Raw genomic sequence first — 115,343 nt, 5'->3', positions numbered from 1 at the left:
AGGTTTTACGATGGAAATTGGTAGTGTTGGTGTTGTAACTGCAGCAAGCGAAGTAACACCTGTTGATGCTTTAGCATTTTTGTTATTGCTCAGCCAATCAGAAGCACTAGAAGGTCGAATTCGCGATCAGTTTTCGGAAATTAAAGGCCGTAATGACGAAATGAAAGCGATCAATGACAAACTTGCTGAGGTCAGAAAAGTCCGTAGTGGGCTGGAGGAAAATGATGATACTACCACTCTAAGCAATGATTTAAGAGAGTTTTTTGAGAAGAGTGGGATTGTTATTCCTGGGAATGGTCAGGAGATAAGCAAAGAAGAGCTTTCTGCTTTAATTGAGAATGTTAAAGCAAGAAGTGATGAATTAAGCCAATCAAATCAGTTGCAGAACGTACGTTTTCAGGATTTGAAGAAGAAATATGACAGTACCTTCGACTTCTTATCGAATGTTCTTAAGTCAACAGCCAGCAGCAGAGATGGCATAATCAGGAACGTAACATAATCCAAAACGTAAGTAGCTAATAGGTAATAGCATGGCGGCAACTAGTAGTTCAACACCCAGCCAACAAAATGAGCCTAATTTCGAAGAGCTTCTGGATTTTTTTGGTGAAGGTGGAGCTATTCGGGATTTAACTTCATTCGATGAAGAAACAATTGAAACAGCATATGCTGTAGCATACCAATATTATGAAAGTGGTAAATACCAAGAAGCCAGTAAGATATTTCATTTGCTGTGTTATCTTGACCATTATCAAGCGAAGTTTTTTATTGGCTTAGGTGCTTGTCGCCAGATGTTAAAAGAATACCAATTGGCAATAGATGCTTTTAGCTATGTGACTGTAATTGATGTGACAGACCCTCGTGCTCCGTTTTATGCAGCTGAGTGTCATTTGGCATTAGGAAATATTAAAGAGGCTGAGAGTGGTTTCGAAGCAGCAGTCCAGTGGGCTTCAAATAAGGAGGAATATCAGCAATTAAAAACAGAAGCAACAAATAAATTGCAATTATTGATGAATGCAAAAAGTAGGAAAAATAATTTATGAATGAAACAGCTTCTATATCAAGCTCTATTCATCACCCTATTAAAGAAAGTGGTGATGTTCTAGAAGCCTTAAAAACTATATTGGAGAAAGCAACAAATAGCATCAATGGAATGAATTTCGAAGCAGCTATCAGTGGACAGTCGAGTGAGTGTGCATGTAAGCATTTGCTTGATAAACCACGAGGGTTACCCACTGATGTACAAATGGGTGTGCTTAGGGAAAAAACCAATGAAGAAAAAAAACGCACAACATTGGCTTCAATTGAGCAAGCTAAAACTGAAACCAAGGAAATGCATGAAAAAAGGCGAGAGGAACGTGCCGAAAACTTAGAGCGTCATAAGGAAATGGCTAAGGCTGGTGTATGGGGTAAAATCTTTGGCTGGATAGGTGCCATTGCCTCCGCTTTTATGGCCGTATGCTGTATGTTAACGCCAGGCTTGCAAGGCGTAGGTTGTGCGCTACTGGCTGTTGCAGCATTAACGGCTGCCTCATTAACAGATGAGGGAATGAAAGCAATAACCAGTGTTGTAGAGTCTATTGTTAAAGTTGTATTAGAAATACCTGCTGTAAAGGCGCTTTTGGAAAAATGTGGTGTTGAAGTAGATAAAGATTTTATTAAGCAAGTAGCTCAAATTGCCGCTATTGGGTTGTTGGCAGTGGCCAGCATAGCAGCTGCTTGTATGACTGGTGGTGCAAGTTTAGCAAGCACAGTCGCTCAATTTTCAAAAGTAGCTGTTACTATCGCACAAAAAGCCATTGCTTATGTTATGACTCACCTACCCCGTCTGGTCAAAATGGTTGAGTTTGGTGTTGGGCTAGGGCAAGCAGCAGCGGGTGCAGCTAAAGGTGTAATACAACATAATACCACTAATACAGAAGTGCTGATTAAAAAACTGGATGCCTTACTAAAAGATTTACAGCGAGTGATTGAGGACAATAAAGACTGTTTACAGGCATTAATCCAGGAAGCTGTTGATATTTGGAATGGCGCTTCAGACTCTATTCAAAGCACAAACAACTCTGCATCCAAAGCTATTAAGAACATGGTATAGTAGGAGTAATTTATGTTAGATACAAATACAATTAATATACCAACAACTGCAGTAAGTCATGCAGCAGTTGATTCAGTCAACTCTGAAGCCGCTAAAGTTGCTTCTGGTCAGGTTAAATTTGAAGCAAGCGAAAATTTACAGGCAGCCAAAAAAACGGCACATAACCTGGATAAGCCTGTGCGTCCAGCTGATCCTTCTGTAGCAAATAATATTAAAGAAGTAGTGGCAATAGACCGTATAGCTGCTGATATCCTCAAAACGCCTACGGATAAAGAGGTTGCAGGGGGAGCTTTAGATACTATCGCAAATGCTACTAATGAAATTAATAAAAAGTTTCCTGGCCTAACACCGGAAAACAGCTTATCGATTATTAGTAATGGTAGTGGTCAATTAAGCTTTACAGCTATTATGCTGCATGTATTTAAGGCATTTCAACAGCTGCAAAAATCCACTAGAGAAGACCGGTTGGACGAGTTTAACAATGCAATCCAATCACTGTTAACTCAAGCTAAAACCATGAAAGATGGTGCTTGGCTGCAATTAGGGTTGGCTTTAGGTGGGGCAGTGATTTCAGCGGCTGCCAATGGCTTTGGTATGAAAAAGCTAGGGCCAACATTGAAGTTTATGAAAGAGTCTCCATTTGGAAATTCTTCAAATGCTGGTCTCCAACAGTTCTTGCAAACGACTACTCAGCGAGTCAGCATGCAGCAGGGCTTTGGAGATGGTATTGGCAAGGCAGTTGGGACAAGCTCTCAATCAGTTCAAAATAATACTGATGCACAACGTACTGAAGAGCAAGCTGTGCAGCAAAGGGAGCAGGCTAATTCAGAGCATAGTAATGATATAAGGAAAAGCACGACACAGGCTATAATGGAGCTTATTCAACAAGTTAAGTCTGATAGTGAGCGTGAAGACCAAATGACCAGAGGTATTTTGGGTAAAATGGTTTAAGCCGATCTGCTTTTTAAAAGGAAGTAATCAGAGGGAGCGTTAGCTCCCTTTTTGTTTTATAGTACTGTTGAGCTAAAAATAAGTCTGCTTTCCCTAAAGTGACGGCTACTGCAAAGCATGAAGAGCCTGCTTGCTAGAGAAAATAACTGACAACAGTTAATTATACGAACTTTTCAATTTAGATGTGAGATTAAAATGCTGTATGCCAGATGTACATATTTTGCAGGTGGTAGCTGAGCTGCAGTCCAAGCTAAGAACTTCTTTCTCTATGCTCTTAAAGCAGTTGCTTGTTACTAGGTATGCAGTTAGTAACAGGTTGGGTATCTTAATAAAGTGAAGCAATAATAAAATTGTATGATTTAAAGGCAATCAATCGTTTGAATTAATTCTTCAGCCAATAATTTTTTAAGTATATTGCTGAAAATTTAAGTACTAATGCGGATTAAAAAAATAGTGTGGTTATTTAAAAATCATCATGCAGAGGTTGTAAGGTGAATCAACGATTAACTGTAAATAACCATTAATAAGTGTCAAAAAATAGACGTTAAGATTTCTCTTTCCACCACAACTAACGCGACTTTTGTTGTAGGTATCTATACACTACAGTAGATGTTGAGTCGCTTTTTAGTTTAAATATTGAACAGTTGTAGTAGAATAATAATTATAATTCTAACCTGCTTGCTTAATAAGCAAGCTTGATCTTTGTTGGATAACATTATAGTTTGACTGGGCGGGCATTTTATTAGAAGCCTCCTTTGGTTTGTTTTCTCATTTTTGAATGTAACCCAATCAGGTGAAATAATGACTGATTTATTCGGTTAGCGTGCGTACCTATTGGAATAATCACAACAACAATGACTTTACTTGATAACTCATTGTGGGAACTGCCTTTATGCAAGCGAGCTCTTCAGTATCTAGTGCATTATCTTGGGAACAAAGCCTATTAGTGAGTAACGTGGTAACCGATGAGCTTCGGTATCGTACTAAATTTTACGAAAAGGATGTGTTAATACTCGTAATTTCTGGCCAGTTTGAGTTAGAAATTGCTAATAAACAATATGTTGTAAATTCTGGTCAAGGAATTTATCTACGATCTGGTAGTTATTTGGTTTCTAACCACTTGGCTGAAGATAATGGTCGTTTTCAGAGTATTGAAATTTCCGTTTGCTCCTGGTCATTACAGCATTTTATTAGTAAGCATGGTAAAGCAGTTGCGGAGCAATATTCGGCTGCGGTGCCTGGTCATAGTTCGGTGATTATATTTGAGGCCGGCGGGTTGATTGAGCAAAGTGTTACATCAATTTGTAGCTTATTTAAATATGATCACCCGGAAAACTTACGGCTACTTAAAATTGAAGAACTACTGTTGCTTTTGTTATATAGCCCCCAAGGTGGCAAGTTTGCTGCCATTTTACGGCAGTCTACCAGCAAAAGTGCAATACGCTTACGTCAGTTTATGGAAACTCATTTTATGCAGCTCTGGTCGCTTGAACAGTATGCAAAAGAGTTTGGTGCAAGTTTAACCACTTTTAAAGAAATGTTTGACTCAGAGTTTGGTATGTCGCCACGAGCCTGGATCAATGAAAAGCGCTTGCAATATGCACATGAGTTGCTTTTAACCAGTAATGTTGGGATTGTTGATGTTGCCTTTGAAGCCGGCTTTTCCAGTCAATCCTACTTTACGCAAGCCTATCGGCGCCGCTTTGGAATAACCCCTAGTCAAGCAAGAAAAATGCAGTAATGGGCTTTTGGAGAGGTGGTTGTTTTTTGTTCGTAAATAAATAAAAGCAAAAGACTAAGTGAAAGTTAGTATTGTTAATGTGTCGGCTTAGATTAATAGTCGTTTGTATAAAAACATGCCTGCATGAAAATAAAAATCAAACAAAATAGTCATGCTAAAATATCCTGTGCATTTTTTTATATCAATTCAAGGATGTTGTCTTAGTGTATATATTAAAAAGTACACCTTGATATTGACTGTTGTCCAATAATACCAGTCATCCTTGTATAAGATGGATAAAGTTAAGGTAACGCGAAATAAATAATAAGTAGATCACACTTTCTAGATATTTAATAATCATGCAAATTTTTGATATAAAAAATAGCTCTTTTTAAGTGTGATCATTTAGGCTACTATCCTGTGAAGTAAATATTTATCAGGCAGAGGTTGATAGTTGATTACCCTGGCTACACTGGTTGACTCTTTAACTAAAAAATTACAGATAAGCCAATGGCAAATAAGTGATGATGGTGCTTATCAGCTTGAAATTGATGGCGTCATAGCATTGACGTTTTTTGCTGCAAAGCAGCGAGTTTTTATTATTTCAACGTTTGGCCAGTTAAGTGATAATTCTATAGAGCTTCCACATCAGTTGGTGCGTATATACCAATTAGCTTTGTTAAGGGCCCGTGATTATCAGGATGCCTTGGTAACGACTGATGACAAGCAAATGCAATTACAACGGCAATTGCCGTTAAATGGGTTAACAGCTGATCAGTTTGAAATGGCTATTTCTTCCCAGCTGAATTATGCAGATGAGTTGTTGGTGGTGATCCAGCAAACCCATCCACAAAAACTAATCAATAGCAATGTGTGGTTTCCGTAGTTGTGTTAATGCAGTTCAAACGTTTATACAGTAAATTACTCATTTTAACGTGGATAGTTTGGTGTCCTACTATCGCATTTGCTGCGCAGCCCAATTGGTCTGGCAAACCATTCAGTTATGTTGCACGAGGCCAGTCACTGGGTGAAATTCTGACCAGTTTTGCATCCAGTTATAGCATTCCAGTGGTTATTAGTGATGCGGTTAATGACACGGTAAATGGTGAGCTAAAACAGGAAACGCCGGTTGCCTTTTTGGACTATCTTGCAAAAGTCTATAATTTAACCTGGTATTTTGATGGGCATATTTTATACATTTATAAAACCAATGAAACCAAAAGTAAGCTGATAAAACTCACCAGCTTTTTAAACGCTAATCAATTAAAGCATTATTTGAATAAACTGGGGATTTGGGATAGGCGTTTTAACTGGCGGGTTATTCCAAGTAAAGATCTGGTTTATGTGGCAGGTCCGCCTCGTTATGTAGAGTTAGTGAGTGAAACCGTAGCAGCATTAGAGAAAAAAATAGTCACCCAGCAACAGGATCAAATGGTGGTTGAGGTATTCCCATTAAAATATGCTTGGGCTGTGGATCGGGAATATAGTTTTCGTGGCAAGGAGGTAGTGATGCCAGGTATTGCGACTATTTTAAATCAAATGATTAGTGGCAATCGATTACCTGAGCAAAACACAGCAGGTGAGTCCTATGGACTGCCTAAGTTAAAAGGACAAGGCTTGATTAAATCTCACCCAGGCCAGCCACAGCAGTCAGCATATACACCACAAGGCTCTATTGTTTCACCTAATCCCATTAAAGGTCTACCAACTACCATGCAAGGGCCAACCATTGAGGCTGACCCAAGGCAAAATGCAGTTTTAATCAGAGATGTTAGGGCGCAAATGCCTATTTATCGCGATTTAATCAGTAAGTTGGATCAGCCTCAAGGTCAGGTTGAAATTGGTTTGTCCATTATTGATATTAGCCGAAGTGATATTGATGAGCTAGGGATTAACTGGTATGCGCAAAAGCGCTCAGGTGATGGTATTTTTGAGGTGGTGACACAGCCAAGAACTAGTCAGCCGTTAACTACTTTACTTAATCAGGGTTCAGATTTCTTTCTTGCCAAAATTCGTTTGTTAGCCGAAGATGGCAAAGCGCAGGTATTATCTCAACCTACCGTTTTAACATTAAATAATGTTGAAGCCGTCTTTGATCAAAGCACCACCTTTTATGTCCGCTTGGCAGGGCAGGAAGAAGTTGATTTGGTGCCAGTAACAGTAGGAACAGTATTAAAAGTGACACCACGCATTGTTGCTGAGCGGGGAGCCAATAGGGTACATATGGATATCAATATTGAAGATGGTAATCAAACCAAAGATCAGGTAGACAATATTCCTACCACACAAAAAGCAACCATTAGTACCCAAGCCGTTGTAGGGGCAAAACAAAGTTTGCTCATTGGTGGTTTATATCGAGATAGTGAAGAGAAAACTGAAAATAAAGTACCCTTCTTGGGAGATATCCCTTTTTTAGGTAGTCTTTTTCGCTCTACAGAAACAACCAAGCGGAAAATCGTGCGGTTATTTTTAATCCAGCCGCGAATCGTTGCAGACCCGCTAAAAGTCGCTAGTGAGTTAACCCAACATGCAACGACTTTATCTCAGTCACCTGCAATTAATCAGCGTTTATCTGCTCATAAAGGGGTGTCTGATGCTGGATATTGTCATTCTCAGTCATCCGCACAGGCTATTTTGCAAGCACTTAACCGGCAGCAAATTAAAGTGAGCACAGAGACTTGCTATTTATCTAATGGGCAGTCTGGTTATTACATTAAACCTGTACAAACGGGTACCTTGTGATAAAAAAAAGACTACAGTTGATCCATTTGGCTGAAGGTGGTGGAACATGAAGCCACAGTGGAAGTTAAAAGTACTATCAGGCACCCATCAAGGTGCTGAGATTCAACTCATTGAAGGTGAGTTTCTGCTTGGTTCAGACATTAATACGGCAGATCTCGTCTTTCAAGACAGTGGTGTACCTACATTATTAGGGCGTTTTATTGTTACTGCTGAAGATTTATGCTTTCAGCTAATTGAAGAACATATTGAGCTGGTGCTTGATGGTCAGCCAAAAGCACATGGGCTAGTTAGTTTAGCTTCACAACAACAGCTGCAAGCGGGTGAGTTGTCTATTGCAGTTGCCAGAATGGATGAGCCCTGGGAATTGTCAGGAAAAGCGACAGTAACGGATGTGCCTATCACTGCTAGTGAACCTCTAGCAAGCTCGGCAGCTCGTACCCAAAAGAAACCTGCGAACAAAATAAATAAAATTGTAAAAAGGCAACGTAAAAGAAAAGTAGCTAAGAACAGTGTCTCCAACCCTCGTTGGCTGGCTTTATTGTCCAGTGTGGCTGGGACTATTTTGCTGGTGTGGTTTATTAGCTTTGCCTGGCCGCAAAAAGTCGACTCTGGGGTGCAACCTGAAAAACAATTGTCGCCATTAGAGAAAGCGCAACAGGTAGCTAAACAGTTAAAACTTAGTGATGTGGAAATGAACTGGCAGGCTTCTCGACAGCGGCTACTCGTTACTGGATATGTGCCTGATACGGAAAGTAAGTTACAGTTAAAAAATGAATTGGAAGTAGCTTCTTTAGCGAATAGGGTTCGGTTATATACAGAGTCGGATATTATTCGGTCAGTGCAGTTCATCCTTGATAACAATGGTTTGGGGCATATAAACGTCACTGCTGGTAAAACGGCAGGTGAAGTAAGGTTAATGGGACTATTAGATAATGGTAAGCGTTGGGCTAAAGTAGAAAAAATGCTTAAACATGATGTCCCTGGTCTGAAAGGCTATCAAGTGGACTTTGATTCCAGTCGCCAGCATATTTCAGCGTTAACTCAAGTATTAGAGGAAAATCACTTATTAGGCCAGTTGCAATTAGTCTCATTGGGAAGGCATATCGAAATTCGTGGACAAATTAACCTTGAGTTGGAAAAAAAACTAAACCGGTTGGTTGACCGTTTTGAAAAAAATATTGGCCAGCAAGGGTTAGTAAAAATTCGTAATATGCCGCTTTTTGCAGATAACCCGCTGCATTTGCCAGTAAAAAGTATTAGTATAGGCAGTGTGCCTTATATAGTGCTAAAAAATAACCAAAAGTATATGGTGGGTGCGCGATTGCCTAATGGTTATCGGCTTGCGAAAATTGATACTGATTTTATTAAGCTGCGTAATCAGGACCAAATTATCAAAATTGCAATAAAGCCTGAAGATTATGCAAACTGAATTTTCATTAACTGATTTAGACGATCTATTGCTCAGTGAGCAGAGTGAAGTAGTGGCAAGTCAGCTATTAGCCCTGCTAGCAGAGGAGCAATTGCATGTTAATGCCAGTATTGCGCAGGGGGTAGATCCTCAAACCTTTCAGTTGCAACAACAGTATCTACAGGCTTTGCAGGCAGCAGAGCAAGTCGTGAATAAACTTCGGACTAACAATCGGCCCGAGCTGAGCGAGGTATCAAATGGCTTACAATTTTGATGAAGTCAACAGTTTAATGGGCGCTAAGTCAACCAAGCTTGAAAGCGAGTTAAGAGCTTTTCAGCAAACCATGGACCCTAATAATCAAGCGGACTTAGTGAAATTTCAGTTTTTAATGAGTCGTTGGAATTTAATTACTAACTTACATAGCAACACGATTAAAAACATGAAAGAAACCTTGCAAGCCTGTATTCGCAACATGGTGTAACTGAGAAATAAATTATGGTAAATCATCATTTACCACAGCAACTGGTTGAGCTTGGATTTATTGCTATCAGGCAAGGCATGAATCAGCAAGCCCAGCAAATATTTAAGGCAATGCGACAACGCCATCCACAGCAGCTGGCGCCTGTATTGGGCTTGGCACTGCTTAAGCTTAATGAAAATCAACCTGCAACCGCTCTGGAAGTATTGCAAGGTTTTTCTACTACAACAGAGCATGATATGCTGCAAGCTTATCGAGCGCTTTGTTTAATTCAATTAGGTCATAACAACGAAGCAGAGCAACTATTAAATACCCTGGTTAATAGTGCTGAACCTACGGTCGCCCCCTTTGCACAATCATTGCTTAAGGAGATCACGCATGACTGAAGCCGTGTTTCATAGTGTGACAATTGCAATTGATAGCCCTTTAGCCGAAGGAGGTGTTGCCAATAGTGGGGATGTTCAGCAATTTGATGCGATGATGGCAGAAGGCGCGGAAGGAAATGGCATTACTGACCAAGCTGTTGAATTAATGGAAAATGTTAAAGCTTCAATTGAGCAGTCTGGTAAAAAAATAGACGAGCAAATGAAAGCAACTAAGGATGATCCATTGTCAATGACAGCAATAATGGAAATGCAAACCGCACTTGCTAAAAAGCACTTACAAGAAGAGCTGATTACCAAAATAGCCAGTAAATCAACGCAGCATGTGGATACCTTTTTGAAAGCGCAGTAGCTATCAGTTAACAACAGTAAGGTAGTAAACGGTAAGGTAATGAAGTCGTGCATAAAATGCTGAGAAAACTGAGCTTAGTTCTGTTTTTATCCCTTAGTTTAACGGCTTGTAAAGTTGAGCTTTATTCTGGATTAACAGAAGCAGAAGCAAACGACATGTTAAGTATTTTGCTAGCGGAAGGCATTGCGGCAGAAAAACAGCCAGGTAAAGAGCAAACAGCACTGATTACAGTACCAGAAAGCCAAGTGGCTGAATCAATCAGCCTGCTTAAGGCAAGAGGTTATCCCAAAGAAAAGTTTTCAACCATTAAAGATATTTTCCCTCAAGAAGGGCTTATTTCATCACCAACTGAAGAAAAAGCACGGCTTGTTTATGCTTTGTCGCAAGGCTTGGCAGAAACCCTTACCCAGATCGATGGGGTTATCACAGCAAGGGTGCATGTGGTATTACCTGAAACCAAGCAGCGTAAAAATGAAAAAGTGACTCCCTCATCTGTGGCGGTTTTTATCAAGCATCATGCAGAAGTTGATTTATCTGCTTATATTCCACAAATTAAGCTGTTAGTAAACAATAGTATTGAAGGACTTGATTACGATAAGATCAGTGTTGTTTTGTTTCCTAGCACTCAGCAAGATTTGTCAGCTATTAAGGCAAAAATGACATCTGTCTTGGGTGTCAGTCTAGCACAAAATTCCCAAGGTATTTTTTGGGGGTGGTTGATTGGCCTGTTGTTATTGATTTTAATGTGTAACGTAGGCTGGTGGTTAAAACTGAAGCAGAGTAATAGTGGTGGTAAACAAGTTAAAGCCAGTTAGTTTGTCATTAAGAGTGATATGAGGTAATCGTTGAGTACGACACTTGCTGTGGCCATTGCCCAATTTAACTGGTCACCACTTAGTATCATGCATCCAAGCCAGTTAGCTGCTTTTAAGGAGACAGTTTGGTGGCAGGTGGTAGCAGGTGAAAGTCAGCTAACAGCTATGTTGGATCACTATCTGCTCAACCATTTAAAACTATCACACTGTCCTGATTATAACTTTGATCAGCCACTAAAGCGCGTATCATTGCTGGAACAGGAAACAATTTACCAATGGTTGCTGGCTATCGGTGTTACCCTTCATTCTCATACCATTAAACAAACAATGTGGCGTCAGGAACAGTTGCTGATAAAAGAGCAAGTTGGTGAACAGTGGTATCATTTTGCTTTATCCAATGGGTTGTTTTTATATCACCAGCCTATTGAATCAATAGATCAGTGGCTTGCTCAATTAACTATCAATGAGCACTATTATGAACAATTACTGGTTGTGGGCTTAATGGTTTGGCGAGCTTGCCTGGAAAATCCTGCAGCGGGTTGGTGGCAGCGCTTACAGTTAAAGTTACCTGCTAATCTTGCTTTAGACATCATTTCGCCATTGCCTGAACAAGTCGAGGAGCTTGTGGCTTTAAATAAAATATTAGAAAAATTGCTTCATCAGGTGTGCCCGCATGTTTTCGATTATTAACTTGAATCAAGGTGATTTTCAAATAGCGCCAGGAACAAAGTTAATCAAGCAAGTAGAATACGCTAAGTTGTTATCTGCGGAGCAATTAATTGAACAAGCAAAGCAACAGGCTGGGAATATTGTAGCAGAAGCTGAAATATTACAGCAGCAGGAAATGACCAGAGGATATAACCAAGGTTTAGCAGAAGCCAAGCAACAACAGGCTGAGGTAATTAATCGAACCCTGCTGGAGTGCGCACAATTTAAAACCCAGCTCGCAACAGAGCTAGTGCAGGTCGTATTACAGTCAGTGAAAAAAGTTATTGCTGATTATGGTGATATTGATCTAATAAAGGCTTGTGTTACTCAGGCATTAGCGCAAACCTCCGATTGTCAGCAATTAAGTTTATTGGTTGCGCCTGCCATGTTGACGACAGTTAAAGACCATTTGGATGACATCAAAGTAATTGCCCCTGATATTCAGTGGGAAGTTTTACCTGATAGCAGTATTACAGGTTTTGGATGTAAAGTGGAAACTCCAATCAAAGTTATTGATACAACCATTGATAACCAGCTGGCGGCTTTGGAAAAAGCAGTTAATGAGTGGTTTACGAGTTCTGATAAATAACTTTTTGTAATGATTTTAACTGAAAATAAGGGTGGTAGTTTTTTAGTTCAAAAGTAAACCATTCTTGTCCATGTTCCCAATGGCTGGTTTTTCCGTTAAACCATTTTTTATATATCATTTTTAATTTTTCAGTAGAGAGTGGGCGTTTTAAATCTGTTTTTAAAGCATTTGCGGAACCTGTTACATGGTTTATTGATGGGACTAATGATAGCAAATAAATAAAGGCATCAAATACTAAAAAGGGATTTTTTAAACTGCCTGCGCTGGATAAGCGGCGATAAATAATAAAAACAATAGTATCAGTTTCTAAACGATACACGATTTGAAAACCATTAATGATGACTTGAAAGCCCAGCTGAAAAGAAGAGTCTTTTAAATAATAAGGTTCGGTAGAAAACCCTAGTTGCTGTAATTTTTCTGACAACGCATCTTGATAATCAAGCATAGTGAGTCATTTTCAAAGACGGTTTATTACATAGAGTGTTATAGTGACAGGTAAGTCAAAATAATTCAATGTTTGACAATGTTATGTCAATAGTGTATTGACAGGAATAGTATCTTAACGGAGTTTGAGAATAACATACTATTTTGGCAGGTTAACAGGGAATCAGGGATCTCAGGAAGAGCGTCATTATGACATATACGACAAATGATATTAGAAATATTGCCCTTATCGGTCACACTGGAGCAGGTAAAACAACACTGACCGAGCGACTGTTATATACCACGGGTACTATCACCAGCATAGGATCAGTTAGTCGTGGCACCACCCTCAGTGACTTTGATGAACAGGAAAAAGCGCAAGGTCATTCGCTTTATCCAGCAGTTTGTAGTTTTAATTATCAGAAAACGCATATTAATTTACTCGATACGCCAGGGTTTCCTGACTTCTCTGCGAGGGCAATGAGTGTGCTTGCTGCCGCTGATGCTGTTGCACTGGTGATTAATGCAGCGGAAGGAATCGAGATGATTGCTGAGCGGCTTATGGAGTGCGCTAAATACTTCAAGTTATGTAGGATGATAATTGTTAATCGCATCGATAGTCAGCAGGTTAATTATCAGGCACTTATAGAACAAATTCAGATGGCATTTGGCGAAGAATGTTTACCCTTAAACTTACCTGTTAACCACGGTGCAGCAGTAACAGACTGTTATTTTGCGCCTGATCAAAGCCAACAACCTGATTTTAGCTCAGTAGAGGAAGTACATAGCCAGTTAGTTGATCAGGTGGTGGAAGTGGATGATCAGTTAATGGAGCTTTATTTAGAACAAGGTCAGTCACTCAACCCTACCCAGTTACACGATCCTTTTGAAAAAGCCTTGCGAGAGAACCACCTTATTCCTATTTGCTTTACATCAGCTGAAACAGGTGCTGGTATTGAAGAGCTGTTACAGGTTTTTAAGCAGCTGATGCCAAGCCCATTAGAAAGCAATCTACCGCAGTTTGTAAAAGGTGAAGGAGAAAAAATTTCACCAGTGAAAGTTGTGGCGGACCCTGGCAAGCATGTGATAGCCCATGTGTTTAAGGTGGCTGTTGACCCTTATGTAGGGAAGCTCGCCATGTTTCGTATTCATCAAGGTACAGTGAAACCTGATACCCAGCTATTTATTGGTGATAATAGAAAATCCTTTAAAGTGTCTCACTTACTCAGTTTACAAGGTAAAAAGACACAAGAAATCAGTAAAGGGATTCCTGGTGATATATGCGCTGTGGCGAAAATCAACGAAATAGAATACGACAATGTATTACATGATTCTCATGATGAAGATCACTATCATTTAAAGCCAATTGAATTACCACCACCGATGCATGGTTTAGCAATAGAGCCTGTGCGGCGGGGTGATGAACAAAAGTTATCAGATGCATTGCATAAAATAGTGGCAGAAGATCCAACACTAGTGGTGGAGCAGCGGGTTACAATGAATGAAACAGTGCTTCGTGGTCAAGGTGAGCATCATCTAAAAATTATTTTGGAAAAAATGCACCAGCAAATGAATGTGGAGGTGTCTACTCACCCTCCTAGCATTGCCTACCGAGAAACTATCACCCAGCCTGCTGAGGGTCATAGTCGCCATAAAAAACAAACCGGTGGAGCAGGTCAGTTTGGCGAGGTTTTTCTTAAAGTTGAGCCATTAGCACGTGGTGCAGGTTTTGAGTTTGTGAACCAAATTACTGGCGGGGTTATTCCTTCACAATTTGTTCCTGCTGTAGAAAAAGGTGTAAAACAAGTATTGGAAGGCGGTGCTATTGCAGGTTACCCTTTACAGGATGTGAGAGTGATCGTTTATGATGGCAAGCATCATCCGGTTGACTCGAAAGAAATTGCTTTTGTTTCAGCAGGTAAAAAAGCCTTTTTGGATGCTATTGATAAAGCAAAGCCTGTCGTATTAGAGCCAACCGTCAACTTAACAATTACTGCTCCTGCACAATGTATGGGGGATATCTCGGGAGATATTGCCAGTTTTAGGGGAATTATCAGCGGTACGGAAGCATTGCCTGGTGGTAGAATTAAAATTAAAGCCCAAGTTACACTGCGAGAAATTAGTGACTATCAGTCCCGGTTAAAATCCATTACAGGAGGAGAGGGTTTTTATTCAATGTCATTTAGCCACTATGATGTGGTGCCGGGCGATTTGCAGCAAACGTTAGTTAAAGAGTATCAGCAACATAAAGAAGCATCATAAAAACCAGGGGACAGGTCTTGTATTACCATATCAAGGTGTTGACTGGTAAAGCAAGACCTAAACCAATGGGCTTTGAGTAAAGGTGTCCTTAACTGGTTTGCTCTTTGCGAGCTGTATTCCAGTATTCCATCAGTTGAGTTGAAAATAATTTGTTATCTTGATTGGTTTGGTCAATGTAGAAAACAAACTCAGAACCATCATGACGGGTGATAACAATCTCAGCGTAGTTGTCAGAAGTGTCTTCTATATCAATTGCTTTAATTTCATTAAATTTAGCTACTTCTACGAATAGTTGATTACTTAATTCATCACGCCAATAGCTGATAACTTTTTTACTAGTGATGCCTGAGCCTTGTTCCTGAATAGAAGCAAACCCATCAGAATAAAAGAATAGTAACTGCTCATTGCTGGCTAAGGCGCCAGCTCGCCTTAAAAATTGATAGTCGTCAGTCCATAATTCATTACCTTTAATGACTTGGTCATTAGGAAAGAAATAAGTAGTGGTACCAACATTAATGGTAAAAACAGCAATGAAAAACAATACTAATATGCCATGGCTATAACTCCACTGGGAGTTTGCTTGTAATGCATTGGAGTTAGTTGTCAATCTATTAATTTTTGATTGTAACCAAACTAAAGGTAAACAAGCCAGTAGGGCAAGCCAATAAGGACTGGTGGGGGACCACATAACCACTGCTAGTACCAAGAAAATGCTGCTGGCAATAGCAAGTGCCACAATAGACAATGGCTGTTTATTGGTTTTATGGACTTTACGAATAAGCCAGAAAAAGCTGATTGGATAGCATACACTTAACCAAAGTGCTTTTTTTGAAGAAATATTGTGTTGGCTATACCATTGTCGATAAAACCAATAAAAATGATATAAATTGAATGAAAAAGCACTGAGTAAGAAAAACTTAGTAATACTTAATGGATAGCCACTTTGCTTGTTTTCTTCTTGTCGGTTTAAGTAATCAAACTTAACAAATAAACTTAAAATTAATATAAAACCAGCAATGACTAATAGCAAAATACTACTGACCATAATAATAGTGCGAAAATTCCACTGATAAAAAAGCTGATTGTTATTATCACTTGTCTGAACGGCACTTGGTTTAGGCTCACCATATTGCTGCCATATTGAATAATCTAGATTGTCATCTACTTTTTTGATGTCTTTGACATAACGATTTATTTCATCAGCAGTGACGTTATCTTGTAAAAGTGAAAACTGATGATCCAGAGTTAATATATGATGTGTGTTATCAAAGTTGGTATTACCACTGTATTTGAAAAAAGGGTTAGTTATAGTTATCTGCTCGTTTTCTAAAGACCAGTCTTCATCAAGTTTTACCAGTGTTTGATGCTGTATTTCAGCAGGGTGCTCTAAGACAAATGGCATGGTCCGATTGGTTTGATCTGGCTGGTCAAGCAATTTGTATATACCCCAGTTGTTAATATCAAGAGTATATTTTTGTTTTTTCTCATTCTTTTTCCACATGCCAGGAATATGATAACTACCCTCTAGTATAAAGTGGTTGTTAATTTTGTCTTCCGATACGGTTAATGGTTCTAGTGTTTCAATATTAGGGTAGTAACGATTAAGGTAATTCAAAAAGCTTTTTCTGAAATACTTCAAGCCATTACGAGCCAAATAGCTTCTCATTCTGTCAGCCGCCTGGTATTGATAAGCCAGCTTTATGTTATAAATGGCTGGTTTATCTACTTCTCCAGTTAAATCGAGTTCATCAGATATTTGTCGTAAGTAACGATATGTTGGGTTTTTCATTGAGGTTAATCCCGATTCGGCGGGCTTTACCAATAAAGCAAATCCATAATTTGGCTGATAACGATGCTGTAGATCACCTGCTTGAAATGATAAGGTGGGATCAAGCCAGTAGTGTTGGTTATTTAATTCCACATAGGCAATCACATGGTTAAATGCAGTAGGGTATGCTGGTATTTTAGCTAATTGATGCTGATCATCTGTGCTTACCAATGCTGGATAACCGCTAATAGATAAAGCTTGCAAAATAGCCAATAACAGCATGGTTTTATCTTTGCAGTCTCCAAAGCGCCGGCTCAAGGTGGTAGTTGGTAAACTTGGTACATGGGAGCCTATACCTGCTTCAATACCTAAATAACGAATTTCATCTTGTACAAAAGCTAAAGCAGCTATTACTTGATCAGCTGGGTCGGTATGTTTTTGTTTGATCTTCTGGGCTATTGTTTGGATTTCCAGATGTTTGGCTTGTTTGATTGCATAATGGGGAATTGCCCAATTGACTACCTGCTGCCAATTTTTAAACTCGCTAAAGTATAGCTGGGGGTAGGGGGAAAACCATTTAGGCGTATCTTCATCTTGAAGTAACACAGGAATATTATGTTGTGTGATTTGGTATTCAGTTGTTTGGCCTTTTTGTATTAACTCTGGGGTGAGATCAGTTTTAAATTGATTAATAAAAAGTGGGCGTTGCTGGGGCCATAATAATCTAAAAAAGTGTGTGCCTACTGGTACAGACCATTTTAGCTTAGTGATGTAACTAAATTTCCCTTTAAATGCAGGGTTATCACCTATAATGGAGTAACTATAATCGATTTTATCCCCCACTCGAACATCACTAAGTACAATGGTGATAGTTTTAGAACCATCATAAATTAAGTGTTCGAGGTCTGTTTCTCGTTGGATGACTTTGATATCTGCTGTTTTAAGCTGATCAAGAATTTGGTTGTCGCGGATAACTTGTAGTTGGTGTAGCTGAACGGTTTCATAGCTAGGATCAAAGTTGATAGTGATTTGCGAGCTATTTTCAACCCCTTCCTGATTAGTCAACTCTATTTGAAAGTGAGAATAATAGTGGGCTTGATCCACTACCTTGACTTGTTTATCGACTAAGCGATAGTACTCGCCATTAGCCAGCTCATCTTTCGGTACTGTTTGATCCGTGGCTGTGGGTGCTGACTTTACCCAGTCAGGTAGAGGAGTCACATTCACTGCTTGAGCCTGAGCAACGGAAAAGCAGCTAAATATAATGAAAAGCGTTAACCAACTATGAATGCGTAAAACCATATAGCGCTATTAATACCAAAATCTAGTGATTAAATGGCGAGCAATTATAGCGAGTTAAGTGAATGGAATCACGAAAATTTTAAACCAGTTGCAAATAGGTAGTTAGGACGTTAAAAATCAATTACTTATCTTTGGTAGTAGCGATAGGTGTCGCAATAGTGCAGAAGCAATCTCAGGCTAATGTTTTTAAGGGAGTGATGACCTGTCAATCTAGGTATGCCTGAGTGGTTGTTGTTTACGCTGAGGTAGCGTCTTTTAGCGTTTTAATATGTTGTTACAATTGGCTTTCCTGGTTTTCTTTCACTTTCTGTTGTTGGGCGCGTGTCCATTTAAGCAATACATTAATGACTTCTTCAAGTTGAAAAGGCTTGCCAATATGGTCGTTCATGCTTGCTGCTAGTGCTGTTGCTTGATCTGACTCCATAGTGCTGGCGGTCATGGCAATAATAGGCAGTTTTTTTAAACCAAGCGTATTGCGGATTTCTTTTGTTGCACTATAGCCATCCATATTAGGCATTTGAATATCCATTAAAACAGCATCAAATGAATGATGATTGTTTTTTATAATATTGATTGCAGCGACACCGTCATTGGCTAATTCAACGGCTGCTCCCTCAATTTCTAATAGCTCTTTCGCTACTTGTTGGTTGGTGGGATTATCCTCAACCAATAATAAAGTTAAGCCTTCTAGGTGTTGCTTTTTAACCTGTGGAGCTACATGATAACAATGGTTTTTATCTTTAATTGCTTTTGCAACACTATCAAGGAACATTGCGGGAGTAACAGGTTTATACAATAAGCCATCTGTTGACACTTGCTTGACAGCTTTTTGAGCCTCACCTCGGTGGGCGTTAACAATAATAATCAACGGGCATGTAGCTGATTCATAGTGCGCTTTAATTTGTTCGCAGGCTTGACAGCCGTCCATACCCGGCATACACGAGTCTACTAGAATTAAATCATAAGTTGGAAAGTCTATACGTTGATTGCGTATTTTAAATATAGCCTCTTCTCCACTTTCAACCGTTTCAGCAGTCCAGCCAATTTCATTGACCATCATTGATAATGCTTGGCGTGCAAACACATTATCATCAACAATTAATACCTTTAAATTATCTGGTAATATATAAGTTTGTTGTTGGGAGAGGGGGAGGGAGGCAGCCACTTGGCAAGAAATGTTAAATCTAAAGATACTCCCTTTGCCTAATTCACTCTCAACGCAGATTGTTCCACCCATTAACTCCACTAAGTGTTTACTAATCGTCAGGCCAAGACCAGTACCACCAAATCGTCTAGTCGTAGAGGTTTCTGCCTGGCTAAAGCAATCAAATATTTTTTCTAATTGTTCAGGGGCAATTCCAATACCAGTGTCACGAACTTCAAAAAATAATATATGAGTTTCTTTTAATTCCGTTGACTTAACTGATAACACAATTTCACCAGTATTGGTAAACTTAATGGCATTGCTAGTCAGGTTGATTAAAACCTGCTGTAAACGCAGCTCATCTATCATAAAGTTCTTTTGTGATAAGTCAGGGGTGATATCAAAGATAATTTCTAGTTTTTTATTGCCAATATTATTCGCAGCAATGACACCTACGTTGTGCAAGAGTTGATCAATATTGTTGGGGCGTAAATCCAGGGTAAGTTTACCCGCTTCGATTTTGGAAAAATCGAGAATATCATTGATAATAGCCAATAATAAACGAGCAGCCGATTCCATCTTTTGTACATAGTCTGATTGCTTGGTATTAAGGAAAGTTTTTGTCAATAACTGAATCATCCCTAAGATAGCATTCATTGGAGTACGGATTTCATGGCTCATGTTGGATAAAAACTCACTTTTTGCTCGATCTGCTGCTTTAGCTGCTTTGAGTGCTTCATTTAGTTCATTTGTGCGCTCCTCTACTTTATGTTCAAGCTCAGATTGATGGCGTAGCTGCTGAGTTAACATGTTGTTATGGGCTGTCGCCAGTAAGCCAATTTCATTTTGTGATGTTAATTTAACAGGTTTGCTTAGTCGGGTGGCATGAGTTAGCTGTTCTATTGGGCCAGAAATACGTCGTGCCATAAATAACCCAAAGGTTGCGCCTAAAATGAGTATTACCAATATTGAAACAAAAAAATAGGCAAACGGTTTTTTTACTGGGCTAAATATTTCCTTGCGGTCCATTTTCACAATTAACACCCATGGTAGGTCGATTATTTGGCTAGCAACGGCGATTACTTCATGGCCACGATAATCTTTCACCTCGGGTATGACAGTTGTTGTATTGATGTCTTTTTGGATAAATGAATTATTGCTAGCTTTCTGTGAATTAAATGCTGTTACTGGCGTGTTAACAGTTGTTGATGTAAATCGTAAAGGATGAATGACTTGGAGGGGTTGACTATCCTCTTGTCGAGCAACGATTAATTCCCCGGTTGTTCCCATGCCAACATAATTGGTGAAAGTACTTAAAAAGCTATCTGCTTCAAATTGAACAAGCAAATACCCAATCGATTGGTTTTGTAAAAAGAGTGGCTCTACAATTTGTATATTGAAGTGGTTATTACCATTGCGCCATACTAATGGACGGTTTGGTTCATCCAGTTGTTGATGATTAATAGCTGTTGACTGTATTACTTCGTTATTAATGTAGGTGTCCAATACAAGCTCTTGTTGTCGACTATAAATAAAAGCAGCCTCAATACCTTCGACAGAATGAATCGCATCATCAAGAATACGTTGCATGTAGGTGACTAATTTGGCTTCAGATTTATTTTGATAATCTTGCAATAGAGTACGTAGTTTAGTTCTGCTTGCAATCAATTTGACCCGATCACGGTGGTGGCTAATTAAAGTATGTAAACGTGCTTGTTGTATTTCACTGATGGTGGCTAAATGTTCTATGGCATTTTTTTCAACAAAGCTTGTAGCATTAATATATAGTAGTAATGTAATAATAACAGTGGGTAACAGTGAAAATAGGCTCAGGTTTAAAGTCAGGTCGGTCCTTATCTTCATTAGTTGCTTATTCCATTGACTTAAGCTGATCTGTAAATAAGTATAGGAAAAATGTTGTCTTGAGAACTGGTAATTTACTTTATTAAATATTGATGTCTGTTAGGTTTGTAGTTTTGGCTTTACTCAACAGTTTTTTGGGTTATATGAATTGCTTTTTGATTAGTATAAATTATCAGGATGATTTTTTATGTGAAATTACCTTGTTAAATATAAATAACTAGGGCAGGTGAGTTAACTTAACGCTAAACTTCTATTTATATAAAAGTATAATAAGATGTATCGTAGGACTTAGCTTTTTGGTTGGTTATACATGGGTGGCTATAGTTAAGTCGTGTATGATTTTTAATTTGAGAAAAATATGTCATATTTATATAAAAAAAATATGTTTCGTTTAGTAATCTTGCTTTTAAGTATTATATTGTTGGTTATTGGTTTTGCTTATGTTAGTTATTTCAAGGAAAAGAAACAAGTATACTCAAAGTTTAATATATTACTTTTAAGTGAAGTTGAAGAAGAAGCTATTAAAATATCTGAAAAGTTAAACAGATTGAAGGAAGATGTCGCTTTTTTAGCTGATGTGCCACCAATCCAAGGTATAATCAGAGCAGTTGGCAATGATGGGTTTGATGTAAAAGAAAATAGCCATATTGCTTTATGGTTAAGTCGCCTTAATCAAATATTCAGTAGCTATTTAAAGTCTCATCCTGATGTCTATCAAGTGCGTTATATTGGGGTGGCCAATAATGGTCGAGAGCTAGTTAGAGTAGATAAGGAGAACAATAAAATTGTCATAGTTAGTGAAGAAAAATTACAATCTAAAAGCCACAGAGATTACTATCAGCAAACAGCTAGGCTAAAATCGGGCGACTTCTATATTTCTGACATTACTTTAAATCGTGAAAATAATACCATTGTAGTTCCTTATGTCCCCACTCTTAGAGTAACAACACCTATTTATCATGAGAGTACTGGCAAACTGTTTGGGATGATTGTTATCAACTATGATACAACCCAATTATTTTCTAGTTTAATTGCAGGTTTGCCTGAATTTTTTCAGTTATATTTAACTAATTCATCTGGAGACTTTTTAATTCATTCTAAGGCAGAGAAAACATTTGGCTTTGACTTGGTACAACGGTATCAATGGCAGGACGAGTTTAAACAGCATCCCAGTAATAGTGATATGCCTGATGGGTTGGTGTTTTATAACCATGTTCAAGGGATTCAACTGGCCAGAAGTCAACAGTTAGTATTAGCCCAACAGCCAAAACGTTTTTTAAATATTATTGTTACTTTGCCAGAGACAGTGGTTAATAACAGTTTTATTCAAAGCTTAATTACCAATGTACTAGCAATGATAGTAGTTATGTTGGTAGTTGGGGGAATGCTGTATTTATATTGGTTAAACATACAACAACGCCAGCGAGTCAATGAAGAGCAAGCCCGGTTAGCGGCTATTGTTACTAGCACTCAGGACGCAATGATTGGTAAAAATTTGCAAGGTGTTATTACTGACTGGAATCGGGCAGCTGAAAAAATGTTTGGTTACACCGCTGAAGAAGCCATTGGCAAACATTTGATTGATATCATTATTCCAGAAGAACGCAAGCATGAAGAAGATAATATTCTTAAAAATGTCTCATCAGGAAAAGTAATTCCTCATTTCAATACGCAAAGGCATGATAAAAATGGCAACATAATTGATGTTTCTATTTCTGTTTCACCTATTTTCAATAGCAAAGGTAAAATAGTGGGTGCAGCGAATACGGCGAGAGATATTACTCAGCAAATAATTATAGAGAATCAGATTCGGGAATTAAATACTTCTTTAGAACAACGAGTAGCTGACAGAACTGCAGAAATTCACCACTACGCTTCTTTGCAAGAAGCTATTTTAAATCAAGCCAGTACTGCGATTATTGCAACGGATATTGATGGTATCATTAATTTATTTAATCCTGCAGCAGAGCAGATGCTAGGCTATAGCGCTGTAGAAGTAATGAATGAGCTTAATATTAGTACCTTATTACTTCAACAGGAAGTGGTTGATCGAGCAAATGAATTTTCAGAACAACTGCAAGAGTCGGTTGAACCTGGGTTTGAAACGCTAGTTGTTAAATCTCAGAACAATCTAGCCAATGAACATGAGTGGACATTTGTTAGGAAAGACAGCTCTACTATTCCTGTTTTTTTGTTAGTGAATGCTTTACTTGATAAGCTTGGGGGTACTTATGGGTTTTTATTTATAGTAACCAATATAACCCAGTTAGTAGAGAATAAGCGTAAACTAGTGTTAATACGTGATCAATTAATCAAGGCATCAGAAGTGGCTCAGTTGGGTATTTGGAGTTGGGATTTAGAAAATAATAAACTGGACTGGAATAAACAGATGCTTGATATTTATCAAGTGCCTGAGCAATCACACAAGACAGATCTTTATTATGAATATTGGTATAACACAATACATCCAGAAGACAGAGAGGAAACAGTTGATAAGTTAAGTAAAGCTATAGCAGGGAAGGGGATATTTGATCCAATCTTTCGAATTATTCATCCCAATGGTGATATTCGTTATATTAAAGCAGGAGCTACGGTTGAGCGTAACAAAAAAGGAGAGCCAGTACTCCTGCTTGGTATTAATAGGGATATTACCGAGCAATTAATGCATGAAATGCAATTAGAAAAAGCCAAATCTAAAGCAGAAGTGGCCAATCAAGCAAAGTCAGATTTTGTTGCGAATATGAGCCATGAAATTCGTACACCCATGAATGCTATATTAGGAATGGTTCAGCTATTATTGAAAACCTCTCTTGATAAAAAACAATTTGATTATGTACAAAAAACCGAATCGGCTGCTCGGTTATTACTCGGTATTCTCAATGATATTCTTGATTTTTCCAAAATCGAAGCGGGTAAACTTACCCTAGATTTACAACCTTGTCATATTGATGAAATGTTGAAAAATGTGGGTATGGTTGCATCTAATAATGTAGGGAATAAAAGATTAGAAATTTTGTTTGATATTGATCCTGTGTTATCACAAAAAATGTTTATTGTTGATGAGTTACGTTTGCAACAAATTTTAATTAATTTAATCAGTAATGCTGTTAAATTTACTTCAAAGGGAGAAGTGATTCTTACAGTTAAGCTGATCTTGGTAAAAGAAGCTTATATTTTATTTTTTGAAGTCCGTGACACAGGTATTGGTATAGCTGCTGAAAAGCTAAAGAATATTTTTGAGGTATTTACTCAAGCAGAGACTTCAACGACCAGGCGATTTGGAGGAACAGGACTTGGTTTGGCTATTTGTGAGCGATTAGTAAAACTCATGGGGGGGGATATTAGTGTTGATAGTGAGCTAGGAAAAGGAAGTACTTTTAAATTTAAAATCCCTTGTAAGGCAGCTTCATCAACGCCTCAACTTAGATTTGAGAAGTTGCCAAAAAATATCAAAGTATTGATTGTTGATGATAATGAATTTTCACGCCATGTATTATCAGTGATGGTCAAGTCTTTCGGGTGGATATCTGATGAAGCCAAGGATGGTGAGGAAGCCATTTATAAAACGAAAACCAATACAGAGGGATTATCTCCTTATGATTTGGTTTTATTAGACAGGCGTATGCCTGGTATAGATGGTTTTAAAGTGTGTGATAAAATCAAATCACAATATACAATAGATAAAGCACCACTGGTTATTATGATTACTGCTGACCATAAAGAAGCAGAAGAATATTCCAAAAAAGCTGATGCTTTACTCTTTAAGCCTATAACCGCTTCAATGTTATTTGATACAGTAATGGACCTGATTAAGGATAGTGTGCAATATCAAACTCATGATATTAGTGAACGACGCTTAGATCAAATGTCATTACTTTTAGTTGAAGATAACCCTACTAACCAACAGGTAGCAAAGGAGTTATTAGAAATTGAGGGGGCAAAAATTACATTAGCCGATGATGGTCTTGAAGCCATTGGGTACCTTAAGCAATCCAGTGATTCATTTGACATTGTATTAATGGATATTCAAATGCCTAATATGGATGGCTATAGTGCAACAAAAGAAATCCGTAATACCCTTGGCCTAAAAGCACTGCCAATCATTGCCATGACGGCCAATGCGATGGAGTCTGACCAACAGGCTGCCTTGGCGGCAGGTATGAATGATCATGTTGGTAAGCCATTTGAACTTGATGAAGTGATTGATGTGCTACTTAAATGGGTACATCCTCAACAGCAGGCAACGAAAGAAACACAAGATAAGGGCGTTCTCACTGATAATTCTTTATTAGATATGGAAAGTGCTATTAAGCGGTTTGGTGGCCATAAGAAAGTTTACCAACGTGTATTAAGTAGCTTTTTAAAAGATATCCCTAAATTAATGGACGCAGTGCCTGCACGCAGACCTACAGAATCAATTGATAAAATTGCAAATACCTTGCATACCATTAAAGGAGTAACTGCCACTATGGGTTCAGAGGCTATTGCGCAAACGAGTGAACAACTGGAAACCTTATTACGTAATAATGACAGTGGTGATTATGAGAGTTTATTTATACAACTCACACAACAGGTGAAGAGCACCTGTCAGTATGTGGAAGCACTTGTGCTAGAGTTAGAAGAAAAACCTCAAGAACAAACAGAAAAATCACCAAGCTAGGGCAGAGCCTGATTGAATATTACAGTCATAACCCTTCGGTTCGTGGTTATATTTCCACTCAGTGGTATCACATATCATTTATGTAGAATGAATAAGAATACCCTAAACTAACTATATTTCTATTTTTTTATGTATAGTTACAGCCTAAAATAATTTTGATAAAAATTAATCAAGCTTATCAAGCTCATACATTAATTGGCAGTATAATAGTTCCCCATCTTTAATGAGATCTTCTGCATGGGTTGGATTTCTTTGTTCATAGGCCAACAGCAGGTTTTCAAAATCAGCCGCCGCAGAGGATAATGCTTGCATACCGTAGATACCTGCTGTCCCTACGATTTTATGTGTCTCTAGAATTAGTTCATGTAGATTACTGGTTAATGATTGCTGGTTAATAATTGCATTCCAATAGTGCTCAATAGTTGGTTTGACTTCATGTTTAAGATAGTGCTGGTATTTTTCGGTTAACGCAGTTAAACGATTACTGCTGGTTGAGCTTGATTGTATTGGTTGATTAGTTGATGTAAGCAACTCTTCAATTTGTGCAGGAATATTCTCTGGCACAAAGGGCTTGGTGATGACACCTGCAATATTAGGTAATTTTTTTTCTGAAAGAATAATGTTTTTATTTCGACCAGAAAGAAAAATAATTGGAATATTAGGGTTGTATTCATAAATTTTATCAGCAAGGTTTTCATCATCAGAGTCAGCCAGAAAAAAATCGAGTAATACTACATCTGGGCAGAAACTGTTGATTGCTTCCATACAAGCAGTCGCTGAGTCAACAGAATTGACATGAATGTCGGTATTTTCAAACCCTAAGATCACTAGTTCACGAATGACAGCCTGGTCATCAACATGAAGTACTTTGTTAAATGAGTATTGCATCAATTAACTCCTTTGTTTACTTGTCTTCAAAAACCCTGACAATGCTTGCCACTTCTTCCAAAGTGGTTTGTCCCATTAAGGCCTTTTTAAAACCATCCTTGGCTAGTGGTTGATAATGTTCACTTTGGATGGCTGCTTGATAAAAGTTTTGGTGGCTTTGTGACTGGATAATGTGATTGCGAAGCTCGTCAGTAATGCCAAGAAATTCGTGTATAGCAATACGCCCAGAAAAACCAGTATTATTGCAGGCATGACAGCCGCTACCACGATAAAGCTCAGGCATAGTCGACACATTATCCAGATCAAAAAAACGGCTCATATAAGTTTCATTAGGTGTATAAGCTTCCATACAGTTTGAGCAAATCTTGCGCACGAGTCGTTGGCCAAGCACACCAATAACCGATGGGGCAATCACAAAGTGTTCAACTCCCATTTCTACCATGCGGGTAACCGCTTGAATGGCATTATTCGTATGCAAACTGGTTAATACCATATGACCAGTGAGGGCTGCATTTGCAGCAATGCGTGCGGTTTCAAGATCACGAATTTCACCAATCATAATCACGTCAGGGTCTTGTCGTAAAACTGCACGTAATATTGAAGAAAAATTACGTCCTATTTTTTCTTCAACAGAGATTTGGGTAATGTTGGGGTGTTCGTATTCTATCGGGTTTTCAATGGTGACAATATTAATACCAGGATTACTCAAATAATTGAGTGCACAATGTAGGGTTGTGGTTTTGCCAGAACCTGTTGGCCCAGTAACAAAAATCATGCCGTTGGGTGCATTTAAAGCTTCTTGAACATGGCTGGTAATTGACTTGCTGAAACCAAGTTCGTCAAAATCAAGGTATTTATCTAGAAACTCAGTACCAAGTAACCGCATGACCAATTTTTCACCATGAAGCGTAGGCAAAACGGACAAACGAATATCAATGGTATGGTGTGATAATGCGAAGTCAAAACGGCCATCTTGGGGTCTGCGCTTTTCAGAAATATCTGCTTGAGCTAATGTTTTAAAGTAGTTTGTCAACGAAGCAGAAATTTGTAATGGTAATACTGCTTGATTAAATAGCACACCATCCTTACGAAATCGCAGTAACACATGATGTTTTTTCGACTCAATATGAATATCAGATACCTTATCTTTTAAGGCCATATAGATGATTGTATTAGCTAGGTCTTTGACTTCTTTATTACTAGCTAGCTTGACCAATTGCTCAGGAGAGTCCAAATTGGAGGTAGGTGTTAATTTTTCAGTTTTTTCTAATAACGTATCAAGACATACTGCAGCACCATAGTGCATAGCGATGGATTTTTTTATTTCATCTTCAAAACTAAAAAGAGCACTAATAGGGTGGCCAACAAATCGGCTTAAAATCACTTTAGTATTATGGTCAAGTGGGTTTTTTAAAGCAATACTGACGCGGCTGCCAAATTTGTACACTATCATTGCTGAATATTTTTCAGCAATTTCCTGGGGAATTAGCTCTAGTAAACTATCATCTATATAAGTTTCATTAAGTGGTAAATAAGCAAAATCAATGGCATCACCAATTTTTTTGCCCCATTTCTTGCGTGAAATATAACCTTCTTTAATTAGCATCAAAATAAACTGCTCGTAGTCATTATTATTGGCTTTGAGAAGTTTGCTAAAAAGCTTGTCATCGATATCCACTTCACGTCTAAGCTCTTCAATTAACTCGGGGCTAAATTGCATTGTTACTAATTGCCTCCTTGTAACAATTTTTCAATGTCTTCCTGTGACATGGTGATAGTTTCGCTTACCTCCTCTGCTTGAAGCTCTGCATCTAAGAGAAATTCTCGTAAGTGGTATTTATGAGAAAAGCTGCTATTGCTTTTTTTATTCTGTTTAAGCGACTGGCCACACATCCAGCAAAATTCACTGGTTAAGTTATTGGCAGTACCACAGCGACAGGTCAAGCGTTCTAAGGATTCACCACAGGTGGTACAGTAGCGGGCATAACTATCATTGGTATGGTTGCAACTCATTGCATGGCCGTCTTATGATTGAAGACTGGTTTCCCAAATATCCAGAAGTTTGTTACGAATATATTCTGGTCCCTGACTTTTAAGGATATAACCTCGTGCACCATTATTAATACAAGACTTAACAATATAGGCGGCATTACGAGAAGTGAGCATAATTATCTTAGCTAGTTCATCACGTTTTTTTATTTCTGCAACAAGTTCGTTACCTGGGATTCCTGGCATTGTTACATCAAGCAGGATAAGGTCAGGCTTTAATACGGGTAATTTTTCCAGAGCTTCTCTACCTCCATTAGCATATCCTGCCATGCTAAAACCAACAGATTCGACAAGCTCAGAAACATAGTCAATGACATGTTGTTCATCATCAACAAGCATTACTTTGATGTTTTTCTTTTCCGTATCCATAGCTGTTTTTGTTTCCATACGACAATATTGGTCTTTCTTATGATGTGTAGCCTAATTATAGCTTAATAACGTTTTGGTTAGTGGGTCATCGTTACTATGGCATCAGTCGCTATAAATTTGTTGCATTAGATACTAAGTTAAAATCAAATGATGAATTTATTACCAGTGTTTTAGCATCAATAGAGCTTAGTTATCAATTCATTCAGAATTTATCTAACAACTTTGTGAGATATTGGCCATAATCCAAGTAAGCGAATTAATAGCCGCTTAGGAAAGGATGCTATGTACGTTTACTTGACAAAAGAAGCCCCTAATCAAATACCTGCTCTTTTTGTTATTTTAAAACTGGAGCATGCCCCTACTGATCATTGGTTAATCAAACAAATATCAGGGTTGGCAAAGCATCAACGGCAGATCGCTTGTGATAAGTACGAAACATTCAATAGTTTTAATCAAGCATTTTATCGCTTTCAGCAATTAATTGAACTGAAGGCAGAGCAAGGCTATACCGTACAATAAATAAAGGTATTATACTCTTCGTTGTGAGTTATGCGCTTTAAAAAGAATAGTGAATGGCATACTTAATGCTCTGTGGTTTCACTAACCTGTTCAGCCCATTTAATGACTTCAGCCACGGCAGCCAGTAGCTCACTGGCAACAAATTCGTTTTCGCCAACTTTTGCTGATAACTGGCGGGCTAACCAGACATGCCTTAACACCGGAACATCGGCTTGCTCTGCCAGTTTTATCATATGTTGAGCCAGCCAGTCAGTACCTTTAGCCGTGACTTTGGGAAGTTCGGTTTCACCCCGCTTATAATAGAGTGCCACTGCATAATGGGTCGGGTTGGTCACCAGCAGATTCGCATTACTGACATTTTCGGCAATATTGGAAGCCAGTAAATCTTTGTGGATTTGTTTGCGTTGTTGTTTGATTTCTGGGTTACCTTCGGTTTCTTTATATTCCCGTTTAACTTCATCTTTGGACATTTTTAATTCTTTTTCATGGTGATGCTTTTCGTACACCATATCGAGTACAGCTAACATCACAAAAATAACTAAAACCACAATAAATAATTGTAATAGCAGGGCACCTAACAGTGGGATACTGCATTCAACTCCACAGTGTACTATTTTGACTAAATCTTGTAAGTTGGCGCGAATAACCCAGTAAATAGCGATGCTTAACGTGACAATTTTAATCACAGACTTTAAAAACTCTACTAGATTTTTTTTGGCAAAAATCTTTTTGGCGCCTTCTATCGGATTGATTTTTTTTAGTTCTGGTTTAACAGGAGTAAAAGATAATATAAAACCAAATTGCAGGTTGTTAGCCAAAATGCCAGTAATAAAAACCACGGAGAAAATGGGAGCAAGTAAGTAAAATGATTCGGTTAAAATACCTTTCCCTACTTCGCCCAGTGCTAATTGCCAGGGAGCATCAAGAAACTTGGCTGGAAGACTGATCAACGCTGTCAGGTGCGCTAAATAGTAATCACTCATTAACCAAAAAAGCATCACAATTACAACCAGTAATGCTAGGGAAACAATTTCTTTACTTTTGGCAACTTGGCCTTTTTTTCGGGCGTCGCGAATTTTCTTGGGAGTGGGCTTTTCTGTTTTTTCACTCATTGGCTAGGGCCTGATGGTATCTGTTCGAAGGCGGCTATTTATCGTATGACTGTATATAGTTTCTCGAAAACCAAATCGAGATTCAGTAGCTGGTCGCTGGCAATGGCTATTAGTATCGAAAGATAAACAACCAGAATAGCCTGTGATACCGCGCTTTTTACCGGCATGGCCAAAAAGAACACGTTGAGCTGAGGTGCAAAACGGCTAATTAACCCTAAGCCAAATTCACTGAGAAACATCCCGATAATAACTGGTGCTGCCAATAACACAGCGACATACCCGACAGTATCCAGTTGGTTTAGAAAAAAATAAACGCCATCTGAGGTAAATGCTGGTAATAAAGCTCCTACAGGCCAGAGTTGATAACTTAAAAATAACCCTTTTAAGCAAACAAGGGCTGCTCCACCAACAAAAAATAAGGTAATAATAGCCTGGCTGAGTAATAGCCCTAATGGGGAGGTTTGAGTACCTAAACTGGGGTTAATAACACTGGCTAGAGTCGCTCCTCTTTGGTTGTCAATAAAAAAACCAGCTGCTTCTATAGCCCAAAATGGAATAGCAGCGCAGTAGCCTAACATTAAACCCAGTGCAATTTCTTTAAAAAGTAATGAGAATAGCCAATAATCAGGTTTAGTGGCGAGTGCTTCTGGCGTAGGCATTAATGGAAAAACGAATAATGCAAAACTTAATGTGATACCATTACGAATTAAGGCGCCACCCAATGCTTTTTTACTAAAGACGGGTAATATAGTAAAAAAGGTAAGTAACCGGGGGAGGGCAAGTGCATAGCTTAATACGACTGCCTGAATATCAGTAAGCTGGGCCAGCGCATTCATTTAAATGTTTACCATTGCATCAAAAATATTCAACCCATAATTATAAAGTTCAATCCCTAGCCAGCGTGCAGTAAAAAATAATGTAACAATGACCGCAATCAGTTTAAGGGTAAATGACAAGGTTTGCTCTTGAATTTGTGTAAGTGCTTGCACCAGACTAACTAAAGTACCGACAAGTGACGCAGCAATAATAGGAGGTAAAGATAATATCAATACCAGTAATAGCGCCTGGGCTGAATATTGGACAATTTCTGCTTCGGTCATTGATTGAATCTTCTAATAGGATAATACCAAACCATGGGTTAGCCGTGTCCAGCCATCTAATAATACAAACAGTAATAATTTAAATGGCAAGGAAATTGTGACAGGAGAAACCATCATCATTCCCATGGCTAATAGAATATTCGAAATAATTAAATCAATAGCGATAAAGGGCAAATACAATAAAAAACCCATTTTAAAGGCATCAGTTAGTTCAGACAGAGTAAATGCAGGCATTAAAATTAATAGGCTATCTTCACTGATGCGATCGCTGTATTTTTCTGGCCATAAACTGGCTGCCGCATCTTTAAAAAAAGAACGCTCATCCTCATCACTATGTTCCAATAAAAAATCCCGATAAGGGTTTAAACCGCTATCAACAATTTTACTGATTGCTTGTTTATCCTCTAGATTAACTGGGTTTTCGATAAAATGATCATGAATAGCAAAACCAACGGGTGCCATAATATATAGGGTTAATATTAGCGCTAATCCATATAAAGCCATATTGGGGGGAATTTGTTGAATTCCCAGGGCGTTACGTAATAGAGAAAAAACCACCGCTAGCTTGACGAAAGAAGTGGCCATCACAGCAATAAAAGGAATAAGTGATACAAGCCCTAATACTACAACTAACGTAAAGGGTTCAGGTAAAGTCATTGGTTATATTATACTCCTTTGCTCGGGTGGTTTTTCCAGGTTAATGACTGGACCTGTAACCCTAATTGATCACAGATATTGACTAGGGTGCCTGTGCCGATGAGCTTGCCGTTGGCTTTAATATTCACTTGTTGGGTATTGAGTGAAGGCAATTCAAGCATTTGTCCTGGTTGCAATGATTGTAATTGCGCAAGGGTTAACTCTACTTCACCTACCTCAATTGAGACTGTAACAGGTAAGGAATCAAGGGAGTTGATAGCTGCGTTATCAGCGATCGGTTGTTCAGTAGGGTTTAGCAATTGCTCAATCATGATTTGTTGTCCTTCATAAGCCAGCCAAGCGATAGGTTGTTGGTTAGTTAATAGCTTTAGCCGTTGTTCAGCAAAGTAGCATTCATCAAACAATAAAATATCACCAGGTTCGATTGTTGATAGAAGCTGTTTAGTGACACTGGTTTTTCCCAGCTGAATTTGTAAAGGCTGGTAAATATGTTCTGGTGCTGCTGATGGCGGACTGCTATTGGGTAATTGCTGAATTAACAGTAAGAGTACTTGTGGCTCAGCGGTGATATATAAATTAACCGATGTAAGCTGGTTATCTGCCTGACAGTTTACTTTTAAATAAACGTTATCTGTTGTTAAAAAACTGTTGCTTGATGAAGAGTTACTAAATTGATGGGTACTGAAGTTGACAGCTGTTGGGTCTATGACCAAGTTGACTCCTGCCTGGTGCAGTTGGTTTAACCACTGCATTAAGCCACTTTGAATTAATCCCAACTGAATGGTTTCAGGCATGGTTAACCACTGCTCAATGGTCAACTTAACAGGTAACCAGTCAACGATTTGGCTGGCACATGCTGTTAATTGATAAGGCTGATCATTAATAGTCAGCTGTAGGGATATGGGGTGATGTACACCTACTACAGTAATGGTTAATGCCAGGTCGCAACACAGCTGCGTTATTTGCATCGTGTTGTCGTGATTGTCTAGAGTGTGGTACTGACAATAAAGCTGTTGTTGTTTGCTGGCAAATAACTGATAAAGCGTCGCGGTATGGCGATCGATACCAGGTAATTCGACGGTTGAAGTTGTCGTCACTCCTGGTTCTCCTGCTCAGCAATATAGTCAGGTTTGGTTGTTTGTTGCTGATAAGAGGGATCAATTGATAAGCCTAGTTCAACAGAGACTTGACCAAAGCGTTGAGCCAGTTGGTTTTTTAATTGGGCTGTTGCTTGGCTAAGTAGGTCGTATTGCTGTTTTTCTGATGCAGCAAAAGCTACTTGTAATTGATTGTTTGTTAAGCTCAGGGTTAATTGAGTGTTATTTAATAGCGGGTGTTTTAAGGTAATTTGCAGAGTGGTTTGATTCGACAGTTGTCGTCTATATTCAGTAACTAGTTCAGTGAGTTGCTTGCTAACTTCCTGCACAGCTTGGTTATTAATGGCCGACTCTGGCTGCTTAAGACTGGCTGCTAACATAAATGGATTAGGCAAACTGCTTAGCGTGTCGGGCTGTTTGGTTTTGTCATCTTTTTTCTGACTGGCTGACTTGGATTGCTTTTTTAACTGTTTTTCAAAGTGGTCTTGATCCACCTGACTCGATTGCTGTTGAGTATTGTCAGCCGCTGTTGTTGAGCGACTGAAATGATTGGGTTTACTGCTATCTATTTTCATAATTGGCTATATTATACTCTTCGCGAATGGTTTTTAGGGTTTGTTGTCGTCGCTCTTCACCCTAATCATTTATAAAAACATAAACTCATAGGGCTTCATCGCTCGACGGCCGCCCCTAAAAAATCATTCGCTTTGACTATAAATTAAAGGCTGTTGTCATAAAGGGCGACTTTCATGACTGAAAAGCCTGTTGTAATTCAGATACTTCTTCTTGTTCCTGCTCAGCTTTGTACTGCTCAACTTTATCATTAGTTTGTTGTAATTGCTCAACCAATTCTTCAAAGCGTTGTTCAGCCTGAGTAGCTTGCTGACGTTTTGTTGTTAGCTGGACTAAGGTTTGTTCTGCCTCAGCCAATACTTGCTGAGCTTCGGTGATTTTTTCCTGTAAATGATTTTCTTTGTCGCGTAGTAATGAAATTTGAATTTTTAACCGGTCTAATTCAAACCGTTTCATGACTTGTGTGCTTGCATCTTGCCAGATGCGTTGTTCCTCTTGTAAACGCCATTGGTGATATTGGTTGAGTTGTTGCTGGCAGTGATTAAGCCGTTGACTACAAATATCCACTTGTTGTTGTTGATTGACAACGGCCAGAGCCGCTTTATGCTGCCGTTGTTGTTTAATGGTGAGTAATTGAGATAAATCCATGACTTAAACAACTCCATCAATTAGCCAATTCAATGAGCTGACTATAGGTTGCTTCAACACTATTTTGTTGGTTTTGCGGTTGTTGTAAAAATGCCTGGATAGCAGGCCACTTAGCAATGGCTTGGTCCGTTTCCAGGTCAGAACCTTGTTGATACTCGCCCACTTTAAGTAATAATTCAGCGGCTTTATATTTAGCCATCCATTGTCGTACTTGACCGGCCGCCATTTGCTGATCTGGGCTGACAATATGATTCATTACCCGGCTGCTGCTTTGCAAAATATCGATGGCTGGGTAGTGATTAGCCGCGGCTAATTCCCGGGATAAAATAATATGGCCATCTAAAATCGAACGTGTTTCATCAGCAACCGGTTCGTTTAAATCATCTCCTTCCACAAGTACGGTATATAAACCGGTAATCGAACCTTTAGCGGCAGGCCCGGCACGCTCTAATAATTTAGGTAAAGTGGCAAATACGGAGGGGGGAAAGCCGCGCCGGGTAGGGGGCTCGCCAGCCGCGAGGCCAATTTCCCGCTGGGCTCTGGCAAATCGGGTAACCGAATCCATTAACAGTAGTACTTGTTTGCCTTGGTCGCGGAAAAATTCAGCAATGGTTGTTGCCACAAAGGCTGCTTTGGTTCTTTCCATGGCAGGGCGATCAGAAGTGGCTACCACTAATACCGCTCTTTGGCGGGTTTCTTCGGTTAAACTATGCTCAATAAATTCTCTGACTTCCCGGCCCCGTTCACCAATTAAGGCAATCACAATCACATCCACACAGGCCCCTTTGGCTAACATGGATAATAAGGTACTTTTACCTCCACCGGCTGCAGCAAAAATACCTAGACGCTGGCCAGCACCGCAGGTTAATAAACCATCAATTGCTTTAACCCCTAAACTTAAAGGGGAATTAATTAATTGGCGATCAAGTGGTGCTGGTGCATCTGCCAAGACTGGATAATAGGCAGCAGCTGAATTATCCGTGGTGGTAGGGGTCAGGGTAGTTGATTGAAGAGGCTGACCCAGACCATTGAGTACTTGGCCGAGCAAGTGATCGCCTACAGCGACTTCCAACATTTTGCCTGTAGCAATGACTTGGGTACTGGAGGAAATACCGGCCAGATCACCCAGTGGTGTTAGTAAAGCTTGCTGGTGCTCAAAGCCAACAACTTCAGCCAATTGACGTTGATTAGTTGAAGGGCAATATAAAGTACAAAGTTCACCCACTTTTACATTGGCTAAATGGGCTCGAATAATTGTCCCGGTAACATGGGTAACTTTTCCATGGGTTTTAATCAGGCTGGCTTCGGCAATGGTTTTCCTTAGTCCTTCGCTGAATTGCTCTGCAAACAGACGCTGACTGCTCAACGGGGACTCCTTAACACATAAACAAAAATGACCAGGGAATGATATCATTAACTGATTATATCTCGGCCAAAAAAACAGGATTTGTTCGGATTAGTTGTAATTTTTTAGATTGTTAATAGCTTTTGGTTAAATTGCTGTCGGTTTATTTTTTGAGCAACTTTCTCGGCTGACATAAAAATTCCCGGCTAGTCACTAAAGGCGGTAACAAAGCGGTTTCTTACAATCGGTGGAAATGCAGCCACTGTTAAAACCATTATTTAATTATATTTTTTAGACAAGTTTCTTTAAGTTGAAAGGTCAATAAATATCGATTAAAGGCGTCCTTAAGTACATTTTTGTTAGAAGTATCCATACAGTTGTAAATGGTTATGGGCGTAGTTATATTACCTTGCGCCATTTTTAATTCGAAGGCAATGAAAGCAGTCACCAGAGGTGTTTTGATAGTGAATAATATATCATCAGTGATTAATCAGCCTCTTGGTTCTCATGTTTCTTCCAGCCAGGCGCTGCCAGTTAATGCCCAGGGTAGTTACCAAGGGCAGCAAGTTAAGTTATTACAGCCCCAATCTCTAATGGCTTCAGTGGCTGAAGAAATGTCATTTGCTGCCAGTGAAAAACGGGAATCAGATAGTTTAAGGGGGCGTAAAATCTCTGATCGGCTAGGGGGAAAATCCGCTGCACAACAAGTGGCCGAGGACTATTTAAAACAGGTGGCAAAAACACCGCAAGTTGAAGCTATGAGACGGTTTGCGGATAGTTTATTAGATGGTTTTATTAAAAACTCGCAACATACCTTACAGTTGTTGAAAAATTTTAGCTCAGACATTAGTGATCAGTATTTGATCCTAAAATTAGCCGCTCAGTTAGCGGGTGAAAAGTTAGCAAGGGATAAACTCGATAGAGATAAACTACAAAGCAAAAAACAGTGGCAATCAGCAAAAGGACATTTTGAAGCGTTAGCTGAGCAACTGTTAAATAGCAGTGATAATGCGGAAGCAGACATTATTGCTGGAATCAATATCAATCAAGTGGTCTCCTCTCCTGCAGGGCAGGCATTGGGTAGTGCGCAAAACTTAAAAAACTTTTATCGGGAAACTATTTTTGATACTAATAATTTGCTTAGTGCTTATGAGCATATTCTTGAGCACTGTTCTGAAGGCCAGTTAGAACAAGGTATCGAGTTGTTACTTAGAGGCCTTGCCGCCGATTATAATGCACAGCACTCATCCATTGAAAAGCCTAAATTGCAGTTGATTATGTCGTCTATGCATAAGCTGAAAACCTTAACAACTATCCGGGAGTCGGCGATGGGCTTATTTAGTAAATTCTCAAGTAATTTTTCTTAATGATTACCAGGCTGTTGCATGTATAACAAAGAACAGTTTTTTAAAGACCTGTTGGTATTACAAGATAAATCTTGGGTCCGTGCGAGTGATATTGATAAATTTGTCAGTGCACTTAATTTACAAGACAGTGAAGCAATTATTGGTTTTTTACAGCAGTTTAAACAGCTGGTTAGAGAAATTCCCGTGGAAGCTTTCAATGACGTGGACCACCGTTTTAATTTATTGGAAGCGGTTCAGGAAGCGTTAGATATCGCCATTGAAAAAGAGGAAGATGAGCTGCAATGATTCAGCCATGGGTAGACCAGGCAGTGGTGGAGTTTGTTGGGCAGTTTGGTATTAATGCCCAAGGCTGGGTTGAGTCTGGCAGTTTAGGTCTTGGCTTTGAGCAAAATGGTCAGCTTTATATTGAGTCGCATCCAGCGGGTATTATGATGCTGTTAAGTCAGCATTATCCTTTAGACGATGATTGGCTATCAGTCGCCAGTCAGCTTTGTGATTATCAACAGGGGATACCTTTTCCTGTTCAGGTAGGCTTGAAAGGAAATTCTGAGTTGGTGTTCTTTTGCTTAATAGAAGAAGCTCAAGTAACGATGAACCAGTTAAGCCAGTTATTTTCTACACTTACTCAGTTGCACAGCAAGTGTCGAGCAAATTAATTAAAGGTATTGCAATGGCAGTGAGAGGTATCGTATTACATGGTTAAGCCAATATCTGATTTTACTGCTAGCCCAGCTGTTATCGCCAGTGAATCGATTAAACCTGCTGGCCAGTCGCTAAAAGATTCGCTATCATCAGATGTTGCTGCCCCACAGTTGCCGACTGAGCCAGCGACTAACCAGGCCAGTCTTTTTGCTGAAACATTTTTCGATGCCCCCTTAGCTGACTTTTCTGTTGAATCGCTGTTGGATGCTGGGTTATTTGAGCGACCCCAATGGCGAAAACTTTCTCAGCAGTTAGTTGAACAGTTGGCTAGTGCAAAAGAGCTTGATGCTAATAACGGTCACCCCTCCCAACGCATATTTAATGAAGCCCATCAAGTGCTGGTTGAGCTTAATAGTTTGAGGAAGGAATACGAAGTGCTTTCTCGACTATTGCAGAAGCCTTAATAAGGTATCCAGTGCCAATGAAGTTAACTGAACAACAACAGCAGTATTTAGTTGCTCAAGCGCAATTTTTAATCGAATTTCAACACCCAGGTAAAGCAATTCCACTGCTGCGACTGGCGTTATTGGCACAACCAGATTGGCCACTGGCAAATAAACTGTTATTACGAGCTTACTGGGCAGGTAAACGTTTTAAAAGCTGCTTCCACTTAGCCGAAAAGTTAATGCAGCAACCTGAGTTAACCCCACGGGAAAAATACCAAGTGGGGTTGATTCAGTGTCGGGCACTGGTGGCAACCAATCATATTGCCGCTGCAAAAAGCCGTCATCAAAAGCTTAAAAAAATTCTTGAGGATAGTCATGCAAGCTAGTTGGTTATCGATTCTAAACCGGCTCAGTCAGCGTAATGATATTTTGCTGGCGGTTATGCTGGTAGCAGTGGTCTTTATGATGATTTTGCCACTGCCGACTGGATTGGTTGATGTGCTTATTGCAACCAACATGGGTATATCTGTCGTCTTGTTAATGATTGCGGTTTATATTCACAGCCCGTTGGAGTTTTCAGCTTTTCCTTCTGTATTATTATTAACCACGTTGTTTCGTTTGGCGTTATCAATTACCACTACGCGGCTGATCTTATTGCAAGCTGATGCTGGGCAAATTGTTTACACCTTTGGAAATTTTGTGGTGGGCGGTAATTTAGTGGTAGGTGTTGTCGTCTTTTTAATTATTACTATTGTTCAGTTTTTAGTGATAACAAAAGGTTCAGAACGGGTGGCTGAAGTCAGCGCACGTTTTTCCTTAGATGCAATGCCTGGCAAGCAAATGAGTATTGATGGTGATATGCGGGCGGGGGTGATTGATGTAAATGAAGCCAAAGAACGTCGGGCGCTCATTGAAAAAGAAAGTCAGTTATACGGTGCCATGGATGGGGCAATGAAGTTCGTTAAAGGGGATGCAATAGCTGGGCTGGTTATTATTATTGTCAATATTTTAGGAGGCGTAACCATTGGTGTTATGCAGCGAGGACTCCCGGCGGGTGAAGCACTACAGGTGTATTCTATTTTAACTGTAGGAGATGGTTTAATCTCGCAAATACCCGCGCTGTTTATTTCGATTACTGCAGGGATGATCGTCACGCGTGTTACCACTGAAAAGGCATCAAACTTAGGGGCTGATATTGGCTCACAAGTGGGCAACCAACCAAAAGCATTATTAATTGGTGGTGGTTTGTTATTTGCTTTTGCATTAGTGCCAGGGTTTCCGACAATTACGTTTATTTGTTTAGCCATAGTCATTGGTGGTGGAGGTTGGTTGTTAAGTGGTTGGATGAGACCAGAACAAGCAACTGAGGTGATCGATAAAAATGCTGTGCCTGGCATGACCTCGAATAAAGCCAGTGAAAGTGCACCTGTTGCGGCGAAACAATTGGCTGAACAAGAAACTGTTGCTTTAACGGTTCCTGTGCTAATCGACTTAGCCAGTGACTTGCAGCAGATTAACCTGGATCAGGTTAAACAACAGCTGGCAACAGTGAGACGCAGCCTTTATTTAGACTTGGGCGTGCCTTTTCCTGCTGTGCAAGTACGGTTAGTGGATAATGTAGAGCCTGGTAATTACGTGATTTATTTGCAGGAAATTCCGGTCGCTAAAGGGAACTGGCAACAGGGGCAAATTTTATATACTGGGCCATTTGAGCAGTTAGTTTTATTTGGTTTAGCTGCCGATAATCCCATTAACTTTTTGCCGGGTGTTGCTGCATGTTGGGTTGCAGAAGAGTACGCCCCAGAATTTCAGCAGGCAGACCTAAGCTTTATGCAGCTTGATCAACTGGTGAGTTACCACTTGTCTTTAGTGTTAAAAAAACAAGCTGAAGAATTTATTGGTATTCAAGAAACCCGCTATTTACTGTCTGAAATGGAAAAAGGTTTTGCTGAGCTGGTAAAAGAAGTACAGCGTTTGTTACCTATTCAGAAAATTAGTGAGGTATTGCAGCGTTTGGTTTCTGAAGAAATTTCTATCCGAGATGTACGTAAAGTACTGGAAGCACTAGCTGAGTGGGGGCAAAAAGAGAAAGATGTTGTACAACTGACAGAGTATGTACGTAGTAGCTTGAAACGCTATATCAGCCATAAATTCAGTAATGGTCAACAGATTTTACCCTGCTATATGTTAGACCAGCATGTAGAAGATACGATCCGTGGTGGTATTCGGCAAACTTCAGCAGGTTGTTATTTAGCTTTAGATCCGGCAGTGACAGATAACCTATTAACCAGCATTAAGCGGCAAGTGGGTGACATCGAAACCGCAGCTAAAAAACCGGTGTTAATCGTTGCGATGGATATAAGACGTTATGTGCGAAAAATTATTGAAGCTGAACTTTATGCATTGCCGGTACTGTCGTTTCAGGAGTTAACAGAGGAAATAAATGTACAACCTTTAGGGAGAATTGTTTTATAATACTGATGTGCGGTAGTTCAATTATTAGAGGTGCCCTAAATTATGAGGGCCTGTTGATATTTGTTTGAAACAATGCTTTTTGAGCCAATATTAATAGGCCTTAACCGTTGAAAAAATGGTATATACCTGATCAGTGTATATACATCAGATTAAGAAAAATCGGGAACAGCTGGATGGATGTAGTAGAGACAGTCAATCAATGGTTGGCAAAAATCAGTACCGGGGAAGCTAAATTAAAGCTGGATGAGGAAGGGTGCTGCTGTCTTGAATGTGAAAATGGTGCTCAATGCATTATTGAAGTAATACCTGACTCGGATCGTGGTTATTTTTACTCCCCTTTAGTGCAGTTACCAGAAACAAATGAACAACAGGCGGAATTGCTGAAAGAAGTATTGCATTTAAATTTATTCCAGCTGGATAACACAGTTTCTAGTATGGTGCTTGATAAACGTACCAAGTTTATCATGTTGGCCCGTGCTATTTCTGTTGAAAAGATGGATTACGACTTGTTTCAACAAGACTTGGCTGCCTTTATTGAAGAAAGCATTGACTTACAAGCGGAGCTGACAGCTGTCGACTTTTCTTTTAGTTCATTTGAGCATACACACACTGATGAGCCTGCCGCCTTGCGGGTGTAGTTTGTTGATATACTTCTCTTAAATGCCCCTTTCCTTTTCTGTGTAAAATTATTAAACAGTCATTGCGATACTCTCTTACTGAAGAGGGTGTCGTGTGAAAATTCGGGTTAAGTGCATAATCTATCACAGGGGGTGCATGGTAAGCCCCACAGAATAATTAATTAATACACTGGTGATAGTGACCTAAATTCCTCTACTAGGTACCCTTTAACTCAAATAAATTTTAATTAACTGGGTTAGAGCACAATCGATGCATGCCTATAGAGAAATAGCGGCTTATTTTAAGCAAAGCTTTGTCCCTGATATTATCCGGCCTGAATCAAAAAGAATTAACGCCATACGTTCCGAAAGCAAGCTGTATCAACTATTAGGTTTGGGGTACGTCAATGTATTATTGGTAACGGGTTTTTTAGCCAATGATGTTGGGTCGGGGTTTATGTTGCTTACCCTAGCCTCGCTTGCTTACTTTATTTTAGTCTTATTATTATTATTGGTTTATACCGCCAGTGATCGGCGGATTCCAGAGAGTTTTGCAGAATATTATTTTAAATTATATAAACATGTTGCATTTATAAATGACTGCAAAGCAAGAAATTATATGCAACACGACGGCATTAATCAGAGTTTATTTCACTGTGGTCTACTTGCCCGTCAAAAAGCCCGGCCCAGTTGTCACTTAGGTTTTACTGGTGAGCTGGAAGGGGTCAACTATGATATTTGTGACCTTGAAATTGGGCTGGTTGATCCACAGCTTGCTATTGAAACAACTGAGTGGCTGCAACGGGGAGCTGTTTGGGGAACCTTAATTTCATTGAAAGTACCGCACCGCTTCAAAGGAATTTTGCTAGCTGTTTCACAACAAATTCCTGGTCTAGAGGCATTAAGAGACGAGCAATTATTACCCTATACTGTTGATCACGGTTTGGGAGTAGGTAAAGAAGTATCCCTTTATTATTCTTCCGAAGCAGCAGTCCAAGCGGTTAAAGCATCGCCTTACTATCCTGCTATAAAAAAATTATTGAAAGGCGATTTGCCGGTTGCAATTGGCTGTTATGCAAACCGAGTAGTAATTTTTATTGCTGATGAATTTTATCTCACTTTATTTGAGCAAGAAAAATCGTATAAAAATTATGATGTGTTTTGTAAAACTTATCGTCATTACGACAGAAATATAGACATTGCTCAGTTATTCTGCCAATAATTAAAAACTTGAGATATATAGTTTTCTATTTAACTCATTTATTACCCAGACAACTATATATCGCCTGTCAGTACACACGACTTTTTAGTAGTTTATTAAGCCGCCTTCTTGCATGTAGGCGGCTTTTTTCTTTGGATTATCTTATTAGAAAGCTGCGTTGCGGCGGGTTCTGGGAAATGGAATTACATCACGCACATTGGCAACACCGGTAATATACGAAATAAGCCGCTCAAGGCCTAAGCCAAAGCCTCCATGAGGTACAGTGCCATAACGACGTAAATCGCGGTACCAGCCCAGATCTTCTTTGGCAATGCCCATTTCATCTAAGCGTTGATCTAGCTTGTCTAAGCGCTCTTCCCGTTGTGAACCACCGATAATTTCACCAATGCCAGGGGCTAATACATCCATTGCAGCAACGGTCTTGCCATCATCGTTTTGTCGCATATAAAAAGCTTTAATGTCTTTCGGATAGTTGGAAACGACAACGGGCGCTTTTACATGCTCTTCACTGAGAAAACGCTCATGCTCCGTTTGTAAGTCAATACCCCAGCTCACTGGGTGTTCAAACTTTTTGCCTGAGTCTTGTAGGATTTTAATAGCATCAGTGTAATCAATCTCGACAAACTGGCTATCTAAAATATGTTGTAGTCGAGTAATAGCGGTTTTCTCGATGCGTCTAGCAAAGAAGTCCATATCATCTGCACGCTCATTAAGTACTTTGGTGAAAACATATTTGAGCATATTTTCAGCAAGCTTAATCACGTCTTTTAAGTCAGCAAAGGCAATTTCCGGCTCTATCATCCAGAACTCTGCCAGGTGCCGACTGGTGTTGGAGTTTTCAGCCCGGAAAGTGGGGCCAAAGGTATACACCTTGCTCATGGCTAAACAATAAGCTTCAACATTTAGTTGGCCTGAGACAGTTAAAAATGATTCGCAACCAAAAAAATCCTGGCTGTAATCAATGGTACCTTGCTCGGTTCTAGGTAAGTTTTGCTGGTCTAAGATACTAACCCGAAATAACTCCCCCGCACCTTCACAGTCACTGGCAGTAATAATGGGAGTGTGAATCCAGCAATAACCTTGTTCATTAAAGAACTGGTGAATTGCTTGCGATACTGTATGTCTTACCCGGGTCACAGCGCCAATTAAATTAGTACGGGGTCTTAAGTGAGCAACTTCACGGAGGAATTCAACAGTATGGGGTTTTGGTTGAATAGGATAGCTATCTGGGTTTTCAACCCAGCCAACAACAGTAACCTGGTTGGCCTGGATTTCAAAAGACTGCCCTTTGCCTTGTGATTGAACTAAAGTGCCAGTAATAGTGACAGCGCAACCACTGGTAATATGTAAAATGGTATCTTCGTAATTGTCTAATTCTTTAGGAACGACCACCTGAATTGGGTCAAAGCAAGAGCCATCGTGAATATTCAGAAATGAAATGCCTGCTTTTGAGTCACGACGAGTACGAATCCACCCTTGAATAGTAAGTTCATCCCCTGCTGAAACTACTCCAGCTAACGCCTCTTTAATGGAGGTAATGGCCATTAATGCATTGCTCCTGTTTTATTTGTTGGATAAGTGTGCGTTATACAGTGCTTAAGTTAACTGCCGATTATATCAGTGAACAGAAAGAATAGAAAAAGCCTTCTTGATAGTGCTTATTACTGGTCCTGCAGAGGGGGGCCTGCTGTTCATGACTTGCCACTACTTATTTATAGGATGTAGCACAGGTAATTGATCACTGTTAGAATAAACACCCAAGATTTAGTGTCGTCTTTGTTTATGCGGTTAACAGTTAGTGGCATCTTCAGTCTAATGTTAGGCAGTTTTTTTCTGCCTGGTTGTTGGGCATCTTTTCCCAGTAAAATACTGCTAGCGACGCATAATCAGGCTCCTTATGGTAGTTACCAACCCAGTGGAAGTTTCGATGGTCTCGCTTACCAAGTGGTTGAGTGCGCTTTAGCGCAACTTGGCGTTGCTTTCAACTTACATGTGGTGCCGTGGAAACGTGCCCAGCGAGAAGTGTATATTGGAGTGGCTGATGGTTTTTTTGCGGCCTCACAAAATTCGGAACGTGATAAATATGCAGTAAAGTCAAGGAGTATCCTTGAACAACAGTGGACCTGGTACTTTCTTAAAACAGCTAAAATGAAGCCTGATAACAAACAGTTTAAACATCAGGCCAGAGTCAGTAGTTTTTTAGGGGCCAATATGCATAGCTACTTAAAACAGCAAGGTTACCAAGTGCTATCTGTCCCTCCTGGCAGTACTAAGCAACTGGTGCAAATGCTAAAACTTAAACGTATTGATGCAGCGCTTGCCAGCAGTGATGTAATGGAGCATGTATTGAAAGATAACCGTTGGCATGGTCAACTGGTTGCACATCCTTTCAAATCCAAACCATTAGCGGTTTATTTTGGTATCCCCTTTATTAAACGTTACCCAGCATTTTTAGGCGCGTTTAATCAGCAAGTGGCTAACTGTCGTATGTAGCGTTATGATCAACCGTCTTTGCTGTTTAAGTACGGAGTATGGATACGATGCAAGCGTTACAATTAACAGATTACCTTATTGATTTAGAAAAGCAGCTGCATTCAACAGAATCAAGGCATTCGCTTGAAGAGTTAAATCGCCTCATTGCTGATGACTTCATAGAGTTTGGAGCATCAGGAAGCAGTTTTGGTAAACAGGAAGTCATGGAGTGGTTACCTCTTGAGCAAAATATTGAAATAACCGCCTCTCATTTTCAATGCCGATTAATAAGTGATGATGTTGCCCAAGTGACTTATCGGTCTGTCAGAAAAACAGCAGAAGCAAGCGATAGATACACCTTAAGAAGTTCGATTTGGAAAAAAACTGGTTCTTATTGGCAAATGATTTTTCATCAAGGAACCATTACCTGTAGTTTTTAATCATTATATGAAGTTAATCCTAGCAATCTTAGCTACTATGCCATTATACGTTGGCGCAGCTGATTCCAGTACCTGTTATGGAACTACCGCGAATGGCAGGCTGGAAAATGCTGTTCTGCTACCCAGTGAGGGTGAAAATTTTATAGGTTATAGTTCCATTGCCCGCTTAGCTGGACGGACCTATGTTCATTCAGCAGTAAAAGCGATTATTCTCAATGCTTATGCACAATTAAAACAGGAGCTGCCAGATAAAGTATTTAAGTATGCAGAAACAGGTTTTGCAAAAGGAGGCAAATTCACTCCACATAAAACCCACCAAAATGGCTTGTCTGTTGACTTTATGGTGCCTGTTGTAAACTCAAAAGGTGAGTCAGTCCACTTACCAACCACACCATTCAATAAGTTTGGTTATGATATTGAGTTCAATAAAAGTGGTGTGTTTGAAAAATATAAAATTGACTACGGAGCTTTAGCTGCCCATCTTGTGGCTTTACATAAAGCTGCAGGAAAACAAGGTCATGATATTTGGCGAGTGATATTTGATCCATCGTTACAGCCTCACCTATTCAAAACCAAATACGGTAGCTATTTACGAAATAATATTCAGTTTTCTAAAAAGCGCTCCTGGGTTAGGCATGATGAACATTATCATGTGGATTTTGCGGTGCCTTGTAAGTGAAAACGTCGATAACCTGTTATATGTGTTCTGGTAACAACCGATAATAGTAGTTATGTCCTTAGATTCCCGGGATTCAGATGCTTAAAAAGCTTACTTATTCATTAAGTATTGTTTATTTTATTGCCATGATTGGGTTATATGTTGACTCAACTGAAGTTGGTGAAGTGCAAGCTGACTACGGCATAGTATATGGAAACAAGGTAAACTTAGACGGTAGCCCCTCAAAAAGACTAAAAGCGAGACTAGATGTATCAATAGCATTATTTGAAAGTGGTCAGGTGAGTGCATTGGTGGTGAGTGGAGGAATTGGCAAAGAAGGTTTCAGTGAAGCTGAAGTCATGCAGCACTATCTATTGAAAGCAGGAGTTCCAAATAACTCCATCATCGTCGATGATGATGGTTATACGACAAGCAAAACCTCGAAGAATGCAATTGGCCTTGTTAAAGAGGGCAGTAGTGTAATAGCGATATCACAGTGTTATCACCTATCTCGTGCTAAGTTATCGCTCTATAATGCTGGATTTAATGAGGTTTATGGCTATTGTCCAGATTACTATGAGCTCAGGGATATCTATTCAACTGTGAGAGAGGTCCCCGCTTGGTTAAAATACTGGTTTAAAGGGCTGTAGGCAATACGACCTGTAATATGTTTATTAGTAACACTCAAAGCAACTATGAATAGAGAAGCTGCGAAATTAATCATTGAGGCTTTAGAAGAGAACAATAAACTGCTTCCAATACTTGAAGCTGATTGCCAGCACGATGAATATGAAAAGCTTAAGCGTGAGATAGCTCGCGTTGCTACAGATATAGACAAGAAACTATATCCCCTCGTTTTAGGGCAATATCCAGACTTAGACCCACTTAAGGATAAATAACGGAGTCATCAACTTATAACCAGGAAAATCTTGTAATTATCTAATATGCCCAAGGTTGATCGATTAATATACAAAAGATGGTCGGTTTTTATCTTACAAATTAGCTACTTAAGGTTTTGCTACACCTCAAGTGGTTTGTTTCTTTTTCTGTCACATCTTTGTTAACAAAGAGCTGCTAAACCCTGATACAATCAGGCTTTTGTTAAAGTGTGGGCAGAAAGATGAAGACACAAGACTTATTGAGGCTTTCGGATGATGAGTTCACCACAGCTGTTGAACTAATGAAAGCTGATGAATGTGAGCGCCATGCACAACATCTGTCTACACAACTTGGTGGGCCAAAATTTGAAGAACTGTTTATGGATGTCTTTGATTCTCTCTCAAAAGGCCCGCGCAGCCAAGAACAGTTAATGAATGTTCATGCTGTTGTGGCTGACCATTTCCCAAAAGTCGATTTTGAAGATGAAGCCTTGGGAAGGCTTTCTACATTAGTATTAATAGCAGTTTTTAAGCGAACCAATAAGTTTGACTTACTTGGTTGTATTTAGCGTATAGTAAACGTGACACAGTCGCGTTTACATATTTTCTAGTTCCTTTTGCCCTATAAGCATCAATGCATTCTGGCAATTTGATTATCCTCTTTTCGGCATGAGCCAAATAATCCTTTCAGTCCTTGCCTGTGAACGCTGATAATGGCCTATCGTAACTCTGCTTCGTGATTTTTAAACCAGTCGACAAGGCTTAGGTTAGCCTATTGGTAATCTGGTCGTAATATCCAGTTTTCTAAAAAACGTTCCTGAATTAGACATGAGAAACACCATCATATGGATTTTTTGGTGTATTGCGACAGATCCATAAATTTATGTTACGAATAATGAAATCTACAATATTTTGTAGGAAATACAGAGTGGTCCCGCAAAGGTAATGTTACATTAAGGTAACGTGTGTGTTATTGTGAAGTGACTCTTAATGTAAACGATTATCAATTTGTATTTCATTAATATCATTAAAAGGGTTTTGTAGTGAATTTTAGATCTATTGCAGTAACTTCATTAGCAGTTTTTATATGTGCTAACAGCTTTGCTTCAGATCATATAAGAAGCAAAAGGAGTATAAATGGTACAAACGCAACAGTTCAAGTTGACTGGGCTGTTGCTCTTTTAAAAGATTATGATCAATCAGAGTCTTTAAGACAAAATAAATCTGTATTAGATTATCAGTTCTGTGGAGGAGTACTAATCAATAAAAACTGGATCGTTACTGCTGCGCATTGTGTAGAAGATATAAACCATAAGAATATCTCTGCGGCCGTTGGAGCCCTAGATTTGGATCAAGAAGCCAAAACCAATAATCTAACTATTAAATTAATAAGTAAAATAGTGATTCACCCAAAATATTATTCAACATACTCACCTTTAAAAGATATGGCTTGGCTGGATAATGATATTGCTTTACTAAAACTAAAAACAGAAGCATCAACAAAAACACCTATTGACATTATTGATCAAAATCTGCCTGAAAACTCAATTACCAAAACCACTGGGTGGGGCTTAATTGAATATAGTAGCAATTACGAAAAAATAACATATGATGGAGTGGAAATATATTTAATTAACAAAACCAAAAGAAAGCCTTCCGTAAGACAAGATGTAACTTATGAAATTAAAGACACAGACCAGTGCGTAGACAATAAGTTTAGTGAGTCAAGGGTAACAACAAGCTTATGGAAAGTACCTAAGACTATTACATATTTTATAGATAACCTAAAAAAACTTGGGATTGCACAACTTAAAATCAATAAAAAAATAAACTCATCAAGCAACTCTAATACAGAAGAGCTAAAAGCATTAGAGAAGAAAATAGACTACAGCATTAAATACTTCTCAAGAGAAGTCAAATTATTACTAAGGCACAATATATTACTGGAAGCTACTTCGAAAAATACTACTACTAGTAAATTAATATCTTCATCCAATCAACTTTGTGTCGGCTCCGTATCTACTCCAGTAGCAGGCATTTGTTTTGGAGATAGTGGAAGCCCTTTAATATATCAGGATAATGGAGTAGATAAGCTATATGGATTGGCGAGCTTTTCTCATGGGTGTGCAGCACCAAATTCTTTAGATGTTTTCACAAATGTTTATACTTATAAAAACTGGATAAATAATACTATCAGTAATGACTAACTTTATAGGTAGATTATTACCAATATAGTTTATTTTGAGCGAATCTCAGCTAGTGCTCTGGCGTAAAGGATTTACTTCAGTGCACTGTTAGAGGCCATGAATTATTCATAACTAACAATACTTGTTGAATTGATGAAAACTAGTTTTGCAGAAAGTATTCAAATTCTATCATGTAATTTAAAACAATAATTTAGTCAGTCTAAATACCATGAAATTTTACAATATTACTTTACTTGTATTAGCTAGCGGTTTTTATTAAATGCAGAGCCTGAGTTCTTCTATATCATGGTAGATCAAGGCAAATCGAAGGTAATAGTAGACAACTTGTAGTACGACACATTTAGGGAAGTGACAGCCTTTGAAGTGTTCATCAGAACTCATATCTGCTACAAAATAAACAGAAATTAAAGGCTATCATGATCAGTAAAAGTTTGCGACAGAGCCAAAAAAAGTCATGTAGCTTAACCTAAATCCAGGTTAGTTTAAATGATTTAAAACAGAACGTACGCTAAAGTCATATTTATCTATTTTTTTATTATAAACTTTACTGAAATACTTGAAGTCAATTTTATTCCAGTTTTCATCCCCTAACTTTGACAAATATCTGTTTAAGTTGTTTTTATTGAGTTCGTCAAATATTTTCATTTTAAGTTTTACGCCTTCTGTATTGATAAAGTCCTTTCCAAAATGATAGTCATGTATCATTATTAGACTCCATCCTCCTATCATAAAGTGTCCTCCCATACTTACCACCATTGAGCCATCACTAATCTTTTGTAAAGCTTCTTTTTTCCAATTTATACCACCAAACATAATGTCCTTGCCGGGAGTTTTACCAGACCTAATGACACTTTCTATTGCACCTAAAGCCATTTCATCATTAGCAGCCCAAAAAATATTAATATCAGAATATCGCTTGAGAATAAGGTTTGTCCTTCTATAGGCTTCTTGCTTTTGCCAGTTACATGGAATGACCTGCTTGATATCAACATTGCTGTACTTTAATACAGCCCCCTTTAATCCGTTGACTCTCTCAATACTAGCAGGTGTAGCGGTATCACCTGACAAAGCAATTATATTGATCGTTTTTTCTACATTTTTAGGTTCTCTCCTCTGGTAATCTTCAATCATAGCTTTAGCTAGTTGATATCCAGCAAAGTAATTATCAGGCGTTAATTCACCTATCCAATTTGGATAATTCTCGCGAGGTTGACCAAGTATAAATGCTTGTTCTTCTGTCAGGCCATTAGCCATCAAAAAAATTTTTACTTGTGACTGGCTGGTGGATTTTATTATTTTTCCTCCCATACGCTTATAGTTGTCTATAATCATGTAATCAGGCTTAACGTCTCGGTTGGCGACACTTTCAGCCATACGCCTCATAGTCATATAATCCATTCCAGCGTATAGCACTTCAAGATTTATGTTTAAATCCTGAGCAGCTGCGTGCATAAATGACTCTACTTTTGGCCAAAAAAAACCTTTAGGTAGACAGCAACTGACAAATACAACATTTATCTTTTCACTGGTTCGAGCACAGCACCAGCAGGAAAGTAATATAGATAAAATGAGTACGCTAAATTTATACCAGAACATTTTTTTCTACTAAGTAAAACTCATAGTTACGTAGTTATTATAGTTGTAAATGAGTAGTACTGAGCAGAGTTGATGCGATAATGCCCCTCAAGCCACCCAGTAACCTTCTGGTCATCTATTGGTCTAATAACCGAAAAGTTTTTTAACTGTGGGATAAGAAGGGTTAGACCTATAAGGGAGATTCAGCCAAAATAAAACGCTAGCAGAACTACCAGTGTGATGTTCATTAATAGCTAATGCCAAAGAAAGAATGATACATGATACGCGAAATACTATTAGACAGTTTTGATAATTCTATAGCTTTGGATATGGGACTTAAGGTCATAAGCCAAGCGAGAGCTGAGCATAAATCTATCGCAGTTTCCATAGATCGCTTGAACCATAATGTGTTTAAGTTTGTGGCTGATGGTTTGCCTGAAGATAAGCATGATTGGTTGAGACGAAAAGCCAATGTTGCAATTAGATTTGAAGAAAGCTCTATAGGTGTAAAAGAAGACTTAATAAATGGGAATATGTCGCTCACTGGTACATTTGGTTTAGATGAGAAAGACTATGTTGCTAAAGGGGGCGCGATACCATTGAAAGTCAGAGGAGCTGGTTTGATTGGCGTCATAACCGTTTCAGGATTGTCTGACACTGAAGATCACGAGCTGATTGTAAGCGCTTTATCAGAGTATCTATGATAGTGGCATTACATTACCTTAACCATTTTGCTGTAATCGTATTATCTCATTAAAATATCCCATATCCATTTGGAAGTAATATGGTTGAAATAGTAACATTAAAAACAGAACGATTAATTCTTAGGCAATGGCAGCTTGCGGACTATAGGCCTTTTGCTGCTATCAATGCTGACCCTGTGGTGATGGAATACTATCCCAGTTGTTTACCAACAACGGAAAGTGATGCGCTAGCAGATAAGTTAATGTCACTTATCGCTAAACGAGGTTGGGGATTTTGGGCTGTCGAGTTAATAAGTACTAAGCAATTTATCGGTTTTGTGGGGCTTCATCAACCGGAAGCCGAGCTGCCTTTTACCCCTTGTGTGGAAATAGGTTGGCGTTTGGCAAAAGCACATTGGGGGTATGGCTATGCGACAGAAGCTGCACAAACTGCGTTGCAATTTGCATTTGATAAGCTGGGCTTAAATGAAGTGGTTTCTTTTACCTCGTGTCTTAATGAGCGATCACAAGCGGTGATGCAGCGATTAGGGATGGCCAACACTGAGCAAGACTTTGAACACCCTAGTGTGCCAATAGAAAGCCCACTGCGAGAGCATGTGCTATATAAAATCACGAAACTGCAATGGAGTACCCTTCACGACAGATGTAAACAATATTAGATTTAATAAAAAGAATAAGTCGAAGGTGTAGATAATAATGAAAGAAATAGACAAATTAGCGTGGATTTTTATCAAAGATAAAAAATTGCTAGGCGCTAGATCCAAGGGCAAAGACACTTACTATATTCCTGGTGGTAAGCGGGAAACGGGCGAAACTGACCAAGCAGTACTAATTAGAGAAATTAAAGAGGAGTTGTCAATAGACCTCAAACCAGAAACTATTGAATATGTAGAAACATTTCAAGCGCAAGCTCATGGTCGTTCAACAGGTGAGCAAGTGAAGATGACCTGTTATCTGGCTGAGTTTAGTGGTGAAATTCAAGCAAGCGCAGAAATAGATGAAGTGAAATGGTTGGGTTTCCAGGATAAGTTGAGTTGTTCACCTGTATCAAGCATGATCATGGAGTGGCTTTATAATAGGGGACAGTTAGTATGATATTGGAAGAAGAGCACTATACTTGTATTTATAATAATGAACTAAAAACATCACCATAAATGATCAAAACAAGGATCCTGTTATTTTGTTTATAATCTGAACTAGTGATAGTCCTAAGAAGAAAGTAATAAACCATCGTAGTTTTTGGTCACTTACTTGGTGGTGCAAGTGAGTGCCAATGTAACTACCTATTATGACGGTAGGGGTAATTATTATAACCCAAAGCCAAGGTATTAAGTCACAAAATAGCCGTGGCATCAAGCTACTACTTACTGAGAATGCCCCAATAATCCCTGCTGAGCTGACTACTTGGCGAATCGGTAAGCCTATAATATAAGCGAAAAAAGGGATAAAAAAGAAAGCACCACCTTGGCCAATAACACCATTTAACAAACCGATACTTAACGAGGATGTGAATAATAGTAAATTATTTGATTCATTATATTCAATAAATTTTGGGACTGTAATACTAATAAAGAGTGCAAAAGACAGCATTAATGCAAATGTTGCTAAAATCCACAACTCACCGAGTTGCAATATAAAACAACTGGAAGTCATGGCTCCCAGCCCCATCGGGATGCCAATTGTGCAGCCAAGCCTTAAGCTTTGAGTATGTTTACGATGAAAATACCAGCTACTAACTGAACCAACCAACCCTTGTGCTGCGGTAATACCTGTAATTTGCTCTAAACTCAAGATATTGCCAGTCATTATAGGTACTAATAGGATTAAGGCTGGACCAAGTAATACGCCCCCACCAAAGCCTAAAAAACCAGCAATAAAACCAGTGGTGAGGCCTAGCCCTAAAATAATGCAGGTAAAAATAATCACAGTAAAATCACTATTGATTTTTAAAGTTATTTTTTGTGAAAAAATAGTAAATAATATGATAATTACGTTTTGAGTTAATTATCATGAGCCGTTTTATAATCAGTACATAGCTTCATTTTGGCAATAATAGGCAGTTCCAATTAATGATATCGTGCTGACTTAGAGTAGCAGTTCGTATTTTCTCTTCAAATTAAAGTTCTTAGAGCTTGACTTGAAAGTCTATGTTGGACTTTATCTGATTCTCTTAGTACGAACTGATATGAAAATCTAATGGCAAAATTATTTTTTACGTAGCATGCCATATGATTACTTTGTGTTCATTGAATCGTTAGGGGGAGTTTAAAAACTATACTAAATAACTGTTGTAACAAAACAACCTATTTAGCCAGAATGTATATAATCTTTGACATCTGCTGAAACATGATAGCCAGAATAAGTGTAACTATGTGAGGTATTTCAAATAATAGTATTGTTTGTTTTTTAACAAAATAATTAAGACATTATCAATATACCAACTGATTCAACTAATTTTACATAACGAATGGGCTATCTACAGGTCTGAGTAATGCTAGGGCCTGTTAACCCTATTTGAATCACCACGGTCGTAGGCTATTTTTTTGCCCAGCCAGGTACAAGGAATGCTGTGTAGTCATTCTACATAAATGACTTGTAACACGGCTGGCTGGAAAAATAATTACGGCCCGAAGGCTTATGACTGTAAAAGCACGAATCGTTTTTGCTCATTGTTCATTTAGAACAACTAAATTTATCTCTTTGCGCCTTGATTTGTGCTTTTACAGTCATAACAGTGATATTCAATTAGGGTTAACAGGCCTTAGGAGAGACTGTTTTTCGTATAGATTAGAAACATGTTACAATTAATACTAAGCTTAATGAGGCTAGTATGAAAAGATTGTTTTTTGCACTATTCACTGTTGTTTACTGTGTACCACTGATTGCATATGCTAACTTAAAGATATTACGAAGTGATTTCAGAGATATACCCCCGTTAATGTATGAACATGATGGGGAGCCTACAGGTGCGTTAGTTGACATTTTAAATGTGGCAGCTGAACAGCTTGGTTATCAAGTGATCTGGCGTAAGTCGACTATGGACAGGACGTTACGCGATGTAAAAACAGGGCTGGTTGATATTATACTGAATGTACCTGATAAGCTCCAAACAGATGAAATAGTTGAGTTCGTTAAGCCTATTGGTACACAACAGCATAAAACCTATTTTTTAGTCAAAGAACCAAGCCGTATAGAAGTTGGGCGTTTTGTTACATTAGAGAAGTTTAAGTTCAAGTTAGGTTTGATTCAAGGTAACTCTTATTTTAAAGCGTTAGATCAGGCTAAATCGATTCGAAAACGTTATTACCGTTCTTTACCAGCCTTAGTTAAAGCATTTGATGAAAGAAAAATTCATATTTTAACAGCATCAGAATCTGAAATAGTGGAGGTAGAAAAGCTACTAAAATCAAAAAATATAGGTTTTAGATATTTAAACTATCGTCCAAAAGGTTTTATTTTGCATAACTACGCTGTGGCTAAGGGTTCTCCGCACGCGGTATTAAAAGAACAATTTGAGGAAGTAATAGAAAACTTAGTAGAATCAGGAAAAGTAAAAGATTATTTTTCTAAATATAAAGTTGAAATTAAATAATATACTATCCCTTAATACTCTCAATTAGAGGGTTTGTATAGATAACTTTGTTTCATGTCAAACAAAAGGGTTGGCTGCCTTCTCATCACCCACACAAAAAAAAATTTTGTATGACATTATGTGATGGGGCTTGAATTTCTTTCTTGTCGCCTACTATTGCATTATTGAATACTTGTCTGGAAATTAAACTTTCCTTTTTTATGATTCAATTGTCTTAGAGGCCAGGTAAATGGATATTCCATCAGTTAATCAGCCAAATTCAACTAATCCATCTGATCCAGCAGATGATATTCAACCAATTACTAATACTCGTCAATCTAAGAAAAAAGGAAAGGTACTTAAAAATAAGTCTCAAAATGGACTCTCTTCAGTATTAACACAAGTAGTTGTCCCAGGCGCAGTTCAATCATTAGCCGGTAAACAAGACGGGCAAGGGAATCAAGGTCAACAACAGGGTGGCAAACTCAACTTACCATCAGTAGATAATTTTCTTTATGGAGACGAAATTCAAACTGTAGCGAATCGACATAAAACGGTACTGGTTGTAAGAGCACCTAATCAACATTCTATAGGCTTGTTACAAGAAGGTTATGCCTCTAAAAATTTTCATATTAAAGCTAAATCCAGTACTGGCGGTCCTACAGCTGGTTTTGTTGTAACAGATCCACTGCTCAGTAAAGTGAGAGGGCAGGGTACAGCTGCAATAGCAAAGCAGCAAAAAACGATTAATGAAGCACTGAAAAAAGGGGCAAAAGCAATACAAATTGAGTTATCGGACCATCGAATCGAATACCTGATTTCTAACAAATTAATAGAAACGGTTTCATCTACAGCGACTAGCAAAATCATTAGAGGTCACTATAACGATAATAATCAAGAATATTTTAGGTTAACTAAAACAACGAGTGGTGCTTGGCAATTAGCGTATTTAAAAGGTTACCAGTCACTTGCTAATCTTGGCAAACCTATTCCTGTTATGGGGTTAACTAACCCACCTGTTCCAGGTGCAACGAATCCGGGTGGGGCAAAATCCGTAGTAACAGCCGATTATGACTTATTTGGTATTTGGCCAACAAAAAATAGAAATGCTAACCCTAGACCATTAAATCCGGCACCTAGAGCGATACGTGGTGAAGTAGCCAAACCATACATTAACCATGTAAGAAACCAGGGAGCGGGTGGCAGCGAAGATCCTAATATTGGTAATCTTCATCCCTATGGACAACAGTTAATGACTGAACTGAACAGCAGAATTAATGCTGCTGGATACCAAGGAGGACGTTTAATTCATCATAATGATGAATCAGGTAATCCGTTTAGTCCAGGTCAGGATTTTCCATTGATTTTATTTGTGCCAGGTGAAAAAAAACCGTTTGTCATTAATGATAATGCTCAACTTACTGAAACATATAATACCTTAGAAAGTATAAACTACTCTGTCGAAAGAAATGCGGCCTTCAGTCTGCCTAACTTTCAATTAACAAATTTGGATAAAACAGTTCAGGCGCCTGAACAACAAAAATATAACCATAATTTAATAATTGAAATAGGTAATGATCAGGCAGTATCTGCCAGTGCAAAACGTTTAGCAGAAAAGCATCAAGGAAAATATACTCGACTGAAATGGAATCCCTCAACTAAGACAATTTCAGTAGTTGAAGGCAAGCCAATTAACGAAATGCCTGTACTAGGAAAAAATAGCCGTATATTTTTGGTTGGTCATGGTCAAGTGAATGGGGTTGGGGATAGTATTCAAACTGCGGTGAATTCACAAGTATTATCGGAAGCTCTTGTTGGTGAAACAGGGATTATTCGTAGCAAATTGGGTAATCAGTATCAAGGTGGAGATATTGGTCGTATTAGCTTAGTGTCATGTCATTCTGCAGGTAAGCAGCCAATGGACATAAATAGTTATGGTGCCTCTTTGGTAAAAGCATTACATGACAAAGGGGTAAACACAACAGTTAGTGCTAGGCCTGGTTATACTTATGTAGATAAAGATGGTCGAAAATATATTCAGCCTCGGGATAACCCTTTAAACGCCAACAACCAGCCAATCAATGATCCCTCTATCCCAAGATACCGTACTAAAGTTGTGTATTCGATATATGGAGGTAAGGTGAATGCTCATGTAGTACGACTTAATGAGCCTTATAATGGGCATATAAGGCCAGTACAGCCGTTGCCTGGTAATACTGGACCAAATAAAGCAGTACTTGCTGAAGTTATGACAAAAGCTTTTCAGTCTCAACCTGTTGGTAATAATGGAATTGCAACTACTAATCCTATTGATATTACACAAATTATTCCTAAAGAAAGTCAATCTTTAGCTGAAGGCCAGCTATTTACTTTCGAAAGAGTTAATGATAAAGAAAAGCGGGTAGGTAAGCCTGGTTATTTTAAGTTTGATTTATCAACCCAAAATAGTGGACTACAGTTAAAATGGGTGCCACAGCCAAGCCAAGCTTCAGTTACAAATGGTCAAGTTTTCGGTGCTTATTATTTGCCATACACGGGAGCAGGTCCTCAAGGGCAACATGTACCTTATGTTGATATACCAAAACAAAATCCTGATCATAATTTTGTTTTTACTGGTGGGCTTAATGGTTGCTCTGTTATTGTGTGTAAACACCCAACAGATCCTACCAAGTTAAGGGTATATCATGACTCTGATCCAGAAGGTAAAAACCTTAAAAAAGGTGAAAAAAAACCTTATGCCAATGAGGATGTATTAGTTAGACTTGATGAATCGATTTATGATGCTGACTATGCTGTCATGCATGTTGGAGATGATTTGTCTGTAGGGCACCAACCAAGAACATATAATGGCGTGGCATTTTTGCACTATGATCAAGCTACTGGTGAGTGGGGGCTACATCATCGGTTAACACGCAATGTGGTACCTAGCAGTGCAGCCGATGCAATTGAATATACCTTGTCCTTTAATAATCATCCATTATTATCTCAGGCAATTCCTGAGGCCCCAGGAGAATTTAGGTCTTTTTCTAAAGATGAAAAAACATTTGATGGTTGGTTTAGTAAAGATGGCCGATTCTTTTATAAAGAAACAGGAACAACAAAGCCATGGAAATTAGGGACTGAGCAGGATCAACAGTTATTTCAACAAACTAATCCTGATGTTGAAGTACCACCGCTTACTTATAATACTACCAACCAATTAGCTAACCCTTCACTAGCGGGTTCTAGGCTACCACAATTTGATAAGCCATTTTCGTATCATAATGTTCCTTTATCTGATATCAGTTTATCTCAATTAGTCGCTGATCATCCTGTTCTTAGCAATTTTTTTGCTAAAGATCCGCTTGCTAAGCTACGTATAGAAAATGCTATTGGGCAACAAACCCACAAAGGTGAAAGCTATCTTTCTTTTCAAGTGAAACTCAAACAGGAAGCACAAAATCAGATAGCTAAAATTATAGGTAATAATAGTTTTTGGGATTTAACAGGAAATCAGTTAAATAAAGTTGAATCGATTTTAAATAATAAATTCAATTACGATTTGGTTGATATCAGTGTAGCAAAAGCAACTGTTGAAAATGGCATCTTAGGTAGTTGGGCTGTTTATCAAGATAAAGTGCTTGACTCTGGTGTTTCACAAACAACGACACAATACCAAGGGCAGGCCGACAATGTAGAAGGCTATGATCTGTCTGAACTGGTTAAACCCGCCCAAGAGTTACGTACAGCGCAACATCATGATAATCAATTAATTCGTGATGTTGCTTTGGCAAAAATAAACCAAGATGGTATAGATGGACAACTAACTTCATGGCAGGTGGATGATAATGGAAAAATTTCATTTGATGTTTTAGCTGAAGGGGATAAATTAACAACTTATCAGGCCCAAATTGACCCAAATCAGTTACAAGAAACCAAGGTATTAGCTGGATTTAAGCAAGAACTTCAAACAGGTAGTAGTAAACTCGCCAAAGGAGTAAGTCAGACTTCACGTGCCTTGGGTATTTATATGACATTGCAGGGGATGCAAGGCATTGCTCAGGCCGCTGAACGGGGAGATATTGGCGGTGTTGTTGGAAATACGGCTCTCACCGCTTATGGGTTTGCTGACTTAACCACTGACAGTGCTGGGCGTAATTTACCAAGAAAACTCGTGTCGGGTACGGGTAAATATCTATCTAAAGGGGCCACAAAACTCGCTGAAGAGTTATCTGAAATCGCAGCTCGTCGAGTGAGTACTGATTTGTCGGCGAAAATTTTAAAAGGTGGTTTAAGTGGTGCTGCTGCCATAAGAAGTCTAGGTAAAATTCTGGGTAAAGCCACTCCATTAATAGGTATAGGTCTTGGTATTCATGGGATGGTTGAAGACCTAAAAGATCCTGACAAAGTGCGGGGTGCGATTAATTTTACCCTGGATTTATTAGCAACGATCACCGGTGTACTGGCTGCTGTTCCATCTCCATTATCACCAATATTTGAAGGACTCTCTATTGTATTCAGTATTGCTAGAATAGGTTTTGGCACTTTATACAACAGCATTAAATCCAAAATGGATGCGGTACCAGAAGATGCTCCATGGACTGAAAAGGCAGAAGCCTTTTTCGCCGGACTGGGAGAAGGTATCGAGCAGCTATTTTATCAATTTCATCCTATTGGCAATATCATTAATGCAATTCGCCAAAGTGAAGCACTTGAAAAACAATCACGTGAAGATGCTCAACTATTGAGTATGTTGAGCAACTATCGTAATTATTACAGTATTCACCGGCCAGAAACGGGAGGACCTGCAACCATCGATTTTTCAAATGGACCTGCTGCATCCTATGGTGGTGGCATTACATTTGATTTGGCTAACCCGGGAGAAGACTCAACACTAAGTATTGATAATGTACCTGATATGACTGGTCAGCAGCAAACCAGAACTTACACACCCAGTACTAATAGAGTACAGAATATGGTGTTAGGGATTGGACAATCACTTAAAACAGAGATGGAAAAGCGAACAGTTAAAATGCTTTGGGTAATTCCTATTAATAGCAAGCATGTGATTAAACGAAATCCAGATGGCAGTATACCGGTTGATTCTAATTCGATGCACGGTGAGTATAAAGGTAATAAGCTAAATAATGTTTTCTATACCGTTCAAAAACAGTCAAGCAATGAACAAGGTAAGCCAGTAGGGCCTGATATTAGTCAATATCAGTACACCATTGATGGAGAAGCGGGCGATGATTTATTTTATTTAGGGCCTCAGCAAATTCGGGTTAAGGGCGGCGATGGTGCTGATACTTATGTGACTGGAGAACATGCAGCGAAAGTCTTAACAATAGATAACAGTGATCAACAAGGCAAAGCTGAAATAGATACCTTAGATTTAGATGCTAGCTTAATGAATATACGCGCCTATAGGTCAAGAACGCGGACAGAAAATGGGTTTACCAAACTGATCAGTGCTGCAGTTACCAAAAAATTAAGCAAGCCTTTACAAGAGGCTAGAGCTGCAGGCAAGTCTATGAAAGAATTAATTGCATTGACACAGCAGCTAGTGGAAGAGCCATGGACGGAACAACGAGCGAAAGCAGCTACAAAAATTGCACTAGAGGGTGAGCTAGCGAGCTGGAATAATGATTTAGTCGTCATCTATACCGATAGCAAGGGGCAAGAACATCAAGTAAATGTTACTGACTGGTTTAAAGGTAAGTCTAATCAACACCTACAAATTAAAAGTAACGATGGTTTTATTTTATCTATTGATAATAAAGTAAAAGACCGTTGGGGAGATCATACGCAAGGTCGTAAAACCTTATCAGAGCAACATGATGGGTCTAATGATTGCTTTAAAACGGTGGACGATAACAGTGAAGTGAACTTAACAGTAGTAGGGTATGATCGATCATTGTCAGCGAGTGTTGCTACCTTTGATGGTACTGAGCCGCTATATACTCAAGTGACACAAATCACTGGGGGTAAAGTGTTTGATTCACTCACGGGAAATGCACAAGCGAATATTATCAATGGCTATGGAACCAACGAAGTGGGTGTTGACAGACTGAAAGGTGGTGAAAATAGCGACTTATATATTGTGCAATCTTATTATGACCGCCCCAATGATGTAGAGATTGATAATCATGCGCAGGATAAAGCGCAAGATATGGTCATGCTGGATGCGCGGTTCGATGATGTGGTGGTTGCATTTAAAGGTAATGATCTTGTTATGCAAGCGAAGGGAGATAAAGCCAAAATACAACAACAATCGGATGATCTTTGGAAACGTGCAAGCCAGTTTGGTGATGCAGCAAGCTATATTAAAGAACAATTGCAAGCTAACCCTAATTTAACTCAACATCAGTTTAAAGCGCTATTAACAGCTAAAACGGCTTCATTGAATGGTAAATCTGTTAGCAGTGATTTCTATAATGCAATTGACTTATTATTAAGTAAAGAATTAGGTGGTCAACTACGACAATTTGAGCAAGATTTTGTAGCCAGTCATGGTCAATCCTTTGCTGAGTCCATAGAAAAATTAGCTAAGCGGTATGAAAAAGTTAGTCAAGATTACCAAACTCAATCTCACGAAATGCAGGCATTGGTGCATAAGCCTCAAGCTGGCAGAATATCGCTAACTGTAAAAAACTATACGCTGAGTGATAATTATCAACATATGACCTTTGTTACCAAAGATTTTATCAAGTTTACTGTTGAAAAAGACAAAGCTGGTGATATTAAGGTAAAAAAACAAGGTGTTGATGCTTCTTCTGCTAGTGAAGGAGTTATCTTTGATGCCAAGCAATGGGTAAGAGAAGGTATGGAGCAATTGACTGGTAGTGCCTTTGGTGATCGATTAATTGGTAATGAGCGAAATAATGTGCTGAGAGGGGGAGGTAATGGCGGGTCGTTATACAGCTATGACACGCTCAAAGGCGAAGATGGTAAAGATATGTATGTTTATCAGCCTGGTCGAGATGGCTTAGTAGTTATTGACAACTTCGCAGAAGATTTACAAACGGATACTGCATTATTTAATGCAAACTACGATAATATCTTAGTTAATGCTATCGATTACTCAGACTGGCAAGCATCTATTCACTTAGATGATAGTATTGTATTGAGAACAGCAGACAATCAAGCTGGATTAGTTGTACAACAATTTAGAAAAGATGATTTGCATCGGCATATACATTTTAAATCGGCTGATGGGAAGTTATTTACCATTAACCCTCAAACTTTAGAAAAAAGTCTAGTCACGCATGAATATACTTCAAAGCGATGAATTTTCTATCACTATACGCTTTCTTGAAAGCGTATAGTGATAGGGTTCTATACAAAAACTAGAGGAAACAACTGATTTAATATAGGGTTTTAATCGCGTAGTCGGGTAAAGTAAAAGTAATTTAATCCAGAGGTTGAGTTTGCCACTACACTGGTTAATTGCCAACCATCGTCTAACATGTCTCTAAAATTGCTGTTAATTCTCCTCCTGTCACTGATGTTATAACAATCAGGGCTTCTACCATCTGGCTCAGCTTCACAATAGGCTAATTCTTGAACTGAGTCTTGGGCTTGTGTGAGTGATGTTATAAGCGGTAATAAGAAGCAAATAGTTTTTATTGAGTTATGTAGGATTTTGCGCATTAACTTTGGTCTTTATAAAGGGTGTTGATAATGAGCAGAATATAAGTGAATTTATTAACAATATGCATTCCAGCTAACGACCTGTTTTGTCATAAATAGTATTAGGATCTTGATAATTGTTTGATTGCTCTACACGATAAGGCTTGATCATTAGGGGTTAACCTACAGAGTTTTTTCGTTACTCCTGGAATTTATGCCATTTTAAAGCAAATGACATTTATGTGTTTACGCTTTCCTTATAGTATTAAAAATAAATTTCAACAGTGCTATATATTGATCTGCCTTGGTAATTTGGAAAAGTACTAACGTTTCTAGTGGCATAGTTTGGAAAAAATATATTTTTATTTAATAAGTTATCAAAATAAAAATTGACTTTGACCTTAGATAGTTGAGGTTTGTTTGTGAGTTTCTCTAGGTCAAGTGATATATTTGCACTAAGCAGATTGTAACTATTGGCTTTAGGGTTAACATTTAAGCTAAAAATCGGTGCTACTTTATCAAGAGGGGTTGGTTCACTAAAATAACTATTAAATAATGAAATACTATAGCCAGTTTTATTATTATAGGAAACACCTAGTTTTGCCATTAAGTTTGGTATAAAGGTTGAGTCTTTCGTATCGTCACTATTTTCGTTTGTTTGGTATGCTATGTTTCCTATTAAACCAATAGTGTTAGATAAATTCCATTTTCCCTCAATCTCTAAGCCTTTAAAGTCAATTGAGCCAGAGTTAATCATTTGGCGTTTGAAAGTATTGGGAACTTCTTCAAATATATGGGAGTTTTTTATTTTGCTCTTATAGACAGTTGCAGCGAAGCTATAATTAGCCCTTCTTAAACCAATTTGTAAATCTAGTGTATTTATTGTTTCTGGTTTTAAATCACTATTACTTTGAAAAAAAGCTCCATCAAAAAAACGTAGTGATACATTTGAAATTCGAAACGCACTGCCATACAGTAGTTTGCTATACCAGCCATTATCAAAGTCAAATATTAAACCGCCTCTTGGAGAATAATCTTTATCTAACCTTTTAGCTTTATTGAGCTGAATGCCTCCTACAACCTTTAGCCATTTAAATAGTTGATAATCGGCTTGCATATATGTGCTTGTTTGCCAAGTATTCCACTTTCCTTCAGCAATTCCCTCAGAGGACTGACCAGTTGAATATAGTGGGTTTATACCTAGTAATAAATTGGTTTTGTTGTCAAGGCTACCGAATAAGTTGAGTTCCACAGAATAAAGGCTACTATTGATTTCTGTATCTAAACCCCCAGGATTATTGATTAGGTCAAAGTTGCTTGTAAATTCTAAAAAGTCTTTGTATAAAGCATAGTTAGTCTTTAAATACCATTTTTCATTGATATTATATGTATGTCCTATATCAAATGTTATATGTTTGACTGTGGTTTCACGCTCTGGGAATAAAATAACAGCACCAAAATTATTTCTAGTTGCTTGACCTAAATATACGTTGAAATCAACATTATCATATGTTGCATTAGACACAAGCCCAAGACTACTTCCTCCCGCAGGATATGAGTCAATATTGCCAAATGCATCTTGGTAATTAATGCCTTTATCCCCATTGAAATCTGTCGCATGGATTGCTGTCATGAAGGAAAGCTTGTCTAGTACTTTTCCCTGCATGAAACTGGTAGACTTAGTGTCGTAAGATCCTCCCGTCACTGATAATAATGGATTAAATGACTCTGATGGTTGTTTGGTTTTAATATTAATTATTCCAGCAAAAGCATTGGTTCCATAGAGTACTGACCCTGGTCCTCTAACAATTTCAATTTGCTCAATAATTGCTATTGGAAAGTTGAGATATAAGTCCATGTGAACACTTTCACCTTGGGTATTGGTTAATGGACGACCATTTAACAGGTACAGCACTTGGTTATCTTGTAGGCCATTTAACGCAGCACGCAGAGATACTTGGTTTTCTTGAAATATATGGTTCCCAACAACCATCATATTGATTTGCCGATTTAAGATATCGCGTAAATTTCTTCCCCCAAACGCTTGGAATTCATCTGAGGTGATTATGGTTACGATGCCTGGAGCATTATCAATAGACTCTTCTCGCTTTGATACCACAGTGATCATCATGAGTTCTTCTAACTCAAGCTTTAGTAAGTCTTCGAATTGATATTCAGAAGCATTAATTTGTACCATTGGTAAAAGGCCAATCCAAATGACTAATAAGTGAGTGTATAAGGTTGGTGAGTGTTGATAATGCATGTAAACTACATTTATTCTTATTAACTACAAGTTGTTAGGTAGTATAGACTTACCTTTGTTGTTGTGCTCTTCTAATGGCGTGGCTCAACTTTTTACTTCACTTTATATTCTTTCTTCATATATAGTAGCTGCCGTAAATTTCGTTATTCTCAGGGCGGGGTGTAATTCCCCACCGGCGGTGATCTTATTGATTGGAAATGGTTTCAATATTAAGAAAGCCCGCGAGCGCTTGGTTAGTTGAACAGTAAATAGCCAAGGTCAGCAGATTTGGTGTAACTCCAAAGCCGACGGTGATAGTCCGGATGGGAGAGGGTAGCGCTTGCTGTCTTAAGGTTTGTAGAAATCCATGATTTATTCGTTTGATTAAAAAGGTTAAAACCGGCCTTCGTTAGAAGAAGCCTCAGCCTTCGGCTGTATTTTTACACATAAATCTTGGTTCTACAGTCCTCTGCAAGTGTGCTTGTTAATTATTAGCACGTTTCTCCATGCCCTGATTCATGTTTTTGCACTGGAGTACTATCATGAATCAGCCTCTAAATAATCAGTTAAATACCTATGTTCAACGAGTGGATCGAGCATTGTTATCACTTAAGCATGGTCAAGGGGTTTTACTGATTGATGATGATGACCGTGAAAATGAAGCAGACCTGATTTTTGCAGCGGAAACGATTACCGAAAAGCAAATGGCCATGCTGATACGAGAATGTAGTGGCATTGTCTGTTTATGCTTAACTGATGAAACCCTACAAACGTTGGATTTGCCAATGATGGTGAGTAAAAATACCAGCCATTACGGTACAGCTTTTACTATTTCAATTGAAGCAGCTGAAGGAGTTTCCACAGGGGTTTCCGCTGCTGATCGGGTGACAACCATTCAAACGGCGATCGCTAATCAAGCAAAGCCGACTGATTTACGTTGGCCAGGCCATGTTTTTCCATTGAGGGCAAGGCCTGGTGGTGTGTTATCTCGGCGAGGTCATACAGAAGGTGTTATTGATCTGATGAAATTAGCCCAATTAAAACCTGCTGGTGTTTTATGTGAGTTAATGAATGCTGATGGCACGATGGCGAACCAACAAGAGATATTACGCTTTTCTAATGCCCATCATATGCCCATCGTGTCTATCGAGGATATTGTAAGGTATCGACAAGATAAGGACGCTTGTAAAACAGCTTTATAGTTAACTGAACCGTCATGTTGCATAAATAAAGGGCATTGTTACTTATGCCCTTTACTATTTAATTTTTCCTTTAATCATTTACCTTCACAGCAATGAATAGTTTCATTGAGCTTTGTCTGATTAGCAAGTATTTGCTTGATTGAATTTAATTTAAATAGCCTAAAATAAACACCGGTCATAATAGATAGGAAAATAAATCATAAAGTTCATGATGTATTAGACGTTAGTTGTATAGATAAACTTTTTTTAGCCAGAAAAGCGTCAAATTGTTTTAATGTTGCACAGCTGTAAATGCTTGCATACTGCATACATTTTGTATTAATTGAAAATTGACTTTTTTAAAGGAAAACTAGCCAAGTAAAACAGGAATGTGACATAATTCCGCCCACACAAGACAGAGATTGTGTAGTTGATTTAAGTCATAATCATGCTAACAACCACTGATTATAATAAACCTAAATCTGGATAAAGATTAAAGATTAAAGATTAAAGATGTGATTGTTTGAGAGATTTTAAAATATAATTTCTCAAAATGTTAGGTGAAAGCAATAATGATAATCCCGTACAACAGTACATGGATAAGCTTGAAGCAATATCAGTTATTAAATTATAAATTTGTATCTTCAGTATTTCTATCAGCGTTACGTTGGTTAGTGCCTTTATTTAATAGGCTATAACACTAAACCAAAGCGCTTATTATTTGTTTTACTAAAGTTGGTGTTAATTGGGATTTAATATGGTATTTAACGGGTTAAATTAAATTTCTAATGTATCATAGATGAAATTAGATAAATAAGTACCGACTTTAGATAAGTGTATTTGTAAATGATTTAAAACTTAATAGGGATTTTACTGTTTCTTAGTCACAACAGAATTTACTAACCAGTTTACTGCTGGTTAGTAGAGAATTGCTTTTTCCAAAAAAGCAGTAATAAAAAACTAAATATAAAAGGAAACTCAATGAAAACTTACAAACCTCTCTTTGCAATGACTTTATTGGCTGCAAGCATTCAAGCAAATGCTGCTGTTAGCCAGGCAGAGCAAGCTGATATTTCTCAGTTTTTAGGGCGTTTTCATCAAAACCCACAGCAAGTGATGAATGAAATACCTGCTAAAGAAAGTGCTCAAGGTGTTGTAGTATCTAAATTTACACAAGAAGAAATTGAGTCTAAAGATTTTATCACCAAAAAAGACCAATTTAAAAAATCCATTGTAAAAGCAAAAAAACGTGCTGGTTATGCGAGAGCAGCCAGCCAGTATAATGATAACCCTGCTCGTTTAGTTGATGGTGGTTATCAATTAATTCGTAACGTCCATACGATGGATGCACAGAATCTGCGTAGTGCTCAGTTAGATGAAGTGCCTTGGTCTGATACTTATTGGCCTTTATATAATGGTGCGTTAGGCAATCGCTATGCTGATCCTGATTTATGGGCAGCAAGACCTAGCGATTGGAATGATTATTGGACTTTTGCTAATCAGACTAAATTGCCTGCTGATTATGTGACTTCTGGTAATCTTGATAACTTATCTCCTTCAGAAAAATATGACTTACTGGTTGGCGACAGTGGCTACAGTATGACAGCTTCAAACTGGAATATGGGTAAGTCTTACTACGACCGAAATGGCAGTGTTGAGCGTTGGATGGGGTTATGTCATGGTTGGGCGCCAGCAGCTTACATGTTGCCTAGACCTAAGCATAGCATTGTCGTTAGAGGAGCTAACGGTGAAGACATTAAATTTTACCCATCTGATATTAAAGCGCTCGGTACCTTGCTGTGGGCTGAAGCATCACCAGGTGTACGTTTTATTGGCGGCCGTTGTAATACGAAAAACCCTGCTACAGACGAAAATGGTCGTATTAAAGACCAGAAATGTTTTGATACTAACCCAGGCAGCTGGCACCAGTCTGTTGTTAACCAGTTGGGGGTAAGCAAGCGTAGCTTTATTATTGATGCAACTTACGATTACCAGGTCTGGAACCAACCAGTTTACAGCTATACTTATACTTATTTCAACCCAGAAACAGGCGTAGCGTATGATAATGCAAAAGAAGCAATGATTGCACTTGAAGATTATTCAAAAGATAAATTCAAGCAATATCGCGCTTCTAATGCAGCCAATGTGGTGGGTGTAAGAATGCAGATGAAGTATATTGTCGAAACTAGCCCAACTCATCGTGAATATGATGATTCTCGCTTTGATGGAATTACCTCTGTTCGTTATACATATGACTTAGAACTAGATAAAAATGGTAATATTATTGGCGGTGAGTGGTATACTAACAAGCATCCAGACTTCTTATGGACACCTGGCCCAACCCAACGTGCTATGAGTTATGTAACTGGTAATGGTGAGTGGAAAGAAGGTGAAAGTATACCACAAAGCTGGAAAAGCCAAGCAGCTTGGATGTCTAAATACAGTCAACCTTTAACTAGTGTTGTTGAAGAGCTATTTAAGAGAGCTTCTCAATAACCATTCGTTTCCTTTAAGTGTACACCTAGTGCAAAGGATATAACCAAAAAGCAGGCTGTTGGCCTGCTTTTTTTTTCTATTTAGCTTATCCTGCTGATGTGATGCATATCAATAATTTACTACCAACTAATCGAATCGACCCACTCTAATAAAATATTTCTCATTAACTGTTGTGACTATTTTCACTTACTATTCTGGTTACTCAATTAACAATGGAGTAAAACTAAGAAATTAATAATTACAAGACAATAACAAAATAAACTGAATGGTTATTAGGAGCAAGTAGTATGTCTATGCCACCAATTGACCACCAAACTAATGGTAGTTTAACAATACAAAATGATATTGATGCTCCAGAAATTATTCATTCATCCCCCCAGCGCCGTTCAACTAAACCAAAAGATAAAACAAAGAAAGAAAGTAAAAACATAAAAAATATAAGTAACCTGTTTTACTCAAGTATTAGTAAGGCAATAGCTTCTGATCAGGAAGAAGGCAGACATCAAGAAGAAAATCATACTAATATTAGTAAATCAGAAAAAAATACATTAACCAATAGTAATATTGCCTTTGATCCTATTACTGTAAATAGCGACAATAAAAGAATAAAAATAAACCATATAGAACTGTCAGAATTTTTAAAACCTGCAAATATGCCGGTTGTTTACTCGACTTCGGATGGTGGATTATATATTAGCTCGCTAAATAAAAATGAGCAAAGAGTTGATCATTATTTAGGAAACTCTCATGATATTTATTTACAAGCAAGTCCTTTATTTCCCACTACAGCGATAGCATATAACCCTAAAGACCGCAGTTATTATCTCTCTAACGGCGGAAAAGAATTATTAAAGTTGACAGAAAGTGGTGATCTGTGTCGGGTTAATAATTTCCATTGGGATTATAACAAGAATGGATATATTGGTGCACTTTCATTTTTAGATGATGGTACGGCACTTGTTGGTACATACAAAAATCAATTCAGGGAAAGCCAGCGCGATAGCGAGACATTAACCGTCTTTCGATTAGATTCAGGCAAGTCTTGGTATGCAACTCGGGTCGATACTAATGCAGATGTGACTCAGACTGGTGATATTGCAAGGGATATGGTTGTACGTGATGGAAGAATACTAACGCTGACCAACCCAAACACAATTACATCCATAGACCCAATATCAGGGAAAGTAGAACAAGTAACACACTTTAAATCACCTCATGGGCATAAACTGGGTGTGATGGAACCCATTTCATTATCAGCGTTACGTGAAGGGAGTGATAGTGAACTTTATGCTATTTCTTCAAGTGGGAAAGAATATAAGGTTGATTTTGTCGCAGGTACCCTTGAAGAAACAGGTAAAGCCTATAAACGTGGTAAAGGCTATTATCTCACAGATGCTGAGTCACCTGCTCGTCAGCCAGGGAAAGGTATTTCCTGGTGGCAGCAGGCAAGGTGGGTACCTCGTACCGCTGAAAATGTAAGTCCTAATCCAGTTCGTTTGCCTGGTGTGTTAACAGTACCGGATATTCAAGTAGTCGATGAGCAAACCAATATACCTCATTCGCATTACCAAGAAATGAAGCGTAGAGTTCGCGCTTGGGAAAATCAGCAGCGTGCTATCAGTAATTTGGATACATTATTAAAACGGACGACTGATGCAGACAATCAACAGTCTCAACGTACTGAAGGCAAAACAGTATGGCAAGAAGTATGGAGTAGAATGTATCCTACCGGCTCTCTAAAAAATCTAGGTGTGAGTGTCGGGCCTTGGGATCAAAGTAGAACGGGCTCTCACTCAATTGGTAAGCGAACCATTGCTGGTAAATTATTTGGTTATGCAGCCTCAGCAAAAAACTTAATGTTGCCGCTTAAAAATTTATTTTCCAGGTTGGATAAAAACTATCAGGCTAATTTAGAAAATAGTGTTAATGACAGTAAAAAAATACTAAGCAGTTATGTAGTGCAGGAACAGCTGAGTCGGCTACTTGGTTTGCGGCCTCCTCCTATAAGTGGTAATGCACAACAAAAATCGCTTTATAACAAAGAATTGTCAGAAAAATTCAGTGCGTTTATCAACTCTATGCCTGAAGGAGCTAAATTTACCTTAGGGTCTGAAGGAACACTTTCTTTAAAGTGGGGTACAACCTCAATAGTTGATATTATGGGTACAGGAATTAGCGATAACCTTAATATTGGTGCATTAGCTAAAACAGGTATTAAAGGTGACAATAGTATCGAGTTTGAAAAAGACTCTCATGGTATGAAAGTTACTATGGGTGCCAATGGAAAATTTGAAGGCTTAACCCTAGAAGTAGGGACTTATCAATTCACTAATAAAGTCGATAATGTTAATTACTTTATAGCTCCCTATGCTGAAGGTGACTTAAAGTTGTTTGAAACAACTAAAAAAGTTAAAACAACAGCATACCTTGAAAGTAATGATGTCACTAGTTTAATTGATATGTTGAGCAAGGGAGATAAAGCGTTAAACTTTAATTGGCTAGTAAATCATGGGAGGCGGAATCCTGAGGCCACCAAAGGAATTGATTTTAAACCGGTAGACTTGAGTGTAACAGGTGTTGTTGCTTCAGGTACAACAGATGTAGATTCACCATTTCAAACCGGAGAGCAAGGTGCTATTGGTTTAGGAAAGTCTGCTGGCTTGAAACTTGGTGCAGGGATAGCAGCCTCAGGGAGTTATACATTTAAATGGGAAGCAAAAGCTAATGGTGAGTCTGATGGCTTTTCAGTTAAATATAAGGGAAGAGAAGTTGATTGGGGCTTGAAAACAACTTTTAGTCTCTGGTCCCGATTAACTAAAATTACTTATCCTGATTTCAGTGATAGTGTTTCAACAACATGGGGTGGTGGTGGACACTCATTTTTAATTAGTGACCTAAAAGAAAAAATAAAAAATTATAATGATGCTAAAGAGGCTGAAAGCAAAGATAATAGTCCTAGTGTTGATGAATTACCTCTGACCAATAAATTTTATCATACAACAGGAAACCTTACTGGAAGTAATCTAATTGATAGAGTTAACTATTATCCAGATCTTGCTCGTATTTTGAATAATGACCCAGACGCTATGTGGCGCTTAAAAAATGTACTGAAGCATAAAGCAGAAGGAGCAACCTTCATTCAAGTTGAGCGAAAATTAAAAGATGATAAATGGCAGCAAGTACAGCAACTCACATCTCAACGTGAAAGCTTTAATCAACGACTAACTGAATTCAATAGTCAGATAACAGATGATATCTCAGAACCAGAAAAGCAGCGTATACAACAACAAATAGAACAGGTTGGTAAAGACATTTTAGAAGCCAAAACCAGCATACAAAATATATTAAATAATAAAGATAATTTTGCTGTTAGTGGTTATGAGGTAATGGAAACGCGCAGTATTGAGCAAAAGCGTGGATTTAATATCACCATAATTGGACTTGATAGCAAAAATAGCATGAAGCTGGTTAATTCTATATTTCGAGAGGAGATTGACCCAGCAATTGGGATTTCTAGAATGACTAACGAGCAACGTGGTATCAGTTCATTAGAAGAAAATAAAGGTAGAGCATTACAAATAGTCCGTGATGCAATGGGAAGTGATACCTCTAAACGTCGACAACAATTTAAAACAAACCAAGAGACAATAGAGAAAATTCGGCAATTAGCGATTAATGACTTGGCTTCTCCACAAGAGTTAGCAGACCTTCGGCGGTTTGATCAATATTTAACTAATTTGGGTGGCAATTTAGATATTCTAGAAACAGTTAAAACCACCAGAGTAGGTCAGTCGAACTTTGAAAATGGAGAACTGCATGAAGTAATGGACCCTTATGCTGCTGCGAGTGTAATACAGGAAGGTATTACTACGAGCAATAAAGAAAATACAGCAGCTGGGTTTGTTATCCAACGAAAATTTACCATTAATAATGAAGAGCATTGGTTGCCCGCTTTCATTGTTACGCGCAATAGTAATGGACGCATAGAACTACGCAATGCTCAAGGTAAGCTTATCGACCATCACCGTAATGTATTAGGTAATAATCGATTTCGGAAAGTATTAGAGCAGTTTTTCAAAGGTGATGGGGTAACTAACGAATATAAAGTACTTAAGGCTAAACAAAACTTTGTAGATGAGTTTAATCGTATAAGCCAAAACAATTATGACCCTTCGTCTAGTTCAGCAAAAATTGAAACTGAATTTGATCGGTTACAACGAAGTGATCAAAAAGTTAAAATTGATTTAACCTTGGGAAGCAATGCCTACCGAGGTCCAATTACTCAAGTGCTTGCTGATGGCCGGGTTATCACTGTCGATCGAGCAAGTGACGAAATTACCATTACACGCCGAAACCCAACTGAAGCTAATCCTAGCCAAGTCACTACAACCACCGAGCGAATCTCTGGTAATGACCTCTACCAATCAATAGCAGATAAAATTGAGGCTCAACACAATACAAAAAATAATCAGCCTATTTATGTAACAAAAGCAGAAGCCTATGCGCTGGATATTAAAGTTAGAGAAACAGGAAAAACTGATTTCAAACCCATTACTGCGAGTACTGATTTTAGTTCTAATGCTGAATTATCTTGGCGATTTGATAAGGCTGTAGCTGGGTTGTTACAGGATTCGGTCAATTTTGGTCGGAATCGGCAATTATTTTTAAAAGCAACCATTATTTCAGGGAATGGTTCTCCATTAACCAGTGATGAAGCAAAATTTGAAGCAAAAGTTGCTGAGCTATTGGGTACAACCAATGATTATGATGATTTTTTAGGAAAGCTAAATGAATGGGCAAAAGGAAATAAGAGAGATATAGCTGAGGATATCAACAGAGAATTACGTAATAGTCCAATTAGCTTGATTGAGCGTGTAAGTACTAATGAAAATGGTGAGTTTACCATTCACTACACTGAGGAAGGAAAAAGTAGGGTTGCAGCGAGAGAGCTCGTCAATTATATCAACCATAGAGAGCCACAAGTAACGTTAACCAATAATGATCGTCATATGCTTGATAGGCTAACACAGAAATATCGACGTAATATACAAATTGAACATATTGATGCTAATGGTAATCGACTAGGAGAAATAGAAAACGTTGGTAAAAATACTAGTTCCCTACATGCACCAATTAACTTAATAAGAACTGTAGATGCTCAAGGGCACGAGTCATTTCAGGTGAAATTCTCAGAGCATACAGCAGCTGTTAATGTGCAATCCAGTGAACCGCGCAGTGATGTAAATAATTTATTCAGGGCATTTTATTGGGGGTTGTATGGAGAAAATGGTGGCAATAGGCCTCCAGAGTCTATCATACGTGTAGCACAAGAGTCGTTGACTGATGATATCTTGCGTAATCCTGATAGCTCAATAAATGACATAATTAATGACAAACAACCGGTAACTGATTTTCAAGGTTTACGTCATCAGCTTGCTATTGATTTACCTGAAAGTGTAGCTAAGAAAGCTCAAACAATATTAGGCCGAGAGCAAGTGAATACAGATCTAGCTGATATTGTTCAACAACGGCGAGATCAACGTGATCGTACTTTAAAGAGTGGCTGGGGACAGCGAGCCATGTCTTTATATGGCTCATTTGGTACTGCCAATGGCTTGCGATTATTTGGTACGAGTATAGCGCAAGGAACCTTTGATCCTAACAACCCACTTGCATACTTACAGGCATCATCCACTTTATTAGGGGCAACAGAAGAATTATTGTCTGGAGCTGCAGATATTGGTGATATTGCCAAGCGCCTGAAATTACGCATGCCTAAAGGGACCAATGCAATGAAGCTAATGCGTTCAATGTTTGGTGGCTCAAAAGGTATGAAAGCATTAGGCGGTATAAGCAAACTAAGCAAGCTTGGCAAAGTTGCTGGGCCACTGAGTGTTGTCACCGGTGCTTTGGATATTGTGAATGGTGCGTTCAGTATAAAAGATGGTGTACTACGGTTGCGAGCAGGTGATGAATTAGCAAAATTTGATATTGCGTCGGGTAGTTTTGATACCATTGCTGGTGGCTTAGGCATGGCAGCTGGAGTCATGTTATTAAATCCAGCTACTGCACCTTTTGCGCCTATTGTAGCGATTGGTGCATTAATTATGGGAGCTATTTCCCAATCACTACAAGCAGCAAAAGCGATCAAAGAATATGAAAAAGAAGTAGGACCACTTTCAACAGGCGATAAAATTGGTTACGGGTTAGCTTCTTTCTTTGGCTTGGGCGATGTGACTAAGTGGGGTAAAAAACTGAAAGAAGTACGCCGCGAGAAAGCAATTACTGAGCGTAAAGAAATGATTGCTAATCAGAAAGAATTGATTGAGCAAGTATTTCGTATGTCTGGTGACATGAAAACAGATACTTCTGCTATGTACCCAGGATCTGCTACCTATTTATATGGCCAACACCCATCTATGAGAAAAATGACCCAGGCTGAGCTTGAAGCATCAAATAAAAAGTTAAAGGAGCTTGGGGTAAGTGATGAAGAAATTAAACGTCTTACACCAGATACATTAAATGACGGCCCGGGTAGTATTATGACCGAAAAACGGGGGTTTGGTAGTTTAGAAAAAGCTATCTTTTATGATGTTAATGATGGTTTTGACCCTAATAATGCAGAGGGCTACCAGCGTGTTAACCAACAGACTGACACCCAACTTAGAGAAAATACAGGCTCGAGAACATTAGCATTTGCTTATCGTGGTAGTGCTAAGGATCGCTTTGTAAATGGGTTTGAGGACAAATCAAATAGTTTTATTGCCACCGAAGCTGTTGGTCAAAGCTATTTTGGTAAAACAAAAGATGATTCCAGTGTATTTACAACGGGAAGAGCAACACTATTGGTTGAGGGCAAGGAAAACTTACAAAAAGTACTGCTAGAAGAAGCAAAGGCCAAAAATGACAAGGCACTTGAAAAAAACGTCAACCATTTCTTTGATTGGATGTATGCCCTAGCCAATGGTGATGCTGCCCAAGTTATTGCAGCATTTAAAGCAGATAAATTACCCAATCAAGCATACTGGGATAAACTACATGAAATAGAGAATGATAAAACCATCGATAATACTTTACGCAGGGAACGATTGACTGCACATCTTAGAAGCCAAAGGTATGTGCCTGATATTTTTAACGAAGTGAAGCAAGATCAGCATGCGCTAAATGCAGCTAGGGTATATTTAACTGAAAAGCAACTAGGCAGTGTCGGGGAAAGTTTAACAAAGTCTAGGCAGATTGATTTTCATGGTAATGAAGGGAGGGATTCCGTTTCATTTATATTAAATCCAGCCAATCCGCAAGATCGCACCCAAAGAAATAATCAAATCAACGTAAGAGCTGAAGCAATTTCACTGGGTGAAGACACTAAAATTGTAATTAGTGAAAATGAAAGTGACTCTAGCTTAATAGCTACGGGTACTGAGAGCTTTATGATTCAGGGCAATCATAAAACAGGCACAATTGATGTTGATTTAAACACCCAAGATGACGATTCATTGATTACTGGCAAAACATTTATGCTTGGAGGATCTGACGTTGTAAAACTAAATACAGGTACAGGAAAAGATAATGTATTTCAAATAGAAAATGCTGAGCTTGCAATAATTAATGTAGGACATACTAAATCGGCTTATGTCCTGGGTAATCAAATTAAAGGTAATGTACTTTTTCATAATAAAAATGCTGGAGGAGATGACACAACTGTCATTGATATCTCTGCTTGGAAGTCGATAGAAGAATTGCGATTTGAGTTAAGTGATGGGCGATTGAAAGTAATTGATGCATTTTCAGAGAGAAGCCTATATATCGATGATAAATCAAGTGTGTTATTGATGGCAAAAGATAGTCAGGGGCGTGAGGTGACACTTGGCCAGGAACAAATAGAATTATTGCAGTTAAACCAAAGGCTTGTCGGTACAAATCTCATCGCTAATGATATTGAGTATATTCAAGGCAGTAAAGCTATCGAGTTGGATGAAGAAGATTTACAGTTACAGCTACGGGGTGAGGGTACTGCTACTATTCAACGCTCGGCAGCTAGCCAGGATGTTTTATTTATTGTCGATAAGGGTATTCAGTTAAACTTAAGTGATATTCACGATGGCGATCGTTTCAAACTGAATGGCATCAAGTTTGAAAATACTGAGATTATTAATAATGGTATTAGTCACTCACCAACACAGCAGTCTTTAGTGCAAATTGATCCTGCAAAAACACTAGCTGCTAATTTGCAGTTTACCGTTGAGTATGATGATCAATTAGTAAGATATTACACAGATGATACTGGCCGACTAAGGCTGCAGCCAACGATGCCATTAGCAACTGATGTAGCACAGCAACAGCCTGCTGCTATGCCTAAAGGGGCTCGAGTGCTTAATAAATTGGATACTAGTATACCTGTACTATTCCAAAATTACGTCAACGAATTATGGCGTTTACCCAATGGCCTGATTATAGATGCTAAAGCAGGAAAAGTATTTGATCAGCAAGGTTACCAATACAAGCATGCTACTTACGATGCAGAAAATAAAAAGATTACATACAGTACACAACATAATAATCAGCTTGAAATTGACTTTTCTAATCCTAACCAAGAAAACATCAAATCAAGGATTGCTCCTTTTGAAGCCAAAGTATTAGCTGATGGCCGTTGGTATTTTGCAAGTGATGAATATTCTGATCCTAGTCGTGGAAGAGTAACTGATAATTTTGTTGTTGATCCACAAAATTGGCGTGTTTATGTTAGTCAATACGATTACGCTAATTTACAGTATAAGCAAGTAACGAATACGGATGGCTCCCCTGAATATGCCTGGTTTAGTCATCAAGGGATGAATAGAGTAAATGATGATTCTGTTAAATACCTTTGGTTTCGTTATGATGGTGCAAGAGGGAAGCATTTGATTGTTGATTCTGCCACTGGCCCTGGTTATCTATATAGTAATGAAAAGGTTGTAGGCTTAACACCAGACCAGTTTTATAAGACCATTTTTAACGCGCAACATGGCAACTTAGACAAAGGACGCTTTGAAGCCTTACCTGGTGATGGATCTGCTGATCGACCTGAGAAAATGTTCCTTTATAGTCGATGGGTACCTGGACACGATGATAAATACCTAACAGATGCTTACTATAAAGATAAGCCAGAATTAGCAAAAGTATTAAAATACTTCTATCAAGATATTAAAGAAAAGGGTATAACGACAGAGGAATATACTAAAAGTTAATGTTTGTTCTGATTGAGGATAGTAGATCGTTAACTGATGGAAAGTAATCGACAATCAGCAGAGCAATGGGATCAGCTTGTCCCTATTGCTGACTATTTATTGCACTTTGGTTTGAACCCTGACTTAGCATTGGTTATCAAACAAGAGCTAATTGCCCAATGGCAGTATGAATGTGCGCTACTACTGGGTTGCAGTGGTGGTGAAATACAACGCATACTACAAAGTGATACCTGTGCACATTGGGTGGGTGTTGATTATTCTCAAACAATGCTAACTATGGCTGCGAATGATGATTGCATTGCTAAAAATCATTTTATTGCTGCAGATGCGGCTAAATTACCCTTTAAACAGAATAGTATCGATTTAATTGTCATCGCAACTGGAATAATAGACCATATTGATGATCGTGGTGCTATCAATATCCTGAACCAGTGTCACCAAATTAGTCAACCAAATGGACAGCTGGTGCTGTGTCATCATCACTATCCTCGACCCTTGTTAAAACAATTGTGGTGGTTAGGTGCGTGTCGGCAGCAAATATTATATCAGCAACCATTAAATCGCTGGTTTAAAGTAGCAAGTTATATACGTAAAGTGTTGGGCAGGTTAACGGAAAAAGCAACATTGTTTAACCTGGGTAAAGATCTAGAGCTGCTTTGTCAGGAAAGGCAGCTTGACTTTAAACAAATAATCGCTTGCCTACCAAGTAAACACTATGTTCGTTCAGTAAATACCATTCAACAGTTAGCAAACCAAGCGGGTTGGCACTTGTCGCCGACAAATTTAGATAGCGAAACACTTCATGTATTGAGCGGCACTAAAAGGGGTGTATAAAGCCTCAACTTAGTGTTAGCTTCTCTTCTAAGAAATTATTTTGAGAGATGTTTGCTGAACAAGCCATCGAGACATCTGTTAACTACTTCATTAATTTATTATCACTGTCATTTTTTTGTGTGGGTAAAAAAAAGTGCTGATTTTTGAGGTTGCAGTATAAGCGAGTTTATATAAATAATAATGTCATATTTGGCTAATACAGTTACAACTAAGTAAGAAATTGTTGATAAATATTTTGAATAACTAAGCAAGTTAACAGAATGAAATTCTGCTTAATTAGATATAAGTAATAGTAGTCATAAATATGTATAGTCAAAGTTATTATAGAGTCACTTAAGTATATAAAATATATATAAATTAATGAGTTGTTGATTTTAAAATAACATGTAAAAAGGTTGTGTCTGGTAAAATATTGTATGAAAGAAAAGTATAATGTTTGAACTTTTAATATTTTTATCCGCGAATATTAAAAAGGCAATATCATTATTTTTAATAATGAAACTTTGTTCAAATATGCGTTGATTCATAGTATTGAGCTAGAAGCATGACATAGTATAGCTAAACAGGAGGTTTCTCATGTTTCAAACAGAAGAGTTAACAGATAAAAAAATAAGTAAATTAGCTATTGATAAATTAGCTGGAGAACTAAAAATATTAACAGAAATTGAAAAGGGGGGGATGTCACCAAAAGAAAAACAAAAAATTATGAGTATAAAAAAAGCGTACAATGCATCTAAAAAAATTTTGGAAAAAATAAATTAGTTGTGATAAAAATATAGTGTGCAGTATATGCGCAAATCTAAGTGTGGTGTATATGGGTTAAACAATGGATTGGTAACTAGATAAAATAAAAAGGAGAGAATTCATATATATCGAGCAGATAATTAAATCTACTTAGAATTAATAATAAATTTGGAGACAAGAACATGCCTACTTTAGAAAATGCATCAAGCCAATTTAATCAGTCACAACAAGCAGCATTGGATATGATGGCGCTACAGGATGCAAACGCTGCAGCTCAAATTAGAAGAGCTGCTCAAATGCAAATTGCAAAGTCAAAAGCTGATCAAGCAAGACAGTTTGCACAAGCTGCTATGGCAGTATTAGGACAAACAGGTAATATGAGGATTAACTAAAATTAACAAGAGCAGTACTTATGTACTGCTCATTTTTATTGGTTAGAAAAATAAGGTTGATAAATTTATGAAATTTGCAGCTTATTATAAAAATAATCTAATCAATAAGATCGCATTGAAAAATGGTGAATATAAAATAGGTTGTGACTTAAATAGTGATATTGTTTTCTCAAAACTTAAAGGTAAGTACCGACTAAAAATTGGGGACGAAGGTGTAGAGCTGTATGGTGATAAGCTTTTATCTAAAAAGAAAAAATACCTTAAATATAATATAGAAGATTATATTGTTGTAGTTAAAGTTAGTAAAGAGTCTAAGAGTCAATTACATAAAAAACCTGTTTCAAATTCTGATTTAAATATTAAAAATATATTTAGTAAAAAGTTGTTGCTTACTTTGCTTGCAATACCGCTGGTATTTGTGACAACAGTGTTTTCTGATATTGGTGATAGCCAATACAGAGAGAATAATTCAAGTGTTGATAGTGTAAGTTATATTGATACAAGTGCCCTTGTTAAATCATTGAATATTTTGTTAAAACAATACGAAAATCAGTTGAGTATTGAATATATAAGTGAAAGCCAAGTAGTACTCTCTGGATTTATATATAAACAAGAAGAACTCAAGGAAATTATTAACTATATCAGGAACGATCTTGGTATTGAAAATATACAAGTAGATAGAGTGCACTCTATAAATAAGATAAACAGTTTTCTAATTGATTTATTAAAAAACAATAATATAAAGAGTTTTATAGAGATTGATTATCAAACAGGCCAGTTTTTAGCTTATGTACCACACAATGAAGTAAATAATAAACTGGTTTCTGAGATATTGAGAACTATTGAGGTAAAATTCGGAATTAATAATATTAATATGGTAGTGCCTGACTTGAATAAGTTGGTTTTTGAGGAGTTAAAGCTGATTTCGACTTGGGGAGGGGATAAACCTTATATTAAGCTGTCAAACAATATTAAATACAATATTAAAGAAAAACTTCCATCAGGATGGAAGTTAGATAGTATTACAAACAAAAAACTACAGTTTGTTAAAAAAGATAAGAAAATTGCATTAGTGATTTAAGGGGCATGTCATGACTCAGGTTAGTTACGAAATACCAGAAAATATTCGAGAATTAATTATCAAAGTAGCATTTAAAGCAATTGAAAGTGGTTGTACTAATGAAGCTAAAGCTATTTTGGAGGCACTGGCAAAAAATTATCCATTATCAGCGGCCAGTGATATAGGCTATGCACTAATAGAGATAATGAATAGTAATTTTTCTAAAGCAATTCGTTTGCTAAAAAACACCCTTGAAAAATCAACTAATTGTTTAGAAGAAGCAAGAATTGTTTTACTTTATGCGATGGTTGCTTCTGGAAAAGTAACCGAAGCTAAGCATGAGGCAAAAAATATGCTGGAAGGGGAACTGGTAAGCAAAGACAATATTAAAATTATTTTTGATGAAATGGGATAGCTGATAAAGAGGGTGTTATGATTCCAATTGCCAGTGAAGTAGACCTGACTAAAGCTGAGTTACAAATTGCTTCAAATAGAGAAATATCTTATAAATCCATGGGTGATTTGAATGGATTGAATGAGGTAAATAAAATAGACGCTTTGCCAAAGCTTTATAGGTTTCTTTTAAGTTCTTTACCACTTAGCATGAATGACATCTTTAATAACTATAAAAAACAAGCAGCTAAGTGGATAGAAATGATAGAGAGTAATGATAATATTCCAGATGACTATAAAGAGGAAATAATCGGCAATATAAAATTTTCAGAGAAAGTTGTTTTGGAGAACTATAGTTACTCGAAAAAAATGGCTAACCTTGCTTTTTGTAAAAATCTAGTAAGTGGTATTTCAACAAAAATAAATGAGCTTACAAGAGTGTCATGAAAATAAGAATATACTTCCTATTATTACTATTTTTGCTATATGGCTGTGATAAAGAGCTCGTGACTGGGCTAACAGAAAGAGAAGCTAATGAAGTTTCGGTCACACTTTTTAAACATAATATAAAATCTGAAGTGGTTTCCACAAAAAAACTGGGAATGAAAGTATTAGTTGAAAAAGATGATTTTATAAAAGCATCAATGGTATTGAAGCGCTATGGGCTACCGAGAAAGAAATATGCAAGTATTGGCGATGTGTTTAAGAAGGATGGTTTGATTTCCAGTCAGATGGAAGAAAAAAATAGAACGGTATATGCATTAAGTGAGGAACTTAGCCATACTATTTCGATGATTGATGGAGTGGTTGAGGCACGTGTTCATATAGTGATTAATGATAAAAAGAAACGTTATTCAAAAGAGGTTAAAGTACCAAATACTGCCTCAGTTATGATAAAAGCATTGCCAAACTATAATGTTAACCACTATGTACCTCAGATAAAGCAAATGGTAGCCAAAAGTATCACTGGAGTAACATACAAAAATGTGGCTGTTACAGTATTTCCTTACATAGCTGAAACTAGCGCCAGTGGTATGGGAATAGTAGCAAGCAATGAAAGTAATGGAATGAGCACAGGCGTAAACATATTAATTACACTGTTAGTTATGTGTTCAATTGTTGGCATATCTTTGCTTGGGTTTCGATTATATGAACACCATTTCGCCCATGGAAAGTAAAGTTATTGACTTAAACTTCCGACCGATTAACTACGCTCATGACAATGAGCTAGCTAAACTTGCCTGTCAGTATTATAAAATTAATCGTATTCTGCATAAGCGTTTATTAAACGATGAAATATATATAAGAGAGTTATCTCTCTATATCAATAAAGTAGTTTATAATAATCAGTTTTTTTATAATTTTGATAATAAACCAGAGCTAAGATTAACACTGGAAACACGGGGCTGTATTGTTAAAGCTTTTTATATGGCAGCTTTACGCAGTCACTATAATTCGCTTTGTGCTGTTATGGATAGAAATAAACTGATAGCTCTCAATAAGCTTATCACAGAAGACGATTTATCTCTTATCATTAGTAATCCACCAAAGCAAAAATTTAATAAGATGATTAGAGACCACTTTACACTCAAACGGCAACTTTACTCTATGTTATGTGAAATGATGAGCACTTGGCTGTTAATGTTACCTAACCCTTTATCTGTACGTATGAAATTAAAGTTCCCTAATCGTTATTTTTGTTCAAGTTTTGGTAATCAAAGACAATATTTTGATAACTTATACTGGGTGTTGGATAAATAATGAGTTTGCAAATTATAAAGAGTAATGAATATGATAAAATCATTTCTTCACAACAGATTGCTGATAAAATAAAGTCTGAGTTAGATAATAAAATTGAGCAAGCTAGAAGTCAGGCTCAACGGTTGGTAGCTGAAGCACAAGTACAGGCGCAGCAGTTGAAACAACAAGCTTACTATGATGCATATACCCATTCATATGAGTATATGGTAAATGAAATGCTAACTAGCAAACTGGTGAAACAAACATTGATTACTTCAGCTATTCCTTTTTATGAGGCGCTGATAAAAAAGCTACATCACAAAATGATTGGAACACTTGAAGTATCTGATAGAATTAATAAGGTACTTCATGATGAACTTACTAGTTTACTCAGGGCAAATGAAATAACGATAGTGATTCACCCTGATATGCTGACTGAAACCAAAGCTAATTTACAATGTTCTGAAAATCCTCTTTGTAAAAATTTATTTTTTAAGACAGATATTAATTTAAAGCCGAATGAATTTATTATTCAAACCAAAGACATGACAATAGTTGCTGATAGTGTCTCTCAAACTCAATTGTTAAATCAAGTATTAGACCGAGCGAAACAGAAGCTTAGCCAAGCAACCAATAATAGTACTTGAATTGTGAATTGATGGGCACCTCTAATCTTCAAACCAACGCCTTGGTTGCGAATTGACTGTAAACAATAATTAGAGATGCTCTTATGTTAGAGAAATATTTTTCACAAGTACTCACTGAACTGAACCAACTTACTCCCTATAGCCAAGCGGGTGCTGTGACTAAAGTTTCACAAACAACGATAGAGACAGGTTTGGTCGATTTAAAACTAGGGGAGTTATGTAAAATAGTTGATCATTTTAATAAAAAGGTTTTTTTCGCTGAAGTCATATCAGTCGAACAAAACAAATCAGTGTTAGCACCCACAGATCACATTTCGCAGCTGAGTTTAAGTGCTCAGGTAGTCAAGCTTGATGAAGGTTTAACTTTACAAGTGTCATCGGCTTTGTTTGGCAAAGTTATTGATTATCGCGGAGCTGCTCTCAACTGTATTCATCTACAACACCAGCAACCAGCTACAATCAATATTGAAGCCAGGCCTCCATCCCCCTGGGACAGACAAGAGATTGATGAAACCTTTGAAACAGGTGTACGTGCCATAGATAGTTTAAACACCTGTGGTGTTGGCCAGCGTGTAGGTATTTTTGCCGCTGCAGGTGTTGGCAAGTCTACGTTACTTGCAATGCTGATTGCCCATGCCAAAGTAGATTTGGTCATCATTGCTTTAATTGGTGAGCGGGGCAGAGAAGTAAAAGAGTTTGTGAGTTTGGTCAAAGATACAGGGAGAATCAATCGAACTATTATCGTTTGTGCTACCTCAGATAAAACGCCTTTGGAACAGGTTAAAGCGGCTAACTCTGCCACCCGACTCGCTGAGCATTATCGTGACCAGGGGCTTAAAGTTTTGCTGTTATTTGACAGTTTAACACGTTATTCGCGGGCTCAACGGATGCTGGGCTTAATGGCAGGTGAGCCGCCTGCACGAGGAGGTTATCCACCTTCTGTGTTTTTGCGTATGGCACAACTGGTCGAACGACCCGGTAAAACCCACAAAGGCAGTATCACGGCTTTTTATACGGTGTTAATGGAAGGGGATAACCCTGATGAACCTGTCGCTGATGAGGCACGATCGTTGCTGGATGGCCATCTGATTTTATCGCGACAGTTGGCTGAAAAAGGACATTATCCGGCTATTGATGTACTCAGGAGTAAGAGCCGATTAATGGTTCAATTGATCAATGAGCAACAACTTAGCCTAGCAAATACAATAACGAGTCAACTCAGTATGATAAAAGAAAATGAGTTTATTATACGTGTTGGTGAATATAAGGCTGGTCATGATCAGAAATTAGATCAAGCATTAGCTAATCAAGATGAAATTAATCAATTTTTGCAGCAAGGCTTATCAGAAAAAACTAATATGGAAGAAACCATGCAATGGCTAACTCAACTTGGCCCGCAATAGCCAAATCCATTCAATCCCTCCTTGATATCTATCGTCATAAAGAGCTTACACTTTGCCAAATAATACAAAGCATTGAAAAAAAAATATCCACTCTAAAAAATGAGATATCTATTCAAGAACAGGAACAACAAAAGCTTTATAGTGAAATTAAGCAAAGTATTAATAGTATAGACAAAGCAACCTCGCTTGAGGAAATAAGGAAAAATAAAGCTAATATAAGATTTATTAATAATAAAGTTAATGATGCTTCTCACCAAATAAACAAGCTGCAACAAAGGCTTAATGATAAAAATAAAGAGTTAGCCGATGTTAAACAAAAAAAAATAACTGTTAGCCGAAAAATATATAAGTATGAATTGATTTATGAAAATCAGGAAAATCCTATTACCTAAAAAAAGCACTAAAGAGTGTGCTAAACACAATCTGGTCAATAAAGGTTATCAATTTATAAATAAATCAATTTTTCCAGTAGAAAAAGTTGAATCAGAAATAAAATCAATAAAGTATATATATTTAAAATTATCGTATAAAGGTAGTCTGTTAATAATAGCTGTAAATATAGAGCTAATAAATGAGTATCTAATTAACCAAAAAATATACACAGGTATTGAATATTTAAATGAGAAATTGAAGAAAATATTTATTGAAAACATGGTGTTAGAAGTTAATAAACGTATAAAATTAACTGATCTACACTATGTAAGTATATCAAAACTGCCTCAAGTTGTTGATTGGATGTGGTTGAGAATTAAACAAATAAAAAATGGATATATAAAAGTTAGTTGTGGTAAATGGCTAAAGTATCTTGATCAAGAAAACACTAATAAAGTTTATTTTAAGTGTCTAGTAGAGCAATACAGATTGTATGGAGAAGTCGCTGCAATCAAGTCACTTAGCCAAGGAGATATCATTTTATTAGACTCAGCTGATAGTGAGCTAAGACTGTGGGAACCACAAAACAACCTTTTTTCTAAGCTAGTGATAAACCAAGATAACTACAGTTATAAACTAAATAATAATTGGTATAGAGATATGAAAACGAAAAGCCAAATGAGTAATTTAAAAGCAAAAATATCATTTGTCATCGATGAATTAACACTCAATACTGATGATTTATCAGGTTTTAGTGACAATCAATATATAAAACTTGAGAAACAGCTTAACGAAAGTATAGATATCTATGTTAATGGATACAGATTTGGTCAAGGTAAACTAGTGGCGATTGAAGATCACTATGGTGTAAAAATAACTAATTTGTGCTAACAAAAGAATTATGTTATGCAAGAGTCAATACCGTATATATTAATAGGATTTTTTGTATCAATATTACCGTTGATTGTTGTAATGATGACTGCATTTACTAAGATAAGCATTGTTTTTATGCTATTACGTAATGCAATAGGTTTACAACAGGCACCACCCAGTATCTTATTAATGGGTATAGCTCTAGTTTTAAGTATATTTTTAATAGCACCGGTAATTGACAAAACAGTACAACAGTTTGATGGGGAGAATTTTTCTAATAAAGATTTAAAGCAATGGTATGTTGTAGTAAACAAAGTTAGTACACCAATAAAAACCTATTTAAATAAGTTTGCTACAGATGAATCAAAAGAAATGTTTATCACTGTTAGTCAAGAAGTTTGGCCTGAAGATTTTAAATATAAAGCTAAGGAAAACTCAATATTTATTATAATACCCTCATATGTTCTAAGTGAGTTAAAAAGGGCATTTGAAATAGGTTTTTTACTTTTTTTGCCTTTTTTGATAATAGACTTGGTTGTAACAAATATATTGCTTGCAATGGGGTCGATGATGATGTCGCCTTCTTTAATATCATTACCGATTAAATTGTTGTTATTTGTTTCAGTTGATGGTTGGACAACATTAATTGAAAGCTTGCTACTAAGTTATAGTATTTAAACATGGTAGGCATGAGTAATGAGTAGTGACCTAATACAGTTTATAGTAGTGGAAGGCTTGTGGCTGGTACTATTGATATCGTTTCCACCAATTTTAGTGGCAACATTTGCATCATTAATTATTGCTTTGATTCAAGCTCTTACTCAAGTACAAGAACAGACCCTAGCAATGAGTGTAAAAATTATTACTATTTCTATTGTCTTAATGGCAACGATTAGTTGGTCCTCTAACTTGATTACAAGTTATACAGATAAAATTTTTGAAATAATGGCAACTCAATAAATGAATAATAGTAATGTATTGCTTGAGCTGTTTTACTCAGTGATACTACCAGTACCAAGGTTAGCTGGTGTTTTTTTTGGGTTTATATATTTCAGTAAACAGAATATTCCGGCAATAGTAAAAACAGGTGTTGTCATATCAATATCATTATCACTGGTTCCTTATATATATGCAGATATTGATATAAGTGAAATAAATGATCCTGTGAGTTTGGTTAGTATTAACTTTAAAGAGATTGTACTGGGTATTGTAATGGGTATTATATTTACAATACCATTTCAGATGCTTAATTTATCTGGTTCATTATTTGATGCTTTTAAAGGTGCACAGTTACCCTATAGTGGTGCATTCTTGAGTGGTGGAGAAGGAACTGCAACTTCTTCATTGTTAAGTTATTACATTGTAATATTGATGTTTACATCAGGGTATTTTTTTGAGGTTATTCAATATGTATTATTAAGTTATAAAGTATGGCCTATTATAGACTTTTATCCTGTTTATGATCAAAGTGATATATCAATTATCTTTACACTGTTGAACGAGTTATTCTCAGTAGCTGTATTGATCACTGCTCCAGTAATAATCATATCAATTCTAGTAGATGTTTGTACTTTGGTTTTAGCTAAGCAATTACCACAATTAAACCCCACAATGTTGGTTATGCCTATAAAGGCAATTATGATATCAGGATTTATTGTATTGTTAATTAACAAGGTCGACTTTATTGAATATATGGACTTTGATTATTATTCTACACTTGTAAGGAAAATAATAACATGAGTGAAGATAGTCAAGATAAGTCATTTGAAGCAACAGATCATAAGCTTGATAAAGCAAGAGAAAAGGGGCAGGTACCAAAGAGTAAAGAAGTATCTGTTTTTGTGGTAATTAGTTGCCTATTAGTTTATGTATTTATTTTTTTTGCAAGTATAAATGAAAAGATTGCTGAGTTTGTAAATTTAACTGCAGATATTAAGTACAGCTTTGAAATAAAAGCGGAGTCGTTCCTTATTGTTTTGTCGGATGTTTTTTGGGGATTTATTTTTCCTCTTTATTTGTTAATAATAATACTTAACTTGATGATAAGCATAGGTTTTTCTGGTTTGGTGTTTTCATTTGAACCATTGAAACCCAAATTGGAAAAAATTGATCCGGTAAAAAATCTAAAGAATATTTTTAAAAAAAAGAGTCTGTTAGAGTTTTTGTTTAATATAGTAAAAACTACGCTAGTTGCTGGTATAGTGACTTATATTATTTCAAAATATCTTGATGATGCGCTTAACTTAACAGAGTGTGGTAAAAGTTGTTTTTGGTATTTGTTGCAAGAGTCTGTGAAGGAGTTGGTGATAGCTATAGTTTTGATGCTAGCTTTCTATGTAGTCATAGACTTAATTATTCAGAAAAAACTATTTTTAAAAGAAATGAAAATGTCTCAATATGAATTAAAACAGGAAACTAAAGATACTCAGGGTAATCCAGAGGTTAAATCTGAAATTAGAAGACAAGGTAATGAACTACTTAATTATGGTGAAGTATTAGGGCTAAGCAGTGCAAACTTTATTATTACAGATAATAATGGGGTTGCAGTTGCTTTATCTATTAAGCAAGATAAGATGCCTGTTGTTGTAGGTAAAGCAGATAAATCTAGTATTAAAAATATCTTGGCTTATGGACAGAGCAAAAACATGAAAATTGTAAACAACGCAAAGATTGCTCAAGAATTATTTGATAATCTTAAAATAGGCGAACCAATACCAGTATCATATTTAACCAGTATAGTTGGCTATAATGAATAAAATAATAATATTAATAGTAGCTCATATATTGTGCATCGCGAATGCTTACGCTAAGGTAGATAAAATTTATCTCTCCTTAGATAAAGGATTCACCCTTTCAGTCAATAGTCAAGTAAAAACATTATTTGTTCAATCTGATAACATAGCAAAGTTAAAGCAAATTGGTGAGAACAGTTTTTATTTAATTCCAATCGGAATCGGAAATACCGATGTAATCGCCGTTGATGTTGATGGAAATGAATACTGGCGTAAACATGTTGAGGTTTATTATGACCTTAATAAGCTAAAATACTTAATTAGTGACTCAATCAGAGACAATACTTTAAATGTAAGAATAAATGGAACTAACTTAGTAGTTGATGGAAGTTTTAAAACAGAGTCGGACCAAAAACAAGCGATTGACAGAATTCAATCTCTTATACCAAAAACAATTAACTTAGTTGATAAAACTCAAGTTGAAAATAATTTACAAATTAACCTCAAGCTGAAAATTGTTGAGGTTAAAGAGGACCTGAGTAAAGTATTTGGAACTAATTGGCGCTCACTTTTCAGGCTTGGCAATTATACATTAGCAATTGGTAATGCTTTACGATTCTTTAATGCAAATAATGTTGTAGATGCGGGTAGTTTTACAAGCTCCATTGGTTTTAATACGTCCAAAACCGATATTTCATCCATAATCAATGTTCTCCATCAAAAAGGTTTAGTGTCTATTGTATCTGAACCTAGCTTAACTACTCTTAGTGGTCAAGAAGCAAAAATCTTAGTGGGTGGTGAAACACCTATCCCTATTATTAACCAAGATGGCTTTTCTAATGTTAACTATAAGTCACATGGTATTATTTTAGATTTTACGCCAAAGTTATTACCCAGTAATCGAATACATGTTAGCTTTAATGCAGAAGTGAGTAATCAAAGTTCAGTAACCTATAATAATGGGCAAACTGTATTACCTGGGTATAATGTAAGAAGAGTTACCTCAACTACTGAACTCTTATCTGGCCAAAGCTTTGCCATTGGTGGGTTGTTTTATAAACAAAAGGAGATTGAGCGAAATAATGTACCTAGACTAGAAGGTGTCCCTTTACTGAGTAGCTTATTCGAGCAAAAAAAGGAAAGTCAAACCTCTAAAGAGCTAATTGTAATAGTAACTCCTGAAGTTTATGATTTATCACAACAATCTTATCAAGACAGTTGGGTTGAATCAGTTCGCTTACCTAATACATTTGAACGAAAAATTAGCAGAAAGCCAAACAATAATGCCATCAAACTACCTGCATCAGTGGGGCATGTATTCTAATGAAAAATTATATTACACTCATTGGTATTATGTTATTAACAGGCTGCTCCTTAAATAAAGGTGTAGATAGGGCTTTTTTTACAGAAGAAACTGCAATTTCAACTGATTATACTAAACCACACCAAGAATTGGCAGCAACTGCTAGTTCTGTTGATGATTATGTAAATGCAATTAAAATTTTACAACCTCTCTATCAACAGGGGAAAGAAGCCAGAGTTGCCTTACAATTGGCTGAAAACTACCTGAAATTAGGTGACCTAATAAATGCCGAGTTTTATTATATGCAGGCAACAAAGAATGACAAAACACAAGTAGCTGCATGGGTAGGTATGGGCAAAGTAGCCCTGCAAAATGGTAATGCCCATAAAGCGATGAATCACTTTGCTCAAGCATTAAAAATTGATGATAATAATTACAAAGCACTTAATGGTATGGCTGTTTCGTTGGACTCGCTAGGAAAATACCAGCATGCAAGAAACTATTATAGAAAATTGCTTGCTAAAAACAGTAATGATAAGCAAGTATATAATAATTTGGCTGTTTCATATTTATTACAAGGGCAATATCATGAAGCAGAAGAGATTTTAAGACAATTAATTGCTTCACGTGTTTATCCTAAAAATGCCTTATATAATTTAGCAATCGTCTACAGCTTATCAGGGCAAACGCAAAAGCTGCATGAATTAATGCAGGTTATTCCTGATAAAGTGTATTTTAACCGTCAACTGGCTAAACTGAAGAACAGTTTGAGGTAAATAAGAATGTATGATGTTGATCTGTTCTCTAAATTATTGTCGTTAGAGCATCCTTGGTACATACCCGCAGTGCACATAGATGAGCAAAAACGGCTTATTTATATTTTTATCGATTTTCGAGATGAAGCACATTTTTCTTGTCCAATTTGTGGTGAATCATGCTCCCGGTATGATAAACGTACTCGTAAATGGCGGCATTTAGACACTTGTGACTTTAAAACTTATATTACTGCCATGGTACCAAGAGTAAATTGTTCTAATCATGGTTGTCACTCTTTAATGGTAGATTGGGCAAATCCTCGTTCGCGATTTACTACTTCATTTGAGGAGCGCGTAGTGCAATTCTCTGAGCGTTACCCGATTGCAAGTTTAAGTAGAAAGTTTGCAATTAGTTGGACTGCTGTAAATAACATAGTAAAAAGACTCGCTCATCAGCCTAATTTTGGTTAAAACTGATGGATATTGCTAGTCAACTCAATAAAAAGAAACTCTTAGCGGTTCTTAGTGGACGTAAAGATGTTATTTTTGTTGGATTAATTTTACTTATTGTGGTGATGATGGTTATTCCATTACCCACCTTGTTGGTTGACCTACTGATTGCCCTAAATATTAGTTTTGCTGTTATTACAATTATTGTTGCTATTTATCTGAGAGATCCTGTTGACTTTACGACCTTACCAGCAGTGTTGCTATTTGCCACTGTTTTTCGTTTAGCGTTATCGGTAACAACAACCAGATTAATTTTGCTTGATGCTGAGGCGGGTGACATTATCTCTACATTCGGTGATTTTGTTATTCAGGGAAATGTAGCGGTTGGTCTAATCATTTTTTTAATTATTACGTTGGTGCAATTTATTGTAATTACCAAAGGTTCTGAACGGGTAGCAGAGGTTTGCGCTCGCTTTTCATTGGATGGTATGCCTGGGAAACAAATGAGCATTGATGCAGACTTGCGTAGTGGAATGATTGATATGCATGCTGCGGTAAAACGTCGATCCCATTTACAGAAAGAAAGCGAATTATTTGGCTCTATGGATGGAGCGATGAAATTTGTTAAAGGTGATGCAATTGCTGGTTTAGTTATTACTGTTGTCAATATTGTGGGTGGACTTTCTATTGGTATGGCACAACATCAGCTTGAGTTTAATCAAGCACTTAATATATATTCTATTCTCACTATTGGCGATGGATTGACAGCACAAATACCAGCTTTATTTATTTCTATTGCGGCAGGTATTATTATTACTCGTGTTGTGAATGACGAAAAAGATGACTTGAGTACAGAGATTACCAAGCAAATATCTATTTATCCTCAAAGTATGGTATTTGCTGGTATCTTATTATTCTTATTTGCATTGCTACCAGGTTTTCCTACGTTTTTATTTATCGCGATTGGTGCTGGTTTGGTGTCAATGGGTACTCATATTATATTTAAAGAAAAAAACAAAAAAGCATTAAAAGAAGTCACCTGGTTTGATGATAGAGACAATAGCTTAACCGATGAAGAGAAATATAAACCATTTCCTGGTATTACAATTAAAATTTCTCCTACTTTAGATTTTCTATGTAAAGATGAAAAATTTGTCAGACAATTTCAAGTATTAGAGGAAAGCTTTCATAGTGTGTTTGGAATACGCTTACCTTCTCATAGGCAATTTATTGATTCAAAAATTGAAAATGATCATTATCTAATCGCTATAGATGATGTACCTTTATATGAAGGTACATTTCATAAAGATAAAAAAATACTCAAGCAAGTACCCGAACCTTATAATGAAAAAGACTTTACTACTGTTAACGAATGTTGGGGATATCATCAGTTTTATTTGGTAGATCCCAGTAGATACGACAGTAGCAAGATGGGTACAGCTTTTGAAGCCATGTCATTTTTTTACCATAATTTATCAAATACCTTAATCCGCTTTGCAGCAAATTTCATGGGTATTCAAGAAACTCGTTCATTACTTGATCAAATCAATTTAGAGTATAGCGTGTTAGTCAGTGAGACACTGGAAGTTTTGCCAATAGCAGGGTTAGCGGATTTACTTAAACGATTATTAGATGAACGAGTGCCCCTTAAGCATATTCGAGCGATTCTTGAAGCTGTAGTCAAACATGGTAAGAATGAGCAAGATACGGAAGAATTAGTTGAACTGGTGAGAAGCGATCTGGCGCTGCAAATATCAAACCAATTTGCATATTCTAGAAAAATAAGTGCATACAAATTGAGTTACCAATTGGAACAAACAATTGAAGATACTATTCGCGCAACTGGTAGCAGTTATTTTCTTGACTTACCGGCAGAACAAACCCAAAGTCTATTTAATTATTTAAATCAACAAGTGGCCAACTTTCCATTTGAATCGGATAAGCAGCAACCGGTGTTTGTTGTTTCCAAAGAGATCCGGCGTTATTTATTTAAACTACTTAGGCAAAACCAAGTTTATGCATATGTATTATCACTAGAAGAGTTACATCCTGACTATCAATTAAACATAATCGATACGATCAACTATGAAATTAACTAATGGGTTGGCTTTAATTTTTTTATTAATTGGTAGTTCTACCGCTATAGCTCAGCCTGAATGGGAAAAAATGCCCTACTTGTTTAAAAGTAATGATCACTCAATAAAGCAAGCATTTCTTGACTTTTCCTTTAATATGGATACACCATTACAGTTACCAGAAGAGATTGAAGGAGTTAAACCAGTTGATTTACCAGAAATGTCAGCTTTAGAGTATCTAAACTACTTATGTAGACTGTCTGCTACCACTTGGTATTTTGATGGGTATAAGCTATATATTATTAAACAAGATGATATTAAAAATGAAATCCTTAATATAGAAGATATTAGTTATCGTAAACTTATGACGTTATTAAAAGAACTGGAAGTATATGACAACAAGTTTACAATTAAGCATCATCCACTGGAGTCTGTCATTTATATAAGAGGACCAGATATATATATTAAAAGTATAAATAAAATCGTAAAGAAGTACCGGTTAAAAGCGAAGAATAAAATCAATATAGTATACGGCAATAACTAATAATAAAAATTTAAGCTATACTCATTTTTGATTAATAATATGTATAATCAAGGTCAAGAGTATAGGTTGCAATATGGCAGTATGGGGTGTTGATTATGATTATTGATTTATTCAATTACGATAAAATTGAACAAAAGCTGCTCACTGAGCTTGCTGATAGGAATAAAATTGGTCAAGTAGCAATTTTTTCTGGTGAGTTTACTCATTATTTCCCTGCTCACATTGGTAATAAATCTGTTTTATCAAGTCAGTCTCATTTAGATGTCTTGTATATTTTATGCCCGCCAATAGCCTCTAAAAATTATATAAACCAACTAAAAATACAAATTAAGAAAATTGCTCACTATATGCCTACCAAAGTAGTCGTCTATCAACCTATGTTATACTCATTTCCTTATGAATGTAATGCATGTTTAATTAAAAATTTAGTAGAAGATAGTTTTGTTTCTTCAGACCATGTTTTTTATATTAAACCTGGGGTCTGCTTTGATTCATTTATCCACCCATTTTTATTTATATTGTCTAATCAAGTTTACTGTGATGCTATTGAAAATAAGCGTATTAATTTTTTTATGCTTGATGACTTAGTTGAAATACTTATATTTCTTGGTTTTAAATGCAAACAAAGCCACCATCAGATTCACCTAACAGGACCTACTAACTATGATTTAGAGGAGGTGTCTTTTCTTTTTAATCAATATCTTAATACATCCTTTATGTATGAAAATGTTTCAATTGATAATCTAAAATCGTTTTTTACTAGATTAGGTTATTCTTATTACTACAGTAACCAATTTATATTATTAACTTTGGCTACAATAAACAACCATTTTACGACTGTAAGTGATGACTATATGTACTTTCTTGGAAAAGCCCCAAAAAATATTTTTTCTGCATTTATTTGATGACTTAGTTTTAACTTGGCAACGATTTTTCGTTGCCAAATATAGTTGAATAATACTCAGTTTTTTGCTGAGGATGCCGTATTTTTTATAGGACTGGCGGAAGATTGCTCTGGCCCTTTACTTCCACATTGACTACTTTCTTCAGGGTTATTTTCTGATTTTTGTTCGTTTAGCATACTTTGCATAAGAAGTTGAATTAACAATTGTATCAGTTTCATTAAGTCATCTTGACCTATTCCTTTATCTCCCTTTCCCTGGCTATTATCTTGTGGACAACATGTTGGTTGAGTTTGTTGGACACAACCTGATCCAGTAATACCTTGTACACCACTCATTGCTTCTCTCCTAGTCAATTGGTTTTGGTAAGAAGACTGTAATTGTATTTTGCAAGTAATAAAAGACATTATCTGAGTAAAAATGTGAAGCTAAACCAGTAATTTACTTAGATTTTTTTTTAATAGTGGGTAAATTCTTTAATTAAGTGGATAAGTGGTATTATTTAACAGGTGCAGTAGTATTGATATTATTAAAATAATTTCACTTCATTTAAACCTAATATATTAGGTATTGCTGTTTGTTTCATGCTGTTTTATGAATTTACCCACACAAAAGAGTGAGACTATTAATACTAGTGTGATAATTATAACAGAAATAATAGGTTGACTAAGTACTAGTTGCTTAAAAATACTTGCATAATGAAGGGTAAGAATATGCAAAAGTTTACAAGCAGGGACTGCTGTATGGTAATAATACTTTGGTTGATGAATAAACAATATAGTGTTTTCTACTTATTCAAACCGTTTATTTAGCCAATCATGTGTTTTCTAAAAGTAAAAAATTCAAATTAACTGGTATGACAAGGAGGTTATTGAGTGCCAAGTAATTGAGTTCTGAATGAGTAGGAGTAATCTATGACAATAACAACTTCTGTGGACTCAAATAAAAACCAACCTATTACCCAGTCTGACTTGGATCAACGTGATGATTCAGGTAAAGGTATTAATACCTCCGGATTACCCATGAAACAGCTCACCAAGCTGTTGACTAAATCCAAGCCGTCAGATGCATCTGCTGCTGTAGCTGAGAAAGATGAAGAACGTCCTGATGCTAACGATAGAAGCCAAGTTAACCAGATCAACCGTTGGAGCCCCACGGCAAGAAAGATTCTAGACGCATTGTTAAACCGCTCCACTGATGGTGTACAACAAACGGTGGATGGGCAACAAGGCGCCAATGAGCAACACGCTTCGCGAACAAAAGACAAAACCCTTTGGGAAAGTGTTTGGGAGCGTATGTATACCACGGGTAAATTAGGTAAAGTGGATATCTCTATTGGTGTCTTTGACCAGGATCAGAAAGGTTCTCATACTAATAAACAAGAAGGGGTAGTACCCACTGTTGTTAGTTGGTTTAAGAGTGCTAAAAATCTTAATTCAGCATTTCGTAATTTATTTCGTGGTGATCCTACGGTTCAGCAAAACATTGAACGAAATGTTGCGGATAGTGCAGAGCTATTTCATCGTGATGGTGTTAAACAACAGTTACGACGTTTACTCAATTTACCCTCTAATGCCTCTAATCAAACGATTGCCAGCGAGTTTAATAAGTTTATTCAATCAATGCCGGAAGGTGCCAGTTTTTCTCTAGGTGCAGGAGGTGGTATCGATTTAAAATGGCCAAGCACTGGCGTTTGGGCTCACCCTTCAGGAATTGGTGACGTTGGCGTAATGGTCAAAACCGGTGTGGAAGGTGATAACAGTATTCAGTTCAGCCGGGATGCTGCTGGGGTTAAAGTGACGATGGGGGGTACTTCAACCTTTAAGGGGCTTACATTAGAAGTAGGTGGGTATGCATCAAAACCGGGTGAAAAATATATGTTAGGGGCCCATGTGGAGGTGGATGCCACACTGGCTAAAACTAAACGCGACCAGCGGGCCTCTGCTTATTTTAGTGGCGAAAATTTAACAACTTTCATTAATAAGTTGGCGAATACTGAAGGTACAGAAAAGTTAGATTTTAATTGGGTAGTTGAAAATGCCCAACGTAAGCCGAATGGTAAAAATACCATTCAAGTGAGTAAAGAGCTTGAGATTAAACCACTAACACTTGAAGGTGACTTAGCGGGTAAGTTTGGAGGTGGGGTTGAATCGCCATTTAATACTGGCGATTCAGGTGCTGTCGGTGTGGGTAAATCAGCTGGGCTTGTACCTGGTATCTCATTGCATGTGACTAAAGATGTCGTATTACGGTGGAAGGCAGAGTCAGCCTTTGATGCTGATAAGCCAGATTTTAGTTTAACTTATCAGAACGACAAACTGTCTAGCTATTTTTCTGATACTGAATTTAAAGTTTCTGGGTTTTTATGGGGTAGGCCAGCAAAAGTGACTTATCCTTCAATTAGTCCAGATGGGGTTGTTTCCTCAACAATAGGTGGCTCGTTTCTTAGTTATACGTTTGGTGAAAAAAAGCTACCTGATCTAAAAGGTAATGTGAAACCCACTGATTCCCCCAAACCGACTGATGTAGCACCTACTGATGGTGATGAAACGGCTAAGACCAATCGTTTTGTCAATATAACGGGTATACCACTGACGGCTGATAATTTAGATACAACCATTAAAAAATACCCACCACTGGAGCGCTTTTTTCAAAATGATCCTGATGCTAAATGGCGATTACAAAATGCGCTGAAGCATAAAACAGAGGGCGGCTCGACATCACTAAATGTTGAATTTCGGTTACGTGATAATAAATATCAGGAAATTAATAATATTCTTGCTGGGCAAGATATTGAGTCTTTACCAGAAGAAAGCAAAAATAAAATTCAAGCAATTTTAGACAATAAGGATAGCTTTGAGTTATCCGGCTATAACCTGATAGAAGACCGAAATATTAAACAAAAAAGAGGCTTGGGGGCTGTATTTGTTAGTGTAAATAGCACTAATGAAATGAAATTTACTAATTCCATTTACACGGAAACTGTCAACCATCAATTGGGGGTTTCTGATATCACTGATAAAACCCGAGGTATTTCATCACTGTTTCAAAACAGAGGTCGCGCTCTACAGTTAATTTATAATGATGTAGGCCAAAATGCTCATGCAAGGCAAAAGGATTTTGCGAAAAATAGCCATGAAATAGCAAAGATCCGCCAACTGGAAGCAACTGGTCAAGCGTCGCCACAGGAACTAGCAGATATCGCCCACTTTGATGCGTATCAGGAAAACTTAGGTAAAGAGGCTAACTTTGGCACTAATGGTTTATTTGAAACCATTGATTTTAGTCGCTTTAAAGGACAAGCATCAGCCTCTCAAGCAGCATCAGAAGCGGCTAGTCGAATGAAGCAACCAGGTGCGGGTGGTGCGGTTATTATGCAACAGGTGGGTGAACATTGGGTGCCTGTTTATACTATAGCACGTAGTCAATATAATCAGGTTAACGTGTATAATGCGCAAGGCCAGCAAATAAAAGTATTTCATAATAAAAATCACCAGCAAGATGCTGCAATTGATGATTATTTGAAAAAGTTAGTTACAGCAGAAGGTAATGGTAGTGCTTTTAAAGTATTTGTAGCAAAAAAAGACTTTGCTCAACGATTTAATGTGGCTGCACAACCGCCTTATGAACCAGCGCCCGATTATACGACACAAGGTACGCAGACCAATCGACCAAAGGTGGCGACTCAAGGGGATTATGACCCTGCTGATCGTGATGTAACAAAGGTTGTTACCGAATATGAGCGCATCAAGGCTAATGATCCCACGATTCGCGTTTGGAGTGATAAGGGTAGCTGGGTTAGTTTAAAAAAATCAGAAGCCTACACTCTGGGCTTGAAGGTGGATGGTAAGCAAATTACTAGTGACACAGATTTTACTGACGCATTGTTAGGTAATGAGGCACATCGGCTAAGCTGGGACTTTGATCAGGCGACACTAGCCTTATTACATGATCCAGATAATTTTGCTCGTAATCGACATTTATTGCAAAAAGCAGCATTAACGACCTCAGCAACTTCTCCATTAAGTCAGTCTGAATCCGCATTTGTTAATAAAACCAAGCAGTTATTGGCAACCGCCAGTGATTATGACCAGTTTCTTGGCCAGTTGAATGCTTGGGCTGATAGTCAAAAATCAACCATCATCAGTAAACTGAACAATCAACCGGCTACAGCTACAGGCACTACCTCTGCAGTAGATCCTTTTGCAGGGCCTCATGTCACTGAAATTAATATTAATTCAGATGGTAGCTATGAAATAACATACGACAGAAATAATCTAGCGGGCTCTAGCAATCAAGCTGAGTCAGTGACCCGGTCAATTAATGCAGATGCTGTATCAGGCTTATCGGATACAGATAAATTAACGCTTAACTTGGCTGATATTGTACAAAAAAGATATAACACGCGGAAAAAAATTATTGATAGTGGCCAAGGCTCTAAAGCGTTATCAGCTTATTCGGCATTTGGTACTGCCAATGGGCTAAGAATTTTAGGTGAGTATGGCGTTGGTGATTCGCCTTTAGCGCGTTTACAAGCATCATCAACATTATTAGGTGCGGCAGAAGAAGTATTATCTGGTGTCGCCAGTGTGGGTGATTTAGCTAAAAAGTTTAATTTAAAACTGCCTAAAGCAGGCTCTGCTACCAAAGCCCTGGCCAAAGTGTTCGGTGGTTCTGATGGTTTGTCGCAACTCGGCAAGTTGGGTAAATTGGGTAAGGTTGCTGGCCCGTTAGGGGTGATTACTGGTGGTTTAGATATTGTTAATGGTGCATTTGGTTTAGATGCTGCGATTAGAAATGGTGACGGCTATGGGATCGCGTCATCGACATTTGACATTGCCAGTGGTGCCTTAGGCATTGCAGCGGTTGCCTTTGCTGCAACACCAGCAGGGCCTTTTCTAGCAGTTGGTGCGTTAGTTGCCTCAGCTATTAGCCAAGGCATTCAAGCTGCCAAAACGGTTGCGACATTTGAAGAGGAAGTGAGACCACTCGCTTGGTATGAAAAGTTAGGCTACGGCGCTGCAGCATTCTTTGGCCTTGATGATAAAACCTCATGGCATCAGGAATTACAAGATAGTCGTCGCCAGAAAGCGATTGAGGCACGTAAACAACTGGTTGCAGAACAGGATGCAATTTCAGAGCAAGTGTTTAGAACAGTAGGTGACTCAATCACTGATACGTCCGGGCTTTTCCCGACCAGTGAATTATTTTTGTTTGGTAAATATCCGCACACCCTAAGAATTAAAGAAAAAGATGAATATGGGGATGAAGTCCATCAGATAAGGACACATCCTGCTCATGTTTTAACGGAAAAACGAGGTTTTGGTGATAGTAATAAAGTGACCTTTTTTAATATGAACCAATACTTCGATCCTAATTGGAGTGGGATCGAGTTAATTGATGCAACAGGTTATGTTTCTCATGGAAATTTAAATGCCTGGCGATTGGAAAAAACCATTAATACTGGGGGACGTACCTTCCTATCTGATTATCCATTAGGTGGAGAAAGTAAAATCCCTGTCATCGCAGGGTTTAAGGATAAACAAAATACTTTCTATACAGACGAGGCGGTTGAGCAAAGTTATGTAGGGGGAGCGGAATCAGATGTGGTTCGTTATGTGGCACCGGCAGTGAAGTCTGAGCCAAAAGCAGGAGAACCTGTTAATCACACTAAAAAAGAGGTTTATTTTTTAGGTAATGAAGGCAAGGATACCGCTGCTTTTAGTATTGCTGCGCAACCTGATACAGAAACAAATACAACACCTAATACCATCCGGGTCAGGCCTTCTCAGGAGTTTGAATATGAGTGGATGTATGGTTATGAACAGGAACAGGCTTTTAAAAAGCAACAAGAAACCTTTGTAAAAATTAGCGAGACGGTGACGGGCTCTAGTTTAACTGCAGCTGAAACAGAAACCCTATTAATTCAGGGGAATTCACAAACCGCCGAAATTGATGCGGATTTAAGGAGTGCTGCAGGACAACCGACAATTGCCAATAAAACATTTATTTTGGGTAACACAGAAAACCTGAAACTAAGAACCGGTCAAGGGGAAAATAATATTTTCCACATTGCGAGCAAAAAAGGTGTTGTCAAATCAGAAGGAGACAATAGCGCCTTTTATATTACGGAAGATGTACAGTCACTGAGAATTAACAATGGAAGCTTAGCCTCAGGTAAATCTAATACCATTGATTTAACCAGTTGGGCGGCATTAGAACAGTTGGAAGCTTTTGCGACTAATGATGGCAAAGGGATGCGTATTCGCGATAAGAATAATCATGATCGATTTATTCGTATCGAAGATCGTTCTTCAATTATATTGAATGTGCAAGGTCAGTCTGGTTCTGCCATTACCCTTGGACCAAGTCAACTACAATCACTTTCACAACAGGCGCGTTCTTTGACCCAACTGTTGCCACAAACGACCCATTATGCAAATGGGGGAATTCAACAAATCAATCTATCAGCAGAACAAAATCAGCTGTCTTTAAAAGGAGCAGGAACTTTTCATGTTCGGGCGGCAGGCAGTCAATTAAGTCTGTTGGATGTGGATAAAGGGGTAGGCGTTGGTTTAGATACGATGGGTGATGGTAGTCAGCTACGCTTTAAAGGCGTTAACTTTGCTGATGTCCAACAGTCTGGTAATACCTTATGGATGACCAAAGAAAAATATGCGCTATTAAGCATTGGCCAGATACCCGCTTATACATCATTTGTAGCTCAATTTGATGATGGCATAGCCAGTTTTCATACTGATGCACAGGGGCAGCTAGCAGTTCACGGGTTTCAGGCAAAATCACAGCTAGGCTTAACTAAGCCAGCAGGTGTGACTGAGGTTGATAAAGCTTCTGTAGGATTGGCGCAGCAGCTGGATGGCCCTTTATGGCGCTTTGCTAATGGCATGATTGCCAGTCCCTTAACTGGTGATGTTTATGATTTACAAGGCCACCGTTATGCCAATGCTCACTATGATATCAATAATAATAGTGTGGTATTTAATACGTTAGAAAATAACCAGCAGCGTCTAGATCCCAGTCAGGCGAATACACGAATTGCCCCTTATGAAGCAAAAGTACTGGAAGACGGGCGCTGGTTGTTTGGCGATACCCCAGATAAAAATCAATCATTTATTGTCGATCCCACTACCTGGCGTATTTATCAGAGCGCTGATGACAAAGCACCATTAAAAGGGGTGTGGTTCCGTTATGATGGTGCTAGAGGTCAGCATTTAATTGTCGATAGTGGTTCAGGTCCTGGTAATCGTTTAACTAATCGTCAGACACAGGGTGTGTCTGTTGCTGAATTTCAGCGGATTATTAAAGATAAAGGGGTTATGACAGATATTAGTAAAGGAGAACTCTATTATCCTGATGATAAAGAAAAAGCACAATTATTAACCTACTTTCATTTTATTATTGACCAAGACAACTTACATGAACATGTTGGTAATGAACAACATAAGCCGATACAGGCAACAGCTGAACAGTTAACAGTGAAAGATACGGAAGCAACCGATATTATTCTGGGAAATGAGGGCAATAATATCATTATTGCTTCATCAGGTAATGATCGCATTCGTCCTCAGGGAGGGCAGGACCAGGTGCGTTTCACCCCAACAGCGAAGGGCATTAAAACCCTGGAAATTAATGCTAATGATGATATTACCCTACTGTTGCCGTTTAATATTAGTATCGATGCCGACTATTACTTCAGGGGCAATAGCTTTGTGATTGAGGGAACTGCACCCAGAGCGAACGGTGAAAAACTGCGGGTTGTTATACCTGACTTTGAAAAAACTCATCCTAATCTGACGTTGAAAATGTATGATGCCCAAGACTCTGAACAAGTAGCAGCTTTAGAAGCAGGAGAAGACGTTCACTCAGGCATTATTTTTGGTGAAGAAAATATTCAATATCTGGCTACTTTAGCTGCTAAACGACGAGAGGTAGAGAACATGCAGTTTAGTTAGCCCTTTTTCGTAAGGCTATACAACTCAATAATGCAGCAGAATTTTCTGCTGCATTATTGGTTTTAAGCGGCTTTATGTGTAGTTGAAGGGGGCGTTTTGGTAGGATTTGTTAGCGCTCTACTATTGATAAATTTCATTAAAATAAGTGCACTTAATACTAATGCTACTCCTGACCATTGGATCAAGGAAAGTGATTCATCTACCAATAACAGACCAAGTGCCACGGCAGTGATTGGATTAAGCAAAGCTAATAAACCAATAATATGGCTGCCTAAATGCTTTAATGACCAAAACCAGATCAAATAAGCTAATAAAGTGTTGGCCAAGCTTAACCATAAAAGAGCAGGGACTTGATCTATAGCGGGAAATTGCACAGGGCCTTCAACTATCCAGGCAAGTGGCACAAGTAGCAGGCCACCTATCAGCAACTGCCAACCCGTTAAACCCACAATATTTTCAATTTTCCAACGCTGTACCCAGGTAGCCGATGTGGCGATTAGTAATGTGGCACCTAAGGCAGCCATGACGCCAATCAGGTCCAAGTTAGCAGAGGGGTTTAATAATAGAAAAATACCCGCCAGCCCAAGTAATGAAAGCAATAACCAGGACCAAGCCGGCCTTATTTTATTGAAAACCCAGTTAAGTAGCAGCAACTGGAGTGGTAACGTGGAAGTGAGTGTACCGGCAACTGATCCAGGTAGTCGATAAGCAGCGATAAATAATAAGGCAAAAAAAGCTGTGATATTGATGAAGCTTAATCCAGTAAGTTTGGCGGCGCTCACTGGAAGCGCACGGAGTTTTTTGGGCATGAATAAGATAAGTAAGATACCTGCAGGTAGGGCACGCCAGGTTGCTACCCATAGTGGTGATAAATCAGTTAACCATAAACTAACGATAGCGTAGGTACTTCCCCAGAAAATTGGAGTAAGTGCTGCAATTACGTACTTCATCGTACAACAAGTCCTTTACATAAAATATCTTTATATAAAGTAAATTAGCTTAAAGATAACGTCAAGTGTCTTTACTTAAAGATATACTTTAAAAAACCATTAAGCACTGGCAGACTAGCTCAGATTTTTCATCAATGGTGGAGTGTATGCAAAAAGACCACGTGGACTTGGTTTTGGAACAGTGGCAACAACAGCGGCCTGACTTGGATGTGAGCCCTATGGCTATCTTTGGTCGCTTAAGCCGGATGAATAGTATGGTTGAGCCGAAGATAAAAGCTGTGCTTAAGTCGTATGGTTTGACCATTGCTGAATTTGATGTATTGGCTGCTTTAAAAAGAGGCGGTGAACCACTCACCCCTACGACGTTGTACAACACCACGATGTTAACCTCTGGAGCCATGACTGCAAGGTTAGATAAGCTTGAGCAACGGGGGTTTATTAAGCGCTTACCCTCAGCGACAGACCGTAGAAGTTTATTGATTGCACTCACTGAAAAGGGTTTGGAGTTAGTTGATACAGCTGTTAATGCCCATGTTGAAAATGAACGACAAATGCTGGCTTGCTTCAGTGAAGATGAGATAAAGCAATTGGCGAGCTTGATGAAAACCTGGTTACTGGCTCATGAAAAATAGTCGATAACCCAAATAGATAGTTAAGCCCCAGATTAATACTACTAGAAGCCGTTCCACAATGCGTAGTATATCCATTAATTTAACCTCATATGACAGTTATTCGTCATGCGTACTATAGGTTTGTATTAGCTATACTAAACAAAGTAATCATAGTTATAGGTGTGAATATGGAATATGCCAAACTACAAACTATGGTGGAATGTCATCAAGTGAGGGAAGGGCTGCTGAAAACCAGTTTAATGGGAAATGGTTGGGCTGTCGTCATTGAAGATCTTGCGGGCCATCAGTTTCCATTAACTGATCAATATGGCCATGAAAAGTTATATCATTCGTTGGATAATGCCACGGGTGTGTTACAAGAACTGGGCGTTTCTCCTATCAATGTAGTAGAGTGCTTTTAGAAAGATAGCATCAATGCGTTATACTTGAGAGGGAAAATTAATCACCCATTTTACTTGTGACTCGCCAACTAATTCACGATAAAAATGGCCCTGTAATTGACTTTTGATATAAGTGTCAATAGCGCTTATTGCAAAGTCTATTTTATTCAATAACGTTTGATTGCTATCGTCAGGTTTATGCACTAGCACATAGGATATCACTATATGCATATTCATACTTTGTTTCGAAATACGAGTTTGTATTAATTGTGGATTGTCGATATCGTTAATGAGGGAAAAAATAATTTGTAATGCTATTTTAAATGATTCAATATTTGCGCTGAATACAATTTGATCATCTATGATTAAGTCATTTTTCTTGATGAATGAAGACACTTTGTTACAAAGGTCGATCAAGTCACTTTTGTAGTAGAGCTGTTTATTGGTAATACTGTGTGGATAGACGAGTTTTATTCGGTTTGATAATGTTGAAAACTGGCTGTATTTGTGTTTAAAGGTCTCTATATTCTCTATTAATTGCTGGATATAATTATTTGTATCTTCATGTTTTATGTCTTTTTGATTGATTTTTTCAACGATGGATGTTAATTCGCTTAAGTCTTTTAAAGCCTTTATTAATGCTTCATTAATGGCTGAAATTAAACCAGTGACAAAGTTTTGTTTTGTATTGAATAATAAATAATACTCATTGGTAAGTGCTTCACTCGTTTCAGATGAGCGAGAATCGGACTTTAACTCTGAAACATAACTGCACAGTTTGTTAATGGTCATAATAAGCTCATTAATTTCGCCTAAATTCTCTTGGTGATTGAGCGAAATTGTTAACTTTTGATCAAATACTTCCTCATACTGGTTTAATTGGTTTGAAATGCTAACAATGTGTTTGGTGACTAGCCTCCAAAAAATAAATAATATGGTGAATGAAACAATAAGTGTTTTTGCAAAATTTGAAAAAAATATCAAAGCTAGTTTTTTTAGTAATCTTGAGTAGATTGTTTTAAAATTATAGTATATTTTTAACTCACCCAAAGGGGTAGTTTCTTTTTTGTTGACATCTTTAAATTCTAATTTGAAAGTGTAAGCTTTAATATAATTTTTAGCATCTAGTGGAATTGTCCCTTGGGATATAGTATCTCTATTCAGTTGAAGAATTTCGACACGCTCTACCTCTGGAATATTAAGTAACGACTTGGTTTGTATGATTATTTGCTCGTCATTGACTTCCCAAATTGATACAGCAAGGCTTGGGACATTAGCTGTTTTTATTTGCTGTAGGGTACTTTCTATGCGTTGTATATCTTGGTAGTAATCATATAATAATTGGGAGATGGTTATTATTAAGGCAATGGATGTACTCACGCCTATTGTTATGAATAGAAACTTTCGCGCAATAGGGCTATTACTATATTTGCTGAAGATCATAGCCACGTATTGGTCAATTACCCTTTTTACTTAGGAATGTATTTACGAAGAATCTTTTCTGCTACACCATTACTTTTCAAAATGGTAATAGCTTGACTGTATTTAGTTGTCAGTTCATAAGCTCTGGGGGATTTTTTCGATACAAACCAGTAAAAATTGATTGTTTCAGCTCCTATCAATGGAATACCTTTAATATCCTTTGGGATTGTATATTGGCCGATAGCTACACTACCAAAGATGGGTTCCAGACTACTAATTAATAAGTCACAGCGATCCAGGGACACCATTTTCAAAGCGCCTAATGGATCCTTAGGGCAGCAAACAAACTTTTTGGTTTTATTTATTTGATACTTTTCGTACCAAATATCTGAGTTATAACCTAGTATTGTACAGATACTAAAATTATTTAAGTCAGTAAACTTTGTGATTGGAATGCCATCAGGATATTTTTTTTGAGAAAACCAAATACCTTCGTGAGTCTCATAAACGGAGGTGGTTAGATAATATTTTTCAGCACGTTCTTTATTGTAAGTGCCGTCCATGAAGGCTTCATACTTCTTCTCTTTATCAAAATTGGCTACGGAGTCTAAGCAGCGTTTCCAAGGCATTAATTCAAGTGTATATTTAAGCCCAGTTATTTTTTCGACTTCTTTCATTAAGTCAATATTGAATCCAACAATTTTACTCCGATCGGGTTTGCCATCTACTCGGGGGTGGTAGTAGTAAGGGGGCCATCCAGCTTCATCATCACAAAAATTAACGGGCTCGGCTCCGAATAGGGGAAAGCTTAGGCTTATTACGAGAAATAACCATATACGCATTCTTTAGCCCTCATTCTAATATTGTTTAGCAACTGATACCGCAATTCATGTTGCTATCGAGCGCCTGTCAGGGGTGAGTCTTAATGGTATCTTCCAATTACCTTTCTATTTATTACCTTACCATTCTAGTTCAGATCAGTTGTTTTATGTATTTAGCGTGACAAATGGTTTTGGTATAGTAGCCGCTGCTTAGGAAACTGAGAAAATAAGTAGAGCATATGAAATATATAATGAAGTCTCGTTTGTATCGGCTAGGGGTGTTAGCAGCTGCAGCAGTCGCCATGGCCAGTTGTGCTTGGTTGCCTGCGTCGTATGATGCTGAAAAAATCTACAAAATTACAGTGTTACACACTAATGACCATCATGGCCGGTTTTGGTCTAACCGCCATGGTGAGTATGGATTGGCAGCTAGAAAGACCTTAATCGATCAGATTCGTCAGGAAGTCACTGCTGAGGGTGGCCATGTGTTGTTATTATCCGGTGGGGATATTAATACGGGAGTCCCTGAGTCAGATCTGCAAGATGCTGAACCAGATTTTAAAGGAATGGCACGTTTAGGCTATGATGCCATGGCATTAGGTAATCATGAGTTTGACAATCCATTAGCGGTATTACGTAAACAACAGTCTTGGGTCGATTTTCCATTTCTTTCGGCCAATATTTATGATCAACAAGGTAAACGTTTGTTTCCTGCCTACACTATTTTTAACTTAGATGGTTTGAAAGTTGCTGTTTTAGGTTTAACTACAGAAGACACGGCTAAATTAGGTAACCCGGAGTTTATTGATGAAATAGACTTTCGAAACCCCATTACGGAAGCGAGTCAGTTAGTGCCTGAATTAAAGCATCAGGCGCAGATGGTTATTGCTGTAACGCATATGGGGCATTATCCAAATGCCAAACATGGCATTAATGCACCAGGTGATGTGAGTTTAGCCAGGCAAGTGAATGGATTGGATGTGATTGTCGGGGGGCATTCACAAGACCCATTATTTAAGCCAGACAAGCAAAATAACACGCTAATTTTACAAGCCTATGAGTGGGGCAAGTATGTTGGTCGTGCTGATTTTGAATTTAAAAATGGTGAATTGACCTTGACCAATTACCAGCTAATTCCAGTTAATTTAAAGAAAAAGGTCAAGCAGGGCGATAAAGAAGAACGGGTATTAATGGGGAAAGCCATAGCTGAGGACCGTGAAATAAAAGCGTTTTTAGCGCCTTATCAAGAAAAAGGACAGGCTGGATTAAGTAAAGAGGTGGCTAGCCTGGATGGCAAGCTGGAAGGTGATCGCCATGTGGTACGTTTTCAGCCAACTAATTTAGGTGAGCTGATTGCTCAGGCTCAACAGGAAAAAATGCACGCTGATTTGGCAGTAATGAATTCAGGTGGGATTCGTGACAGTATTGAGCCAGGTTCAGTTACCTATAAGGATATTTTACAAGTACAGCCATTTGGCAATATCGTTGTTAAAGTGGATTTAACAGGCAAAGAATTGTTGAATTATTTAAGGGTAGTTGCGGCTAAGCCAGCAGACTCTGGGGCTTTTGCTCAGTTTTCTGGGGTTAACTTGTTAATAAAACAAGGTAGACTGATAAAAGCAACGATTAACGATAAACCAATCAACCCTGCGAAAAACTATCGTTTGGCGATAAACAGTTATATAGCCGCAGGTGGTGATGGTTATCCAAAACTGGATAATCACCCCAATTATGTCAATAGTGGTTTTGTGGACGCTGATGTGTTGACAGAATACATGAGCAAGAATAGCCCGATAAAAATTGCTGATTATCAGGCTGAAAAGAAAGTGATCCGCAAATAACATAGTGGGTAAGGCCCTTAAATAAGGGCCTTATTTCCCTTTTACTATACCTATACCTTGTTTCTCTTCAATCATTGCCTGGTGTTGTCTTAGGTAATCCATAACATATTGTTGTTTGGCTTCAGGCCATCGACTGAATGCTGCATTAAAGTAAGGACGGTTAAATATAAATAACCGTAAATAATTATAAGGTGTGTAATGGCTCAACAGGTGGTTTATAGTACGATAAGACTGTTGGGCTCTTGGGCTATTGGTGACTTGGCAGGTATGAAACAGTAACTCATCTTTGTTGGGAATGGTTTTTTCTTGTCGCTCTATGGCAGCCACTAAATCATGCAGTTTATGAAAGCTTTCTGGTAAGTCTTCAAAGTTTTGATTGATAAACTGCTTCAGCTGAAATTCATCAAGTGGTTTGTCGCAGTGTTGGTCAAGGGAAATCAGGTAGTCAATAATCACTTGATGTTTTTTAAAGCGTAATTGATCGACTTTTTGTTGCAATTTCTTTTTTTGCAGTGGTTCAATCAAGCCATACTTGATTAAAAACTGGAAAACTTTTTGGTATTCATGCCCATGTATGTGCTTACAATGATTAGGTAATTTGTCTGTTGCAAATTGCGGATCCAAAGTAATTAAAGTGGGTTTGGGACGGGTATCTTTAAAAACGTAAATACCACCCATGTGGCTGGTAAAGTAATTGTTTTGCTGGTAACTGAGGGTATCAGGAATCACCTTATTCAATTGCACATTACCAACGGTTTTGCCCAGTTGAATAATCGATTGTAGATATTCATCATCTAACCAGAGTTGGTCATCTTCGTTCAGCAGCTGATCAATCATTTGTTGTAAATTGAGTGCCTGAGAAATCAGCTGCTTGGGGGTATCAATTTGAAAGTGCACCTCATCGACATTGATAATATCTTCTATTGACTGAATGCGGTATAGCCTGTTGTCTAGTTCACCATAAACTGCATCTAAGGCTGTCAGGGTAAATAAAGCTAAGTAGTTATCATTAATAAATCGTTTTAATAGGTCGCTAGTGGAGGAAAAGTACTCACTCAGAGAGGGTAAGTCTTGTTGTTCAATAGATAATAAAATGAATTTTGGGTTAGCCCCTGCATCATCAAGATAGTCTGGTGTATCTAGTTCTGTGGCTATTTCAGGGGAATAACCACTACAGTCAATATGGAAAAACGACAATTGGGTGGTTTTTCCAGTTAATAGCTTGAGTGCACTATTATAGCGGTGAATTAAATGAGGACTGGTGACTTCCATTAAGTCACCATAAAGCAGTTGTTCTGGGACGCTATCCAGTTTCATTAGAAGGTCTCTTGCTTCACTTATTCGTCGCGAGCTGTTGGTTAGCAAATTGTTGTTGCACTTGTTGCTCTAACGTCAGTTGTCTTACACGATCGGCAATGTAGGCATCATCAGATGAGGCCGCATAACGGAATTCAGAGTCTGCATAGCGGTTGACTTCTTGTAGCACCATTGCTGAGGTAATAGGCTGCTGAAGGGATTTAATCATTTGCAGTTTTTCATCATATGGCTTGTGCAAGAATAGCTGTGGTTCGGCAAACCATTCGTCTGGCATATCAAAATCCATACTCCGGACTTTTACCGCATCAGTGATATTTTTGATAGCACGGCCAGTAAAGCGCTCATCGGCCTGTTGGATATTTTTTAAGTAATGACCAAGTTTCTCCAGCGAATCTAATGGCCCCAGCTGGTTAACTGTTTGTTGATATACATCCAGCAGCTTTTCTTCCTGAGGGAGGTTATGTTGCTCGTAGTTGGATTGAATTAGCTGTTGGATTTGTTGGCTGGCAAATAACTCTACATCGCCTGTTGGGATATCATGATTGTTACCTAATAATAAGGCTAAAATATCAATATAATCGGCTTGTGTTTGTGGCCCATCAATCAAAAACCGTGCGCTGGCTCTTTGGCGCAAAGCATCATCAACATTTTCCGGGTAGTTAGAAAATAATCCAAAACTGCAGTTGCCCAATACACGAGTACCAGACCCTGCAAATGATTCCATTAATACCGCAGTGACTTCCTGTTGGCCGGCGGAGCTTTGTTTATCCCCCCGTTTGCCTGCAACCTGATCAATATCGTCAATAGTGCCAAAACCTATAACTTGAGGGTTGATGATATTACGAATAAATTGCTTGGCATTTTGGCCTGATTTTCCTTGGTATGAGTCAATATTATCAGGGCCAAAGTTTTCATAGTAAAAAGGATAACCTGCCACTTCACAATACTGGTGGAGTAATCCGGCTAACATTTGAATCAGTGTGGTTTTACCGGTACCGGGTTTACCATCCCCCATAAAGGTGAAAATAAAACCACCTAATTCAGCAAAGGGATTTTGTTGTTGTTTAAAATCGTAGCATACTAGCATTTTTGCCAATTTTTGGGCTTGATACTTAGCAATGGCGTTACCAACCACTTCTTCTGGTTTCTTAAACGTCATGGTCAGGGCCTGGCTTTTTTGTCTTTGCTGCTGCCGTTCTAAACCATTGACATTAAAGTCATCTGCCACTACATGGAAATTATAGGCTTGGAAATTGTCTACATTGGCTAAGCTACCTTTGAAGCGAGCCAATTCATCCAGTAGGGTGTCAGCAAAAAATACACTGTAACCAATTAAATCATCATCGGTTTTCACATATTGATCAATTAGCTGATAATATTGTGCAAGGCAGTGTTTAACAGAGGCAAGTGGGGAAGAAAGTTGGATATCCAATATTAGCTCTGGGTAGCTGACCCGCTTTGGTGCTTGGGCATATTTAAACTCAATAAATTCAGCGAAAGCATGTAAACTAATGAAAGCACTGGTTTGTAATAGTGATTTAAATTTTTGCTGCAGGCTATTTTCCAATGTACCACGGGCGTTGTCTTCCTGCAGTTGTTTTAAGCCGGTTAATTTACTGAACTCATCTATTAACGCCGTGGCAATGGCTAAACCACGATGCAGTACAGTCATTAAATGATGTTGCTGGTCGGTCAACAAGGGATGGTCTGGGGTGATATTGCTAATCCGATCAATCAGTTTTATAGTTTGGGTTTGTTCAACAAAACCCGTTGCTGAGGTACCAGGTAAGGTGTTACGCCTTAATCGCGATGACTGGTCTGTTTGTTGGGGTTGATAACGGTGTTGAAATTCAACTAAAGTGCCGTATACATTTTGGCTGTGCTTTTTAATATGTTGTTCGCTAATTTCGACTAATTGTTTACTTTCCATTGGGTTTCCTTACATATAAATTAAGTGACCAGTAGCGGAAACAATGTATTTATTGACATTGTGTAGCGGGTTTTCTGGCATTTCCGCCAGTAATTGATAAGCTTCGTAAGGTAAAATAATGCTTTGTTCTACCGCTGAGGCACCTGCTTCAAATGCATCAGAGTCATGGTGGTCGACATGATAAACTTGTTTTTGCTGACGACCGAAAAAACCTTTGGCTACCTCAGAAATCCCCTTTGAGAATAAGCTTTCTACTGACCAAGCAAATAACCAGCGTTTATCATTTGGGGCATGGTTAAATAAAGATTGTACTGCCTGGTTATGTTGGGTCATGTTGTTTAAATACAGTGGGCCTACATGAATTCTTTTTAGTAATTTCGGATGAATTAATGGAAACTGCTTATCTAGCTCGGTAGCAATAGTAACTAGTTTTAACGTGGATAAGGATTGATTTAATAAATGATCAACCAGCTTTTGCCAGGCTGCATTATCTTCAGTCAGGTTTAGGGGATGAGAAGTATCAAAATACAACAGGTAAATATTGGGAATATGTTTGCTGGTGTCATAAACAGCCCAGTGCATAAAATAATGCTGGGTACCTGAAGATTCTGTTTCATGTTTGGCTATCTGATGTAGACGAGGTGAATTACTGGGATAAAATAGTGTGTCACTCTCTAATAATTGGTGGTATTCCTGTTGGGCAATTTCGTACTGAAGATCCCGAGAAATTTTTTTTTGTTGTAAACAGTAATCTACCAGCTGTTGTTTTAACTCACTGATTGGCAGGTACTTGCTAGTTAATGCTGCTCTGTTTCCATAGTCTAACTCCATTTCCAGCAAGGTTTGCCTAACAGGTAGACCTGAATCAGTTGGGTTGACTAGCAGGTGAGAGGTTTGTCGGTGATTTACCAGGCCATTAAGCTGATATTTGGCTGATAATGCGATAAAACTATTCTTTAGTGCTTTTAAATAGTCCAGTGTAACTTGATCATCGAGGTTATCACTATGACTGATTTGTTGTGAGGTAATTTGGCATAGCTGCCTGATAATGGTGGTAAGTTGTTTGAAATAAGCACGGGTTGTTGCTGGGGAATCAAGTAACCAGTTATGAGCAGTGGCGGCATCAGAATCCGAGTGCATTGTTTCGACATCCTACTACAACAATATATGTTAGTGTGCCGGCCTAAAGCCGGCGGAAGGAGGTTGTGTGAACAACCAATAGTTTATTACTTTACTGGTCGTAGTTGGCGGAGTCGTGTTTAGCAACAACATTATGGAAGCGACGCATAAAGCGTTCATCTGCTCGGGCTTTCTTCGCCATGATATCTCTGGAGGCTTGCATATCACCTGAGTGACTTTCCATCATTTCCACTAACCGGTTATTTGTTGCGGAAGCGATGTGTGCCATACCTTCCTGAGTTTTCCGATCAACCGCTGAGCCAATTTCGTTTAAGCGATGAGCAACATCCTGTTGTTGAGAGGTTTTTAAAGAGTGCTGGTACTGTTCAAATAAAATCACGCGCTGTGCAGTATCGGTTTTCAGCTTATCAATTAATACTTGCTGAGCCGTTTTTTGGTTATGGAGAGAATCTACGTTGGTTTTGTTCATATCGATGTATTTTTCCAACGTTTGGCTTTTAACCAGTAAAGATTGCTCTTGATTGCGTAGTGTATTGTATTGTTTGTTTAGCTCATGTAGCTCAGCTTCCAGTGTTGCTCGCTTAGCAGGATCGGCTGCTTCACTGATTTGGTTTTCCAGGTCAATGAGTTTGGGGTCAAGCTGGTTGAGCTGTTGTCTTACTTGTTCAAGTGACTCAACGGTTTGCTGGCGCTGCTCAATAGTATAGGTTAAGTTTTGTTCGCCCTTAGCTAATTGCTCTATCAATACTTGTTCCTGACCTTGTAAAATAGTCACAATTTTATTTGATTGAACAATCAGGTCATTAAGGTTTTCACTAATATCGGCTTCTTTAATCCGGTCAGCGCGCATTTCATCTGCTTTTTGGCTGCTAAAAATGCCAATAAATTTTTCCAAGCCTGATTGGCTTCGCAAAGCATCGAAGTCGGTGCCTAACTGGTTTGTGACCTGGTCTAACCCCATAATAAGTGAAGCGATATTGGTATTTAGCTTCTCTTGATTGGCCCATACCTCATTGAGTTTAGCGTTTTCAATATCAAGGGTTTGTTCGTCCAGTGTTTTATCCAAAGCAGATGACAGTTTAGCCGCAACTGAGGCTTGACTTTCTGTTTGGGTGTTTAGCTCTTGTTCAACTTCCTTGATTTGACTTTCCAAATCGTACATCACTTACTTCTCCGTCTAAATCGAGCTGCTTTAATAACAGACTACAGCTGGGTGAATCAATGGGTGCATGCCACATTTAGTAATAATCGCAACTGCTTTTATTAAGGTAAGGGTTTTTGGTTGAGTAGTCGATCAGAACGCTGTCTGTTGTGTCAGGTTAGCAGACGCTTGTATTTGCTACACCTCCCTTACCTGTTTGCTTTATCTGTTACTTCAACCTTGTGGCTTTCCACTTGAATTGTATTTGTCATCACCATGTCTTCTGAAAGGATATAATATCACTTGCTGTTTAAAGTGACTTTTTACCCCAATATACACAAGCTGTGTTAAAGGTGATTCAACAACATTGTTAAAGAACAGAGTACAATCTATAAAAAAGTGCGATTAATTGTATTGTGCTGATAAGGTAACAATTGGGTAATACTACTTTAGTATTATATTTGCCCGAATACCTCCTTGGAAAGCCAAGATTTTTTATACCTGATAAAGTATTCAAGTTGGCTATGA

General features: G+C 37.9%; 95 protein-coding genes and 1 riboswitch. Of the genes, 67 read left to right on the top strand and 28 right to left on the bottom strand.

All coding sequences use genetic code 11. From position 1 onward, the window contains the following. Positions 1 to 10: 10 nt before the first annotated feature. From G4Y78_RS18090 to G4Y78_RS18020, 15 genes are all read left to right on the top strand, one after another. Entirely contained in the window at positions 11 to 499 is a 489-nt protein-coding gene (locus G4Y78_RS18090) for a hypothetical protein (protein ID WP_163834361.1), read from the top strand. 31 nt (positions 500 to 530) lie between these two features. Beyond that, positions 531 to 1,040, top strand: coding sequence for a SycD/LcrH family type III secretion system chaperone (locus tag G4Y78_RS18085; protein ID WP_163834360.1), 510 nt, complete (start codon positions 531 to 533; stop codon positions 1,038 to 1,040). Further along, complete coding sequence (gene sctE / locus G4Y78_RS18080) at positions 1,037 to 2,092, top strand: type III secretion system translocon subunit SctE (RefSeq protein ID WP_163834359.1); 1,056 nt, start codon at positions 1,037 to 1,039, stop codon at positions 2,090 to 2,092. The genes G4Y78_RS18085 and sctE overlap by 4 nt, the downstream gene beginning before the upstream one ends. A 12-nt stretch (positions 2,093 to 2,104) precedes the next feature. Then, positions 2,105 to 3,043 carry a hypothetical protein gene (locus tag G4Y78_RS18075; RefSeq protein ID WP_163834358.1) on the top strand — a complete coding sequence of 313 codons (939 nt, stop codon included), beginning with the start codon at positions 2,105 to 2,107 and terminating at the stop codon, positions 3,041 to 3,043. 892 nt (positions 3,044 to 3,935) lie between these two features. Beyond that, positions 3,936 to 4,784: a helix-turn-helix transcriptional regulator gene (locus G4Y78_RS18070; RefSeq protein WP_163834357.1), complete on the top strand. Its 849-nt coding sequence runs from the start codon at positions 3,936 to 3,938 to the stop codon at positions 4,782 to 4,784. Between the two features lie 433 nt (positions 4,785 to 5,217). Beyond that, on the top strand, positions 5,218 to 5,649 hold the full coding sequence (locus G4Y78_RS18065) for a CesT family type III secretion system chaperone (protein WP_163834356.1): 432 nt from the start codon (positions 5,218 to 5,220) through the stop codon (positions 5,647 to 5,649). A gap of 8 nt (positions 5,650 to 5,657) precedes the next feature. Further along, the gene (gene sctC, locus G4Y78_RS18060) at positions 5,658 to 7,505 is read left to right on the top strand and encodes a type III secretion system outer membrane ring subunit SctC (protein WP_163834355.1); all 1,848 of its coding nucleotides are present in this window, start codon (positions 5,658 to 5,660) and stop codon (positions 7,503 to 7,505) included. 46 nt (positions 7,506 to 7,551) lie between these two features. Continuing rightward, positions 7,552 to 8,934, top strand: coding sequence for a type III secretion system inner membrane ring subunit SctD (sctD, locus tag G4Y78_RS18055; RefSeq protein WP_163834354.1), 1,383 nt, complete (start codon positions 7,552 to 7,554; stop codon positions 8,932 to 8,934). Further along, positions 8,924 to 9,187: an EscE/YscE/SsaE family type III secretion system needle protein co-chaperone gene (locus tag G4Y78_RS18050; RefSeq protein ID WP_163834353.1), complete on the top strand. Its 264-nt coding sequence runs from the start codon at positions 8,924 to 8,926 to the stop codon at positions 9,185 to 9,187. The genes sctD and G4Y78_RS18050 overlap by 11 nt, the downstream gene beginning before the upstream one ends. Then, the gene (locus G4Y78_RS18045) at positions 9,171 to 9,395 is read left to right on the top strand and encodes an EscF/YscF/HrpA family type III secretion system needle major subunit (protein ID WP_163834352.1); all 225 of its coding nucleotides are present in this window, start codon (positions 9,171 to 9,173) and stop codon (positions 9,393 to 9,395) included. Before G4Y78_RS18050 ends, G4Y78_RS18045 begins: the two co-directional genes overlap by 17 nt. A 14-nt stretch (positions 9,396 to 9,409) precedes the next feature. Beyond that, positions 9,410 to 9,778 (top strand): tetratricopeptide repeat protein, encoded by a 369-nt coding sequence (locus G4Y78_RS18040; protein ID WP_163834351.1) that lies wholly within the window; start codon positions 9,410 to 9,412, stop codon positions 9,776 to 9,778. Further along, positions 9,771 to 10,127 (top strand): type III secretion system inner rod subunit SctI, encoded by a 357-nt coding sequence (gene sctI, locus G4Y78_RS18035; RefSeq protein ID WP_163834350.1) that lies wholly within the window; start codon positions 9,771 to 9,773, stop codon positions 10,125 to 10,127. Before G4Y78_RS18040 ends, sctI begins: the two co-directional genes overlap by 8 nt. 56 nt (positions 10,128 to 10,183) lie before the next feature. Then, positions 10,184 to 10,942, top strand: a complete 759-nt coding sequence (gene sctJ / locus G4Y78_RS18030; RefSeq protein ID WP_230425768.1) for a type III secretion system inner membrane ring lipoprotein SctJ — start codon at positions 10,184 to 10,186, stop codon at positions 10,940 to 10,942. 30 nt (positions 10,943 to 10,972) lie between these two features. Further along, positions 10,973 to 11,632, top strand: a complete 660-nt coding sequence (locus G4Y78_RS18025) for a SctK family type III secretion system sorting platform protein (protein WP_163834348.1) — start codon at positions 10,973 to 10,975, stop codon at positions 11,630 to 11,632. Beyond that, a complete protein-coding gene (locus G4Y78_RS18020; protein ID WP_163834347.1) occupies positions 11,616 to 12,239 on the top strand; it encodes an HrpE/YscL family type III secretion apparatus protein in 624 nt (207 codons plus the stop codon). The genes G4Y78_RS18025 and G4Y78_RS18020 overlap by 17 nt, the downstream gene beginning before the upstream one ends. Here the strand turns inward: G4Y78_RS18020 and G4Y78_RS18015 are convergent. After that, on the bottom strand, positions 12,220 to 12,684 hold the full coding sequence (locus tag G4Y78_RS18015) for a hypothetical protein (RefSeq protein ID WP_163834346.1): 465 nt from the start codon (positions 12,682 to 12,684) through the stop codon (positions 12,220 to 12,222). The genes G4Y78_RS18020 and G4Y78_RS18015 overlap by 20 nt on opposite strands. A gap of 188 nt (positions 12,685 to 12,872) precedes the next feature. On the opposite strand from G4Y78_RS18015, the gene fusA reads away from it, so the two are divergent. Beyond that, positions 12,873 to 14,924: an elongation factor G gene (fusA, locus tag G4Y78_RS18010; RefSeq protein ID WP_163834345.1), complete on the top strand. Its 2,052-nt coding sequence runs from the start codon at positions 12,873 to 12,875 to the stop codon at positions 14,922 to 14,924. A gap of 88 nt (positions 14,925 to 15,012) precedes the next feature. Here fusA and G4Y78_RS18005 read toward each other — a convergent pair whose 3' ends face one another. Both G4Y78_RS18005 and G4Y78_RS18000 read right to left on the bottom strand, forming a co-directional pair. Beyond that, positions 15,013 to 17,994, bottom strand: a complete 2,982-nt coding sequence (locus tag G4Y78_RS18005) for a DUF3857 domain-containing protein (RefSeq protein WP_163834344.1) — start codon at positions 17,992 to 17,994, stop codon at positions 15,013 to 15,015. A 274-nt stretch (positions 17,995 to 18,268) separates the two neighbouring features. Next, on the bottom strand, positions 18,269 to 21,001 hold the full coding sequence (locus tag G4Y78_RS18000) for a response regulator (RefSeq protein WP_163834343.1): 2,733 nt from the start codon (positions 20,999 to 21,001) through the stop codon (positions 18,269 to 18,271). A gap of 358 nt (positions 21,002 to 21,359) precedes the next feature. Here G4Y78_RS18000 and G4Y78_RS17995 point away from each other — a divergent pair, with 358 nt between their 5' ends. Then, positions 21,360 to 25,661: a response regulator gene (locus G4Y78_RS17995; protein WP_163834342.1), complete on the top strand. Its 4,302-nt coding sequence runs from the start codon at positions 21,360 to 21,362 to the stop codon at positions 25,659 to 25,661. 165 nt (positions 25,662 to 25,826) lie between these two features. Here the strand turns inward: G4Y78_RS17995 and G4Y78_RS17990 are convergent, their stop codons facing one another. From G4Y78_RS17990 to G4Y78_RS17975, 4 genes are read right to left on the bottom strand one after another with little or no spacing between them, the layout of a single operon-like run. Further along, positions 25,827 to 26,549, bottom strand: coding sequence for a response regulator (locus G4Y78_RS17990; protein ID WP_163834341.1), 723 nt, complete (start codon positions 26,547 to 26,549; stop codon positions 25,827 to 25,829). A gap of 16 nt (positions 26,550 to 26,565) precedes the next feature. Beyond that, positions 26,566 to 28,269 (bottom strand): GspE/PulE family protein, encoded by a 1,704-nt coding sequence (locus tag G4Y78_RS17985; protein ID WP_163834340.1) that lies wholly within the window; start codon positions 28,267 to 28,269, stop codon positions 26,566 to 26,568. A gap of 5 nt (positions 28,270 to 28,274) precedes the next feature. After that, on the bottom strand, positions 28,275 to 28,562 hold the full coding sequence (locus G4Y78_RS17980; protein ID WP_163834339.1) for a zinc ribbon domain-containing protein: 288 nt from the start codon (positions 28,560 to 28,562) through the stop codon (positions 28,275 to 28,277). A gap of 12 nt (positions 28,563 to 28,574) precedes the next feature. After that, positions 28,575 to 28,985, bottom strand: coding sequence for a response regulator (locus tag G4Y78_RS17975; protein ID WP_163834338.1), 411 nt, complete (start codon positions 28,983 to 28,985; stop codon positions 28,575 to 28,577). Positions 28,986 to 29,249: 264 nt separating this feature from the next. Between G4Y78_RS17975 and G4Y78_RS17970 the strand changes: the two genes are divergently transcribed. Then, positions 29,250 to 29,486, top strand: coding sequence for a hypothetical protein (locus tag G4Y78_RS17970; RefSeq protein ID WP_163834337.1), 237 nt, complete (start codon positions 29,250 to 29,252; stop codon positions 29,484 to 29,486). Between the two features lie 62 nt (positions 29,487 to 29,548). Here G4Y78_RS17970 and sctU read toward each other — a convergent pair whose 3' ends face one another. The 8 genes from sctU to sctN all read right to left on the bottom strand — a co-directional run bounded on the left by sctU (position 29,549) and on the right by sctN (position 36,039). After that, positions 29,549 to 30,598 carry a type III secretion system export apparatus subunit SctU gene (gene sctU, locus G4Y78_RS17965; RefSeq protein WP_163834336.1) on the bottom strand — a complete coding sequence of 350 codons (1,050 nt, stop codon included), beginning with the start codon at positions 30,596 to 30,598 and terminating at the stop codon, positions 29,549 to 29,551. Between the two features lie 38 nt (positions 30,599 to 30,636). Then, positions 30,637 to 31,434 carry a type III secretion system export apparatus subunit SctT gene (gene sctT / locus G4Y78_RS17960; protein WP_163834335.1) on the bottom strand — a complete coding sequence of 266 codons (798 nt, stop codon included), beginning with the start codon at positions 31,432 to 31,434 and terminating at the stop codon, positions 30,637 to 30,639. Further along, a complete protein-coding gene (gene sctS, locus G4Y78_RS17955; RefSeq protein WP_163834334.1) occupies positions 31,435 to 31,698 on the bottom strand; it encodes a type III secretion system export apparatus subunit SctS in 264 nt (87 codons plus the stop codon). It abuts the gene before it with no gap. Positions 31,699 to 31,710: 12 nt separating this feature from the next. Beyond that, entirely contained in the window at positions 31,711 to 32,355 is a 645-nt protein-coding gene (gene sctR / locus G4Y78_RS17950; RefSeq protein WP_163834333.1) for a type III secretion system export apparatus subunit SctR, read from the bottom strand. An 8-nt stretch (positions 32,356 to 32,363) separates the two neighbouring features. Then, positions 32,364 to 33,452: a type III secretion system cytoplasmic ring protein SctQ gene (gene sctQ, locus G4Y78_RS17945; protein ID WP_163834332.1), complete on the bottom strand. Its 1,089-nt coding sequence runs from the start codon at positions 33,450 to 33,452 to the stop codon at positions 32,364 to 32,366. Continuing rightward, on the bottom strand, positions 33,449 to 34,027 hold the full coding sequence (locus G4Y78_RS17940) for a type III secretion HpaP family protein (protein WP_163834331.1): 579 nt from the start codon (positions 34,025 to 34,027) through the stop codon (positions 33,449 to 33,451). The genes sctQ and G4Y78_RS17940 overlap by 4 nt, the downstream gene beginning before the upstream one ends. A 172-nt stretch (positions 34,028 to 34,199) precedes the next feature. Beyond that, positions 34,200 to 34,673 (bottom strand): type III secretion system stalk subunit SctO, encoded by a 474-nt coding sequence (gene sctO / locus G4Y78_RS17935; protein WP_163834330.1) that lies wholly within the window; start codon positions 34,671 to 34,673, stop codon positions 34,200 to 34,202. 16 nt (positions 34,674 to 34,689) lie between these two features. Next, on the bottom strand, positions 34,690 to 36,039 hold the full coding sequence (gene sctN, locus G4Y78_RS17930; protein WP_329604879.1) for a type III secretion system ATPase SctN: 1,350 nt from the start codon (positions 36,037 to 36,039) through the stop codon (positions 34,690 to 34,692). Between the two features lie 443 nt (positions 36,040 to 36,482). Here sctN and G4Y78_RS17925 point away from each other — a divergent pair, with 443 nt between their 5' ends. The 8 genes from G4Y78_RS17925 to G4Y78_RS17890 all read left to right on the top strand — a co-directional run bounded on the left by G4Y78_RS17925 (position 36,483) and on the right by G4Y78_RS17890 (position 42,787). Next, positions 36,483 to 37,385, top strand: a complete 903-nt coding sequence (locus G4Y78_RS17925) for an HrpJ domain-containing protein (RefSeq protein ID WP_163834328.1) — start codon at positions 36,483 to 36,485, stop codon at positions 37,383 to 37,385. Positions 37,386 to 37,403: 18 nt separating this feature from the next. Beyond that, on the top strand, positions 37,404 to 37,670 hold the full coding sequence (locus G4Y78_RS17920) for a TyeA family type III secretion system gatekeeper subunit (protein ID WP_163834327.1): 267 nt from the start codon (positions 37,404 to 37,406) through the stop codon (positions 37,668 to 37,670). After that, positions 37,667 to 38,041 (top strand): type III secretion system chaperone family protein, encoded by a 375-nt coding sequence (locus G4Y78_RS17915; RefSeq protein ID WP_163834326.1) that lies wholly within the window; start codon positions 37,667 to 37,669, stop codon positions 38,039 to 38,041. Before G4Y78_RS17920 ends, G4Y78_RS17915 begins: the two co-directional genes overlap by 4 nt. Positions 38,042 to 38,080: 39 nt before the next feature. Further along, complete coding sequence (locus G4Y78_RS17910) at positions 38,081 to 38,491, top strand: hypothetical protein (protein ID WP_163834325.1); 411 nt, start codon at positions 38,081 to 38,083, stop codon at positions 38,489 to 38,491. Between the two features lie 17 nt (positions 38,492 to 38,508). Next, positions 38,509 to 38,859 carry a hypothetical protein gene (locus G4Y78_RS17905; RefSeq protein ID WP_163834324.1) on the top strand — a complete coding sequence of 117 codons (351 nt, stop codon included), beginning with the start codon at positions 38,509 to 38,511 and terminating at the stop codon, positions 38,857 to 38,859. Further along, positions 38,849 to 40,948, top strand: a complete 2,100-nt coding sequence (sctV, locus tag G4Y78_RS17900) for a type III secretion system export apparatus subunit SctV (protein WP_163834323.1) — start codon at positions 38,849 to 38,851, stop codon at positions 40,946 to 40,948. Before G4Y78_RS17905 ends, sctV (G4Y78_RS17900) begins: the two co-directional genes overlap by 11 nt. A gap of 173 nt (positions 40,949 to 41,121) precedes the next feature. Then, positions 41,122 to 41,586, top strand: a complete 465-nt coding sequence (locus tag G4Y78_RS17895; RefSeq protein ID WP_163834322.1) for a CesT family type III secretion system chaperone — start codon at positions 41,122 to 41,124, stop codon at positions 41,584 to 41,586. Between the two features lie 250 nt (positions 41,587 to 41,836). After that, on the top strand, positions 41,837 to 42,787 hold the full coding sequence (locus G4Y78_RS17890) for a hypothetical protein (protein WP_163834321.1): 951 nt from the start codon (positions 41,837 to 41,839) through the stop codon (positions 42,785 to 42,787). 144 nt (positions 42,788 to 42,931) lie between these two features. Here the strand turns inward: G4Y78_RS17890 and asnS are convergent, their stop codons facing one another. Then, a complete protein-coding gene (asnS, locus tag G4Y78_RS17885) occupies positions 42,932 to 44,332 on the bottom strand; it encodes an asparagine--tRNA ligase (RefSeq protein WP_163834320.1) in 1,401 nt (466 codons plus the stop codon). Positions 44,333 to 44,521: 189 nt separating this feature from the next. Here asnS and G4Y78_RS17880 point away from each other — a divergent pair, with 189 nt between their 5' ends. The 7 genes from G4Y78_RS17880 to G4Y78_RS17850 all read left to right on the top strand — a co-directional run bounded on the left by G4Y78_RS17880 (position 44,522) and on the right by G4Y78_RS17850 (position 49,442). After that, positions 44,522 to 45,280, top strand: a complete 759-nt coding sequence (locus tag G4Y78_RS17880; protein WP_222937526.1) for a substrate-binding periplasmic protein — start codon at positions 44,522 to 44,524, stop codon at positions 45,278 to 45,280. A gap of 38 nt (positions 45,281 to 45,318) precedes the next feature. Further along, complete coding sequence (locus tag G4Y78_RS17875) at positions 45,319 to 45,699, top strand: nuclear transport factor 2 family protein (protein ID WP_222937525.1); 381 nt, start codon at positions 45,319 to 45,321, stop codon at positions 45,697 to 45,699. A 37-nt stretch (positions 45,700 to 45,736) separates the two neighbouring features. Further along, positions 45,737 to 46,378 (top strand): penicillin-insensitive murein endopeptidase, encoded by a 642-nt coding sequence (locus G4Y78_RS17870; protein WP_230425612.1) that lies wholly within the window; start codon positions 45,737 to 45,739, stop codon positions 46,376 to 46,378. A 77-nt stretch (positions 46,379 to 46,455) separates the two neighbouring features. Then, complete coding sequence (locus tag G4Y78_RS17865) at positions 46,456 to 47,007, top strand: YdcF family protein (RefSeq protein ID WP_163834317.1); 552 nt, start codon at positions 46,456 to 46,458, stop codon at positions 47,005 to 47,007. A gap of 45 nt (positions 47,008 to 47,052) precedes the next feature. Then, positions 47,053 to 47,256 (top strand): hypothetical protein, encoded by a 204-nt coding sequence (locus tag G4Y78_RS17860; RefSeq protein ID WP_163834316.1) that lies wholly within the window; start codon positions 47,053 to 47,055, stop codon positions 47,254 to 47,256. Positions 47,257 to 47,477: 221 nt separating this feature from the next. Beyond that, entirely contained in the window at positions 47,478 to 47,804 is a 327-nt protein-coding gene (locus tag G4Y78_RS17855) for a hypothetical protein (protein WP_163834315.1), read from the top strand. 474 nt (positions 47,805 to 48,278) lie between these two features. Beyond that, a complete protein-coding gene (locus G4Y78_RS17850) occupies positions 48,279 to 49,442 on the top strand; it encodes a serine protease (RefSeq protein ID WP_163834314.1) in 1,164 nt (387 codons plus the stop codon). A gap of 477 nt (positions 49,443 to 49,919) precedes the next feature. Here G4Y78_RS17850 and G4Y78_RS17845 read toward each other — a convergent pair whose 3' ends face one another. Further along, positions 49,920 to 51,038, bottom strand: a complete 1,119-nt coding sequence (locus G4Y78_RS17845; RefSeq protein ID WP_268934991.1) for an ABC transporter substrate-binding protein — start codon at positions 51,036 to 51,038, stop codon at positions 49,920 to 49,922. Positions 51,039 to 51,295: 257 nt separating this feature from the next. Here G4Y78_RS17845 and G4Y78_RS17840 point away from each other — a divergent pair, with 257 nt between their 5' ends. From G4Y78_RS17840 to G4Y78_RS17830, 3 genes are all read left to right on the top strand, one after another. Next, positions 51,296 to 51,721 carry a heme-degrading domain-containing protein gene (locus G4Y78_RS17840; protein ID WP_163834312.1) on the top strand — a complete coding sequence of 142 codons (426 nt, stop codon included), beginning with the start codon at positions 51,296 to 51,298 and terminating at the stop codon, positions 51,719 to 51,721. 80 nt (positions 51,722 to 51,801) lie between these two features. Then, on the top strand, positions 51,802 to 52,380 hold the full coding sequence (locus G4Y78_RS17835; protein ID WP_163834311.1) for a GNAT family N-acetyltransferase: 579 nt from the start codon (positions 51,802 to 51,804) through the stop codon (positions 52,378 to 52,380). A gap of 37 nt (positions 52,381 to 52,417) precedes the next feature. Then, positions 52,418 to 52,816, top strand: coding sequence for an NUDIX hydrolase (locus tag G4Y78_RS17830; RefSeq protein ID WP_222937524.1), 399 nt, complete (start codon positions 52,418 to 52,420; stop codon positions 52,814 to 52,816). Between the two features lie 63 nt (positions 52,817 to 52,879). Here the strand turns inward: G4Y78_RS17830 and G4Y78_RS17825 are convergent, their stop codons facing one another. Further along, positions 52,880 to 53,647 carry a sulfite exporter TauE/SafE family protein gene (locus tag G4Y78_RS17825; protein WP_163834310.1) on the bottom strand — a complete coding sequence of 256 codons (768 nt, stop codon included), beginning with the start codon at positions 53,645 to 53,647 and terminating at the stop codon, positions 52,880 to 52,882. Positions 53,648 to 54,551: 904 nt separating this feature from the next. Between G4Y78_RS17825 and G4Y78_RS17820 the strand changes: the two genes are divergently transcribed. Together G4Y78_RS17820 and G4Y78_RS17815 are read left to right on the top strand one after the other, a co-directional pair. Next, entirely contained in the window at positions 54,552 to 55,313 is a 762-nt protein-coding gene (locus G4Y78_RS17820) for a substrate-binding periplasmic protein (RefSeq protein WP_163834309.1), read from the top strand. Between the two features lie 229 nt (positions 55,314 to 55,542). Next, on the top strand, positions 55,543 to 62,562 hold the full coding sequence (locus G4Y78_RS17815; RefSeq protein WP_163834308.1) for an anthrax toxin-like adenylyl cyclase domain-containing protein: 7,020 nt from the start codon (positions 55,543 to 55,545) through the stop codon (positions 62,560 to 62,562). 89 nt (positions 62,563 to 62,651) lie between these two features. On the opposite strand, the gene G4Y78_RS17810 is transcribed toward G4Y78_RS17815, so the two are convergent. Both G4Y78_RS17810 and G4Y78_RS17805 read right to left on the bottom strand, forming a co-directional pair. After that, positions 62,652 to 62,924 (bottom strand): hypothetical protein, encoded by a 273-nt coding sequence (locus tag G4Y78_RS17810; RefSeq protein ID WP_163834307.1) that lies wholly within the window; start codon positions 62,922 to 62,924, stop codon positions 62,652 to 62,654. A 244-nt stretch (positions 62,925 to 63,168) separates the two neighbouring features. Continuing rightward, entirely contained in the window at positions 63,169 to 65,166 is a 1,998-nt protein-coding gene (locus G4Y78_RS17805) for a TonB-dependent receptor plug domain-containing protein (RefSeq protein WP_163834306.1), read from the bottom strand. A 141-nt stretch (positions 65,167 to 65,307) separates the two neighbouring features. Then, positions 65,308 to 65,484: riboswitch (FMN riboswitch) on the top strand. A gap of 203 nt (positions 65,485 to 65,687) precedes the next feature. Between G4Y78_RS17805 and ribB the strand changes: the two genes are divergently transcribed. From ribB to G4Y78_RS17680, 25 genes are all read left to right on the top strand, one after another. Further along, positions 65,688 to 66,347, top strand: a complete 660-nt coding sequence (gene ribB / locus G4Y78_RS17800) for a 3,4-dihydroxy-2-butanone-4-phosphate synthase (protein ID WP_163834305.1) — start codon at positions 65,688 to 65,690, stop codon at positions 66,345 to 66,347. Positions 66,348 to 67,307: 960 nt separating this feature from the next. Next, the gene (locus G4Y78_RS17795) at positions 67,308 to 68,822 is read left to right on the top strand and encodes a hypothetical protein (RefSeq protein ID WP_222937523.1); all 1,515 of its coding nucleotides are present in this window, start codon (positions 67,308 to 67,310) and stop codon (positions 68,820 to 68,822) included. A 287-nt stretch (positions 68,823 to 69,109) separates the two neighbouring features. Further along, positions 69,110 to 78,049 carry a hypothetical protein gene (locus G4Y78_RS17790; protein WP_163834304.1) on the top strand — a complete coding sequence of 2,980 codons (8,940 nt, stop codon included), beginning with the start codon at positions 69,110 to 69,112 and terminating at the stop codon, positions 78,047 to 78,049. A gap of 36 nt (positions 78,050 to 78,085) precedes the next feature. Then, entirely contained in the window at positions 78,086 to 78,883 is a 798-nt protein-coding gene (locus G4Y78_RS17785) for a class I SAM-dependent methyltransferase (protein WP_163834303.1), read from the top strand. Between the two features lie 576 nt (positions 78,884 to 79,459). Beyond that, complete coding sequence (locus G4Y78_RS17780; RefSeq protein ID WP_163834302.1) at positions 79,460 to 79,645, top strand: hypothetical protein; 186 nt, start codon at positions 79,460 to 79,462, stop codon at positions 79,643 to 79,645. Positions 79,646 to 79,809: 164 nt separating this feature from the next. Further along, positions 79,810 to 80,019 carry a hypothetical protein gene (locus G4Y78_RS17775; protein ID WP_163834301.1) on the top strand — a complete coding sequence of 70 codons (210 nt, stop codon included), beginning with the start codon at positions 79,810 to 79,812 and terminating at the stop codon, positions 80,017 to 80,019. Between the two features lie 67 nt (positions 80,020 to 80,086). Then, entirely contained in the window at positions 80,087 to 81,100 is a 1,014-nt protein-coding gene (locus G4Y78_RS17770; protein ID WP_163834300.1) for a hypothetical protein, read from the top strand. A 10-nt stretch (positions 81,101 to 81,110) separates the two neighbouring features. Beyond that, positions 81,111 to 81,494 (top strand): hypothetical protein, encoded by a 384-nt coding sequence (locus tag G4Y78_RS17765; RefSeq protein ID WP_163834299.1) that lies wholly within the window; start codon positions 81,111 to 81,113, stop codon positions 81,492 to 81,494. Positions 81,495 to 81,511: 17 nt separating this feature from the next. Beyond that, complete coding sequence (locus G4Y78_RS17760) at positions 81,512 to 81,919, top strand: hypothetical protein (RefSeq protein WP_163834298.1); 408 nt, start codon at positions 81,512 to 81,514, stop codon at positions 81,917 to 81,919. After that, positions 81,916 to 82,650, top strand: coding sequence for a type III secretion system inner membrane ring lipoprotein SctJ (gene sctJ, locus G4Y78_RS17755; RefSeq protein WP_163834297.1), 735 nt, complete (start codon positions 81,916 to 81,918; stop codon positions 82,648 to 82,650). The genes G4Y78_RS17760 and sctJ (G4Y78_RS17755) overlap by 4 nt, the downstream gene beginning before the upstream one ends. Continuing rightward, positions 82,640 to 83,233 (top strand): hypothetical protein, encoded by a 594-nt coding sequence (locus tag G4Y78_RS17750; RefSeq protein ID WP_163834296.1) that lies wholly within the window; start codon positions 82,640 to 82,642, stop codon positions 83,231 to 83,233. The genes sctJ (G4Y78_RS17755) and G4Y78_RS17750 overlap by 11 nt, the downstream gene beginning before the upstream one ends. Beyond that, a complete protein-coding gene (locus G4Y78_RS17745) occupies positions 83,233 to 83,859 on the top strand; it encodes an HrpE/YscL family type III secretion apparatus protein (RefSeq protein ID WP_163834295.1) in 627 nt (208 codons plus the stop codon). Before G4Y78_RS17750 ends, G4Y78_RS17745 begins: the two co-directional genes overlap by 1 nt. A gap of 83 nt (positions 83,860 to 83,942) precedes the next feature. Next, positions 83,943 to 85,262 (top strand): FliI/YscN family ATPase, encoded by a 1,320-nt coding sequence (locus G4Y78_RS17740; protein WP_163834294.1) that lies wholly within the window; start codon positions 83,943 to 83,945, stop codon positions 85,260 to 85,262. After that, the gene (locus G4Y78_RS17735) at positions 85,235 to 85,654 is read left to right on the top strand and encodes a hypothetical protein (protein ID WP_163834293.1); all 420 of its coding nucleotides are present in this window, start codon (positions 85,235 to 85,237) and stop codon (positions 85,652 to 85,654) included. Before G4Y78_RS17740 ends, G4Y78_RS17735 begins: the two co-directional genes overlap by 28 nt. Then, on the top strand, positions 85,626 to 86,525 hold the full coding sequence (locus tag G4Y78_RS17730; RefSeq protein WP_163834292.1) for a FliM/FliN family flagellar motor switch protein: 900 nt from the start codon (positions 85,626 to 85,628) through the stop codon (positions 86,523 to 86,525). Before G4Y78_RS17735 ends, G4Y78_RS17730 begins: the two co-directional genes overlap by 29 nt. A 15-nt stretch (positions 86,526 to 86,540) precedes the next feature. Then, positions 86,541 to 87,185 carry a type III secretion system export apparatus subunit SctR gene (sctR, locus tag G4Y78_RS17725; protein ID WP_163834291.1) on the top strand — a complete coding sequence of 215 codons (645 nt, stop codon included), beginning with the start codon at positions 86,541 to 86,543 and terminating at the stop codon, positions 87,183 to 87,185. A gap of 18 nt (positions 87,186 to 87,203) precedes the next feature. Continuing rightward, complete coding sequence (gene sctS / locus G4Y78_RS17720) at positions 87,204 to 87,467, top strand: type III secretion system export apparatus subunit SctS (RefSeq protein WP_163834290.1); 264 nt, start codon at positions 87,204 to 87,206, stop codon at positions 87,465 to 87,467. Next, the gene (locus G4Y78_RS17715) at positions 87,468 to 88,247 is read left to right on the top strand and encodes an EscT/YscT/HrcT family type III secretion system export apparatus protein (protein ID WP_163834289.1); all 780 of its coding nucleotides are present in this window, start codon (positions 87,468 to 87,470) and stop codon (positions 88,245 to 88,247) included. It abuts the gene before it with no gap. Further along, positions 88,244 to 89,263, top strand: a complete 1,020-nt coding sequence (locus G4Y78_RS17710; RefSeq protein ID WP_163834288.1) for an EscU/YscU/HrcU family type III secretion system export apparatus switch protein — start codon at positions 88,244 to 88,246, stop codon at positions 89,261 to 89,263. Before G4Y78_RS17715 ends, G4Y78_RS17710 begins: the two co-directional genes overlap by 4 nt. Continuing rightward, complete coding sequence (locus G4Y78_RS17705) at positions 89,256 to 90,563, top strand: type II and III secretion system protein family protein (RefSeq protein WP_163834287.1); 1,308 nt, start codon at positions 89,256 to 89,258, stop codon at positions 90,561 to 90,563. The genes G4Y78_RS17710 and G4Y78_RS17705 overlap by 8 nt, the downstream gene beginning before the upstream one ends. Beyond that, positions 90,563 to 91,318: a tetratricopeptide repeat protein gene (locus tag G4Y78_RS17700; protein ID WP_163834286.1), complete on the top strand. Its 756-nt coding sequence runs from the start codon at positions 90,563 to 90,565 to the stop codon at positions 91,316 to 91,318. The genes G4Y78_RS17705 and G4Y78_RS17700 overlap by 1 nt, the downstream gene beginning before the upstream one ends. A 6-nt stretch (positions 91,319 to 91,324) precedes the next feature. Next, positions 91,325 to 91,768 (top strand): helix-turn-helix domain-containing protein, encoded by a 444-nt coding sequence (locus tag G4Y78_RS17695; protein WP_163834285.1) that lies wholly within the window; start codon positions 91,325 to 91,327, stop codon positions 91,766 to 91,768. A 5-nt stretch (positions 91,769 to 91,773) separates the two neighbouring features. Then, entirely contained in the window at positions 91,774 to 93,846 is a 2,073-nt protein-coding gene (sctV, locus tag G4Y78_RS17690; RefSeq protein ID WP_163834284.1) for a type III secretion system export apparatus subunit SctV, read from the top strand. Beyond that, positions 93,833 to 94,366, top strand: coding sequence for a hypothetical protein (locus G4Y78_RS17685; RefSeq protein WP_163834283.1), 534 nt, complete (start codon positions 93,833 to 93,835; stop codon positions 94,364 to 94,366). The genes sctV (G4Y78_RS17690) and G4Y78_RS17685 overlap by 14 nt, the downstream gene beginning before the upstream one ends. 95 nt (positions 94,367 to 94,461) lie before the next feature. Beyond that, entirely contained in the window at positions 94,462 to 95,271 is an 810-nt protein-coding gene (locus tag G4Y78_RS17680; RefSeq protein ID WP_163834282.1) for a Rossmann-fold NAD(P)-binding domain-containing protein, read from the top strand. A 56-nt stretch (positions 95,272 to 95,327) separates the two neighbouring features. On the opposite strand, the gene G4Y78_RS17675 is transcribed toward G4Y78_RS17680, so the two are convergent. Next, entirely contained in the window at positions 95,328 to 95,606 is a 279-nt protein-coding gene (locus tag G4Y78_RS17675) for a hypothetical protein (protein ID WP_163834281.1), read from the bottom strand. A gap of 576 nt (positions 95,607 to 96,182) precedes the next feature. Between G4Y78_RS17675 and G4Y78_RS17670 the strand changes: the two genes are divergently transcribed. Continuing rightward, positions 96,183 to 103,241 carry a hypothetical protein gene (locus G4Y78_RS17670; protein WP_163834280.1) on the top strand — a complete coding sequence of 2,353 codons (7,059 nt, stop codon included), beginning with the start codon at positions 96,183 to 96,185 and terminating at the stop codon, positions 103,239 to 103,241. 62 nt (positions 103,242 to 103,303) lie between these two features. Here the strand turns inward: G4Y78_RS17670 and G4Y78_RS17665 are convergent, their stop codons facing one another. Further along, positions 103,304 to 104,191 (bottom strand): DMT family transporter, encoded by an 888-nt coding sequence (locus G4Y78_RS17665; RefSeq protein WP_163834279.1) that lies wholly within the window; start codon positions 104,189 to 104,191, stop codon positions 103,304 to 103,306. Between the two features lie 146 nt (positions 104,192 to 104,337). Between G4Y78_RS17665 and G4Y78_RS17660 the strand changes: the two genes are divergently transcribed. Both G4Y78_RS17660 and G4Y78_RS17655 read left to right on the top strand, forming a co-directional pair. Then, positions 104,338 to 104,823 (top strand): MarR family winged helix-turn-helix transcriptional regulator, encoded by a 486-nt coding sequence (locus G4Y78_RS17660; RefSeq protein WP_163834278.1) that lies wholly within the window; start codon positions 104,338 to 104,340, stop codon positions 104,821 to 104,823. A 167-nt stretch (positions 104,824 to 104,990) separates the two neighbouring features. After that, positions 104,991 to 105,224, top strand: a complete 234-nt coding sequence (locus tag G4Y78_RS17655; RefSeq protein ID WP_163834277.1) for a hypothetical protein — start codon at positions 104,991 to 104,993, stop codon at positions 105,222 to 105,224. An 18-nt stretch (positions 105,225 to 105,242) separates the two neighbouring features. Here the strand turns inward: G4Y78_RS17655 and G4Y78_RS17650 are convergent, their stop codons facing one another. Together G4Y78_RS17650 and G4Y78_RS17645 are read right to left on the bottom strand one after the other, a co-directional pair. Continuing rightward, entirely contained in the window at positions 105,243 to 106,583 is a 1,341-nt protein-coding gene (locus tag G4Y78_RS17650; protein ID WP_163834276.1) for a hypothetical protein, read from the bottom strand. An 89-nt stretch (positions 106,584 to 106,672) separates the two neighbouring features. Next, positions 106,673 to 107,467 (bottom strand): substrate-binding periplasmic protein, encoded by a 795-nt coding sequence (locus tag G4Y78_RS17645; RefSeq protein ID WP_163834275.1) that lies wholly within the window; start codon positions 107,465 to 107,467, stop codon positions 106,673 to 106,675. Positions 107,468 to 107,685: 218 nt separating this feature from the next. On the opposite strand from G4Y78_RS17645, the gene ushA reads away from it, so the two are divergent. Continuing rightward, complete coding sequence (gene ushA / locus G4Y78_RS17640; protein WP_230425611.1) at positions 107,686 to 109,287, top strand: bifunctional UDP-sugar hydrolase/5'-nucleotidase UshA; 1,602 nt, start codon at positions 107,686 to 107,688, stop codon at positions 109,285 to 109,287. A 30-nt stretch (positions 109,288 to 109,317) separates the two neighbouring features. On the opposite strand, the gene G4Y78_RS17635 is transcribed toward ushA, so the two are convergent. The 4 genes from G4Y78_RS17635 to G4Y78_RS17620 all read right to left on the bottom strand — a co-directional run bounded on the left by G4Y78_RS17635 (position 109,318) and on the right by G4Y78_RS17620 (position 114,839). After that, positions 109,318 to 110,604, bottom strand: a complete 1,287-nt coding sequence (locus G4Y78_RS17635; protein ID WP_163834274.1) for a DUF6638 family protein — start codon at positions 110,602 to 110,604, stop codon at positions 109,318 to 109,320. Between the two features lie 16 nt (positions 110,605 to 110,620). After that, the gene (locus G4Y78_RS17630; RefSeq protein ID WP_163834273.1) at positions 110,621 to 112,534 is read right to left on the bottom strand and encodes an ATP-binding protein; all 1,914 of its coding nucleotides are present in this window, start codon (positions 112,532 to 112,534) and stop codon (positions 110,621 to 110,623) included. A 9-nt stretch (positions 112,535 to 112,543) separates the two neighbouring features. Continuing rightward, positions 112,544 to 113,674, bottom strand: coding sequence for a hypothetical protein (locus G4Y78_RS17625; protein WP_163834272.1), 1,131 nt, complete (start codon positions 113,672 to 113,674; stop codon positions 112,544 to 112,546). A 91-nt stretch (positions 113,675 to 113,765) separates the two neighbouring features. Beyond that, positions 113,766 to 114,839: a coiled-coil domain-containing protein gene (locus tag G4Y78_RS17620; RefSeq protein WP_222937522.1), complete on the bottom strand. Its 1,074-nt coding sequence runs from the start codon at positions 114,837 to 114,839 to the stop codon at positions 113,766 to 113,768. Positions 114,840 to 115,343 lie beyond the last annotated feature (504 nt).

It is taken from the genome of Spartinivicinus ruber (assembly GCF_011009015.1).
GTDB lineage: Bacteria > Pseudomonadota > Gammaproteobacteria > Pseudomonadales > Zooshikellaceae > Spartinivicinus > Spartinivicinus ruber.
Note: the sequence above shows the minus strand (reverse complement) of the source record. Positions and strands in the feature narration are given on the sequence as shown.

Bases quoted from the DNA above. Each gene is read 5' to 3' on its own strand.
- G4Y78_RS18090 (WP_163834361.1), top strand. From the start codon at position 11: ATGGAAATTGGTAGTGTTGGTGTTGTAACTGCAGCAAGCGAAGTAACA.
- G4Y78_RS18085 (WP_163834360.1), top strand. From the start codon at position 531: ATGGCGGCAACTAGTAGTTCAACACCCAGCCAACAAAATGAGCCTAAT.
- sctE (WP_163834359.1), top strand. From the start codon at position 1,037: ATGAATGAAACAGCTTCTATATCAAGCTCTATTCATCACCCTATTAAA.
- G4Y78_RS18075 (WP_163834358.1), top strand. From the start codon at position 2,105: ATGTTAGATACAAATACAATTAATATACCAACAACTGCAGTAAGTCAT.
- G4Y78_RS18070 (WP_163834357.1), top strand. From the start codon at position 3,936: ATGCAAGCGAGCTCTTCAGTATCTAGTGCATTATCTTGGGAACAAAGC.
- sctC (WP_163834355.1), top strand. From the start codon at position 5,658: ATGCAGTTCAAACGTTTATACAGTAAATTACTCATTTTAACGTGGATA.
- sctD (WP_163834354.1), top strand. From the start codon at position 7,552: ATGAAGCCACAGTGGAAGTTAAAAGTACTATCAGGCACCCATCAAGGT.
- G4Y78_RS18050 (WP_163834353.1), top strand. From the start codon at position 8,924: ATGCAAACTGAATTTTCATTAACTGATTTAGACGATCTATTGCTCAGT.
- G4Y78_RS18045 (WP_163834352.1), top strand. From the start codon at position 9,171: ATGGCTTACAATTTTGATGAAGTCAACAGTTTAATGGGCGCTAAGTCA.
- G4Y78_RS18040 (WP_163834351.1), top strand. From the start codon at position 9,410: ATGGTAAATCATCATTTACCACAGCAACTGGTTGAGCTTGGATTTATT.
- sctI (WP_163834350.1), top strand. From the start codon at position 9,771: ATGACTGAAGCCGTGTTTCATAGTGTGACAATTGCAATTGATAGCCCT.
- sctJ (WP_230425768.1), top strand. From the start codon at position 10,184: ATGCTGAGAAAACTGAGCTTAGTTCTGTTTTTATCCCTTAGTTTAACG.
- G4Y78_RS18020 (WP_163834347.1), top strand. From the start codon at position 11,616: ATGTTTTCGATTATTAACTTGAATCAAGGTGATTTTCAAATAGCGCCA.
- G4Y78_RS18015 (WP_163834346.1), bottom strand. From the start codon at position 12,684: ATGCTTGATTATCAAGATGCGTTGTCAGAAAAATTACAGCAACTAGGG.
- fusA (WP_163834345.1), top strand. From the start codon at position 12,873: ATGACATATACGACAAATGATATTAGAAATATTGCCCTTATCGGTCAC.
- G4Y78_RS18005 (WP_163834344.1), bottom strand. From the start codon at position 17,994: ATGGTTTTACGCATTCATAGTTGGTTAACGCTTTTCATTATATTTAGC.
- G4Y78_RS18000 (WP_163834343.1), bottom strand. From the start codon at position 21,001: ATGAAGATAAGGACCGACCTGACTTTAAACCTGAGCCTATTTTCACTG.
- G4Y78_RS17995 (WP_163834342.1), top strand. From the start codon at position 21,360: ATGTCATATTTATATAAAAAAAATATGTTTCGTTTAGTAATCTTGCTT.
- G4Y78_RS17990 (WP_163834341.1), bottom strand. From the start codon at position 26,549: ATGCAATACTCATTTAACAAAGTACTTCATGTTGATGACCAGGCTGTC.
- G4Y78_RS17985 (WP_163834340.1), bottom strand. From the start codon at position 28,269: ATGCAATTTAGCCCCGAGTTAATTGAAGAGCTTAGACGTGAAGTGGAT.
- G4Y78_RS17980 (WP_163834339.1), bottom strand. From the start codon at position 28,562: ATGAGTTGCAACCATACCAATGATAGTTATGCCCGCTACTGTACCACC.
- G4Y78_RS17975 (WP_163834338.1), bottom strand. From the start codon at position 28,985: ATGGAAACAAAAACAGCTATGGATACGGAAAAGAAAAACATCAAAGTA.
- G4Y78_RS17970 (WP_163834337.1), top strand. From the start codon at position 29,250: ATGTACGTTTACTTGACAAAAGAAGCCCCTAATCAAATACCTGCTCTT.
- sctU (WP_163834336.1), bottom strand. From the start codon at position 30,598: ATGAGTGAAAAAACAGAAAAGCCCACTCCCAAGAAAATTCGCGACGCC.
- sctT (WP_163834335.1), bottom strand. From the start codon at position 31,434: ATGAATGCGCTGGCCCAGCTTACTGATATTCAGGCAGTCGTATTAAGC.
- sctS (WP_163834334.1), bottom strand. From the start codon at position 31,698: ATGACCGAAGCAGAAATTGTCCAATATTCAGCCCAGGCGCTATTACTG.
- sctR (WP_163834333.1), bottom strand. From the start codon at position 32,355: ATGACTTTACCTGAACCCTTTACGTTAGTTGTAGTATTAGGGCTTGTA.
- G4Y78_RS17940 (WP_163834331.1), bottom strand. From the start codon at position 34,027: ATGAAAATAGATAGCAGTAAACCCAATCATTTCAGTCGCTCAACAACA.
- sctO (WP_163834330.1), bottom strand. From the start codon at position 34,673: ATGGATTTATCTCAATTACTCACCATTAAACAACAACGGCAGCATAAA.
- G4Y78_RS17920 (WP_163834327.1), top strand. From the start codon at position 37,404: ATGTATAACAAAGAACAGTTTTTTAAAGACCTGTTGGTATTACAAGAT.
- G4Y78_RS17915 (WP_163834326.1), top strand. From the start codon at position 37,667: ATGATTCAGCCATGGGTAGACCAGGCAGTGGTGGAGTTTGTTGGGCAG.
- G4Y78_RS17910 (WP_163834325.1), top strand. From the start codon at position 38,081: ATGGTTAAGCCAATATCTGATTTTACTGCTAGCCCAGCTGTTATCGCC.
- G4Y78_RS17905 (WP_163834324.1), top strand. From the start codon at position 38,509: ATGAAGTTAACTGAACAACAACAGCAGTATTTAGTTGCTCAAGCGCAA.
- sctV (WP_163834323.1), top strand. From the start codon at position 38,849: ATGCAAGCTAGTTGGTTATCGATTCTAAACCGGCTCAGTCAGCGTAAT.
- G4Y78_RS17895 (WP_163834322.1), top strand. From the start codon at position 41,122: ATGGATGTAGTAGAGACAGTCAATCAATGGTTGGCAAAAATCAGTACC.
- G4Y78_RS17890 (WP_163834321.1), top strand. From the start codon at position 41,837: ATGCATGCCTATAGAGAAATAGCGGCTTATTTTAAGCAAAGCTTTGTC.
- asnS (WP_163834320.1), bottom strand. From the start codon at position 44,332: ATGGCCATTACCTCCATTAAAGAGGCGTTAGCTGGAGTAGTTTCAGCA.
- G4Y78_RS17875 (WP_222937525.1), top strand. From the start codon at position 45,319: ATGGATACGATGCAAGCGTTACAATTAACAGATTACCTTATTGATTTA.
- G4Y78_RS17870 (WP_230425612.1), top strand. From the start codon at position 45,737: ATGCCATTATACGTTGGCGCAGCTGATTCCAGTACCTGTTATGGAACT.
- G4Y78_RS17865 (WP_163834317.1), top strand. From the start codon at position 46,456: ATGCTTAAAAAGCTTACTTATTCATTAAGTATTGTTTATTTTATTGCC.
- G4Y78_RS17860 (WP_163834316.1), top strand. From the start codon at position 47,053: ATGAATAGAGAAGCTGCGAAATTAATCATTGAGGCTTTAGAAGAGAAC.
- G4Y78_RS17855 (WP_163834315.1), top strand. From the start codon at position 47,478: ATGAAGACACAAGACTTATTGAGGCTTTCGGATGATGAGTTCACCACA.
- G4Y78_RS17845 (WP_268934991.1), bottom strand. From the start codon at position 51,038: ATGTTCTGGTATAAATTTAGCGTACTCATTTTATCTATATTACTTTCC.
- G4Y78_RS17840 (WP_163834312.1), top strand. From the start codon at position 51,296: ATGATACGCGAAATACTATTAGACAGTTTTGATAATTCTATAGCTTTG.
- G4Y78_RS17835 (WP_163834311.1), top strand. From the start codon at position 51,802: ATGGTTGAAATAGTAACATTAAAAACAGAACGATTAATTCTTAGGCAA.
- G4Y78_RS17830 (WP_222937524.1), top strand. From the start codon at position 52,418: ATGAAAGAAATAGACAAATTAGCGTGGATTTTTATCAAAGATAAAAAA.
- G4Y78_RS17820 (WP_163834309.1), top strand. From the start codon at position 54,552: ATGAAAAGATTGTTTTTTGCACTATTCACTGTTGTTTACTGTGTACCA.
- G4Y78_RS17815 (WP_163834308.1), top strand. From the start codon at position 55,543: ATGGATATTCCATCAGTTAATCAGCCAAATTCAACTAATCCATCTGAT.
- G4Y78_RS17810 (WP_163834307.1), bottom strand. From the start codon at position 62,924: ATGCGCAAAATCCTACATAACTCAATAAAAACTATTTGCTTCTTATTA.
- G4Y78_RS17805 (WP_163834306.1), bottom strand. From the start codon at position 65,166: ATGCATTATCAACACTCACCAACCTTATACACTCACTTATTAGTCATT.
- ribB (WP_163834305.1), top strand. From the start codon at position 65,688: ATGAATCAGCCTCTAAATAATCAGTTAAATACCTATGTTCAACGAGTG.
- G4Y78_RS17795 (WP_222937523.1), top strand. From the start codon at position 67,308: ATGAAAACTTACAAACCTCTCTTTGCAATGACTTTATTGGCTGCAAGC.
- G4Y78_RS17790 (WP_163834304.1), top strand. From the start codon at position 69,110: ATGTCTATGCCACCAATTGACCACCAAACTAATGGTAGTTTAACAATA.
- G4Y78_RS17785 (WP_163834303.1), top strand. From the start codon at position 78,086: ATGGAAAGTAATCGACAATCAGCAGAGCAATGGGATCAGCTTGTCCCT.
- G4Y78_RS17780 (WP_163834302.1), top strand. From the start codon at position 79,460: ATGTTTCAAACAGAAGAGTTAACAGATAAAAAAATAAGTAAATTAGCT.
- G4Y78_RS17775 (WP_163834301.1), top strand. From the start codon at position 79,810: ATGCCTACTTTAGAAAATGCATCAAGCCAATTTAATCAGTCACAACAA.
- G4Y78_RS17770 (WP_163834300.1), top strand. From the start codon at position 80,087: ATGAAATTTGCAGCTTATTATAAAAATAATCTAATCAATAAGATCGCA.
- G4Y78_RS17765 (WP_163834299.1), top strand. From the start codon at position 81,111: ATGACTCAGGTTAGTTACGAAATACCAGAAAATATTCGAGAATTAATT.
- G4Y78_RS17760 (WP_163834298.1), top strand. From the start codon at position 81,512: ATGATTCCAATTGCCAGTGAAGTAGACCTGACTAAAGCTGAGTTACAA.
- sctJ (WP_163834297.1), top strand. From the start codon at position 81,916: ATGAAAATAAGAATATACTTCCTATTATTACTATTTTTGCTATATGGC.
- G4Y78_RS17750 (WP_163834296.1), top strand. From the start codon at position 82,640: ATGGAAAGTAAAGTTATTGACTTAAACTTCCGACCGATTAACTACGCT.
- G4Y78_RS17745 (WP_163834295.1), top strand. From the start codon at position 83,233: ATGAGTTTGCAAATTATAAAGAGTAATGAATATGATAAAATCATTTCT.
- G4Y78_RS17740 (WP_163834294.1), top strand. From the start codon at position 83,943: ATGTTAGAGAAATATTTTTCACAAGTACTCACTGAACTGAACCAACTT.
- G4Y78_RS17735 (WP_163834293.1), top strand. From the start codon at position 85,235: ATGGCTAACTCAACTTGGCCCGCAATAGCCAAATCCATTCAATCCCTC.
- G4Y78_RS17730 (WP_163834292.1), top strand. From the start codon at position 85,626: ATGAAAATCAGGAAAATCCTATTACCTAAAAAAAGCACTAAAGAGTGT.
- sctR (WP_163834291.1), top strand. From the start codon at position 86,541: ATGCAAGAGTCAATACCGTATATATTAATAGGATTTTTTGTATCAATA.
- sctS (WP_163834290.1), top strand. From the start codon at position 87,204: ATGAGTAGTGACCTAATACAGTTTATAGTAGTGGAAGGCTTGTGGCTG.
- G4Y78_RS17715 (WP_163834289.1), top strand. From the start codon at position 87,468: ATGAATAATAGTAATGTATTGCTTGAGCTGTTTTACTCAGTGATACTA.
- G4Y78_RS17710 (WP_163834288.1), top strand. From the start codon at position 88,244: ATGAGTGAAGATAGTCAAGATAAGTCATTTGAAGCAACAGATCATAAG.
- G4Y78_RS17705 (WP_163834287.1), top strand. From the start codon at position 89,256: ATGAATAAAATAATAATATTAATAGTAGCTCATATATTGTGCATCGCG.
- G4Y78_RS17700 (WP_163834286.1), top strand. From the start codon at position 90,563: ATGAAAAATTATATTACACTCATTGGTATTATGTTATTAACAGGCTGC.
- G4Y78_RS17695 (WP_163834285.1), top strand. From the start codon at position 91,325: ATGTATGATGTTGATCTGTTCTCTAAATTATTGTCGTTAGAGCATCCT.
- sctV (WP_163834284.1), top strand. From the start codon at position 91,774: ATGGATATTGCTAGTCAACTCAATAAAAAGAAACTCTTAGCGGTTCTT.
- G4Y78_RS17685 (WP_163834283.1), top strand. From the start codon at position 93,833: ATGAAATTAACTAATGGGTTGGCTTTAATTTTTTTATTAATTGGTAGT.
- G4Y78_RS17680 (WP_163834282.1), top strand. From the start codon at position 94,462: ATGATTATTGATTTATTCAATTACGATAAAATTGAACAAAAGCTGCTC.
- G4Y78_RS17675 (WP_163834281.1), bottom strand. From the start codon at position 95,606: ATGAGTGGTGTACAAGGTATTACTGGATCAGGTTGTGTCCAACAAACT.
- G4Y78_RS17670 (WP_163834280.1), top strand. From the start codon at position 96,183: ATGACAATAACAACTTCTGTGGACTCAAATAAAAACCAACCTATTACC.
- G4Y78_RS17665 (WP_163834279.1), bottom strand. From the start codon at position 104,191: ATGAAGTACGTAATTGCAGCACTTACTCCAATTTTCTGGGGAAGTACC.
- G4Y78_RS17660 (WP_163834278.1), top strand. From the start codon at position 104,338: ATGCAAAAAGACCACGTGGACTTGGTTTTGGAACAGTGGCAACAACAG.
- G4Y78_RS17655 (WP_163834277.1), top strand. From the start codon at position 104,991: ATGGAATATGCCAAACTACAAACTATGGTGGAATGTCATCAAGTGAGG.
- G4Y78_RS17645 (WP_163834275.1), bottom strand. From the start codon at position 107,467: ATGCGTATATGGTTATTTCTCGTAATAAGCCTAAGCTTTCCCCTATTC.
- ushA (WP_230425611.1), top strand. From the start codon at position 107,686: ATGAAATATATAATGAAGTCTCGTTTGTATCGGCTAGGGGTGTTAGCA.
- G4Y78_RS17635 (WP_163834274.1), bottom strand. From the start codon at position 110,604: ATGAAACTGGATAGCGTCCCAGAACAACTGCTTTATGGTGACTTAATG.
- G4Y78_RS17630 (WP_163834273.1), bottom strand. From the start codon at position 112,534: ATGGAAAGTAAACAATTAGTCGAAATTAGCGAACAACATATTAAAAAG.
- G4Y78_RS17625 (WP_163834272.1), bottom strand. From the start codon at position 113,674: ATGCACTCGGATTCTGATGCCGCCACTGCTCATAACTGGTTACTTGAT.